Origin of the sequence: Campylobacter sp. CH246 (assembly GCF_004378835.1) — a bacterium.
GTDB classification, from domain to species: domain Bacteria; phylum Campylobacterota; class Campylobacteria; order Campylobacterales; family Campylobacteraceae; genus Campylobacter_D; species Campylobacter_D jejuni.
On the sequence record NZ_RYYA01000003.1, the window covers coordinates 1 to 115,343 of the forward strand.

Annotated in this window: 117 protein-coding genes and 1 tRNA gene (1 of these 118 running past the window's edge); 48 read left to right on the forward strand and 70 right to left on the reverse strand. The window is 31.0% G+C overall.

All coding sequences use genetic code 11. From position 1 onward, the window contains the following. The 3 genes from ELQ06_RS03100 to gmhB form a co-directional block, all read right to left on the reverse strand. Positions 1 to 569 (reverse strand): PfkB family carbohydrate kinase (locus ELQ06_RS03100; protein WP_243833222.1); only part of this gene is annotated, 569 nt, incomplete at its 3' end. Further along, positions 562 to 1,515, reverse strand: coding sequence for an ADP-glyceromanno-heptose 6-epimerase (gene rfaD, locus ELQ06_RS03105; protein WP_052797650.1), 954 nt, complete (start codon positions 1,513 to 1,515; stop codon positions 562 to 564). The genes ELQ06_RS03100 and rfaD, both read right to left, overlap by 8 nt. Next, complete coding sequence (gene gmhB / locus ELQ06_RS03110; RefSeq protein ID WP_002878815.1) at positions 1,516 to 2,076, reverse strand: D-glycero-alpha-D-manno-heptose-1,7-bisphosphate 7-phosphatase; 561 nt, start codon at positions 2,074 to 2,076, stop codon at positions 1,516 to 1,518. A gap of 81 nt (positions 2,077 to 2,157) precedes the next feature. On the opposite strand from gmhB, the gene ELQ06_RS03115 reads away from it, so the two are divergent. Continuing rightward, a complete protein-coding gene (locus ELQ06_RS03115; RefSeq protein WP_002852762.1) occupies positions 2,158 to 2,460 on the forward strand; it encodes a cytochrome c in 303 nt (100 codons plus the stop codon). Between the two features lie 22 nt (positions 2,461 to 2,482). Here ELQ06_RS03115 and ccoS read toward each other — a convergent pair whose 3' ends face one another. Continuing rightward, entirely contained in the window at positions 2,483 to 2,689 is a 207-nt protein-coding gene (ccoS, locus tag ELQ06_RS03120; RefSeq protein WP_002852798.1) for a cbb3-type cytochrome oxidase assembly protein CcoS, read from the reverse strand. Continuing rightward, positions 2,686 to 5,043, reverse strand: a complete 2,358-nt coding sequence (locus tag ELQ06_RS03125; protein WP_079460086.1) for a heavy metal translocating P-type ATPase — start codon at positions 5,041 to 5,043, stop codon at positions 2,686 to 2,688. The genes ccoS and ELQ06_RS03125 overlap by 4 nt, the downstream gene beginning before the upstream one ends. Before the next feature lie 108 nt (positions 5,044 to 5,151). Between ELQ06_RS03125 and rho the strand changes: the two genes are divergently transcribed. Next, positions 5,152 to 6,450 (forward strand): transcription termination factor Rho, encoded by a 1,299-nt coding sequence (rho, locus tag ELQ06_RS03130; RefSeq protein ID WP_002852852.1) that lies wholly within the window; start codon positions 5,152 to 5,154, stop codon positions 6,448 to 6,450. 3 nt (positions 6,451 to 6,453) lie between these two features. After that, a complete protein-coding gene (locus ELQ06_RS03135; protein WP_052797649.1) occupies positions 6,454 to 7,983 on the forward strand; it encodes a DNA polymerase III subunit gamma/tau in 1,530 nt (509 codons plus the stop codon). On the opposite strand, the gene ELQ06_RS09030 is transcribed toward ELQ06_RS03135, so the two are convergent. The 8 genes from ELQ06_RS09030 to ELQ06_RS03180 all read right to left on the reverse strand — a co-directional run bounded on the left by ELQ06_RS09030 (position 7,980) and on the right by ELQ06_RS03180 (position 13,471). Next, positions 7,980 to 8,129 carry a DUF2165 family protein gene (locus ELQ06_RS09030; RefSeq protein WP_167843437.1) on the reverse strand — a complete coding sequence of 50 codons (150 nt, stop codon included), beginning with the start codon at positions 8,127 to 8,129 and terminating at the stop codon, positions 7,980 to 7,982. The genes ELQ06_RS03135 and ELQ06_RS09030 overlap by 4 nt on opposite strands. Before the next feature lie 177 nt (positions 8,130 to 8,306). Continuing rightward, entirely contained in the window at positions 8,307 to 8,459 is a 153-nt protein-coding gene (locus tag ELQ06_RS03150; RefSeq protein WP_079743284.1) for a DUF2165 family protein, read from the reverse strand. Between the two features lie 101 nt (positions 8,460 to 8,560). After that, positions 8,561 to 10,660 carry a copper-translocating P-type ATPase CopA gene (gene copA, locus ELQ06_RS03155; RefSeq protein ID WP_052797647.1) on the reverse strand — a complete coding sequence of 700 codons (2,100 nt, stop codon included), beginning with the start codon at positions 10,658 to 10,660 and terminating at the stop codon, positions 8,561 to 8,563. After that, positions 10,660 to 10,854, reverse strand: coding sequence for a cation transporter (locus ELQ06_RS03160; RefSeq protein ID WP_002870481.1), 195 nt, complete (start codon positions 10,852 to 10,854; stop codon positions 10,660 to 10,662). Before ELQ06_RS03160 ends, copA begins: the two co-directional genes overlap by 1 nt. After that, the gene (gene czcD / locus ELQ06_RS03165; protein WP_052797646.1) at positions 10,844 to 11,794 is read right to left on the reverse strand and encodes a CDF family cation-efflux transporter CzcD; all 951 of its coding nucleotides are present in this window, start codon (positions 11,792 to 11,794) and stop codon (positions 10,844 to 10,846) included. The genes ELQ06_RS03160 and czcD overlap by 11 nt, the downstream gene beginning before the upstream one ends. Before the next feature lie 74 nt (positions 11,795 to 11,868). Then, positions 11,869 to 12,132, reverse strand: coding sequence for a zf-TFIIB domain-containing protein (locus ELQ06_RS03170; RefSeq protein WP_002831611.1), 264 nt, complete (start codon positions 12,130 to 12,132; stop codon positions 11,869 to 11,871). Between the two features lie 71 nt (positions 12,133 to 12,203). Further along, positions 12,204 to 12,698 (reverse strand): threonine/serine exporter family protein, encoded by a 495-nt coding sequence (locus ELQ06_RS03175; protein WP_002831613.1) that lies wholly within the window; start codon positions 12,696 to 12,698, stop codon positions 12,204 to 12,206. Continuing rightward, positions 12,695 to 13,471 carry a threonine/serine exporter ThrE family protein gene (locus ELQ06_RS03180; RefSeq protein ID WP_002853925.1) on the reverse strand — a complete coding sequence of 259 codons (777 nt, stop codon included), beginning with the start codon at positions 13,469 to 13,471 and terminating at the stop codon, positions 12,695 to 12,697. The genes ELQ06_RS03175 and ELQ06_RS03180 overlap by 4 nt, the downstream gene beginning before the upstream one ends. A 66-nt stretch (positions 13,472 to 13,537) precedes the next feature. On the opposite strand from ELQ06_RS03180, the gene ELQ06_RS03185 reads away from it, so the two are divergent. Then, a complete protein-coding gene (locus ELQ06_RS03185; RefSeq protein WP_002859260.1) occupies positions 13,538 to 14,464 on the forward strand; it encodes an L-lactate dehydrogenase in 927 nt (308 codons plus the stop codon). Here ELQ06_RS03185 and ELQ06_RS03190 read toward each other — a convergent pair. The 5 genes from ELQ06_RS03190 to ELQ06_RS03210 form a co-directional block, all read right to left on the reverse strand. Continuing rightward, the gene (locus ELQ06_RS03190) at positions 14,461 to 15,063 is read right to left on the reverse strand and encodes a DedA family protein (RefSeq protein ID WP_052781699.1); all 603 of its coding nucleotides are present in this window, start codon (positions 15,061 to 15,063) and stop codon (positions 14,461 to 14,463) included. The genes ELQ06_RS03185 and ELQ06_RS03190 overlap by 4 nt on opposite strands. Positions 15,064 to 15,143: 80 nt before the next feature. Then, positions 15,144 to 15,371, reverse strand: coding sequence for a hypothetical protein (locus ELQ06_RS03195; protein ID WP_002822505.1), 228 nt, complete (start codon positions 15,369 to 15,371; stop codon positions 15,144 to 15,146). Between the two features lie 10 nt (positions 15,372 to 15,381). Beyond that, entirely contained in the window at positions 15,382 to 16,809 is a 1,428-nt protein-coding gene (locus ELQ06_RS03200) for a DUF3373 family protein (protein ID WP_134237465.1), read from the reverse strand. Positions 16,810 to 16,972: 163 nt separating this feature from the next. Then, positions 16,973 to 17,455: a peptidylprolyl isomerase gene (locus ELQ06_RS03205; protein ID WP_002822502.1), complete on the reverse strand. Its 483-nt coding sequence runs from the start codon at positions 17,453 to 17,455 to the stop codon at positions 16,973 to 16,975. A 9-nt stretch (positions 17,456 to 17,464) separates the two neighbouring features. Further along, positions 17,465 to 18,172 (reverse strand): YebC/PmpR family DNA-binding transcriptional regulator, encoded by a 708-nt coding sequence (locus tag ELQ06_RS03210; protein WP_002787769.1) that lies wholly within the window; start codon positions 18,170 to 18,172, stop codon positions 17,465 to 17,467. A gap of 108 nt (positions 18,173 to 18,280) precedes the next feature. Between ELQ06_RS03210 and ELQ06_RS03215 the strand changes: the two genes are divergently transcribed. Both ELQ06_RS03215 and ELQ06_RS03220 read left to right on the forward strand, forming a co-directional pair. Continuing rightward, positions 18,281 to 18,622: a multidrug efflux SMR transporter gene (locus tag ELQ06_RS03215; protein ID WP_002777281.1), complete on the forward strand. Its 342-nt coding sequence runs from the start codon at positions 18,281 to 18,283 to the stop codon at positions 18,620 to 18,622. Next, positions 18,622 to 18,930 (forward strand): multidrug efflux SMR transporter, encoded by a 309-nt coding sequence (locus ELQ06_RS03220; protein WP_002777309.1) that lies wholly within the window; start codon positions 18,622 to 18,624, stop codon positions 18,928 to 18,930. The genes ELQ06_RS03215 and ELQ06_RS03220 overlap by 1 nt, the downstream gene beginning before the upstream one ends. 17 nt (positions 18,931 to 18,947) lie before the next feature. Here ELQ06_RS03220 and argS read toward each other — a convergent pair whose 3' ends face one another. From argS to cetC, 17 genes are all read right to left on the reverse strand, one after another. Beyond that, complete coding sequence (argS, locus tag ELQ06_RS03225) at positions 18,948 to 20,540, reverse strand: arginine--tRNA ligase (RefSeq protein WP_052797645.1); 1,593 nt, start codon at positions 20,538 to 20,540, stop codon at positions 18,948 to 18,950. 11 nt (positions 20,541 to 20,551) lie between these two features. Next, on the reverse strand, positions 20,552 to 20,791 hold the full coding sequence (locus tag ELQ06_RS03230) for a twin-arginine translocase TatA/TatE family subunit (RefSeq protein WP_002852866.1): 240 nt from the start codon (positions 20,789 to 20,791) through the stop codon (positions 20,552 to 20,554). A 1-nt stretch (position 20,792) separates the two neighbouring features. Then, a complete protein-coding gene (gene gmk / locus ELQ06_RS03235; RefSeq protein ID WP_002860253.1) occupies positions 20,793 to 21,416 on the reverse strand; it encodes a guanylate kinase in 624 nt (207 codons plus the stop codon). Next, the gene (locus ELQ06_RS03240; RefSeq protein ID WP_052797644.1) at positions 21,413 to 23,056 is read right to left on the reverse strand and encodes a hypothetical protein; all 1,644 of its coding nucleotides are present in this window, start codon (positions 23,054 to 23,056) and stop codon (positions 21,413 to 21,415) included. Before ELQ06_RS03240 ends, gmk begins: the two co-directional genes overlap by 4 nt. 56 nt (positions 23,057 to 23,112) lie before the next feature. Further along, positions 23,113 to 23,880, reverse strand: a complete 768-nt coding sequence (gene fliR, locus ELQ06_RS03245) for a flagellar biosynthetic protein FliR (protein WP_002859266.1) — start codon at positions 23,878 to 23,880, stop codon at positions 23,113 to 23,115. Next, complete coding sequence (locus ELQ06_RS03250) at positions 23,867 to 24,502, reverse strand: ABC transporter ATP-binding protein (protein ID WP_002867385.1); 636 nt, start codon at positions 24,500 to 24,502, stop codon at positions 23,867 to 23,869. Before ELQ06_RS03250 ends, fliR begins: the two co-directional genes overlap by 14 nt. A 12-nt stretch (positions 24,503 to 24,514) precedes the next feature. Next, positions 24,515 to 25,588 (reverse strand): translation elongation factor Ts, encoded by a 1,074-nt coding sequence (gene tsf, locus ELQ06_RS03255; protein ID WP_002852901.1) that lies wholly within the window; start codon positions 25,586 to 25,588, stop codon positions 24,515 to 24,517. Then, positions 25,588 to 26,379 (reverse strand): 30S ribosomal protein S2, encoded by a 792-nt coding sequence (gene rpsB, locus ELQ06_RS03260; protein WP_002892710.1) that lies wholly within the window; start codon positions 26,377 to 26,379, stop codon positions 25,588 to 25,590. The genes tsf and rpsB overlap by 1 nt, the downstream gene beginning before the upstream one ends. A gap of 115 nt (positions 26,380 to 26,494) precedes the next feature. Then, a complete protein-coding gene (locus ELQ06_RS03265; protein ID WP_002864838.1) occupies positions 26,495 to 27,658 on the reverse strand; it encodes a cyclopropane-fatty-acyl-phospholipid synthase family protein in 1,164 nt (387 codons plus the stop codon). Between the two features lie 127 nt (positions 27,659 to 27,785). Then, positions 27,786 to 28,910 (reverse strand): cytochrome c1, encoded by a 1,125-nt coding sequence (locus ELQ06_RS03270; RefSeq protein WP_002864542.1) that lies wholly within the window; start codon positions 28,908 to 28,910, stop codon positions 27,786 to 27,788. After that, complete coding sequence (locus ELQ06_RS03275; protein ID WP_002852758.1) at positions 28,907 to 30,157, reverse strand: cytochrome bc complex cytochrome b subunit; 1,251 nt, start codon at positions 30,155 to 30,157, stop codon at positions 28,907 to 28,909. Before ELQ06_RS03275 ends, ELQ06_RS03270 begins: the two co-directional genes overlap by 4 nt. Before the next feature lies 1 nt (position 30,158). After that, positions 30,159 to 30,662, reverse strand: coding sequence for a ubiquinol-cytochrome c reductase iron-sulfur subunit (gene petA, locus ELQ06_RS03280; RefSeq protein WP_002852880.1), 504 nt, complete (start codon positions 30,660 to 30,662; stop codon positions 30,159 to 30,161). A gap of 90 nt (positions 30,663 to 30,752) precedes the next feature. Further along, on the reverse strand, positions 30,753 to 32,039 hold the full coding sequence (locus ELQ06_RS03285; RefSeq protein WP_052781696.1) for an arsenic transporter: 1,287 nt from the start codon (positions 32,037 to 32,039) through the stop codon (positions 30,753 to 30,755). Then, positions 32,040 to 33,899 carry a tRNA uridine-5-carboxymethylaminomethyl(34) synthesis enzyme MnmG gene (mnmG, locus tag ELQ06_RS03290; protein ID WP_042963042.1) on the reverse strand — a complete coding sequence of 620 codons (1,860 nt, stop codon included), beginning with the start codon at positions 33,897 to 33,899 and terminating at the stop codon, positions 32,040 to 32,042. An 86-nt stretch (positions 33,900 to 33,985) separates the two neighbouring features. Then, positions 33,986 to 34,483 carry a bipartate energy taxis response protein CetB gene (gene cetB, locus ELQ06_RS03295; RefSeq protein WP_002777340.1) on the reverse strand — a complete coding sequence of 166 codons (498 nt, stop codon included), beginning with the start codon at positions 34,481 to 34,483 and terminating at the stop codon, positions 33,986 to 33,988. A 17-nt stretch (positions 34,484 to 34,500) separates the two neighbouring features. After that, the gene (cetA, locus tag ELQ06_RS03300; protein ID WP_052797643.1) at positions 34,501 to 35,880 is read right to left on the reverse strand and encodes a bipartate energy taxis response protein CetA; all 1,380 of its coding nucleotides are present in this window, start codon (positions 35,878 to 35,880) and stop codon (positions 34,501 to 34,503) included. Positions 35,881 to 36,000: 120 nt separating this feature from the next. Beyond that, positions 36,001 to 36,495 carry an energy taxis response protein CetC gene (gene cetC, locus ELQ06_RS03305; RefSeq protein WP_052797642.1) on the reverse strand — a complete coding sequence of 165 codons (495 nt, stop codon included), beginning with the start codon at positions 36,493 to 36,495 and terminating at the stop codon, positions 36,001 to 36,003. A 273-nt stretch (positions 36,496 to 36,768) separates the two neighbouring features. Between cetC and ELQ06_RS03310 the strand changes: the two genes are divergently transcribed. Further along, on the forward strand, positions 36,769 to 38,145 hold the full coding sequence (locus ELQ06_RS03310) for a cation:dicarboxylase symporter family transporter (protein WP_002852850.1): 1,377 nt from the start codon (positions 36,769 to 36,771) through the stop codon (positions 38,143 to 38,145). Here ELQ06_RS03310 and ELQ06_RS03315 read toward each other — a convergent pair. Beyond that, positions 38,142 to 38,948 carry an inverse autotransporter beta-barrel domain-containing protein gene (locus ELQ06_RS03315; protein WP_002887816.1) on the reverse strand — a complete coding sequence of 269 codons (807 nt, stop codon included), beginning with the start codon at positions 38,946 to 38,948 and terminating at the stop codon, positions 38,142 to 38,144. The two genes, ELQ06_RS03310 and ELQ06_RS03315, sit on opposite strands and share 4 nt — an antisense overlap. 141 nt (positions 38,949 to 39,089) lie before the next feature. Here ELQ06_RS03315 and ELQ06_RS03320 point away from each other — a divergent pair, with 141 nt between their 5' ends. Beyond that, complete coding sequence (locus ELQ06_RS03320) at positions 39,090 to 40,616, forward strand: inorganic phosphate transporter (protein WP_002867379.1); 1,527 nt, start codon at positions 39,090 to 39,092, stop codon at positions 40,614 to 40,616. Between the two features lie 7 nt (positions 40,617 to 40,623). On the opposite strand, the gene ELQ06_RS03325 is transcribed toward ELQ06_RS03320, so the two are convergent. Genes ELQ06_RS03325 through gatB form a run of 3 tightly spaced genes read right to left on the reverse strand, consistent with a single transcriptional unit; the run spans position 40,624 to position 44,123 of the window. Further along, positions 40,624 to 41,802, reverse strand: a complete 1,179-nt coding sequence (locus tag ELQ06_RS03325) for a metal-dependent hydrolase (protein WP_052784222.1) — start codon at positions 41,800 to 41,802, stop codon at positions 40,624 to 40,626. Positions 41,803 to 41,811: 9 nt separating this feature from the next. Continuing rightward, positions 41,812 to 42,708: an NAD(P)H-dependent glycerol-3-phosphate dehydrogenase gene (locus ELQ06_RS03330; protein ID WP_079460087.1), complete on the reverse strand. Its 897-nt coding sequence runs from the start codon at positions 42,706 to 42,708 to the stop codon at positions 41,812 to 41,814. Beyond that, positions 42,705 to 44,123: an Asp-tRNA(Asn)/Glu-tRNA(Gln) amidotransferase subunit GatB gene (gene gatB / locus ELQ06_RS03335; protein WP_052797641.1), complete on the reverse strand. Its 1,419-nt coding sequence runs from the start codon at positions 44,121 to 44,123 to the stop codon at positions 42,705 to 42,707. The genes ELQ06_RS03330 and gatB overlap by 4 nt, the downstream gene beginning before the upstream one ends. A gap of 114 nt (positions 44,124 to 44,237) precedes the next feature. Here gatB and luxS point away from each other — a divergent pair, with 114 nt between their 5' ends. The 5 genes from luxS (at position 44,238) to metF (ending at position 49,950) form a co-directional block, all read left to right on the forward strand. After that, positions 44,238 to 44,732: an S-ribosylhomocysteine lyase gene (gene luxS, locus ELQ06_RS03340; RefSeq protein ID WP_002859279.1), complete on the forward strand. Its 495-nt coding sequence runs from the start codon at positions 44,238 to 44,240 to the stop codon at positions 44,730 to 44,732. Between the two features lie 310 nt (positions 44,733 to 45,042). After that, complete coding sequence (locus ELQ06_RS03345; RefSeq protein ID WP_002868574.1) at positions 45,043 to 46,035, forward strand: isopenicillin N synthase family oxygenase; 993 nt, start codon at positions 45,043 to 45,045, stop codon at positions 46,033 to 46,035. 10 nt (positions 46,036 to 46,045) lie between these two features. After that, the gene (locus ELQ06_RS03350; protein WP_052793737.1) at positions 46,046 to 46,816 is read left to right on the forward strand and encodes a MetQ/NlpA family ABC transporter substrate-binding protein; all 771 of its coding nucleotides are present in this window, start codon (positions 46,046 to 46,048) and stop codon (positions 46,814 to 46,816) included. Between the two features lie 11 nt (positions 46,817 to 46,827). Further along, positions 46,828 to 49,092, forward strand: a complete 2,265-nt coding sequence (gene metE / locus ELQ06_RS03355) for a 5-methyltetrahydropteroyltriglutamate--homocysteine S-methyltransferase (RefSeq protein WP_052797640.1) — start codon at positions 46,828 to 46,830, stop codon at positions 49,090 to 49,092. Positions 49,093 to 49,101: 9 nt separating this feature from the next. Continuing rightward, entirely contained in the window at positions 49,102 to 49,950 is an 849-nt protein-coding gene (metF, locus tag ELQ06_RS03360) for a methylenetetrahydrofolate reductase [NAD(P)H] (RefSeq protein WP_052793735.1), read from the forward strand. Between the two features lie 21 nt (positions 49,951 to 49,971). Here the strand turns inward: metF and ELQ06_RS03365 are convergent, their stop codons facing one another. From ELQ06_RS03365 to ELQ06_RS03385, 5 genes are all read right to left on the reverse strand, one after another. Beyond that, positions 49,972 to 50,163 carry a membrane protein gene (locus ELQ06_RS03365; RefSeq protein ID WP_002914249.1) on the reverse strand — a complete coding sequence of 64 codons (192 nt, stop codon included), beginning with the start codon at positions 50,161 to 50,163 and terminating at the stop codon, positions 49,972 to 49,974. Next, entirely contained in the window at positions 50,160 to 50,840 is a 681-nt protein-coding gene (locus tag ELQ06_RS03370) for a F0F1 ATP synthase subunit A (protein WP_052779689.1), read from the reverse strand. The genes ELQ06_RS03365 and ELQ06_RS03370 overlap by 4 nt, the downstream gene beginning before the upstream one ends. A gap of 68 nt (positions 50,841 to 50,908) precedes the next feature. Next, the gene (radA, locus tag ELQ06_RS03375) at positions 50,909 to 52,249 is read right to left on the reverse strand and encodes a DNA repair protein RadA (protein ID WP_052781691.1); all 1,341 of its coding nucleotides are present in this window, start codon (positions 52,247 to 52,249) and stop codon (positions 50,909 to 50,911) included. Then, the gene (ftsY, locus tag ELQ06_RS03380) at positions 52,249 to 53,115 is read right to left on the reverse strand and encodes a signal recognition particle-docking protein FtsY (RefSeq protein ID WP_002852840.1); all 867 of its coding nucleotides are present in this window, start codon (positions 53,113 to 53,115) and stop codon (positions 52,249 to 52,251) included. The genes radA and ftsY overlap by 1 nt, the downstream gene beginning before the upstream one ends. Beyond that, the gene (locus ELQ06_RS03385; RefSeq protein WP_052781690.1) at positions 53,115 to 53,672 is read right to left on the reverse strand and encodes a TlpA disulfide reductase family protein; all 558 of its coding nucleotides are present in this window, start codon (positions 53,670 to 53,672) and stop codon (positions 53,115 to 53,117) included. Before ELQ06_RS03385 ends, ftsY begins: the two co-directional genes overlap by 1 nt. 82 nt (positions 53,673 to 53,754) lie before the next feature. Between ELQ06_RS03385 and ELQ06_RS03390 the strand changes: the two genes are divergently transcribed. From ELQ06_RS03390 to ELQ06_RS03405, 4 genes are read left to right on the forward strand one after another with little or no spacing between them, the layout of a single operon-like run. Beyond that, on the forward strand, positions 53,755 to 54,381 hold the full coding sequence (locus ELQ06_RS03390; protein WP_052781689.1) for a 5-formyltetrahydrofolate cyclo-ligase: 627 nt from the start codon (positions 53,755 to 53,757) through the stop codon (positions 54,379 to 54,381). Next, a complete protein-coding gene (gene rny, locus ELQ06_RS03395; protein ID WP_002853829.1) occupies positions 54,302 to 55,855 on the forward strand; it encodes a ribonuclease Y in 1,554 nt (517 codons plus the stop codon). Before ELQ06_RS03390 ends, rny begins: the two co-directional genes overlap by 80 nt. An 8-nt stretch (positions 55,856 to 55,863) precedes the next feature. Beyond that, entirely contained in the window at positions 55,864 to 56,421 is a 558-nt protein-coding gene (locus ELQ06_RS03400; RefSeq protein WP_052781688.1) for a DedA family protein, read from the forward strand. Then, positions 56,421 to 57,680: a ComEC/Rec2 family competence protein gene (locus ELQ06_RS03405; RefSeq protein WP_052779686.1), complete on the forward strand. Its 1,260-nt coding sequence runs from the start codon at positions 56,421 to 56,423 to the stop codon at positions 57,678 to 57,680. The genes ELQ06_RS03400 and ELQ06_RS03405 overlap by 1 nt, the downstream gene beginning before the upstream one ends. Here the strand turns inward: ELQ06_RS03405 and ELQ06_RS03410 are convergent. Genes ELQ06_RS03410 through ELQ06_RS03420 form a run of 3 tightly spaced genes read right to left on the reverse strand, consistent with a single transcriptional unit; the run spans position 57,624 to position 60,544 of the window. Then, complete coding sequence (locus tag ELQ06_RS03410; protein WP_002933815.1) at positions 57,624 to 58,430, reverse strand: YihY/virulence factor BrkB family protein; 807 nt, start codon at positions 58,428 to 58,430, stop codon at positions 57,624 to 57,626. The genes ELQ06_RS03405 and ELQ06_RS03410 overlap by 57 nt on opposite strands. A 3-nt stretch (positions 58,431 to 58,433) precedes the next feature. Continuing rightward, on the reverse strand, positions 58,434 to 59,816 hold the full coding sequence (locus ELQ06_RS03415) for an FAD-linked oxidase C-terminal domain-containing protein (protein WP_002855885.1): 1,383 nt from the start codon (positions 59,814 to 59,816) through the stop codon (positions 58,434 to 58,436). A gap of 2 nt (positions 59,817 to 59,818) precedes the next feature. After that, positions 59,819 to 60,544, reverse strand: a complete 726-nt coding sequence (locus ELQ06_RS03420; protein ID WP_002852692.1) for a plasminogen-binding N-terminal domain-containing protein — start codon at positions 60,542 to 60,544, stop codon at positions 59,819 to 59,821. A gap of 121 nt (positions 60,545 to 60,665) precedes the next feature. Between ELQ06_RS03420 and ELQ06_RS03425 the strand changes: the two genes are divergently transcribed. Continuing rightward, a complete protein-coding gene (locus ELQ06_RS03425; RefSeq protein WP_002852845.1) occupies positions 60,666 to 61,826 on the forward strand; it encodes a M23 family metallopeptidase in 1,161 nt (386 codons plus the stop codon). Here ELQ06_RS03425 and ELQ06_RS03430 read toward each other — a convergent pair. From ELQ06_RS03430 to ELQ06_RS03445, 4 genes are read right to left on the reverse strand one after another with little or no spacing between them, the layout of a single operon-like run. Beyond that, positions 61,823 to 62,026 carry a hypothetical protein gene (locus ELQ06_RS03430; protein WP_002859287.1) on the reverse strand — a complete coding sequence of 68 codons (204 nt, stop codon included), beginning with the start codon at positions 62,024 to 62,026 and terminating at the stop codon, positions 61,823 to 61,825. The two genes, ELQ06_RS03425 and ELQ06_RS03430, sit on opposite strands and share 4 nt — an antisense overlap. Before the next feature lies 1 nt (position 62,027). Further along, positions 62,028 to 62,708 carry a polyphenol oxidase family protein gene (locus ELQ06_RS03435; protein ID WP_044261456.1) on the reverse strand — a complete coding sequence of 227 codons (681 nt, stop codon included), beginning with the start codon at positions 62,706 to 62,708 and terminating at the stop codon, positions 62,028 to 62,030. Next, on the reverse strand, positions 62,672 to 63,283 hold the full coding sequence (locus ELQ06_RS03440) for a riboflavin synthase (protein ID WP_044261457.1): 612 nt from the start codon (positions 63,281 to 63,283) through the stop codon (positions 62,672 to 62,674). Before ELQ06_RS03440 ends, ELQ06_RS03435 begins: the two co-directional genes overlap by 37 nt. An 8-nt stretch (positions 63,284 to 63,291) precedes the next feature. Beyond that, entirely contained in the window at positions 63,292 to 65,832 is a 2,541-nt protein-coding gene (locus ELQ06_RS03445; protein WP_052793730.1) for a hypothetical protein, read from the reverse strand. Between the two features lie 161 nt (positions 65,833 to 65,993). Here ELQ06_RS03445 and groES point away from each other — a divergent pair, with 161 nt between their 5' ends. Both groES and groL read left to right on the forward strand, forming a co-directional pair. After that, positions 65,994 to 66,254, forward strand: a complete 261-nt coding sequence (gene groES, locus ELQ06_RS03450) for a co-chaperone GroES (RefSeq protein WP_002825273.1) — start codon at positions 65,994 to 65,996, stop codon at positions 66,252 to 66,254. A 20-nt stretch (positions 66,255 to 66,274) separates the two neighbouring features. Further along, positions 66,275 to 67,912, forward strand: a complete 1,638-nt coding sequence (gene groL, locus ELQ06_RS03455) for a chaperonin GroEL (protein ID WP_002859291.1) — start codon at positions 66,275 to 66,277, stop codon at positions 67,910 to 67,912. A gap of 42 nt (positions 67,913 to 67,954) precedes the next feature. On the opposite strand, the gene dccS is transcribed toward groL, so the two are convergent. Further along, positions 67,955 to 69,145, reverse strand: coding sequence for a two-component system sensor histidine kinase DccS (gene dccS, locus ELQ06_RS03460; RefSeq protein ID WP_052797639.1), 1,191 nt, complete (start codon positions 69,143 to 69,145; stop codon positions 67,955 to 67,957). After that, positions 69,138 to 69,803 (reverse strand): two-component system response regulator DccR, encoded by a 666-nt coding sequence (gene dccR / locus ELQ06_RS03465; protein ID WP_044306140.1) that lies wholly within the window; start codon positions 69,801 to 69,803, stop codon positions 69,138 to 69,140. Before dccR ends, dccS begins: the two co-directional genes overlap by 8 nt. Before the next feature lie 148 nt (positions 69,804 to 69,951). Here dccR and ELQ06_RS03470 point away from each other — a divergent pair, with 148 nt between their 5' ends. Together ELQ06_RS03470 and ELQ06_RS03475 are read left to right on the forward strand one after the other, a co-directional pair. Beyond that, entirely contained in the window at positions 69,952 to 70,551 is a 600-nt protein-coding gene (locus ELQ06_RS03470; protein WP_002898488.1) for a bacteriohemerythrin, read from the forward strand. A gap of 10 nt (positions 70,552 to 70,561) precedes the next feature. After that, entirely contained in the window at positions 70,562 to 70,810 is a 249-nt protein-coding gene (locus tag ELQ06_RS03475; RefSeq protein ID WP_002898486.1) for a ribbon-helix-helix domain-containing protein, read from the forward strand. Between the two features lie 88 nt (positions 70,811 to 70,898). Here ELQ06_RS03475 and ELQ06_RS03480 read toward each other — a convergent pair. From ELQ06_RS03480 to htrA, 4 genes are all read right to left on the reverse strand, one after another. Next, positions 70,899 to 70,973 (reverse strand) — tRNA-Asn (locus ELQ06_RS03480). Positions 70,974 to 71,065: 92 nt separating this feature from the next. Next, on the reverse strand, positions 71,066 to 72,313 hold the full coding sequence (locus tag ELQ06_RS03485; protein ID WP_002853241.1) for an ArsS family sensor histidine kinase: 1,248 nt from the start codon (positions 72,311 to 72,313) through the stop codon (positions 71,066 to 71,068). Further along, positions 72,310 to 72,984, reverse strand: coding sequence for a response regulator transcription factor (locus tag ELQ06_RS03490; RefSeq protein ID WP_002777451.1), 675 nt, complete (start codon positions 72,982 to 72,984; stop codon positions 72,310 to 72,312). The genes ELQ06_RS03485 and ELQ06_RS03490 overlap by 4 nt, the downstream gene beginning before the upstream one ends. Before the next feature lie 75 nt (positions 72,985 to 73,059). Further along, positions 73,060 to 74,478: a serine protease HtrA gene (gene htrA / locus ELQ06_RS03495; protein WP_052797637.1), complete on the reverse strand. Its 1,419-nt coding sequence runs from the start codon at positions 74,476 to 74,478 to the stop codon at positions 73,060 to 73,062. 199 nt (positions 74,479 to 74,677) lie between these two features. On the opposite strand from htrA, the gene ELQ06_RS03500 reads away from it, so the two are divergent. From ELQ06_RS03500 to ELQ06_RS03535, 8 genes are read left to right on the forward strand one after another with little or no spacing between them, the layout of a single operon-like run. After that, positions 74,678 to 75,571: a DnaJ family protein gene (locus tag ELQ06_RS03500; RefSeq protein ID WP_052797636.1), complete on the forward strand. Its 894-nt coding sequence runs from the start codon at positions 74,678 to 74,680 to the stop codon at positions 75,569 to 75,571. A gap of 15 nt (positions 75,572 to 75,586) precedes the next feature. Then, on the forward strand, positions 75,587 to 75,961 hold the full coding sequence (gene hspR, locus ELQ06_RS03505) for a heat shock transcriptional regulator HspR (RefSeq protein ID WP_002853230.1): 375 nt from the start codon (positions 75,587 to 75,589) through the stop codon (positions 75,959 to 75,961). A gap of 5 nt (positions 75,962 to 75,966) precedes the next feature. After that, positions 75,967 to 77,592: a cation:proton antiporter gene (locus ELQ06_RS03510; protein ID WP_044261528.1), complete on the forward strand. Its 1,626-nt coding sequence runs from the start codon at positions 75,967 to 75,969 to the stop codon at positions 77,590 to 77,592. 9 nt (positions 77,593 to 77,601) lie between these two features. Further along, a complete protein-coding gene (locus ELQ06_RS03515; protein ID WP_044261531.1) occupies positions 77,602 to 77,934 on the forward strand; it encodes a hypothetical protein in 333 nt (110 codons plus the stop codon). Then, positions 77,931 to 78,551: an HAD family hydrolase gene (locus tag ELQ06_RS03520; protein ID WP_052797635.1), complete on the forward strand. Its 621-nt coding sequence runs from the start codon at positions 77,931 to 77,933 to the stop codon at positions 78,549 to 78,551. Before ELQ06_RS03515 ends, ELQ06_RS03520 begins: the two co-directional genes overlap by 4 nt. A gap of 55 nt (positions 78,552 to 78,606) precedes the next feature. Continuing rightward, entirely contained in the window at positions 78,607 to 80,601 is a 1,995-nt protein-coding gene (gene glyS / locus ELQ06_RS03525) for a glycine--tRNA ligase subunit beta (RefSeq protein WP_052797634.1), read from the forward strand. Next, positions 80,598 to 81,419, forward strand: coding sequence for a M23 family metallopeptidase (locus tag ELQ06_RS03530; RefSeq protein WP_002894881.1), 822 nt, complete (start codon positions 80,598 to 80,600; stop codon positions 81,417 to 81,419). Before glyS ends, ELQ06_RS03530 begins: the two co-directional genes overlap by 4 nt. Continuing rightward, positions 81,416 to 82,366 (forward strand): SAM-dependent methyltransferase, encoded by a 951-nt coding sequence (locus tag ELQ06_RS03535; RefSeq protein ID WP_052797633.1) that lies wholly within the window; start codon positions 81,416 to 81,418, stop codon positions 82,364 to 82,366. The genes ELQ06_RS03530 and ELQ06_RS03535 overlap by 4 nt, the downstream gene beginning before the upstream one ends. Here ELQ06_RS03535 and ELQ06_RS03540 read toward each other — a convergent pair. After that, a complete protein-coding gene (locus ELQ06_RS03540; protein WP_052794867.1) occupies positions 82,363 to 83,337 on the reverse strand; it encodes an exopolyphosphatase in 975 nt (324 codons plus the stop codon). The genes ELQ06_RS03535 and ELQ06_RS03540 overlap by 4 nt on opposite strands. 55 nt (positions 83,338 to 83,392) lie before the next feature. Here ELQ06_RS03540 and ELQ06_RS03545 point away from each other — a divergent pair, with 55 nt between their 5' ends. Both ELQ06_RS03545 and pdxA read left to right on the forward strand, forming a co-directional pair. Further along, a complete protein-coding gene (locus ELQ06_RS03545; protein ID WP_052797632.1) occupies positions 83,393 to 84,166 on the forward strand; it encodes a pyridoxine 5'-phosphate synthase in 774 nt (257 codons plus the stop codon). Further along, positions 84,163 to 85,257, forward strand: coding sequence for a 4-hydroxythreonine-4-phosphate dehydrogenase (gene pdxA, locus ELQ06_RS03550; protein WP_052797631.1), 1,095 nt, complete (start codon positions 84,163 to 84,165; stop codon positions 85,255 to 85,257). The genes ELQ06_RS03545 and pdxA overlap by 4 nt, the downstream gene beginning before the upstream one ends. Here pdxA and ELQ06_RS03555 read toward each other — a convergent pair. Beyond that, entirely contained in the window at positions 85,247 to 85,849 is a 603-nt protein-coding gene (locus tag ELQ06_RS03555; protein WP_052794870.1) for a hypothetical protein, read from the reverse strand. The two genes, pdxA and ELQ06_RS03555, sit on opposite strands and share 11 nt — an antisense overlap. Before the next feature lie 112 nt (positions 85,850 to 85,961). On the opposite strand from ELQ06_RS03555, the gene ELQ06_RS03560 reads away from it, so the two are divergent. The 4 genes from ELQ06_RS03560 to ELQ06_RS03575 all read left to right on the forward strand — a co-directional run bounded on the left by ELQ06_RS03560 (position 85,962) and on the right by ELQ06_RS03575 (position 89,642). After that, a complete protein-coding gene (locus tag ELQ06_RS03560) occupies positions 85,962 to 87,161 on the forward strand; it encodes an MFS transporter (protein ID WP_052797630.1) in 1,200 nt (399 codons plus the stop codon). Positions 87,162 to 87,216: 55 nt separating this feature from the next. Continuing rightward, positions 87,217 to 87,537 (forward strand): invasion antigen CiaC, encoded by a 321-nt coding sequence (gene ciaC, locus ELQ06_RS03565; RefSeq protein ID WP_052797629.1) that lies wholly within the window; start codon positions 87,217 to 87,219, stop codon positions 87,535 to 87,537. A 183-nt stretch (positions 87,538 to 87,720) separates the two neighbouring features. After that, the gene (gene hemE / locus ELQ06_RS03570; protein WP_052797628.1) at positions 87,721 to 88,743 is read left to right on the forward strand and encodes a uroporphyrinogen decarboxylase; all 1,023 of its coding nucleotides are present in this window, start codon (positions 87,721 to 87,723) and stop codon (positions 88,741 to 88,743) included. Beyond that, positions 88,740 to 89,642, forward strand: a complete 903-nt coding sequence (locus ELQ06_RS03575) for a radical SAM protein (RefSeq protein ID WP_052797627.1) — start codon at positions 88,740 to 88,742, stop codon at positions 89,640 to 89,642. Before hemE ends, ELQ06_RS03575 begins: the two co-directional genes overlap by 4 nt. On the opposite strand, the gene ELQ06_RS03580 is transcribed toward ELQ06_RS03575, so the two are convergent. From ELQ06_RS03580 to ELQ06_RS03590, 3 genes are read right to left on the reverse strand one after another with little or no spacing between them, the layout of a single operon-like run. Beyond that, entirely contained in the window at positions 89,639 to 90,835 is a 1,197-nt protein-coding gene (locus ELQ06_RS03580; RefSeq protein ID WP_052797626.1) for a hypothetical protein, read from the reverse strand. The two genes, ELQ06_RS03575 and ELQ06_RS03580, sit on opposite strands and share 4 nt — an antisense overlap. Before the next feature lies 1 nt (position 90,836). Next, entirely contained in the window at positions 90,837 to 92,639 is a 1,803-nt protein-coding gene (uvrC, locus tag ELQ06_RS03585) for an excinuclease ABC subunit UvrC (protein ID WP_052776017.1), read from the reverse strand. Continuing rightward, on the reverse strand, positions 92,632 to 93,126 hold the full coding sequence (locus ELQ06_RS03590; RefSeq protein WP_002859309.1) for a hypothetical protein: 495 nt from the start codon (positions 93,124 to 93,126) through the stop codon (positions 92,632 to 92,634). Before ELQ06_RS03590 ends, uvrC begins: the two co-directional genes overlap by 8 nt. A gap of 138 nt (positions 93,127 to 93,264) precedes the next feature. Between ELQ06_RS03590 and guaA the strand changes: the two genes are divergently transcribed. The 7 genes from guaA to ELQ06_RS03625 all read left to right on the forward strand — a co-directional run bounded on the left by guaA (position 93,265) and on the right by ELQ06_RS03625 (position 103,030). Further along, on the forward strand, positions 93,265 to 94,800 hold the full coding sequence (guaA, locus tag ELQ06_RS03595; protein ID WP_002859310.1) for a glutamine-hydrolyzing GMP synthase: 1,536 nt from the start codon (positions 93,265 to 93,267) through the stop codon (positions 94,798 to 94,800). Positions 94,801 to 94,885: 85 nt separating this feature from the next. After that, positions 94,886 to 96,346 (forward strand): hypothetical protein, encoded by a 1,461-nt coding sequence (locus ELQ06_RS03600; protein WP_052797625.1) that lies wholly within the window; start codon positions 94,886 to 94,888, stop codon positions 96,344 to 96,346. Positions 96,347 to 96,584: 238 nt separating this feature from the next. Further along, on the forward strand, positions 96,585 to 97,835 hold the full coding sequence (gene purD, locus ELQ06_RS03605; protein WP_052797624.1) for a phosphoribosylamine--glycine ligase: 1,251 nt from the start codon (positions 96,585 to 96,587) through the stop codon (positions 97,833 to 97,835). Continuing rightward, on the forward strand, positions 97,832 to 98,284 hold the full coding sequence (locus ELQ06_RS03610; protein ID WP_052781669.1) for an RDD family protein: 453 nt from the start codon (positions 97,832 to 97,834) through the stop codon (positions 98,282 to 98,284). The genes purD and ELQ06_RS03610 overlap by 4 nt, the downstream gene beginning before the upstream one ends. Then, positions 98,274 to 100,322, forward strand: coding sequence for an LPS-assembly protein LptD (locus ELQ06_RS03615; protein ID WP_052797623.1), 2,049 nt, complete (start codon positions 98,274 to 98,276; stop codon positions 100,320 to 100,322). The genes ELQ06_RS03610 and ELQ06_RS03615 overlap by 11 nt, the downstream gene beginning before the upstream one ends. 69 nt (positions 100,323 to 100,391) lie before the next feature. Beyond that, a complete protein-coding gene (locus ELQ06_RS03620; protein WP_052797748.1) occupies positions 100,392 to 102,551 on the forward strand; it encodes a polyribonucleotide nucleotidyltransferase in 2,160 nt (719 codons plus the stop codon). Next, positions 102,548 to 103,030 (forward strand): DNA-deoxyinosine glycosylase, encoded by a 483-nt coding sequence (locus ELQ06_RS03625; protein WP_052791638.1) that lies wholly within the window; start codon positions 102,548 to 102,550, stop codon positions 103,028 to 103,030. Before ELQ06_RS03620 ends, ELQ06_RS03625 begins: the two co-directional genes overlap by 4 nt. 43 nt (positions 103,031 to 103,073) lie before the next feature. Here ELQ06_RS03625 and ELQ06_RS03630 read toward each other — a convergent pair whose 3' ends face one another. Both ELQ06_RS03630 and ELQ06_RS03635 read right to left on the reverse strand, forming a co-directional pair. Then, positions 103,074 to 103,736, reverse strand: coding sequence for a DUF4230 domain-containing protein (locus ELQ06_RS03630; RefSeq protein ID WP_002859315.1), 663 nt, complete (start codon positions 103,734 to 103,736; stop codon positions 103,074 to 103,076). A 17-nt stretch (positions 103,737 to 103,753) separates the two neighbouring features. Beyond that, entirely contained in the window at positions 103,754 to 104,938 is a 1,185-nt protein-coding gene (locus ELQ06_RS03635) for an MFS transporter (RefSeq protein ID WP_052782837.1), read from the reverse strand. Positions 104,939 to 104,991: 53 nt separating this feature from the next. On the opposite strand from ELQ06_RS03635, the gene ELQ06_RS03640 reads away from it, so the two are divergent. Both ELQ06_RS03640 and ELQ06_RS03645 read left to right on the forward strand, forming a co-directional pair. Next, on the forward strand, positions 104,992 to 105,447 hold the full coding sequence (locus tag ELQ06_RS03640) for a low molecular weight protein-tyrosine-phosphatase (protein ID WP_002853170.1): 456 nt from the start codon (positions 104,992 to 104,994) through the stop codon (positions 105,445 to 105,447). Positions 105,448 to 105,698: 251 nt separating this feature from the next. Further along, positions 105,699 to 106,973 (forward strand): major outer membrane protein, encoded by a 1,275-nt coding sequence (locus tag ELQ06_RS03645; RefSeq protein ID WP_052797622.1) that lies wholly within the window; start codon positions 105,699 to 105,701, stop codon positions 106,971 to 106,973. A gap of 114 nt (positions 106,974 to 107,087) precedes the next feature. Here the strand turns inward: ELQ06_RS03645 and dnaJ are convergent, their stop codons facing one another. Then, positions 107,088 to 108,209, reverse strand: a complete 1,122-nt coding sequence (dnaJ, locus tag ELQ06_RS03650; RefSeq protein ID WP_002872466.1) for a molecular chaperone DnaJ — start codon at positions 108,207 to 108,209, stop codon at positions 107,088 to 107,090. A gap of 156 nt (positions 108,210 to 108,365) precedes the next feature. Here dnaJ and ELQ06_RS03655 point away from each other — a divergent pair, with 156 nt between their 5' ends. The 3 genes from ELQ06_RS03655 to recR are packed head-to-tail and all read left to right on the forward strand — an operon-like array spanning position 108,366 to position 110,841. Further along, on the forward strand, positions 108,366 to 109,037 hold the full coding sequence (locus tag ELQ06_RS03655) for a response regulator transcription factor (protein ID WP_002853168.1): 672 nt from the start codon (positions 108,366 to 108,368) through the stop codon (positions 109,035 to 109,037). After that, positions 109,034 to 110,269, forward strand: a complete 1,236-nt coding sequence (locus tag ELQ06_RS03660) for an ArsS family sensor histidine kinase (RefSeq protein ID WP_052781663.1) — start codon at positions 109,034 to 109,036, stop codon at positions 110,267 to 110,269. Before ELQ06_RS03655 ends, ELQ06_RS03660 begins: the two co-directional genes overlap by 4 nt. Further along, positions 110,269 to 110,841 (forward strand): recombination mediator RecR, encoded by a 573-nt coding sequence (gene recR / locus ELQ06_RS03665; RefSeq protein WP_044261550.1) that lies wholly within the window; start codon positions 110,269 to 110,271, stop codon positions 110,839 to 110,841. Before ELQ06_RS03660 ends, recR begins: the two co-directional genes overlap by 1 nt. Here recR and ELQ06_RS03670 read toward each other — a convergent pair. The 5 genes from ELQ06_RS03670 to mnmC all read right to left on the reverse strand — a co-directional run. After that, complete coding sequence (locus tag ELQ06_RS03670) at positions 110,838 to 111,374, reverse strand: HyaD/HybD family hydrogenase maturation endopeptidase (protein ID WP_052781661.1); 537 nt, start codon at positions 111,372 to 111,374, stop codon at positions 110,838 to 110,840. The genes recR and ELQ06_RS03670 overlap by 4 nt on opposite strands. Continuing rightward, positions 111,371 to 112,063, reverse strand: a complete 693-nt coding sequence (cybH, locus tag ELQ06_RS03675) for a Ni/Fe-hydrogenase, b-type cytochrome subunit (protein WP_002866258.1) — start codon at positions 112,061 to 112,063, stop codon at positions 111,371 to 111,373. The genes ELQ06_RS03670 and cybH overlap by 4 nt, the downstream gene beginning before the upstream one ends. Positions 112,064 to 112,073: 10 nt before the next feature. Beyond that, positions 112,074 to 113,789 carry a nickel-dependent hydrogenase large subunit gene (locus tag ELQ06_RS03680; protein ID WP_004305674.1) on the reverse strand — a complete coding sequence of 572 codons (1,716 nt, stop codon included), beginning with the start codon at positions 113,787 to 113,789 and terminating at the stop codon, positions 112,074 to 112,076. A gap of 2 nt (positions 113,790 to 113,791) precedes the next feature. After that, positions 113,792 to 114,931, reverse strand: coding sequence for a hydrogenase small subunit (locus tag ELQ06_RS03685; protein WP_052797620.1), 1,140 nt, complete (start codon positions 114,929 to 114,931; stop codon positions 113,792 to 113,794). A gap of 119 nt (positions 114,932 to 115,050) precedes the next feature. After that, a protein-coding gene (mnmC, locus tag ELQ06_RS03690) for a bifunctional tRNA (5-methylaminomethyl-2-thiouridine)(34)-methyltransferase MnmD/FAD-dependent 5-carboxymethylaminomethyl-2-thiouridine(34) oxidoreductase MnmC (protein WP_052823815.1) crosses the window boundary here: on the reverse strand, positions 115,051 to 115,343 show its 3' end. The gene runs 1,549 nt beyond the window's last position; the window shows 293 of its 1,842 coding nt (coding positions 1,550-1,842); the start codon falls outside the window, past its right edge — the gene reads right to left on this strand; the stop codon is at positions 115,051 to 115,053.

Here is a 115,343-nt window from a genome sequence, read left to right on the forward strand (position 1 = left end):
GGCGTGAGTAAGGTTGCACCGCTATATTTACTAAAATCACTGCCTTTAGGATCAACTAAAACAGGAATATTTAAAGCCTTAGCTTTTTTTATCACAGCCTTACAAACTTTAGGGGTTAAAACACCTTTGGCATAATCGCTTAAAACCACAGCCTTAAAGTCTTTAATCTTTTCATCAAACAAAGCAATAAGTTCATTTTCAAGCAAAATTGCACTTATGTCTTCTTCATCTAGTCTTAAAACCTGCTGATTGTGTGCCATAATGCGATTTTTAAAAGGGGTTTTGCGTCCTTTTTGGATCAAAAATTCTCCTTTTAAATTTTCTTGTAAAAATTTCCCACTCTTATCATCACCCACAACACCGAGCGCAAAAACATCAGCTCCCAAGCTTTTTAAATTTGCATAAACATTCGCAGCCCCGCCTAATCTTTTATCTTCTTTAAGGGTTTTAGCTACCAAAACAGGGGCTTCAGGACTGATACGCGAACAATCACACCAAGTGTAATTATCCACCATAAAATCCCCTATAATTAAAATTTTAGGTTTTTGCTGACTTAAAAACTCAAGCATTTACTTCCTTTTCAAAAAGTCTTTTTATCTCGCCTAAATAATCTTTTATACCCTCTTCTAAAGTGAATTTTGGCCGATAATCCCAAGTTTGATCTAGTTTTGCCTCGGTATGAAATTGATAAGATTTTACATAAGGATTTGGGATATATTCGCAAGGCAAATCAGTCTTTAACTCTTTTTGCAAAATATCAACTATATCTTGAAAAGTTCTTGCTTTACCACTGCCTACATTATAAACCCCGCATTTTGAATCAAGGGCGATTAAATTGGCACTAATAACATCTTTAATATAAGTAAAATCTCTATAAATTTGATCACTTCCTTCAAACAAGCATGGATTTTTTCCTGCTAAAATTTGATGGCCAAATTGCAAAACCATAGAAGCGGTTTTGTTTTTATAAAATTCGCCTTTTCCATAAACATTAAAATATCTAAGTCCTACCAAATGGGCTTTATCGTAGTATTTTTTCGCTAGTTTATCCATCATCAATTTTGAAAAAGCATAAGGATTTTTTGGTTTTTCATCTTTACCTACGGTTTGCGGACTTTTTGCATCGCCATAAACTGAAGCTGAACTTGCATAAATAAGCTTTGCATTAAGATCTATACTAAGTTCTATAAAATCTTTAAAAGTATTTAAATTGGTTTGCAAAACCTTAGTTTGATCAAAAACCGTAGTGTCTGAAATTGCTGCTTGATGAAAAATAATCTCTGGCTTAAAATCTTCAATTTTTTTTAAAACTTTTTCATCGTTAATATCACCTGCAAAAAGCTCTCCATCAAATTCAAGTAAATTTTTAAAATGCCCAAAACTTTGCAAATTTCCATTTTCAAAAGTCACACTGCTACGCATTTTATCAATGATTAAAATTTCATGTTTTTCTTGCAAATTTAAAGCTAGTTGCGAACCTATAAATCCTGCGCCACCTGTGATTGCTATTTTCATTTAAATGTCCTTTTCTTTAAAAAAGCTCAAAATTTCTTTTAAATTTTTAAATTGTCTAAAAAAATCACCTTCTTTTTTTTCTTCATTCACTAAAATCAAAGTGCCAATATCAGCATTTAATCCTGCTTGCATATCACTTAGATTATCTCCGATAAAGATAGAATTTTTCATATCTAAATCAAACTCATCTTTTGCTTTTAAAAGCATGCCTGCTTTAGGTTTGCGACACTCACAACCTTCTAAATGCGGACAATGATAAATTTTATCAATTTTTATATCTTGCTTGGCAAATTCTTTAAGCATATAATCACAAAGCTTAAAAAAATCACTTTCTTTATAATATCCTCTTGCAATGCCTGATTGGTTTGTCGCTATAAAAAGCAAATAATTTCTAGCTAAAAAATATCTACAAAGTTCAAAAATTCCATCACAAAATTCGAAATCTTCTATTTTATAGACATATTTTTTATCTATATTAATCACACCGTCTCTATCTAAAAATAATGCTTTTGTTTTCATAAAAACATTATAATATAGCTTTTTTAAAAAGAAAATAAACATTATCTTTAATTTCTTAAGATTTTTATTAAAAATAAAGATATATAATACCTAGCAATCTAATTTTTACTAAGGAGAAAACAAATGAAAAAATTATTAGTAGTTTCTGCTTTGGCATGTCTTGGCGTTTCTGCTTTTGCTGCAGATGGTGCTACACTTTTTAAAAAATGCGCAGTATGCCATGGTGCAAATGCTGACAAAGTTTACTTAAACAAAGTTCCAGCTTTAAAAACTCTTTCTTCTGCTGAAAGACTTCAATACATGAAAGAATATTCAGAAGGCAAAAGAAATGCTTATGGTCAAGGTGCGATCATGAAACTTAACCTTAAAGGTTTAACTGAAGAAGATTTTAAAGCTATCGAAGCTCATATTGAAACTTTAAAATAATTTCTAAAAAAGGCTTTCCTTTTTAAGAAAGCCTTTTTTTATCCAAAGCTTCTTTTTTACGTCTTTCTAATTCTATAGCATCACGTAAAGAATCCTCATCATCATTTAAAGTAGTAAATTTATAATCATCATCAAATTGCTTATTTTTAATCCCCCAAAGCAAAGTTGCCAAAATGATAAAAAACGCTAAGATAGAAACTCCTATCATCATCATGATTATACTATTCATTCTTTAATCCTTAAAGCATTTAAAACGACTATTATACTACTAAAAGACATAGAAATAGCAGCAAATAAAGGATTTATCATACCCAAAAAAGCCAAAGGTATGGTGCAAGCATTATAAAACAAAGAAAAAGCAAGATTTTGCTTGATAATTTTAAAGGTGTTTTTAGATAATTTGATGGCTTTTTTTAAAGAAAGCAAGTCATTTTTCAAAAGCAAAACATCACTACTTTCTATAGCTAGATCACTTCCTTCTCTTAAAGTCATTGAAACACTTGCGTATTTTAAAGCTAGTGCATCATTTACCCCATCACCTACAAATAAAACTTTGTAATTTTTACTTAAATTTTCTATAGTTTTCATCTTATCTTCAGGCAAACAAGAAGCTTGATAATTTTGAATTTCCAACTTTTTAGCGATTTTTTCCACTGCTTTTTGATGATCGCCACTGAGTATCATTAATTCTTTCTTTTCTTTTTTAAGATAAGCGATAAGCTCTTTTGCACCTTCTCTTAAAACACTATCAAACTCAAAAAAAGCTAAAATTTTACCTTCCTTGGCAAAAATAAAATGCGTATTATCAAATTCTTTAGCCACAATACCCTTTTCTTGCAAAAATTTAGAACTTCCGCCTAAAAGCAACTCTTCATTTAACTCAGCACTTAAACCTTTAGCTTGAATACTCGAATGCTTTTTAAAATCCAAATTTAAATCCTTAGCTCCTTTTTGCTTTAAATACGACGCAATATTTTGAGATATAGGATGTTTAGAAAGTTTTACAAAATTATAAAGCTCATTCAAATCAAGCGCTTTATCTAAAAAAACCTCTTTAAGTTCAAGCTCTATTTTGGTTAAAATACCCGTTTTATCAAACACCACACAATCACATTTGCTTAAATCCTCTATCACGCTAGAACTTTTAAACAAAATATGTTTTTTCAAAGCTCTACCTAAAGCTACAAGATTGCTCACGGGCGTTGCTAAAGCCAAAGCACAAGGACAAGCGATAATCAAAACTGCAATCGCATTAACTAAAGAAATTTCAAAACTCTCTTCCTTATAAAAAAACCAAAAAGCAAAACAAATAAAAGCAATCAATAAAACCGTTCTAGAAAAATAAGCCAAAAGACTATTAACCAAACTTTCAAGTTTTGCTTTTTTAGAGCTTGCAAGTTCTAAAAGCTGGATAATTTGACTGAGTTTTGAATCTTTGTAAAGCTTTGTTGCTTCATACTCCACACTTCCATCAAGCACTATACAAGCTGAAAAAATTTCATCTTCTTTTTGTATGAGTTTTGGGGTATTTTCTCCATTTAAAGAAGAAGTATCCACACTCATTTCACCACTTTTACAAATCCCATCGATTAAAATTTTATCTCCAGTTTTAAGCAAAATTCTATCTCCCAAACAAACCTTTTGCACTTCTTTAGGAGCAAATTCTTTACCATTGAAAACTAAAACTTCATTTTGTAAAAAATCATTAAGCCCATCTATGGTATCTAAAGCACGCTTTTTGCTAAACATCTCAAGATATTTTCCTATAAACACAAAGCAAATTATCATCGCCACAGAATCAAAATACACTTCCCCCACCCTAAAAAACATAGCCCATAAAGAATAAACATAAGCCAAACTCGCTCCGCTAATTACCAATACATCCATATTTAAACTATGCATTTTTAAAGTTTTAAAAGCACTTTTATAAAAATGAGATCCCGTATAAAAAAGCACAGGAGAACAAAGGATAAATTCAGCAAAATTTAAAATATCCTTAGTATCCTTATCCATACCGCTAAAAAATCCTGCGTATTTTGCCACTGCTATCCACATGATATTCATCACACAAGCTATAGCCACAACAAGCTTAGAATAAAATTCCCTTTTTAATAAATCCGCTTTTTTTGAAGCCTTGCTCGCATCATAAGCACTCGCTTTATAGCCTATACTTTCAATAAGTCTTAAAATTTGCACCAAAGAAATACTTTGCTCATCAAAAACAATGCGTGCTTTATGGCTTAAATGATTGATATCAAGTTCTAAAATTCCTTCTTGCTTGGTTAAAATTTTCTCATTAAGCCACACACAAGCTGCACATTCTATACCGTGTATCATGAGATAAATTTCACTAAATCCTTCTTTAGTTTTAGTAATAAACTCATCATAATTTTTCATTTCATTTTGAAAATTTACAGGGCTTAAAGTTTGATTTCCAAGCTTTTCATAAAACTCATCTAATCCACTTTCATGCAAAATTTCCCAAACGCTCTCACAACCTTTACAACAAAAAAATTTACCCTTATACTCTATCATTTGGGCTTGTTTATAATCAAGTTTGCAATGTTCACATTTCATAATCATTCTTTAAAAAAATATTTTTTATAATTATAAACAAATTTGACAAAAAGTGCATTTTTTTATTAAAATCACATTTTACAAAAATTATTCTGCTAAATCTTACGAGGACTTATGGAAAAAGAAAAAAAACAACATCAAAGAACCCACGTTCCAGTGGAAGGTTATAAAATCGAAGAATTAAAATTATTAGATTTAGAAAATCTAGTTAAAATCGCTAATGAATGTGAAATCGAAAACCCGAGAGAATTTCGCCGTCAAGAACTTATTTTTGAAATTTTAAAAGCACAAACAAAAAAAGGCGGTTTTATACTTTTTACAGGGATTTTAGAAATTTCTTCCGAAGGTTATGGCTTTTTAAGAGGTATGGACTCTAATCTTAGCGATAGTGTTAATGACGCTTATGTTTCAAATTCACAAATTAAAAAATTTGCTCTGCGTGTAGGCGATATCGTTACAGGACAAGTTAGAGAACCAAAAGATCAAGAAAAATACTACGCTCTTTTAAAAATCGAAGCGATCAATTATCTACCTTTACAAGAAGCCAAAGAAAGACCTTTGTTTGATAACTTAACCCCTATTTTTCCAACAGAAAAAATCAAACTCGAATACGATGCAATGAAGCTTACAGGTCGTGTTTTGGATCTTTTTACTCCTATAGGAAAAGGACAACGCGGGCTTATCGTTGCTCCACCACGCACAGGTAAAACAGAGCTTATGAAAGAACTTGCTACTGCTATTGCAAAAAACCACCCAGAAATGCATTTAATCGTACTTTTAGTCGATGAAAGGCCTGAAGAAGTTACCGATATGCAAAGATGTGTAAAAGGCGAAGTTTTTAGTTCTACTTTTGATTTACCTGCTTATAATCATGTGCGTGTAGCCGAACTCGTGATAGAAAAAGCCAAAAGAATGGTAGAAACAGGCAAAGATGTTATCATCTTACTTGATAGTATCACAAGACTGGCACGTGCTTATAACACCGCAACTCCAAGCAGTGGAAAAGTCCTAAGCGGCGGGGTGGATGCTAATGCCCTACACAAACCAAAACGCTTCTTTGGTGCAGCTAGAAATATAGAAAATGGAGGCTCTTTAACCATAGTTGCTACAGCTTTAATTGATACAGGTTCAAGAATGGATGATGTGATTTTTGAAGAATTTAAAGGCACAGGAAATAGCGAAATAGTTCTTGATAGAAATATCGCCGATAGAAGAATTTATCCTGCAATTAATATCATCAAATCAGGAACAAGAAAAGAAGAATTGCTCCAAGGCGTAGCAAATCTTCAAAAAATTTGGGCAATCCGTTCAGCGATTTCTCAAATGGATGATGTTGAAGCGTTGAAATTTTTATATTCTAAAATGCTTAAAACCAAAGACAATGTAGAACTTTTATCTATAATGAACGAGTAGAAAATGCTTCAAGCTTTAGCGATTAAATACAGACCAAAAACCTTTGATGAACTCATAGGACAAAAGACAGTTAGCGTAAGTTTAAAATACGCCCTAAATCATAATCGCTTAGCTCATGCTTATCTTTTTTCAGGACTTAGAGGAAGTGGAAAAACTTCAAGTGCTAGAATTTTTTCTCGTGCTTTAGTTTGCGAACAAGGACTAAGTGATACTCCATGTGGCACTTGCAAACACTGTCTTGCAGCACTTGAAGGCAAACATATAGACATTATAGAAATGGATGCTGCAAGCAACCGTGGGCTTGAAGATATACAAGCCTTAATCGAACAAACCAAATACACCCCTTCTATGGCAAGATTTAAAATTTTCATCATTGATGAAGTACATATGCTTACCCCACAGGCTGCAAATGCGCTTTTAAAAACCTTAGAAGAACCCCCAAGTTATGTTAAATTTATACTTGCAACCACAGATCCTTTAAAACTTCCAGCTACTGTGCTTTCAAGAACACAACATTTTCGCTTTAAACAAATTCCACAGAGTGAAATTTTAAATCATCTTAAAGAAATTTTACTTAAAGAAAATGTTAAATTTGAAGAAGAAGCTTTAAAATTTATAGCAAGAAGCGGCAATGGATCTTTAAGAGATACTTTAACCTTGCTTGACCAAGCTATTATTTTTTGTCAAAATGAAATCAGCATTAGTAAAATTACAGATATGTTAGGCTTTTTAGATCCTCAAAAAATCAAAGCCTTTTATCAGGCTATCTTAACAAAAGACAAGGAAAAAGTTTTTGCGTATTTAGAGGAATTACAAGACTATGAAGCCTCAAGCGTGATTGATGAAATGCTTTTTTATTTAAAAGAAAGTTTTTTTGCAAAAAGTACAGAATTTTCTACTTTAATTTATGAAAGATTTTTCCGTATTTTATCAAAAGCTAAGAATATGCTTTGCGATGATGATGGCTTTACGCTTTGTGTTATGGCTTTTATGATGATGGAAGCAAGTCATTTAAAAGAAATTGACGCACAAATCCAAGAAATCAAACAAGAAAATACAACAAATATTACACCTAAGATCACGCCTTCTCCTATCATGCCCAATCTTGAGAAAAAAACAGAAAAAAATGCTTATGAAATCTTGCTTGATAGTATTTATGATAGAGATTTTGATCTTGCAGAATGCTTTAAACAAAGCACGAAATTTATTAGTTTTGAAAACAATACTTTAAACATAAGCTCAAACGCACAAGGACAAAATCGCGATACGCTCAATAAAGGTTTTAAACTCATACAAGAACTTTTTAAAGCTAAATTTGGAGAAAATGCTAAAATTAATGTGCAAAAAGCACTAACAATTGACGAAAATAAGCTTCAATCCTTAACTCAAGAATTACCAAACAATGAAAATAAAAACATAGATATTCAAAGTTCTATTAATATGCTTAAAGAAGGGGCCAAAAAATTTGACCCACAAGAAGATCTTAAAGAGGCTCTTAAAGATTGTTTTGGAGAGCCTAGTATAGAAAATTAATCATCATTTTTAAGAGAGATGAAAATCAAAACTAAAAACATATAAGTTGCCAATCTTATAGCATCAGGTAAACTATTCCACACCTTACTCATCCACATTCCAAACCATTCTACAGCAACTACTTGGAAGACAAAAAACCATAAAATACAACCAACAAGTTAAAGAAATAATCCCAAAAACTTAGCATTATGAAAGCTTTGAGCATCTAAATTTCTAACTTTAAACATATCATAAGCACCTTTTTTAGAGCTGTTAAGGCAATAAAAGTTCAAAAAGAATAATTACTATAGCTTATATGATGAATCACAGGAGAAGTAATAGCCCTATAAACTAAATAAATCAGGCTTTATATCCATACTCATCACATACGAAACAAATTGGAAATTAGAATTGTAATCTGTCACATTTCCAAAAACCACTATACCTGCTAACGATGCAACGGTAAGCAAAATAATAATTTTTGAAAATCTAATCATTTTGCTTATGCAAAAACATTTTTGTTGCATTTATACTCTTTTAATAATATATTTTAGTAATATTAATTATATATAATATATTATTAATAAAAATTAAATTTTTAAATTCTTTTAAGTCTTAAAGAATTAAGCACCACGGTAACAGAGCTAAAACACATTGCAAGCGCTGCTATATGAGGACTTAAAGTGATAAAAGGCACAAATCCTGCCGCGATAGGAATGCAAAGTACATTATAAATAAAAGCCCAAAAAAGATTTAGCTTAATAATACCGCGTGTTTTTTTAGCAAGTTTAAAGCATTTAAAAATCGCTGATAAATCATCTTTTATCAAGATAAAATCTCCTGTTTTTTTAGCAAGTTCATTTGCTTTTGAAAAACTCATACTCACGCTTGCAGCAGATAAAGCCGCCGCATCATTGATCCCATCTCCTACAAAAAGAGTTTTTTCAAATTTTTGAATGATTTGTAGTTTTTCTTCACTCTTAAGTTGAGCGTGAAATTCGTCTATTTGTAATTCTTTGGCTATTTTTTCTACATTTTTTACATGATCACCACTTAAAATAAAAGTTTTAAGATTTTGCTTTTTTAAATTTAACACAAGCTCTTTAGCCCCATCTTTTAAAGCATTGCTTAACAAAACACCGCCTAAACACTTTTTATTCTTAGCAAAATACACCCTAACATATTCTTTAAAAGAATCAAAAAAGATATCACTTTCTTTTGTGTCAATTTCATTTTCGTGCAAAAACTTCGCACTACCTGCGAGATAAATATCATTATCTTCTTTGTATTTTATACCAGAACCCACAATCACTCTTCCCTCGCCCTTTAAATCAAAAATTTGATCTTTATGCAAAGCCTTAGCTATAGGATGAGAGCTTAAACTTTCAATTTGACATAATTTATCAAAATCATCTTTAGAAAGATTGTGTTTAAAAATACTCAAATTTTCCTTTGTTAATGTACCTGTTTTATCAAAAAAAGCATACTTAACTAAGGCTAATTTTTCTAAAGCAGCAGGATTTTTAATAAGAATGAAATTTTTTGCCGCATTTGCACTTGCCACAACCAAAGCTATAGGTGTTGCAAGCCCTAAAGCACAAGGACAAGAGATCAAAAGCACAGCACAAGAGTGTAAAAAAGCTGTATTCAAATCTGCTTTTAGCGCCCAAAAAACAAAAACTAAAAAAGCAAAAAATATTATACCCCCTACAAAGTATTTAGAAATTTGATCTGCTAAATTTGCCAAAGGACTTTTGATATTTCCTGCTTCAAAAACTAGATTTTTGATTTGTTCTAAAGTACTATCCATAGCCTTTTTATTTGCTTTGATCCTTAAAGCACCATTTAAAACTACTGCTCCTGCTTGAACTTCATCGCCTTCTTTTTTTAAAACAGGCAAAAACTCTCCATTTAAAAAACTCATATCAAGCTCTGCACTCCCTAAAAGCACTACTCCATCTGCGACAATGCTTTCTCCTTCTTTTACCAAAAGCACATCACCACTTTTGACAAAAGAACTTAAAATTTCTTTGATACTTTCATCTTCAAGCAAAATTTTTGTCTTTTTTGTGTCTATATTTTCTAAAATTCTTTGATAATCTTGTGCTTTAAATTTAGCCTTACTTTCAAGATATTTTCCTAAAAGCACAAAGGAAATAATCATCATTGCACCGCTAAAATACAAATCTTCTTCTTTAAAAATTTGCAAATACACCAAAAAAGAATACACAAAAGCACTCAAAGTCCCCAAAGCTACAAGGGTGTTCATATCTAAATTTTTACTTTTAAGTCCTAAAAAAGCATGAGAAAAAAAGTCTCTCCCACAATAAAATATCCCAAAAAAACTCAAAGCCATTTGGATATTTTGCGAAAAAGAACTTTTAACAAACATTTCAAAATACATAATAATCACACTCAAAACTATACTTAAGAGCAAATTTTTTCTTAATTCTAAGTGTTTTTTTACCTTGTATGCGTTTAAGCTTTGTTCATCTTCTAAAATTTCAAAGCCTAAATTTTTAATTTTTGCGATAATATCTTTGCGTTTTTCTTGATCTTCAAGTAAAAAAACCCCACTAGAATTCACATAAGAAACACTAGCATCTTTAACACCATCAATTTTTTTACAAGCTCTTTCTATAGCATTAGAACAATTAACGCAAGTCATTTTGCCTATTTTTATACGCAATTCTTCCATTATAAACGCTCTATGATCTCAAAACCTAAATCTTGAAATTCTTTTGTAAAATTTGATACTTGATTTTCTTCTAAATTTAAACTTAAAATTTTTTGCTCCAAATCCACTTCTATATTTCCAAATTCATCTTCAAGAGAATTTTTGATCAAATTTACACAATTCATGCAATTAACATTTTTTACTTTAAATTTCATTTTCGCTCCTTATAGGTTGTATAGTAATGTGCCCGATTTCAAATTCATGTAGTAATTTATGGGATAAATCCTGAGATAGTTTTTCAAATTCCTTTAGATCGCAAACTCTTACTTTTAAATGCATGGAAGCTACTAACATTTTATTGGTAATTTGAGTAATATGCAAATCCACCACCTCATCCACACTAGGATTTAAAAGCAAAACTTGTCTTACTTTTTCTATATCCACAGGAGAACTTTCAAGCAAGACATTAGCACTTTGTTTAAGCAAGATAATCGCCCATCTTAAAAGCAGGATTGATAATACAATAGCTAAAATCGTATCTATATAAACAATACCACTAAAATACACCACAATCCCACCTATAATAACCACTAAAGAACCCAATAAATCACTCATCATATGTAAAAAAGCGGACTTCATATTGACATTTTCTAAATTTGCACCCTTAAACATCATCAAAGCATTAATCCCATTTACCAAAAAGCCCAAAATAGCTACAATTATCATGGTTTTAGCGTCAATTTCTTTTGGATTGATAAATTTTTCTATAGCCTCATAAATGATAAATAAAGCCGATAAAATAATGGTTAAAGCATTGATAAAAGCCACTAAAACTTCAAGACGAAAATACCCAAAGGTCTTTTGATGATCTTGCCATTTTTCTACGGCTATAATGGCTAAAAAACTAAGAGCTAAGGCAAAAACATCAGAAAACATATGCAAAGTATCGCTTAAAAGTGCCAAAGAATTTGAAAGGATTGAATAAATAAATTGCACAAGCATCATAGAAAAAGTCATTAAAAGAGAAATTTTTAAAATCTTTTTATCCATACTCCTTGCATCAGCATGGGAATGATGATGTTCATGAGAATGTTCTTCGTGATTATGATGACAAGACTTGTTAGCTAAAGGCTCGTGTGATAAAAATTTATACATCTTATATCCTTTTTGCTTGACATTTTAAGATATTAAGCTAAAAAGGATATAAATATTTGTTATTTTTATAAAAATTAAAAGTCAAAAAGCTCGCCTAGCCAACTTTCTTTCTTTTTCTTTTTATAGTAATCATTATGCTGATGATAAGCTGAGTCATTATATCTTGACTCTTGTCTTGGAGCTTGGTTAAAATTTGCTGTATTAGGGACACTGCGTTCTATGATTTTGTCAAGTTCTCCACGATCAAGCCAAACGCCACGACACTTTGGACAATAATCAATCTCAACTCCACTCCTATCACTCATAACCAAATCTACATTACAAACTGGACATAACATACAATACCTTTTTTTTTAAATTTTTGATTTAAAATTATAAAAAGAAATATTAAACAAATTTACAACAAGTTTTAATGTTTTTTTGCATGTCTAGTCATCATAAAACTTTGTTCAAAAAATATAAGCAAGGTAACACTCACTCCTATAGCTAGAGCCAAAGTCACAGAAACAGTTGTAAAAAAATAATCAAAAAATTGAACTAAAAATTCAGACTTAGCCTTCAAATCATCACTGCGTATAAAAGAAATAAGATACAAAATCGCTTTATAAGCATAAATTCCAGGTATCATAGGAATAAGAGCAGGGAAAGCGATAATTTCAGCAGGAGTTTTGATGATTTTTGCTAAAACAATTCCTAAACATCCTATGCAAAATGAAGCAACAAAAGTTGCAATTGCTAAAGTTTGAAAATGAAAATATTCCACCAAGGTAAAACGAAGCCCATGTGCAATTGCCGCTAAAAGAGCAGATAAAATAAGGGTTTTTAAAGGTGGATTACAAGCATAAGCAAAGCCAAATCCCGCCACAGCAGCAAAAAACATATCTCTTAAAATAAATTCAATCATCTTAAAATCCCAAAATCCGAAATACTAAGCGTCATGTAAATTCCAAGTGCTATACAACAAATCAAAATAGCCACGCTGATAATACGGCTAAGCCCCATTAAAATATGATCTTTTAATATATCAATCACAGAATTTATAAAAAATACTCCTGGTATAAGATACAAGATACTAGAACCCAAAGCCACATCAGAAGTATTGGTATATCCCATATCCAGTCCAAAAAATACAAACCATGATGAGATAAAAGAACAAAGGATGTATTGAATTCTTAAATCAATCTTTGCTTTAGTTAAAATATATCTTAATAACAATCCCACAAAAGTTGCAAAAAATACTAAATTTCCAGCACCAAAATCACCACCAAAAAGCCTGCAAAAAGCCGAATTTGCCATAGAAACAAATAAAAGATTAAGCAAATAAGAATGCTTTTTTTGTTGAGAAATTTGCTCAAAAACGACTTTTGCTTTTTCAAGATCGTATTTGTGATCATATATAGCCCAGCTTAAAGCACTTAAATCAAAAATAAGCTTAAAATTAACATGGGCATGATGATTGGGTATAACATAAGTTCTTTGAATGGAGTTATCATCCATATCTACAACATTTAAAGTAATATGATGAAAAAAGAAATTGATATTTATCTCATAGCCATAAACCTCAGCTATTCTTCCTACGCATTTTGCCACCCTAGCTGTATAAGTTCCAGCACCTAGCAAAGTTTTAGTATATACGATTAAAAAATTAGTTAATCTTTGTATATCAGGTTTTTCCATATTTTAATAATCTTTGATTGAATTTGTTATAATTATAGCAAATTTTAAAATAAATAAGGAGAAAAAATGGCAAAAATCGGTATAGTTGGTTTAGGTTATGTAGGAGCTGCTAGTGCTTATAGCATAGTTACTCAAGGAATTTGTTCAGAACTTTACTTATATGATATAAAACAAGATTTAGCTCTAGCTCATGCAAGAGATTTGGAAGATATGTCAGCCATTCATTTTTCTTATACAAAAATTTTTCATGTGCCAAATTTAGAAAATTTAGCTTCTTGCGATATTATCATTTTAGCTTTTAGAAAAGAAAGCTTAAAAGAACTACCTAGTCGCTTAGTAGAACTTCAAAACAATATCCTCGAACTTAAAGACATTGTCTTAACCTTAAAAAATGCTAATTTTAAAGGCAAATACATTGTCGCAACAAATCCAAATGACACCATAACTTACTACACTCAAGTATTAAGCCAATTACCTAAAAATCATGTTTTTGGTAGTGGAACAAATTTAGATAGTTCAAGACTTAAGAAATTTTTAGCCAAAGATTTAAACATAAATTCAAAAGATATTTTTGCTTGTATGATTGGTGAACATGGAGATTCTCAGTTTGCAGCACTTTCTAATGCAAGCGTTTTAGGACAAAATTTATTAGATTTTTATAAGCAAAAATTAGGCAAAGATTTAGACATACAAGAACTCGAAAAAGCCGTGATTAGCGAGGGATATTTCATCTATGAACGCAAAGGAAGAACAGAATTTGGCATAGGAACTTCTTGTGTAAATTTGGCCAAAGCCATCCTAGAAGATAGAAAAAGTTTACATCCTGTAAGTGTGGTTTTTGATGATATAGCTTTTTCAATGCCCGCTATCATAGGAAAAGATGGTATAGAAAAGGTTTTTGAATTAAAATTCAATGAAAAAGAAAAAATAAAATTAGAAAATTCAAAACAACAAATCAAAAACGCCATACAAAGCGTAAAAGATAAAATTTAAGCCTTTTTAAAAGGCTTTTTGATTTTGATATAAATTAAACTTGCTAAAATCACAAAAACAATTATAATGATTAAAATTTGAGTTAAATAAGTTTTAATCAACTCTTCATTTTGTCCTATATAATAACCCAAAAATACAAGTATAGCCACCCAAATAGCACTACCAAGTGCAGTAAAAAGTATAAAATTTATAAGTTTCATTTTTACCAAACCTGCAGGCATAGAGATGTACTGACGAATCCCTGGTAAAAGACGACAAGTAAAGGTTGAAAATTCCCCGTGTTTGTTAAAAAAATCTTCAAATTTAGCAAATTTAGCTTCATTTATACCAAAATACTTACCCCATTTTAATACAAAATTTTTACCCCAAAAAAAGCAAATATAATAATTAATCAAAGCCCCTAAAACAGAACCTAAAGTCCCACTAAGTATACAAAGAGTGATATCAAGTTCGCCTTTATGTGCCAAATATCCAGCAGGTATCATAACAACTTCACTTGGAAAAGGTATAAAACAACTCTCTAAAGTCATTAAGATAATAATACCCAAATACCCCCAAGCACTAGCCGTCTCAACAATAAAAGAAATGATTTCTTGCATGTTAGCCTTATTTGAAGAAAATTTTAAAAAATTGTAGCTTAAAAGATTAAACAGTAAAAAGCGGTTTTACACCGCTTTTTTTATTTACCTGCAACTGAAACTTGATTTGGATTGTCTGCTGCACGAGCGATCATACACTCTTTTAAAACAGCAGCATCAGCTGGATCGCTAACTTTTTTATTAATCCAGCGTTCAACTTGTTTCATTGTTTTTGACTCTGGCTCTGGAGCTTCGTATTTTGCCATCAAACTTGCACAATCAGCCAAAGCAATGATAGGTAATAAACTTGCAAAAAGTATTTTTCTCATCTTTTGCTCCTTAGAATTTTACATTATACATTAACATGATATTATCAGCTCTTGCTTTATCTTTTTTCACTCCACCAAATGGTAAGCCACGATTACCCCAAATGTTTTGGATATTAGTATAACTTAAGCGTAAGAATTGATATCTATCGAGTTGATAAATCACATAAAAATCATGTGCCGTTCCTCTTGTCATTCTTATATTAAGCGGATCGTTGATACTTGGACGGCTCATAGTATACCAATATCTACTTCCCCAGAAGAACTCATACCCTACTTTTAAAGCCTTAGTAAAATCATAGCGTCCGCCTACATGCACAGCATAACCGTCTTTTTCATTAAATTCCAATTGAGATTGCACAGCAGGAATTGCACTTAGAGTATGCGCATTTGTTCCGTTAGAATACCCTAAAGATACAAAATAATTAAAATTTGTACCAAAAGCATTGTAGTTTTCAAAATGAATATTTGCTAAAGTTAAATTTCCTAGATTATAAACACCATCTGGTAAAACATTAACCAAAGCACCGTTTTGGCCAGGAATATTGATTTCTGGAAGTGGTAATGCAAAATCAGTCATATGAGCCACATTGAAGATAATAAGATTATCTCCCATACCTTCTATAGGAAGCTCTCCCTCTACTGCAGCATAGTAAAGATTTGCATCAGCATCTTTTTGATCGCTCATCCAGTCTCTTACCTTACCTTCTTCATCCCATTGATAAGTTTTGCCATAAGCTGCACGGATAGCTACTTTATGATCTTGCAAACTTTCAGGTTTATAAGTGATCACTGCTGCATCACCTAGAGCATTAATCGCTAAGGCTGGATAAGTGGATTGTCTTAGAGCATTGTTTCTAAGATTACTTCCTGGGCCATCGGTTCCTGGCTGTCTTCCTACAGTCGCAATCCATTCAGGTGTGATGTAGTAGTCAAGATAAGCTCTATCTACATAAAGTACAGGCCCGCTTGATCTTGTGTTTCTTCCTGCATCTAAGTCATAAGGAGTACCACTCCAACCCATTTGAGACCAATTTTTAGCCATAGATAAACGACCATAGAATTTGGTTTTATCATTAATATCAGCATTCATATTTAAATGAAGCTCATTCATCCATTTGTTATTAGCACTATAATCTTGTCCGTCAACTTTATAGTTTGTATTTGAAACTGCTGTTGAAAACTCAAGTCCAAATTTAACCTTGCTCAAAGCAGCTTGGAATTCTGTTTCATCGGCTCTATCATTAAGATCAGCAAGTTCAGCTTTTACAGCTTCATTTTGCTTAGCTTGAGCTTCCCTTTCTTTTCTGATTTGTGCAAGTTCAGCTTGAATTTGTGCAAGCTGTTTTTGAAGTTTGGTTATCTCATCATCTGTATTTTTAGCAAAAAGTGAAGATGAAAGAAGACAAGCACTTAAAATAAGTGAAAACTTAGTTTTCATAATCATAACTCCTTGTAATTTTGTTACATTTGGCAAATTAAAATTGTGATTATAGAAAAAAAAGTTTAAAAAAAAATTATACATTAATCATTTTTAGCTAGTCAAACTTATGACTAGCTTTGTAAATATTGTAGTTTCAAAAAAGTTTTAAAATTTTAAATTTTTAAATTTTATCGCAAATTTTTATGTCTAAAATTTTATCTCCTTGGCGTATAGAGTCTAAAACTTCTAAACTTTCTTCATCTTTTGGATCAATTTGCCCAAAAACAGTATGAACCCCATCTAAATGAGCTTGAGGGCTGTGACAAATGAAAAATTGAGAACCACCCGTATCGCGTCCTGCGTGTGCCATAGATAAGGTTCCACGCTCATGTTTATGCTCTTGATCATCACATTCGCAAATGATTTCATATCCAGGCCCACCTACACCATTGCCGTGTGGACAACCCCCTTGTATGACAAAATTTGGGATTACACGATGAAAATTTAAATCTTTATAAAATCCCTCATTAGCCAAAGTAGCAAAATTACAAACCGTTTGCGGAGCCTCATCGCCAAAAAGTTTTAATTTCATTGTGCCTTTTTCAGTTTCTATAAGAGCAAATTTGTATTCATTTACTTTGCTTGTGTCGATTGTTTTTATCATTATTTCTCCTTAATCTATATTTGTATAAACAGCTTGAACATCATCATCATCTTCTAACTTATCTAAAAGTTTTTCTATATCGCTAAGCTGTTCTTCGCTAAAGCTTACAGGATTGTTTGGTATATACTCAAGTCCTGCTTTTTTAAGAACTAAACCCTTAGTCTCTATAGCAGAACTTAGCTCACCAAAGGCAGTATAATCACCGCTAATTACTAACTCTTCTTCATTTTGTTCTAATTCTTCAAGCCCTGCATCGATCAAATCAAGTTCTAATTCTTCTAAATCTCCTGCAAATTTTTCAAGATGAAAAACCGCTTTTCTAGTAAACATAAAGCCTAAAGATCCATTTTGTAAAACTTCTCCACCATTTTTGCTAAAAATGGCTTTAACATTAGCCACGGTGCGCGTAGGGTTATCGCTCATACATTCAACTATAACCAAAGCTCCATGTGCAGCTTTTCCTTCATAATGAATGTTTTTAATATCTGCGCTATCTTTTCCACTCGCACGCTTAATAGCCGCATCTATATTATCTTTTGGCATATTATTTGCTTTTGCTGTGGCTATAGCACTTCTTAATTTTGGATTCATATCAGGATCGGTGCCACCTTCTTTAGCAGCTACTTGTATGGCTTTAGCAAGCTTAGGAAAAAGCTTACTCATTTTATCCCATCTAGCCTCTTTAGAAGCTCTTCGGTATTCAAACGCTCGTCCCATAAATTCTCACTTTCTTTAAAGATTTTTAAACTTAAAAGTATAAACTAAAAAGGCTAATTAAAGCTTTAAATGGTATGATTTTACCATTTATTTTTAGGGAGAAGCTTTTTGAATATCGCAAAAAAAGAACTTTTTGTTGCTTGGTTTTTCTTGATTGCTGCTATTGTATTTGAAGTTTTAGGTACTAGTTTTTTAAAAATGGAAAATCAAATTTTAGGCTATATATTTATGGCTTTATTTATAGCTTTTTCTTATTTTTTTATGGGCAAGGCGATTAAAAAAATTCAAGTAGGCATAGCCTATGCTGTATGGGAACTTTTAGGGATTATTCTTATACTTTTAGTTTCTTTTATAGTTTTTAAAGAGAGTTTAACCTTAACTCAAATTTTAGGCATTGTTCTTTCTATCGTTGGAATTATCATGATTAATATAGGCGAGGTTAAAGAATAATGTATATTTTTATTATTGTTCTATCGGCATTGTTAGATATCGTAGCAAATTTATTGCTAAAAAAATCAGATGGTTTTAAGAATAAAATTTGGGGCTTAGCTGCGATTGTTAATGCTATACTTGCTTTTTTTCTACTTTCTTTTTCTTTAAAATATGTTCCTTTAAGCATAGCTTACTCAACTTGGGGTGCTATAGGCATCATAGGAACTTGTCTTGGTGGATGGATTTTATATAAAGAAAAATTAAACAAAATAGGAATTTTAGGTATCATTATCGTGATAATAGCAGTATTTTTACTAAACTATTAAAACAGCAAAATGCGGTTTTAATGTTCCATTTTGTTTTTTGCTTCAATACCCATTAAAGAAAATGCGGTTTTAATACTAAGAGCAACCAAAGAAAATAATTTAAGCAAATCATTTTCATTTGCAGAGCCTACAACTTTATTTTCATTGTAGAATTTATGAAAATTTGCAGCTAAATTTTTAAGATAATCAGGAATTTTTTGCAAAGCTCTAGCCTCAAAAGCATCGTTTAAAACAGCCTTTAAATTCAAAGCTTCAAAAAGCAAATTTACGCCATCTTGATTTAAACTTTGTAAATCAGCTTTCATTACATCATCGATTTTTTTACCAGCTTTAGCAAATACTTGATGAATTCTAGCGTGTGCATAGTTGATATAATACACAGGATTAGAACTATCTTCTTTTTGCAAATCACTAATATCAAATTCCAAATGCGTATCGCATTTTTTGCTCAAAAAGATATAACGCAAAGCATCACTTCCTATCTCATTAACCACATCGCTCATCAAGATAAAATTTCCTGCTCTTTTACTCATTTTATAAGGTTCTCCATCTTTAAGTAGGGAAACCATTTGTGCTAAAATAATCTCAAGATTATTAGAGTCAAATCCCAAAAATTCCATCGCAGCTTTCATTCTAGGGATATAACCATGATGATCTGCTCCCCAAATATTAATACACTTTCCATAACCACGACTCATTTTATCTTTATGATAAACAATATCTGCTGCCAAATAAGTCCCGCGTCCATCTTCACGGATAATTACCCTATCTTTTTCATCGCCTTTTTGCGAAGAAGCAAGCCAAATTTTACCTTCTTGCTCGTAAATTCCTTTATGCTCTTTTAAAGATTCTAAAGTTGCATTTAAAGCATCATAATACAATCTTTCGCTTACATAGCTGTCAATTTTAATCTTTGCTTGTTCTAAATTTTGTTTAATCAAAACAAGCATTTTATCTTTTGCCCAATCAGCCAAACTAGGGATATTTTCTTGGCTAAAAAATTCTTTACCAAATTTTTCAAAAGCTTCTTTTGCTAAATCTGCTATATACTCGCCTTTGTAATATTGCTCTGGATATTCAACATTTTCATGAAGTATATTTTCTTTCACGCTTAGTAAAATAGAAAGCCCTAGTAAATAAATTTGATTACCCGCATCATTGACATAGTATTCTGTATCAAATTTATAACCCAAATGTCTTGCAAGTCTTGTTAAGGTGTCTCCAAAAACAGCGCCTCTTGCATGTCCTATGTGTAAAGGTCCAGTAGGATTTGCACTCACATATTCAAGCAAAAAACTTTCTTGTTTTTTTTCTCCTTTAGTAAAATCATTTGGATTTGCTAGAGCCTGATTTGCAAGTTCATTTAAAAAAGTTTTGGAAATTCTAAAATTTAAATACCCATTTACAGCTTCAACTGATTCAAAACAATCATGATTTTGAAATTTGCTCGCTAAGTCGCTAGCGATCAACATAGGGGATTTTTTTAATTCCTTAGCCAGTGAAAAAGCCAAAGGGGTAGCAAAATGTGCTAAATTTTTATCCTTTGGATTTTCAAGTGCAAAATCACACTCTAAAATCTTTTTAATTTCATTAAAAATAATACTTTTCAAAAGACTAAACCTTAAGCTTTTTTTGTTTCGTCTATACTTGCATCAGCATTTGTATTATTAGTTGTGTTTTTGTTTTCTTCTATTTTTTGAGTATTTTTTGCTACTTCATCATCATTATTCATTTCATCTTTAAAAGTTTTAATACCTTTGCCTAAACCCTTTGCAAGTTCTGGAATTTTTTTTGCTCCAAAAAGCAATACAACAATCAATAAAATAATCAACCAATGACTTGGACTTGACCAACCACCCATTTTATTCTCCTTCATTCCAAATATTTTGAATTTGCCCTAGATTCTGCCCTTTGGTTCTAAATTTATGGGCGATTAAAATCGCTCGCAATGCTTCATAACTTTGCTTTAACTCATCGTTAATGATAAGATAATCATACTCGCTAAGCTCTTTCATTTCATCACTAGCGTTTTGTAATCTTTTTTCTAGTTGTATTATTGTATCAGTATTTCGCTTAATAAGTCTTTTTTTTAACTCATCTTTATTTTTTGTAGTAATAAAAACAGAAACAATCTTATCAGCCATTTTTTTTCTGGCTATTTTAAATCCTTGCACATCAATATCAAAAACAACTATTTTTCCATTATCTAAAGCATTTTGAGTGTGCTTTAAAGAAGTACCATAAAAATTTTCATGCACTCTAGCCCATTCTAAAAAATGATCACTATCTATACCTTTTTGAAATTCTTCATGGGATATAAAATGATAATGTATTCCATTTTTTTCACCCTCTCTTGGTTTGCGAGTTGTTGAAGAAATAGAAAAATAAAGCTCATCTTCAAATTCATCAAAAAGTTTTTTTAAAAGAGTTGATTTTCCAGCACCACTAGGACCTGAAATCAACAAAACAAAACCTTGCAATTTCAATCCTCTTTAAAACTAATGTTTATATTTATATTCATATTCATACCCTTAAGAGCAGCTTTTAAGGTATCATCTTTAATACTTGAAGTGATCGCTCCTGCTATGCTTTGGCTAAGCTCATTAACTATCTCTTCGCTATTATCATCTTTAGTTACATCACTTACTATAGGCTCTTCATTTTTTTCTAAGATTTCCTCTCCAAGAGCTTCTTGTATATCACTTTCTTTCAATGTATCAAAATCACTTATATTTAAATTTGGCACAACCACTTCCTCTTCATTTGTTCCTAATTCTTTATCGTCTAAAATTGGTTCATCTTTAAAATCTTCTAAGACCTTGCTACTATTATCACTATCAATACCATAATCAAGCTCATCAAGTTGAGCTAGTTCTTCTTTGATTTGATCTTGAGTACTCAAATTTGAAGCAAAATCATCTATTTCATCTTGAATATCTTCTTCCACAACAGGAGCAAACTCCTCTAAATTTTCCTCTGATTCTTCATTATATTTTGCTTGACCTAAAAATTCAGCATCCTCAGGAAGATCATCAAAATCCATTTCTTTTTCTTGCTCTTCAACCTCAGGAAGATCATCAAAATCGCTTATATTAGCTTGTAATTCTTTATTATCTTCTAAATCTTCATCATTTTTATCATCTAGCTCATCTAAACTAGGCTCAGTATCCAAAGCTGTATGTTCTTGGCTTAAGTCTTCTTTTTCACTTTCGCCATCTTCTAAAGTTAAATCTAAATCAATTTGAGTGTCTTCTTGAGTCTGTTCTTTAATTGTTTCTTGTTCTAAATTGTCATGTTCTAAATTTTGAGTTTCTAAAGTTTTGTTTGAATTATCATCTTGAGATTCGCTAAGCTCTTCTTGCATTTCTAATGTATTTGTTTTAGAATCGTCTAATAATTCTTGCTTTTCTATTTCTTCATTTTTATCATCTTCTTTGATTTCTAAATCTTCATCATTTTTATCATCTAGCTCATCTAAACTAGGCTCAGTATCCAAAGCTGTATGTTCTTGGCTTAAGTCTTCTTTTTCACTTTCGCCATCTTCTAAAGTTAAATCTAAATCAATTTGAGTGTCTTCTTGAGTCTGTTCTTTAATTGTTTCTTGTTCTAAATTGTCATGTTCTAAATTTTGAGTTTCTAAAGTTTTGTTTGAATTATCATCTTGAGCATCATCATCAAAACTCAAATCTTCCATTCCCTCTGAATTTATATCTAAAGAATTTTCATCAGGCAAATCATCTAAATTTAAATTATCTAAATCCAAGCTTATATCAGCATAAGGATTTTCATCATTGCTTAACATTGGCAAATCAATAGATGTATGCTTGTTCGCATCTTTATTATTAAGTAAATTTAAAAAATCTGTAGGTAAAAAAGGTTTTTGTAAAATTTGCGCATCTATATCTTCTACATTTTGATTTCGCGGGGCTAAAAAAATCAATCTATCGCATTTTTCTTTAAGAATTTTTAAAGGTGCTGGAGTATCACTATCTACAACAATCACATCATAATTACCCAAATTTTCACTATAAGCATTAAGTTCTTCAAAATCATAAGACATTTTTTTAGCACTAAGGCTTACAAGTCTTGAAACTACAGGGTTTTCATTTAAAAGTAAAATTTTCATCACTTTAATCCTTAAAAAATAATCGCTATTTTACGATAATTTCATTTATCCTTTCCTTAGGAGAAAAAAAGAGTTTGCATATGAGTAAAAAGTTCTAAAATTAAATTTTTAAAATATTGCATCATAACTAGTAAAATAGCAATCAAAACTACAAAACCTAGAGCTATCTTTATAGGATAGCCAATAACTAAAAGATTAAATTGTGGCATTGTTTTCATCAAAAGTCCAAAAATAACATCGGCTAAAAGTGAAATTCCAAGTATAGGAAAGCTCATAGTAAAACCTATGATGAAAATATTAAACATACCCATATTTAAATAATGCATTAAATTTTCATGCGGATAAAATCCACCTAAACTAATATAACCCAAAGAATGACTTAAAAACAAAAGCATTAAATGATGGCCATCAAAAGCAAGAAAAAACATCAAAGCAAGCAAATTTAAAATTTGTGCCGTAATAGGCATACTCGTTCCAGAACTTGGATCTAATATACTTGCCATAGTAAATCCCATAGTAAAAGCAATTTGCTCACCTGCCATCATAATAATAGCAAAAATAATTTGAAGCATTAATCCTGCTATCATTCCAAAAATCACTTCACTAATAAGCTGTAAAACAAAAAAACTATCTAAATGCAAAGATTCTAATCTAGCCAAAGGATATAAATACATAGTCAAAAATAAAACTATAGTACTTTTTATTACCATAGGAATAGAATTATGTGAAAAAAAAGGAAAAAAAACTATAAGACCACTCATTCTAGCAAGAAGCAACATAAAAGTTACAACATTTTTATCGCCTAAATAATTAACAAATTCCATTGACGTTTATAGTATAAATTTTATCACAAAAACTTGCGAGCTTACTATCGTGAGTTACAAAAAATAAAGCCGCATCATTTTCTTTAACATAAGAAATTAAAAGTTCGATAACATTTTTAGCATTATCAAAATCCAAATTTCCAGTTGCTTCATCAGCAAAAATAATCTTTGGTTTTTTACAAAGCACACGTGCGATACTCACACGCTGTTGTTGTCCGCCGCTAAGCTTTCCTATTTTTTGATGCAAAAGTGTATCAATACCTAACCTTTTTAAAATTTTCTCATCTAAATCTTGACCCGATAAAACACTAGCAAGTTCGATATTTTCTAAAGCTGAAAAACCTTTAAAAAGATAATGTGTCTGAAAAATAATACCAAAATCATAACGGCGAATTTTTAATCTTTCATTTTCATCCATCTGATAAAGATTAGAACCTTTAAAAAAAACTTCACCTTTTTTTGGAATTAATAAAGAAGAAAGTATATGCAAAAGAGTAGATTTACCACAACCGCTACTCCCTTGAATAGCAATGCAATCTTTAGTATTTAAAGTAAGATTTAAACCCTCAAAAAGCGGATAATCAAAACTATGGCTTAAATTTTCCGCTCTTAAGAGTTCCATTTTTAACCGTTTTTAAAGTTGTGCAGCAACTTCAGCCGCAAAATCTTCAGTTTTCTTTTCTAAACCTTCGCCAACTTCAAAGCAAATAAATTCAACAATTTTAATTTTTCCACCAAATTCTTTTTCTTTTTCAGCGATCACTTGTTCTACAGTTTTTTTATCATCCATTACATAAAACTGACCCATTAAAGTAAGTTTGCTATCGAGTTGAGAATTATCAGCTATAAAACTATTCATTTTACCCGGGATAATATTGTCCCAAATTTTTTCAGGTTTACCTTGAGCTTTAAGCTCTTCTTTGATTTTTTCTTCAGCTTCTTTTAAAATTGCATCGCTTAATTGTTTGCGACTTGCAAATTGAGGAATTTTATGTTCAGGTTTATTTGGATCTTTAAGTCTGCGTCTTTCTTCATTTTCTTTTTCAAGTTCAGCAACCAAAGCTTTGTATTCATTTTCAACAAAAGTCATATCCAAATCTTCATAACTTAAATAACTTGGTCTCATTGCTGCAATATGCATACAAATTTGTCTTAATAAATCTCTTGATTTTGAAGCTACTTCAGCACTATCACAAGCTGCAGCGATCACAACACCAACACGGCCATTTGTATGAATATAACCATTTACAACGCCGTTAGCACCTGCTTTTAAAGTTGCAAATCTTCTTACAACTAAGTTTTCTCCTATAGTTGCAATTTGACTTTTTAAATATTCTTCAAATTTTACGCCATTAATTGTGCTTGAATGAAGTTCTTCCACACTTTGCAAGCTATTGCTTTGAATATGAGCTGTAGTATCTTTTGTTAAAGCGATAAACTGATCATTTTTTGCCACAAAATCTGTTTCGGAATTAATCTCACTTACAGTTGCACTTGTAAAATCATCACTTACTTTTACACTTACCAAACCTTCTGCAGCAAGTCTATCTGCTTTTTTAGCAGCCTTACCTAAACCTTTTTCTCTTAAAAGTTGTACTGCTTTATCAAAATCTCCATTAGTTTCACTCAAAGCATTTTTACAATCCATCATCCCCGCGCCTGTACTTTCGCGGAGTTCTTTTACCATTGCAGCAGTAATTTCAGCCATTATTCTTGCTCCTCACCGAAGTCTTCTTCGCTCATCGCTTCATCTAAAACTTCTTTTTTCTCTTCATCGGTGATTTCTTTTTCTTCATTTACTAAAGCTTCGCCATCTTGTTCTCTTAAAGCTTTTCCTTCATTAATCGCTTCAGCCATTTCTTGGCAGAAAAGTTGCACTGAACGAATTGCATCATCATTTCCTGGAATAGGATAAGTTACCAAGTCAGGATCGCAGTTTGTATCTAGTGGAGCTACAACAGGAATTCTTAATCTATTTGCTTCTTGAACAGCAATTTTTTCTTTTACTGTGTCAATAACAAAAATCATATCAGGTTGAGTTTTCATATAACGAATTCCACCTAAATAAGCTAATAATTTTTCTTTTTTTCTTGTAAGCATTAAAGCTTCTTTTTTAGTTAAAAGTTTAATACTTCCATCTTCTTCCATTTTTTCAATTACTTCTAATTTTCTAATTGATTGGCGAATAGTACCAAAATTTGTCATCATACCGCCAAGCCATCTATGATTTACATAAGGCATACCGCATTTTTCAGCGTATTCTTTAATCGCTCCACCTGCTTGTTTTTTTGTCCCAACAAAAAGTATAGTTTTTCCTTCAGCAGCAGCGTCACGAACGATATTATAGGTATATCTAAAATATCTTAAAGTTTTTTGTAAATCAATTACATAAATACCTTTTCTCTCGCCAAAAATGAATTTTTTCATCTTTGGATTCCAGCGTCTTGTTTGGTGTCCAAAATGCACACCGCATTCTAATAAATCTCTCATACTAACCATGAGTTTCTCCTTATAAATTTAGCTTTATTCCTCCACATCCCTTAATTTACACAAGCTAAAAAGGATTGATGTGTGTGAAATGAAGCTAAGATTTTATCAAATTTAAGTTTAGTTTTTACTTATATATGTAGTCCTTGGTAAGACTTAAATTATTATTGATTTCTTTTGTGATTAAAAATTGAAACAAATCCACGCTTCCAACACGAAAAGCAGAGGCACAAGAACGAAGGTACAAATCCCACATTCTTATAAATTCTTCATCATATTTTTCCCTTACCTTGTCTAATACTTTGTTAAAATTTTCATCCCATAAATCTAAAGTTTTTGCATAGTGCATTCTTAAACTTTCTGCTAAAAGAAGATGAAAATCCCACTCACTCATAGCACTTACAACCTCTCTTAAAGAAGGTAAATATCCTCCTGGAAAAATATATTTATCTATCCAAGCATTTGTTTTTCCTTCAAACATAGCTAAAATAGAATGCAAAAGCATAGAACCTCCAGGTTTTAACACTTGTTTTACTTTCATGAAATAAAGTCCTAAATTCTCTTTGCCTACATGTTCAAACATACCCACAGAAACAACTTTATCAAAATAATTTTCAAATTCTAAATCTTGATAATTTTGAAGTCTTATTTCTATTTTATCTTCAAGACCAAGTTCTTTTACTCTTTCCTTAGCTTTTTTACACTGCTCCTCTGAAATAGTAATTCCAACAACCTTAACTCCATACTTTTGAGCCGCCATAATAGAAAGCCAACCCCAACCACAACCTATATCTAAAAGCTTTTCTCCTTCTTTTAAATCAAGTTTTTTAAGGGTATGTTCTATTTTGTTAATTTGAGCTTCATAAAGAGTATTATTAGGCTCTTTAAAATAAGCGCAAGAATAGCTCATAGTATCATCAAGCCAAAGCTTATAAAAATCATTACCTATATCATAATGACTTTTGATATTTTTACTTTCTTGCTTTTGAGTTATTTTGCTCAATACATCTTTTTTGGTTTTAAAAAATTGCTGATTAGAAAAATAATATAATACCTTAGCCATTTCATCATAATCGCCCTCTATGTCAAGTTTTGCCTGCATATAATGTCTTGCAAAAACCAAACTTGTATCACCAAATAACTCCAAAAAAGGAATTTTTTCTTTAAAAATTAAAGAAAATTTAGCAGGTTTGTTTCCGATAAAAAATTCTTCTTTATCCCAAAAAACAACTCTAAAATCCCCATAATCCCATTTTTTTAAAATTGATTTGATTAAAGTTTTTTCTAACATAAAATACTCCTAAATTCTAAAATAATTATATTTTGGAGTATCTCTCTTTAAATATTAAAAATTAATAAAAATGAAGAAAAAATAAGATTTTTGCCATTATCATTAAATAATGGCAAAAAATGTAATATTAATGTAATTTAGACCAAACAGAACGCTTCCAACCTATAGCAAAAATACTTAAAATTACAAAGAATATCATTACATAAATTCCTGTAGTTTTTCTTTCTTCTTTTTTGCTATCACCCACTTGATCAATATAAGATACAACCTTAGCCTGTGCAGCTTCTGTTAAACCTACTCTTGGCATAGCGGTTCCTGGAAGAAGTTTTTGAGTATTATTAATAAAATCATGTAAATATTGCTCACCACGAGATCTTATCATCATAGAAAGATCAGGCGGAACAGAACCTAAATAAGTTTTTAAATCATTTTGATTTGATGGAGTAAAAAAGCTATCGTATTTCATATCATGACAACGTCCGCAAGCCTCAATAAAAGTTGCTTTATCTTTAGCAAATTTTATATCTTTTTCCATTAAAGCCGCTTTTTGAGCACTATTTTCCATTTTAGCATATTTTGCCTCAACATCTTTCTTAATAGTAGCATCTTCATTGGCTTCAAATTTAACACTCACATCTTTAAGATAAGCAATTACATTGGCTATATTTGCATTTGTAGCTTCTTCACTTTCTCCTGAAGTATCTTTATTATAAGCTGTCATAATAAAAGCATCACCAAATTTATGATCTACTTTTAAAGCAAGCGCAGGATGCATAATCAAAGCTGCTAAAAATTTTTCATCAAAAATAGCACCAGCTGCACTAAGATCAGGTGGTATTACTCCCATAGAAGAATCAGTAATATTAGCTGCTATTCCATCTTCTTTTACACCATGACATGCAAAACAGTTATTTTCAAAAAATTCTTTACCTTTTTTTGCATCACCCTTAGCAAAATCGATCTTTGCAACATCTACCCAAAGTGTTTCAACCTTGCTTAATTCTTCTTTTGCTTTTTCAAGTTCTTTGTTTGCACTCTCTATTCTTTTAGCATCTCCTGAAGCTTGTGCATCTTTTAGAGCTAATTCTTTAGCTTCAACTATACCTTTTGCAAAAGTAGTATCTTCAACAGCAAAATCAAAATTTGCAGGAGCAACATGAGGCTTCATCACTGAATGAGCATAAGGCTCTACCCCCCAATATACAAGTGCAGTAAAAACCACTACAACTAAAAATATTTTTATTTCTCTCATTGTTTAGCTCCTTTTCTCTCCATAATAGTAATAACCGGTAAAACTACAATAAGTAAAAGTAAAAATACTATAGAAGCATAAAATCCTACCCAAGCATTTACACCTGTTGGAGGTAATTTTCCATAAACTGTTAAAACAATTAAATCGATAAGCAATATCCAAAACCAAATGAAAAATAAAGGTCTTTCATGAGCTGGTTTTACAACATCACTTCTATCAAGCCAAGGAAGTAAGAAGAAAATCACTTGAGCAATACCAAATGCAGCCAAACCTATATCAAAAGCTTTAATACCTGCAATATCAAAGAAAAATCCTCTTAAAACTTCATAACTCCATAAGAAATACCACTCAGGATAAATATGAGCTGGTGTTTTAAGTGCATTAGCTGGATCAAAATTAATTGGATCCATTGCAAATTCAAATTTAAAACAGACCAAATAAAAGAAGAAAATCATAAAAAAGCTTATATACATAAAATCTTTTGATAAAAATCCTGGCCAAAAAGGAATCACTTTAGAACCCTTTGTGTCACCTGCCATGTATTTTTCAGCCTCTAAATCAAAGTCAAGTTCTTCAGAAATTTCATTATTAACATGAGGAATTCTTAAAGAATAGAAGTGAAATGCTATAATAGCAATGATAACTATAGGAAGCAAGCACACATGAAGCATAAAAAATCTTGTTAAAGTTGGATCAGAAACCGCATAATCTCCACGAATCCAAATCACAAGCTCAGGGCCAATAAATGGTATCCCTCCAAAAAGATTAGTGATTACTTGAGCTGCCCAATAACTCATTTGTCCCCAAGGAAGCATATACCCACTAAAAGCTTCAGCAGAAAATACAACAAACAAAAGCATACCGCTAACCCAAATCATCTCACGACCTTTCTTATAAGAACCGTAATAAATTCCTGTTAGCATATGTATGTATATAATCAAAAATACAACAGAAGCGGCAACACCATGCATGTGACGCCAAAGCCATCCATAATCCACCTCTTGCATAATAGTCTTATTCACACTATCAAAAGCAAGTGCAGTATCTGGTTTATAATACATCACAAGTAAAAGTCCTGTAACAAAAAGCACTGCAAAAAGAGTGGTTAAAATAACCCCCATTGCCCAAAGAAAGTTAATTTGCTTTGGTATCCAATACTTTACCATTAAAACATCAAGCAGTTTATGTACCGCAAGTCTTTGATCAAGCCAATCTACAAGACCATTAGCTTTTCTAATTTGTGCCATCTTAAGCCTCCGCTATCATTTTTTTATATTCAGGACCCTCTTCACCTAAAACAAGCTTGGTTCCATCAATTTTAAAAGGAGGAATTTCAAGAGGCTTTGGAGGAGGTCCAAAGACATTTTTTCCACTTGTGTCAAATTCTCCACCATGACAGGCGCATTTAAACAATTGCTCACTTGGTTGGTAAGCAGGTATACAACCCAAATGCGTACAAAGTCCTATAACCACAGTATAAGCTGCGTTATCTACCACAACATCACGTTTTTCATCTTTTGGCATACTCGCATCTTTTTTTAATATAAAAATAGGCTTTTTACGCCATTCTATAGTTCTAAGCTCTCCATCTTGCATTCCTGATAAATCTACTGTAGTAAAACCTGCAGCTTTAACACTTGGAAGCGGATCCCAAGTTTTTTTCATCGCAACAAGTGAGAAAACACCGCCTACAGCAGCTACGCTTCCAAATGCAAAGCCCATAAAGCTTCGTCTACTCTCAGATGTAGCCATAACTTGCTCCTTTCGATTTTATTTTTTAACCAAGTTAAAAGTTTATCGAAATTAAAATAAATTTTTTCTTTGTTTAACAAGTTTTGATATTTAGACAATAAGAGCAAAAAGAGAAAAAACAAGCACAGGTAAAGTTATCAAAAAGCCAAATTTACAATATTGCCAAAAAGAAATATTAATGCCTTTTCTAGCCAAAACTCCAAGCCAAAGCAAAGTTGCTAAAGAACCTATTGGCGTAAGTTTTGGACCTATATTTACACCTAAAAGATGTGCATAAATCATCAAAGAATCAAAAGAAAAATTCTCAAAATATTCTTTTAATGCCAAATCTCCGATTAAAACCATAGGCAAATTATTAAACACAGAAGATCCAAAAGCTGAAATCAAAGCCACACCAAAAATTCCACTCTTATCTTGCATCAAAAAAGCATAGCTTTTAACCAAAATTTCACTCACACCTATTTTATGTAAAGCAAAAACCACCATATAAAGCCCAAAACTAAAAAGCAAAACTCCATAAGGTGCTTCAAAAAGAATTTTAATACTTTTTTTACCTTGAATTTTTAAAACAATAAGCCAAAAAATTCCCGCCCAAAGCAAAGCAAAAAAACTTATTTTAATATTAAAAATTTCACCTATAAAAAAACTAATAACAAAAAGAAATAAAAATACTATGCAAAGAAAAAACAATTTCAATGAAATTTGCTCTTTTTTGATTAATTTAAATTCAAGCCTTTTAGGTAAAACTCTCACATAAAGCACAAAAACCGTAACTATAGTAGAAAGCAAAACAAAAAAATTTGGCAAAAACATATTTTTAGCAAATTCTAAAAATTCTATCTTAAAATAATTTGCTGTGATGATATTGGTTAAATTTGAAATAACCAAAGCGTTTGAACTTGCATCACATAAAAAAGAAAGACTAAGTAAAAAAGAACTTAAAATAAAAGCATGATTTTTACAATCTTTAAGAGTTGAAAATAAAGCTATAATAATAGGTGTAATGATTAAAATCGCTCCATCGTTAGCAAAAAATGCAGAAAGAAAAAATACAAAAATCAACAAAAATAACATCAATTTTTTTGTACTGATATAAATTTTTTCTTGATTTTTCTCTCTAGAAAAATGCAAAATTTTACTCGCAATAAAATCAAAAAATCCCAAAGCTTCCAAGCTAAAAGAAAGGATAATCAACCCAACCAAAGTTAAAGAACTATCCCAAACCAAAGAAAAAACAAAACAAACATCTTTAAAATCTACCAATTGAAAAATAAAAACAAAAAAAGCCCCCAAGCTAGAAAATACCCAAATAGGTAAATTCCATGGACGCCAAAAAAGTAAAACTAAAGTAGATAAAAAAATAAAAAAAGCAAGCATTTAAGCTTTTTTCTTTTGCATTTTGATATAAATTTGCAAAATATCCAACGCTGCAGGAGTGATTCCACTGATTTGACTTGCAGCAAAAATGGTTGGAGGTTTATGATGATTAAGCTTTTCTACAACCTCATTACTCAAACCACTTACACTTTTAAAATCAAAATTTTCAGGAATTTTAAGCTCACTAAGATTTTTCATTTTTTCTACTTGAGCTTTTTGCATACTAATGTAATGATAATACTTTGCCTCATTTAAAATCTCTCTTAAGGAGTAATGATCCATAGTTTCAAATATAGGGTCAAGTTTTTTTAATTTTTCCATATCAAAACTTGCCCTTGCAACAATTTTTTGAAGATTGACTATAGAAGAAATTTTATCTTCTCCCAAACTCTCTAAAAAAGCATTATTTTGGTTGTTAGGTGTGAATTCTTTAGAAAGTAAAAATTCAAGTCCTTTTTGAAGATTGTTTGCGATATTTTGTATATAAGTAAAATCTTGCTCGCTTAAAAGCCCTAAATCATAGCCATATTTTCCAAGTCTAAGTATAGCATTTTCTTCCCTTAAAAGCAGTCTAAATTCCGCTCTTGAAGTAAACATTCTATAAGGTTCTTTTGTACCTTTTATTACTAAATCATCGATTAAAACTCCTATATAAGCTTCATCACGCCTTAAAATCAAAGGCTCTTTCATATCTATGCTTAAACTTGCATTGATTCCTGCCATAAAGCCTTGTGCTGCAGCCTCTTCATAACCTGTAGTTCCATTAATCTGTCCTGCACAATAAAGATTTTTAATCTTTTTAAGTTCTAAAGTATGCTTAAGTTCAGTTGGCTCTATATAATCATATTCTATAGCATAACCAAAACGGGTTATTTTAGCATTTTCAAAACCTTTTACAGAACGCAACATTTGAGTTTGTACTTCATAAGGTAAAGAAGTAGAAAAACCGTTAATATAATACTCCGTCGCATCGATAGTTTGAGGCTCTATAAAAAGATGATGACTTTCTTTGTCGCTAAAACGATTGATTTTATCTTCTATAGAAGGACAATATCTTGGCCCCACACCTTCAATCTGTCCCGTAAAAAGTGGAGCACGATAAAAATTATTCTTAATAATCTCATGTGTAGTTGTATTAGTGCGTGCGATATAACAAGGAAGTTGAGTAGGATTAAAATTTCTTGAACGAAAACTAAAAGCTTTAGGATTTACATCACCATCTTGAATTTCAAGCACACTAAAATCAATGCTTTTTGCATCTACTCTTGGGCAAGTTCCTGTTTTTAAACGTCCCATTTTTAAACCCAAAGTTTGTAGATAATTGCCTAAATTTACCGAAGCAAGCTCCCCTACCCTACCTGCTTGAAGTTTGTTTTCACCTACATGAATAAGTCCATTTAAAAAAGTTCCTGTTGTAAGTATCACTTTTTTGGCAAAATATGTGTTTTCTAAATTTGTTTTCACGCCTTTAACTTCATCATTTTCTACAATTAAAGCACTCGCTTGTTCTTGAGAAATTTCTAAATTTGAAAGTTTTAAAAGTTTATTACGTGTAATGATACGGTATTTATCCATATCAATTTGTGCCCTACTTCCTTGAACGGCTACACCCTTACTTTCATTTAAAATGCGAAATTGTATCCCTGCTTCATCGGTGATTTCACCCATAAGACCACCCATGGCATCAAGTTCTTTTACCAAATGTCCTTTTGCAAGCCCTCCTATAGCCGGATTACAACTTGCTGCTCCTATTTGCTCAATCAATGTAGTTAAAAGTAAGGTTTTTTTACCCATTCTAGCAGCAGCAGCACTTGCTTCAACACCTGCATGTCCACCACCTATAACAATGACATCAAACATATTTTGCCTTAAAAATGTGAATTTTTAAAAGAAAGATTATATAATATTTGGACTTAAAACAAACTCGTTTTAAGTCTAACAAAAATTTATTTAGCCTCTTGAAGAGAAAAGATTAGCTCATTATAAGTTTTATCTGCATCTTTGCAGAAATTTTTAAGCATCTCAACACCCTTATTTAAGCCTTGTTGCTGTTCTGCTCTTAAAAGATCGCTATAAAGACTTTCTATTGTAGAAATAGCGCTTTTATTTGGCATACGACGAACGGAATAATAGCCTATGATATTATTATTAACATCTATTGATGGGGTTACATTTGCAAAAACCCAATAGTAATTGTTATCTTTGGTTTTATTTTTTACGTAAGCAAAAATTTCTTTGCCTTCTTTCATATAATCCCATAAATATTTAAAAACAGTTTTTGGCATCTCTTCATGTCTTACTATGTTATGAGGTTTATTTAAAACTTCACCCATGGTATAACCTGCATACTTTAAAAAATCATCATTTGCATAAACTATTTTACCTTTTAAATCTGTTTTAGAAGTAATTAAACTATCTTCTTGTAAAAAAATTTCTCTTGACATTTTCCCACCCTCTTAATTTATATTTTTAATTTTGCTAAGATTTCAGCACTTCTTTGCTCTAGTGATTTAATATCATTTACAATCGCATCATAAGCTTTTTGATCGATATAATCTTGACTTGATTCTTCTATTGCTTTTTTAGCATTATCTTTTATAAATTCTTTAGCTAAATTTAACTCAGCTTCAGAGCTAAGCTCATTAATAACACCCTGAGCTCTCTCATCTTGGCAAAGATTAGAAATTGGATCTACACTTTCAAGATTAAAATTTTGAGCCCCATTTAAATTTAAATATATATTTGATTTATAAAGAATATGATCGATTTTAACTACAGACAAAATCAATCTCTTTGCAAAGGATCCAAAATTAATACCAAGAGCACTACTATTTTCTTCTAGACGTTTAAAAGCTTGAGAAAATTTATTAATTCTTTCTTCAGATTCACTAACAATGTTAAAAACTTGCTCACTGCCACTTTGGATATTTACAAAATCTTGTTGCATAGTCTGAATTGCAATAGAAATTTCGCTTGTAGATCTTTGAGTTCTTTCTGCTAACTTTCTAACTTCATCAGCCACAACCGCAAAGCCTCTACCATGTTCTCCTGCACGTGCAGCTTCAATAGCAGCATTTAAAGCTAGAAGATTGGTTTGATCAGCTATATCACGTATTACTTCAACCACTGAAGTGATATTTTGAGAATTAGCCACAAAAGTTTGCACTGTTTCCTTGCTTGAATTTACAACATCCATTAAAGAACCCATAGCACTTTGCAAAGAATCCACTTCTGAGCCATTTTCTGTAGCTGTATGAGTAATGGCATCAACTGTATCATATACATTTTTCATCATACTAATATCTTGATTTAATGAGCTAGAAATTTGAGACATATCTTTATTTTGATTTCCAAGGCTTAAATCCATTAAAGTTCTTGATAAAGCATTTTTAAAAGTAGATCTTGCTGTCACTTCTATGTTTGCTAAAGCTTTATTTATAAATTCGATATTATGAGCAAAAATTCCTTTTAAACCTTCAGGTAAAGCCTTGCGATAAAATTCACCTTTTTGAGAACAAGAAATAGACATATTAATTTCCCTTAAGTAAGCTTCTAGCCCATCAATAGTATTGTTAAGATTATCTGCTATTTCGGCTAATTTTTTGCTTTTTGTTTTTACATAGATGATTCTATTGTCGAAATTACCCTCTTTTAACTCTCTACAAAGAACCAAAAGTTTATCTATCATTATTTGCTCATCTTTGTGTTGTCTAAACAAATAAATCATTAAAACAGCGATTAAAATAAAAATTATCACTCCAACATAAATATGAAAAAAAATAGCACCTAAAATACCAATAATGCTTAGAAAAATAGTTAATAATAATCCATTTTTCACCATAAATTTACCCCTTTTATTGAAAATTTTTTGAAATCATAAATCAAAACAATACTTTAACGATGCACTGATTTAATTTTCAGTAGAAGATTATATAATAATAAAGATTAAATATATCTTATTTTAATTATTTTCTTGTAAGTTAAAAACAAGCTCATTGTAAGTCATTTTATAAGAACTTACAATATCCATTAAAGCTGAAACTCCAGCATTAATACCTGATTTTTTCTCTTTTTCAAGTAAAATTTTATAAACTTCCTCAATTATAGAAAGAGATTTTCTATTGGGTGCACGACGAACAGAATAATAATTGATGATATTTCCATTAGCATCAAATGAAGCACTTACATTTGCAAAAACCCAGTAAAAATTACCATCTTTGGCTTTATTTTTCACAAATGCAAAAATTTCATCTCCTTTTTGAATATAATCCCAAAGACATTTAAATACAGTGCGTGGCATATCTTCATGTCTCACTATATTATGAGATTTATACAAAAGTTCACCAACTTTATAACCTGCGTATTTTAAAAAGTCATTATTGGCATAAATGATATTCCCTTTAAGATCTGTTTTAGAAGTAATTAAAGCATTTTCAGATAAAACTATTTCTTTCATAATTTAAAATATCCCAACAAAACAAATGAATCAAAATATAAAATTATTACTAATAATAAATAACAAAAAGCAAACTGAATTGCAAAATTATAAAATTTTCAAAACATATTTTAAAATTCATAAATATGCAAATAATGAGAAATTTTGTAACATATATATATAAAATTGTCATATCATATAAAAGAAAGTATTTCTAGATTTGTTTTTTTGTTAAAATTTACGATACACATTGTTAAAATTATATTTTACAAAGATCAAAAGGAGTGAATAAACTTGGAAACTTTAAGTCAAACTTTAGCTGAAAGAAAACCGCCTTTATATAAACGTATTATCAAAAGTCTTGGATTTTGGGTGATTATAGGCATTATTACAGGTATTGTACTTGGCTATACAGATAAAGAATTAGCCATTGCTAGCAAACCAGGAGTTGATTATTTTATAGGTGCTTTAAAGGTTCTTATAGGCCCTATTATTTTTGTTACTTTAGTTTTGGGCATCATTAGTCTTGAAAGTTTAAAAAAAGTAGGTAGCATTGGTGCTAAAGCGGTTATTTACTTTGAAGTTGTAAGTACTTTAGCACTTGCTATAGGTATTTTTATGGCAAATGTTATGCAACCAGGCCATGGAATGAATCTTGATCCAAGTCAACTTGATACAAAAAGCGTTCAAAAATACATTTCTCAAACCACAGAAGTAAGTGCGAGCTCTGAGATTATGCATATTTTAAAAGATGCTATGCCTACTGATATTATCACGCCTTTTACAGAAGGAAAAACCATACAAGTTTTGGTTATTGCTATAATTACTGCTTTGATTATTTCTTTAATGAGAATAGAAGACAAACAGGCAATTCAAAGAGTTTTTGAAGTGGTACAAAATTTTGTTTTTAAAATTCTACAAATCATTATGTATTTTAGTCCTATTGCCGCCTTTTCAGCAATGGCTGTACTCATAGCTCAATACGGAATTGGCTCTTTGATCAACTTAGCATATTTACTTTTAGTAATGCTGATTTCATGTCTTGTTTTTATATTTGGAATCTTAGGTCTGATTTGTTATTTTGCAAAAGTAAATATCTTCAAATTTATGAGATTTATCTCAAGAGAAGTATTGATCGTTTTTGCAACCAGTTCAAGCGAGTCTGCGCTTGCTCCTTTAATGAGAAAACTAGAAAAAGCAGGACTTTCTAAAGCAACAGTCGGACTTGTTTTACCAACGGGATATAGTTTTAATCTTGATTGTACAAATATTTATCTAGCTATGAGCTTAATCTTTCTAGCACAAGCTTTCAATGTAAATTTAAGTTTAGCACACGAAATCAGTATTTTAATAGTATTAATGATAGCTTCAAAAGGTGCAGTAGGTGTAACTGGATCAGGTTTTATAGTGCTTGGAAGTACGCTTGCGGCTCTAGGAAATATGGAAATTTCAGAAGCAAATGCAACCTTAGCACAAGTTCTACCAGTAGCTGCTATAGGTGTTCTTTTAGGTGTTGATAAATTTATGTCTGAAATGAGAGCGGTTGGAAATCTTTGCGGAAATTCAGTAGCAGCTTTAATCGTTGCTATCTGGGATAAACAAATTGATTGGGAAAAATTCCGCTACGCTATGGACAATCCGGAAAAATTTCATAATGCTGGAATGAACTAATGAGTTCTTTGGAGGAAATCATATCGATTAACCTCCTCTAAAGTATTATCTTTTTTTCTAAATTGTTTTAAAAAACTTTCATTGAAATTAAAACTAAATCCAACTTGAACAACAGTATCATCAACAGTCTCTCTTGCACTATAATCACGACGCAATAAATTTAAACTAAATACACTATAAGGAGAATAAGATACTTGATAATTAGTTTTATCATTATCCTTACTTATATCAAAAGCAAAAGCGGTATAAGTTGGAATTACAAAACTCATTCCAAGCTGTAAATTTTTTTCTGCTTCATTGGGTATATAATAATTACTATAAGCCTTTATAAATTTACTATAACCAAACTCTGTACCAAAGCTTTTAGTATCTTTTTGTTCTTTTTGTTTATCAATAAAACCATTAACTCCAAATAAAAAATCATCTTTTTCATAACGATTGATTAAACCCCCTGAGTAATTATAATTATCTTGAGCTACAAAAAGTTCTTTTTGAAAAAGCAAAGAATTATTCTCCCCCTCATAAAGAGAACTTAAATTTTTAACCTGCGCGTTTTCGTTTTGAAAATCTAAATTCCCATCTGTTTTATCTATACCATTATTATTTTCTAAAGTTTTTGAAAGCAAGCTATCAAAAGTGCTTTTAAAATCCACATTCTCTTCTTGAATTTTTGGAGCTTCTTTGGTATTTTTATAATCAAAGTGCTCCCAAGAATTTTGATTATTATTTTTTGCTAAAGCCTCTGTAAGTTCATCGGCATTGAGTAAAGAAAACAATGCTATTATATAAAAAATACCCCTCATTATTCTTATATTCCTTATTATTTCTTGTTTGAGTATTTATTATAAAAAAATAATATAAATAAAAATTCCACAAAGACTAAAAAATAAAATTAGCAAATTTAAAGTAAATAAGTGTATAATTAAAATAAAAAAGGGTTATTAATGCAAAAAGACAACCTCATAGCTTTTGTTATTTTTATTATCAGTACTATCGCATTTGTTATTTGGGGATTTGGTTATATTTCGCAACATCAATTGATTCTTTTTATTCTTGCTTCTATATTTGGCATTTTTATGGCATTTAATATAGGTGGAAATGATGTAGCCAATTCTTTTGGAACAAGCGTTGGTGCAAAAACAGTAACCATTAAACAAGCTTTAATTATAGCAGCTGTTTTTGAGCTAAGCGGGGCAATCTTCGCAGGCGCAGAAGTTACTAAGACCATACGCAGCGGTATTGTTATTTTTCCAAATTCTTTAGATCCTATGCTTTTTGTTATCATTATGCTTGCTGCACTTTTAAGCTCTGGGGTTTGGATTTTTATTGCAACCAAGAAAGGCTTACCTGTATCAACCACACACAGTATAGTTGGTGGGATTGTAGGTGCTAGCATTATGATGGGGCTTTTAAAATTTGATGGAATCCAAACACTCTCTATGGTTAAATGGAGTGAAATTTTAAGAATAGCTATTTCTTGGGTAGCTTCGCCTCTTTTAGGGGGTATTGTAGCTTATATTATTTATTCATATATTGATAAGAAAATTTTAAAACCATCAGAAAAACTAAATGATGATTTGAAAAATATCAAAAAAGAAAGAAAAAAATTCAAAGAAGAATATTTTTTAAATTTAAAAACAAAATCCCAAGAAGAACAAATCAAAGAACTTTCCGCTATAGCTTTGGATGAAGAAGAACAGGAAAATAATTTCTATAGAAATAAAATGAAGGAATTTAAAGAACAAGAAAAAGATATAGATATTTACTCTATTTTAAAAACTCATATGCCAATCATTGCTTGTATTGCTGCTGCTATCATTTCGGCAATGTTTTTATTTAAAGGTTTAAATAATGTTAGCACTTTGGATATTTTACAAAACTTTTGGATTATTGGAATTATAGGAACTATAAGTTATGTTGTAACATTTGCTATAGTCAAAATCGTTAAAAAAACAGAACTTAATAAAACCACTGATAGAATTTTCTCATGGTTTCAAATATTTACAGCCTCTAGTTTTGCATTTTCACACGGAGCCAATGATATAGCCAATGCTATAGGTCCTTTTGCAGCGATTTTAGATGTCTTAAAAAACGGCACAATTAACGCGACTTCTCCTGTACCTTTTGCTGCTTTAGCTATGTTTGGAGTTGCTCTAGTTGTAGGACTTTGGTTTTTAGGTAAAGAAGTGATTACTACAGTGGGTTCAAAACTTGCAACCATACGCCCTACTACTGGATTTTCTGCAGAACTTGGTGCAAGTATAGTTATACTCTTAGCTACACAATTTGGAATTCCTGTTAGCTCCACCCATATACTCATAGGTGCTATCTTGGGTATAGGAGTGTATAATAAAAACGCAAATTGGATTATGATGAAGCCTATAGGATTGGCTTGGATTATCACTTTACCAGCCGCTGGTATTATGGCAGCACTTGTATTTTTAGGATTTAAACTATCTTTAGGAATTTAAGTAAAGCTTATTTTTCTAAAATATTTTTTCCTTTAATTATATGCATTTTAATCTTTCCAAAAAGTTTATCCTCAGAATAAAGAGAACTTTTTGGAGCAACAATTTCTTCATTCTCATCAAAAAGAACTAGATTAGCTTCTTTTCCGACTTCTATAACTCCACTATTTAAACCTAAAAATTCACTAGGATTTTTACTTGTAAATTGACAAAGCTCTTGCCAATTTAAAAATCCTTCTTTGATTAAAAAAGTATAACAAAGACTTATAAATTCGCATATGCTATGAATTCCAAAAGCCGCTTCATCAAAAGCTAAATCTTTTAAAGAAATTGATTTTGCACTATGTAAGGAAGTTAAAAAGCTAATTTTTCCTTCTTTTAAAGCCACTCTTAAAGCCAAAACATCTTCTTTGCTTCTTAAAGGTGGCATAAGTTTCGCAGCCGTATTAAAATCTTCACAAGCACTATCATCTTTGATAAGATGATGAATGCTTACAAGTTTTAAATCCTTTTCATCTAATAATACTAAAGAATCTTTCAAACTTAAAAGATCAAAAATGACCTTATTTTCATAAAATTTAGCCAATTCTTTCATTTTAGCTATCTGGCTAGTTTCAGCGATTTTACTCATGCCTATAAGCCCTAGCTCAAAACTCATTTCACAATCATTCATCACTCCATTATCATCAAAATCCTTATCATAACAACGCACAAAAATTGGAGAGTCTTTCATAAAAGCATATTGTGAACTTACTTTTAAAGTATTTGCATCTAAAGAGCTGTCAAGCTCTAAAGCACAAGCACCTTTATTTAAAAGAGTGGCTAAATTTTTAAGCTTACCATTTGCATCCTTAACCCGCACGCTTGAAAAAATTTGCATCTTTCTTTGAGCTAAATTTTGTAAAAATAAAGCAAAATTTTCTTCATCAAAATCCATACAATCACGCAAAACTATACCAGAAATTCCTCCTTTTAGACACTCATTTTCTAAAAGTTCTAAATTAGCTAAAGAAAATTTATCGTTTTTTAAACTCACACACAAATCTACAAAAGATGGAAGTAAAGTCATACCTTTAGCATCTAAAATTTCTTCACCTTGTAAATTAGAACCAATATTGGTAATTTTTCCTTCTTTAATCTCTATATCTTGTAAAGAATCTCCATAAATTTTTGCATTTTTAATTATCATGATTTTTCCTTAATCATTTTGCTTTAATAAATTCTGCGTTGCTTCTTGCACGCTTTTACCCTTAAAAATTGCCACTACTTCATTTACAATAGGTGTATAAATTCCTTTCATTTTTGCTAATTTTTCTATAGCATAAGCAGTTTTTACACCTTCTGCTACTTCATTAAGTTCAGCTAAAATACTATCTAATTTTTGATTTTGCGCCAGTTTTAAACCTACTCTATAATTTCTTGATAAAACACTCGTTGCAGTTAAAAACAAATCCCCTGCCCCACTTAACCCTAAAAAAGTTTCTTCTTTAGCACCAAAAAATTTACCAAAACGATGCATTTCTATAAGCCCTCTTGAAATCAGTGCCGCTCTTGCATTATTGCCAAGTTTTAACCCATCACTAATCCCACTTGCAATTGCTAAAACATTCTTATAAGCACCACAAATTTCAGCACCACGAACATCATTATCAATATAAGTTTTAATAAAATCAGGGAAAAAACTTGCAAATTTTTTACAAAGCTCTTGATTTATCCCGCTAATCATCAAAGCAGTAGGAAGTTTTTGCATCACTTCAGCAGCAAAAGAAGGACCGCTTAAAACACAAAAATTTTCTTTTGGTACAAAATCTAAAAAAATTTCATCTAAAAATTGACAACTTTGATCTTCTATACCTTTTGAAGCAATTAAAATTTTTTGCCCCTTGTTGATGAAATTTTCTTTAAGCCAAGCACGCATCCCTTGAGAACTTAAAGCAAAAACAAGATATTCACATTCTAAAGCTTCTTTTATGTTAACAAAATCTTCTAAATCACGCTGATGCAAAGAACTAATAAAACAATTGTGATTTTCTTTTAAGGCTAGATGTAAAGCACTGCCCCATTTTCCCGCACCAATAACCGCTATACGCATCAACCAAGCTTTGCTTTTAAAATTTCATTTACTTTTGCAGGATTAAAAGCTCCCTTACCCTCTTTCATTGTTTGACCTACAAAGAATCCAAAAAGCTTCTCTTTGCCACTTTTATACTCTGCAACCTTATCAGCATTTGCATTTAAAATTTGTTCAATCACCGCTTCTATGGCTGAGTCATCACTTACTTGTTTAAGTCCTAGCTTTTCTATAGCTTCATCAATTTCCACGCTAGTATTTTCAAATACAAAAGCCAAAACATCTTTAGCCGCTTTTGCACTGATAGTGCCATCTTCTATGCGTTTAATTAAAACTCCAAGCTTTTGAGCATCTACAGGAGAATTTTCTATAGTCAATTCTCCTTTTAAAAGTCCCATAAGTTCAGTATTTAACCAATTTACGCAAAGTTTAGGATTTAAATTTTGAGAAATAAGACTTTCAAAAAAACGACTCATTTCTAAAGAACTGATTAAAACCTCTGCATCACTTTCTTTTATACCAAGCTTGTCTATAAAGCGTGCTTTCTTCTCATCAGGAAGCTCAGGGATTTTAATATCCAAAAACTCATCTTTTAATAAAACAGGCAATAAATCAGGATCAGGAAAATAGCGATATTCTGCCGCTTCTTCTTTGCCACGCATACTTCTTGTAACTAAATTTGTCGTATCAAAAAGTCTAGTTTCTTGAACTACTTCTTGTTCGTAAGTTCCATCTTCCCAAGCCTCACTTTGTCTTTTTACCTCATATTCTATAGCTTTTTGGATAAAACGAAAAGAATTAAGATTTTTAATCTCTACTCTAGTATAAAGTTTTGTATCACCCTTAGGTCTTATACTAACATTTGCATCGCATCTAAAACTTCCTTCTTGCATATTTGCATCTGAAATGTCTAAAAAGCGTATAATAGAATGAAGTTTTTTAAGATAAGCTACTGCCTCATCACTACTTCTAAGCTCAGGCTCACTGACAATCTCAAGCAAAGGAGTTCCTGCACGATTTAAATCTACTTTAGAAAAATTACTTTCATGGATATTTTTACCTGCATCTTCTTCCAAGTGCGCTCTTGTAATACCTATGCGTTTATTTTCACCCTTTACATTGATAAAAAGCTCACCCTTTTCTACTATAGGGATATCAAATTGTGAAATTTGATAAGCCTTAGGTAAATCTGGATAAAAATAATTCTTACGATTAAAAACACTTTTTTTATTAATTGTTGCATTGACAGCTTTTCCAAAAGCTATAGCTTTTTTTACAGCCTCTTCATTTAAAACAGGCAAAGCTCCTGGTAAGGCCAAACAAGTGGGACAAACATTGGTATTTGGAGCTTCTCCAAAAGAAGTTGCACATGAGCAAAAGATTTTTGTTTTTGTATTTAACTGAGTATGAACTTCAAGACCTATAACTACTTCAAACATAAAATTTCCTTGAATTTTTAAATGTTTTATTTTATCTTTTTTTCTTTTAGAAAGGCTTTAAATATTAACTTTAAATGCTATAATCCTTAGGCAATTTATATTTAAGGAGTTAAAATGCCATTATTAGACAGCTTTAAAGTTGACCATACTAAAATGCCAGCTCCTGCTGTGCGTTTAGCTAAAGTTATGAAAACACCTAAGGGCGATGATATTAGCGTGTTTGATTTGCGTTTTTGCATACCAAATAAAGACATTATGAGCGAAAAAGGTACTCATACCTTAGAACATTTATTTGCAGGATTTATGAGAGATCATTTAAATTCAAATTCAGTTGAAATTATTGATATTTCACCTATGGGTTGTCGCACGGGTTTTTATATGAGTTTAATTGGAACACCAGATGAAAAAAGTGTTGCTAAAGCTTGGAAAGCAGCTATGAAAGATGTTTTAAGCGTAAGCGATCAAAGCAAAATTCCTGAACTTAATATCTATCAATGCGGAACTTGCGCAATGCATTCTTTAGATGAAGCCAAACAAATTGCCCAAAAGGTTTTAAATCTAGGTATTAGCATAATGAATAACAAAGAATTAAAACTCGAGAATGCTTAAAAAGAATCTTTATTTTTTAAACGATTAAGCTTTAATTAATATATTTTTATATATGATTTTGAAATTTTATTATTTTAAAAGGAGAAAAAATGAAACTGATGTGCGAGATGTGTAGTATCTAGTGCGTCCTTTGGCTTAACATTATGTTTCCAAAGGTCCAAAAAGTGGATAAGGAGATATAATGTGTAAGAAAGTCAAAAAAGTTTATTTTTTCAAAATACTCATTTAAAATCTTAACTTACAAAAATTTCTCTAATAAAATTTAATTCAAAATATCTTCTTATCCTTAATTTTAATTTAAGGAGCAAAAATGAATTTACCTATACTTGATTTACAAGCTTATGAAAAAGATAAAAGCACTTTTCTTAAAAATTTAAGAGAAATTGCTTCTAAAATAGGTTTTTTTTATCTTATCAATACCAGTATAGATAAAAATTTAAACGAGAAATTATTCAAACTTGGCAAAGAATTTTTTAATCTTTCTAGAAGTTCGAAAGAGCTTATTTCTATGGTACATTCTCCTCAATTTAGAGGTTATACTAGCGAAGGTTTTGAATACACAGCAGGAACTAAGGATTATAGAGAACAACTGGATATAGGCACAGAAAGAGATGCTTTAAACTGGAATTTAAACTCACCCTTATGGCAAAGACTAGAAGGTCCTAATCTTTGGCCTAGTGAAATTCCAGAACTTAAAAAAACTTTCTTAACTTGGCACAAACAAACCAAAAAAGCTTGTTTAAAGCTTTTAAAAGCCTTTGCTCAAGCTCTTGATCTACCTAGCAATGCTTTTGATAAACTTTATGGAGAAAATTCTTACGAACATTGTAAAATCATACATTATCCAAAAAGCTCAAAAAATATCACTCAAGGCGTAGGTTCACATAAAGATGGTGGGCTTATCACTTTTGTTTTTCAAGAAAAACAAAGTGGACTTGAAGCTTTTATAGATGGTAAATGGCTTAGTATACCCCCACTTGAAAATAGCGTTGTAGTTAATATAGGAGAATTTTTAGAACTAGCTACCAATGGCTATTTAAAAGCTACTATTCACCGCGTGAATTTAAGCCCAAAAGAACGCTTTAGCATAGCTTATTTTCTTGGAGTGCAACTTGATAAGGATATACCTATTTTTAAGTTAAATCCAGAGCTTGCCAAAGAAAGCAAAGGTGTGGATACTGATCCTAAAAATCCACTTTTAAGAAATGTTGCAAGTAATTATTTTAAAAGAATGATACGCTCTCATCCTGATGTAGCAAGTATTTATCATAGTGACTTGATAGAAAAATTTAGTTTTGCGTAAAGGAGAAAAAATGACTTTATTTACTAAAGCTTTTTGCGTCGCTACTCTTTTTACCGGTTTTGCATGGGCAAATGAAGAACTTAAAGTTGGCTCTTCTATAACACCTCATGCAGATATTTTAAGATTTATAAAATCAGCACTTCAAAAACAAGGTTATGATTTAAAAATTTATGAATTTAATGATGGGGTAATCCCTAATGTAATGGTTGAAAATGGTGAGTTAGATGCTAATTATTTTCAACATGAACCTTATTTAAAAGAATTCAATCAAAGGCAAGGCACCCATCTTGTAAAAGTTGCCAGTATCCATATAGAACCTATGGCAGTGTATTCAAAAAAATATAAAGAATTTAACCCAGAGGAAGGACAAAGCATTTCTATACCCAATAATCCTACAAATGAAAGCCGTGCTTTACGCATTGTAGCAAGCAAAGGACTTATAGAAGTTAAGGATAATGAGCTCATCACTCCTTTAGATATCACTAAAAATCCTAAGAAGCTTAAATTCGTAGAGTTAAAAGACGCTCAACTTACAAGGAGTTTAGATGATGTAGATTATTCTCTTATTAATAGCAATTTTGCTATTTTGGCAGGTTTAAACCCTGTAAAAGATGGGCTTTATACAGAAAGTAAATATAGTGAATATGGCAATATCATCGCCGTTAAAGAAGGTAATGAAAACCTTCCTAAAATCAAAGCCCTAGTCAAAGCCTTGCAAAGCGATGAAGTTAAAAAATTTATAGAAGACAAATATCAGGGTGCTTTAATCCCTACATTTTAAGGAGAATAAATATGAAAAATTCAATCATTTCTTATCCAAGAATAGGTGCAAATAGAGAATTAAAATTTGCTATTGAAAAATACTTTAAAAACCAAAGTTCAAAAGAGGAGCTTTTAAAAAGTGCTAAGGATTTAAGGATTAGACACTGGCAAGAAATTCAAAAAGCTGGTATTGATTTTATCCCTAGTAATGATTTTTCACTTTATGATAATGTCTTAGATACGGCTGTGCTTTTTAACATTGTTCATACAAAGTATAAAAATTTAAATTTAGATGCTTTAGATGAATACTTTGCTCAAAGTCGAGGTTATCAAGGAGAAAATGGAGATGTTACAGCCTTAGCAATGAAAAAATGGTTCAATACAAATTATCATTATTTGGTGCCTGAGTGCGATAATGCTGATATTATAGCTTTAACAGGAGATAAAATTTTTAAAGAATACCTTGAAGCTAAAGAACTTGGCATAGAAAGTAAGCCCGTTTTAATAGGCATTTTCACACTTTTTAAGCTCATTGCCTTTAAAGATGAAAAAACTCAAAAACTCGCCAAAGAAAAGCTTTTAAACGCTTACATAGAGCTTTTTGATAAACTAAATGAACTTAAAGTGACATGGCTTGAACTTGATGAGCCTTATTTGGTTTATGATTTAAGCAAGGAAGATATCGCTTTGTTTGAAGAATTTTACCAAGAACTTTTAAATCACAAAAAAGATCTTAAAATTTTACTTCAAAGCTATTTTGGAGACTTAAGAGATATTTATCCTAAACTTTTAGAAAGCAAATTTGATGCTTTGGGTCTTGATTTTATCGAAGGTAAACAAAGCTTAGCCTTAGTTCAAAAATACGGCTTTGCTAAAGATAAAATCCTTTTTGCAGGTCTTATTAATGGCAAAAATATCTATACTAATGATTATGCTAAAAGCCTAAAGCTTATTAAAGAGCTTCAAAAATATACACAAAATATCATCTTAAACACTTCTTGCTCACTTTTACATGTGCCTTATAGCACTGAATTTGAAAGCAAATTAGATTCAAGCTATCTTAAACTTTTTTCCTTTGCTAAAGAAAAACTTCAAGAACTTAAAGATTTAAAAGAAATTCTAAATTCTAGCGAAGAAAATCCGCTCTTTAGAGCCAATCAAGAGCTTTTTAAAAATATCCCAGAGCGTTTAGATGAAAAAGTCAAAGCAAGGCTTAAGGCTTTAAAAAAAGAAGATTTTACCAGAACGCCTAGTTTTAAAGAACGCGCCTTAATCCAAAAAGAATTTTTAAAACTCCCTCTTTTACCAACCACAACCATAGGTTCATTTCCTCAAAGTGCTGATGTAAGATCTAATCGCCTTGCCTTTAAGCAAGAAAAAATTTCAGCTCAAAACTACACTGAATTTAACCAACAAAAAATCAAAGAATGCATACAAATTCAAGAAGAAATAGAACTTGATGTTTTAGTGCATGGAGAATTTGAAAGAAATGATATGGTGGAGTATTTTGGAGAGAATTTAAAGGGCTTTTTATTTACTCAAAATGGCTGGGTTCAAAGCTATGGCACAAGGTGCGTTAAGCCTCCTGTAATTTGGGGTGATGTATCACGCACAAAGCCTATTACCTTAGCTTGGTCTAAATTTGCACAAAGTTTAAGTCAAAAAATCGTAAAAGGCATGCTAACTGGGCCTGTAACCATACTTAATTGGTCCTTTCCAAGAGAAGACATCAGTCTAAAAGAAAGCACTGAGCAAATTGCCTTAGCTATAAGAGATGAAGTATTAGATCTTGAAAATGCAGGTATAAAAATCATACAAATTGATGAAGCCGCTTTGCGTGAAAAACTGCCTTTAAGAAAAAGCGATTGGCATAGTGAGTATTTAGATTGGGCTATTCCTGCTTTTAATCTTGTGCATAGTGGGGTAAAAGCTAAAACTCAAATTCACACTCATATGTGTTATAGTGAATTTAGCGATATCTTAAAAGAAATTGACGCTATGGATGCTGATGTGATTTCTTTTGAAGCTTCAAGATCAAACTTAAGTCTTTTAGATACCCTAAAAGCTATTCATTTTAAAACCAAAGTTGGACCAGGAGTTTATGATATACATAGCCCTAGAGTTCCAAGCGTAGAAGAATTAAGTTTAACTATAGAAAAAATTTTAAACAAATTACCTAAAGAACAAATTTGGATCAATCCAGACTGCGGACTTAAAACAAGGGCTTATGAAGAAGTCATAGCCTCTCTTAAAAATTTAGTTACGGCTACGCAAAAAATACGAAAACAATTATAAGGAGTTTTTATGTGCAATTTTTCTTTTGAAGTTTTTCCACCAAGAAAAGATGAAAATATCAAAAATCTTCATGCTATCTTAGATGATTTAGGGCAATTAAGCCCTAATTTTATCAGCGTAACCTTTGGCGCAGCAGGCTCTATTAACTCACAAAACACTTTAGAAATTGCGAGCTTAATCCAGGAAGAATATCAAATTCCTAGCATAGTACATTTACCTTGCATCCATTCTAGTAAAGAAAAAATCACTCAGATACTTCAAAAATGCAAAGAAAAAAATCTTAATCAAATTCTTGCCCTAAGAGGCGATATATGTGAAAATTTAGAAAAAAGCAAAGATTTTTCTTATGCTAGTGATTTAATTTCTTTTATAAAAAAACAAGAATACTTTGAAATTTATGCCGCATGCTATCCTGAAAAACATAATGAATCTAAAAATTTCATCGAGGATATACACCATCTTAAAACTAAGGTAAATGCAGGAACAGATAAGCTCATTACTCAACTTTTTTACGATAATGAAGATTTTTATACTTTTAAACAAAATTGTGCTTTAGCAGGTATTGACATACCTATTTACGCAGGTATTATGCCTATTACTAACAAAAGACAGGTTTTAAAAATTTCTCAACTTTGCGGAGCTAAAATCCCTCCTAAATTTGTTAAAATTTTAGAAAAATATGAAAATAATACTTTGGCTTTAGAAGATGCAGGTATCGCGTATGCTTGCGATCAAATTGTCGATTTAATCACAAGTGGTGTAGATGGAATTCATCTTTATACTATGAATAAATCCAAAGCGGCTATTAAAATTTATGAAGCTGTAAAGCATTTGATTAAAGAAGAGCTTCATGCTTAGAAAATAAACTATTTTTTGCTTTTATCTTAACTTATCTTCATTTTTTAGCTTATGGTTTTCTATAAGTAAAACAAAAATTAAAGATAAAAGCAAACCTGGTATAATACCCAAGCAAAGATAGAAAAAAGAATTATATTTAAAAAAGAAGAAAAGTGCACCAAAAAGCATTAAAGCTAAAGATGCACCTTTAAAAAATTCTAAAATATAGATCAATGACCTTCCTCAACAACAGTTGCACCTGCTAAATATACATAAGTTAAAATCATAAAAATAAAAGCTTGTAAAAATGCCATAAAAGTTAAAAGCACATAAGCAGGAAGCGGAGCTATATAAGGAACTAAAGCTAAAATTACCATCAAAAATAAATCGTCACCTTTAATATTTCCAAACAAACGGAAGGACAAAGAAACCACACGAGAAAGATGAGAGACTATCTCTATAGGAAACATCAAAGGAGCTAAAAGTTTAATAGGTCCCATGAAATGAGCAAAATACTTTACAAAACCTTGTGCCCTAATACCCTCAAAATGATAATATACAAAAACTATAATAGCCAAGGACAAAGTCAAATTTAAACTTGCAGTTGGAGAGTGAAAACCAGGTATTATGCCTATAATATTGCTAAAAAACACTATAATCCCCAAAGTTGCAACCAAAGGAAGATATTTTCTTGCACCTTTTTCACTTCCCATGGTATCTCTACCCATAGATAAAACTCCCTCTAAAAAAGCCTCACCTAAATTTTGCATACCACGTGGAACAAGTTGCATAGAACGAGTAGCCATCATAGCCACTATAACAGCAATTAAAGCCACCAAACCTATGTGAAAAAAATAAGAAAAAGTATGACTTGTATCAAGCAAAGAGCTAAATAAAAATAAATCTTTCATGGTTTCCTCAAAAATTTTATTCTAAATTCGGAATTTTAGCAAAATCTTACTTATATTTTAATGAAAATTTACATCCATTCTAAAACTTGTGAAAGTTCTTTAGCAACAAAACACTTAAGCCCTATATCTTCCAAAGGCTTAGAAGGAACAATAGCATTTTTAAATTTTTGCATTTTAGCTTCTTTTAAACGCGTATCAAGGCTAAAAACCTCTCTAATTTCTCCATTTAAACTAAGCTCTCCTATAAAAATACTATCTTTACTCAAAGGGCGATTTTTAAAACTTGAAATAATAGCTGCAACCACAGCTAAATCCGCAGCAGTTTCACTTACTTTTACTCCGCCGCTAATATTTACAAATACATCATAATGCCCTAAAGGAATTTCAAGTTTTCTTTCAAGCAAAGCCAAAAGCATATCTAAGCGATTTTTTTCATACCCTGTAGCGCTACGTTTTGGATAAGAACTTTCACACACTAAAGCTTGAACTTCTAAAACCAAAGCACGAGATCCTTCCATCACAACACCTAAAGCACTTCCTGAAATAGCCTTTCCACGAGTAAAAAAACGATTTGCCAAATCTTTTGCACTGATCAAACCCTTAGTAGTCATCTCAAAAATACCTACTTCATTCGTTCCACCAAAACGATTTTTAAAGCCTCTTAAAAGTCTAATTTCTTTAGTGGCATCTCCTTCAAAATAAAGCACCACATCCACCATATGTTCAAGAACCCTAGGTCCTGCTATAGCACCTTCTTTAGTAATGTGCCCTATGATAAAAGTACTGATATTATAAGCCTTGCTAACACGCATAAGTTCAAAAGTAATCTCACGCACCTGAGTGATGCTTCCTGCTGCTGAAGTGACTTTATTTGAATATAGAGTTTGTATAGAATCAATGATAAGAATACTATAATCCTTTTTGTGTAATTCTTCTAAAATATTTTCAAGGCAAAGTTCAGTAAGTAAAAATAAATTCGGAGTATTAGCCTCAAGGCGATCAGCTCTTAATTTAATCTGAGCTTTACTTTCTTCGCCACTGACATAAAGCACTTTTTTACCCTGTTTAGCTAAATTTGAAGCAATTTTTAACAAAAGCGTAGATTTTCCCACACCTGGACTTCCGCCTATAAGCACTAAAGAACCTTCAACAAGCCCTCCGCCTAAAACCAAATCAAGCTCATTATCATCTGTGCTGTATCTTGTAAAATGTTCTAATTCCACATCTTCAATACAAACAGCTTCACTTGTTTTCATACTAACTTGCGCAAGCTCTTTTAAAACTTTAATTTGCTCAGCTTTTAATTCTATAAAACTATCCCAAGCTCCACAATCAGGACATTTTCCAAGCCATTTGCTTTGTTGATTTCCACAAGCTTGACATTCAAAAAGTGCTTTATTTTTTGCCATTATTCAAAAATAGGATCTAATAAAGTATCTAAATAAGCACTTGCATTAAATTCTTGCAAATCCGTCATTTGCTCACCCACGCCTACATAAAAAATAGGAAGCTCAAGCTCTCTTGCTATACTAAAAAGTGCACCCCCTTTAGCTGTCCCATCAAGCTTTGTGATAATCACACCATCAAGTTTTACAAGCTCATTAAAAGCTTTAGCTTGTAAAATTCCAGCATTTCCCTGTGTTCCATCTAAAACTAAAATTTTTCTATGGGGTGCACCTTCTAAAGCTTTGTTTGAAATTCTCACAATTTTTTCAAGCTCATGGGCTAAATTTTTTTGATTTTGCAAACGCCCTGCTGTATCGATAATAACTCTATCAAAATCCTTTGCTTTTGCTTTAGAGATGGTATCAAAAGCAACCGCTGAAGGATCATGCCCTTGTGCAGTTAAAACTATATCTACATCCACTTTTTGCGCCCAAAGTTTTAATTGTTCAATCGCACCTGCTCTAAAAGTATCACACGCTCCTAAAATCACTTTTTGATTTTGGTTTTTATATAAATAAGCAAGTTTGGCAATACTTGTTGTTTTTCCTGCTCCATTTACTCCTAAAATAAGCTCTACAAAAGGTTTTTCTTGATTGGTTTCTTTTTTTTCATAAAGAAAATAAGAACCCATAACACGCTTTAAATCTTCTTTTTTTACTTCATTTTGGGGTGGTAAATAATAAATTATCTCTTCAACTATTTCATAACTTACATCTGCTTCAAGCAAAATTTCTTCAAGCAAATCTTTGGTTATCTTTTTATTCTCTCCTTTAATCCCAACAATATTTTCAAGAGTTTTTGCAAGTCCTTTTTTAAAAAAATTAAACATTAAAGTATAGCCTTTTGTATATCGATTTCTAGCATTTCTTCAGGAATAAGTCCTAAATACTGATTAATCAATTTAGAATGCTTATTGTAAAGAAACATGGTAGGAATTCCATTTACCCCACCTAAAGCTTTAGCTAAAAGATAGTTATTTTCACCATTAGCGACTTTATAAGATATTTTATACTGTTCTATAAATTTTTGAATCTCATCGTTAGATTTATCTTCTAATAAAACCCCAACTATATTAAAATCATTATTATACTTTTCTTGTAATTTATTAAGATGAGGGATTTCAGCAATGCAAGGGGTACACCAAGTGGTAAAAAATACAAACAAAGTTGCCTTACCTTCATCGTTGAAATTTAAAACGACATTTTCTTTTTTAACTGAAATTGATCCTCCATCAATCAAATTAAGTTTAAAATTCATATCATCACTTTGATTTATACTTGCCTCGGTGCTTAAATTTACATCATTTTGCTGTTTTTCTTTATCATTGCTACAAGCAACAAACAAACAAGATATTGCCACTAGTACAAGTATTTTTTTAATCTTCATTATTTATCAATCCTTTATTCTTCTTTATAAAAATGCTAAAATTATAACATACATAAGATAATATTTTTTTAAAGGCATATTAATGGAAAAAACAGATTTTAGAGCATTGCAAAAAATACGCCTTTTCAAACATTCAAAACTAAATTTCAAACAAGATTATAAAATATTTAAAGAATGTCTTAAAATAATAAAACTATTTAAAGCTAAAAATATTTTAATTTTTATTCCTTTGCATTATGAACCAAACTTAATAAAATTTCGCCATATTCTTAATAAAAATTACAAACTTTTTGTTCCATTTATGCAAGATAAAAGTTTAAAAATTGTAAAATTAAGATTGCCTTTTATTAAAAAAAGGTTTGGGGTTTTAGAGCCTATAGATTCTTTTTTTAAAGCAAAAATTGATTTAGCTATTGTGCCTGTAATTGGCGTCGATAAAAATTTAAAAAGAATAGGACATGGGCAAGGTTTTTATGATAGATTTTTTGGAAATTTAAATTACAAACCTCATATAATATTTGTCCAAAGTATAGATGCTTTAAGTCAAAATAATCTAACACAAAAGCATGATATTTCAGGAAAATTATACATAAACCCTTATAAAAAATATTACAAGAAAGAAAGAAAAAATGATAGAATCACTTATCGCACTTATAGCCGCTATAGTCGGACTCGGTATAGGATATTTAGTTGCAAAAAAAATCAATGATGCCAAATATGAAATTTTCGTAGAACAAGCCAAAGCTAAAGCCAAAGCTATAGAATACGAAGCGGAGCTTATTTTAAAAGATGCAAAAAATTCAATTCTTAATGCAGAATTAGAAGTTAAAAAAAAATACGAAGAAAAAACTCACAAAATTCAAAAAGATTTTAATCAAAAATTTGATGATCTTTCTAAAAAAGAACAAAAACTTCAGCAAGAAGAAGAAAAACTAAAAGAAGATAAAGAATACCTTTGCAAGTCACAAAAACACATTCAAGACTTACAATCTGATGTTGATAAATTAAAAAATAAATATCAAGAAAAGCTTGACGATGTTTTAAAAATTTTAGAACATTCGACAGGACTTACACAAAATGAAGCCAAAGAAATCATTCTTAAAAAAGTAGAAGAAAATTCTCGCGAGCAAATTGCACATATAGTAAGAAAATATGAAGAAGAAGCAAAAAATGAAGCTAAAAGAAAAGCTAATTTCATCATTGCTCAAGCTACTTCTCGTTTTGCAGGTGAATTTGCAGCTGAAAGACTTATCAATGTTATTAACATTAAAAACGATGAACTTAAAGGACGTATCATTGGTAAAGAAGGGCGCAATGTTAAAACCTTGGAAATGGTTTTAGGTGTTGATATTATCATCGATGATACACCAGGTGCTATTATAGTAAGTTGTTTTAATCTTTATCGCCGTGCTATTGCTACAAAAGTTATAGAACTTTTAGTTGAAGATGGCAGAATTCAACCCGCGCGCATAGAAGAAATTCACGAAAAAGTGTGTAAAGAATTTGATAGTGCCATTCTAGAAGAAGGCGAAACCATAGTTATGGATCTAGGTTTAAATAAAATACACCCTGAAATTGTAAAACTCATAGGAAAACTCAAATACCGAGCAAGCTATGGACAAAACGCTTTAGCACATTCTTTGGAAGTGGCTCATCTTGCAGGAATCATTGCTGCTGAGTGTGGTGGAGATGAGAATTTAGCACGTCGTGCGGGAATTTTACATGATATAGGAAAAGCATTAACCCATGATTTTGAAGGATCTCATGTGGATTTAGGTGCAGAACTTTGCAAACGCTACAAAGAGCATCCTGTAGTAATCAATGCTATTTACGCACATCATGGACACGAAGAAGCTACAAGCATAGAATCAGCAGCTGTTTGTGCAGCAGATACTTTAAGTGCTGCACGACCTGGAGCTAGAAGAGAAGTGTTAGAAGCTTTCTTAAAAAGAGTCAGTGAGCTAGAAGATATCGCTAAAAGTAAAGAAGGAATTAAAAATGCCTATGCAATCAATGCCGGAAGAGAAATTCGCGTCATAGCCAATGCTCAGCTTGTTAATGATGATGAAAGTGTACTTTTAGCTAAGGAAATAGCAGCTGAAATTCAAGAAAAAATGCAATATCCTGGTGAAATTAAAGTCAATGTTATACGTGAACTTAGAGCTGTAGAATACGCTAAATAAGGTTTATTATGCAAGATATGATTGATACTTTAATAAAATATGGTTATATTGTTTTATTCTTTTACTCTTTAGGGGGTGGGATGGTTGGAATTTTAGCTGCAGGAGTTTTAAGTTCTCAAGGAAAAATGGATCTTAGTTTTTGCATTGCTCTTGCTTTTATTGCTAATACCATAGGTTCAACTTTGCTTTTTATACTTGGAAAATATTATAAAAAAGACATTATGCCTTATTTTAAAAAACACCGACGCAAGATAGCCCTTGCTATGATAAAAACAAAACAACATGGAATTATTTTACTTGTAACTCAAAAATTTATTTATGGTTTAAAAACTTTCATTCCCATAGCTGCAGGTATGGCAAAATATAATTTTATTAAATTTTTTATTATCAATACTCTAGCTAGTTTGGCATGGGCTATTGTTCTAGGTTTTGCTGCTTATACTTTTGGGTATATTATTGAAGCAATTTTTGATAAACTGAGTTTATATCCTTATGTTGCTCCTTTATTTTTATTATTTTTAGCCGGAATAATTTGGCTTTATTTAAGTAAATTTTCTAAAAAATAATGTCTCTATGGAATTCTTTTTCTTACTCTTTTAAAGAATTTCATTATTTATTTTTCTCTGTTGTTGTTATTTTTATTTTTAATATCCTTTTAGAATATAATAATTTTTTAAACTTTAAAAACCAAAAACATTACCTTATAGACAACGCTCTATTAACGCACCAATATATAAAATATAATAAAAAAAATAAAAAATACTGGGTTTTAAAGTTACAAACTGAAAACTTCACTTTTTATACTACAAGTTTTAAGGATTTAAATTTAAGCAAGAATCAATTTTTAAGCCTTAGAATTATCACCCATAATATTAACTTTAAAGACTATCTGAGCAAAAGTTTTTACGCACCTTCTTATGATTTTGAAAAATTAAAAGAAAAAGAATACAATCCCATTATATCTTACTTCTTAAATCAACATACAAATGAAAAGATTAAAGAATTTTATGGTGCTTTATTTTTTGCACTGCCCATATCTTTAGAGCTTAGAAACGATGTAAATTACTACGGCATAGCACACCTTATAGCAATTAGCGGTTATCACATAGGCTTACTTTTTAGTTTAATTTTCTTTATTTTAGCTCCAATTTATAGTTTTTTCCAAAAAAGATATTTTCCTTATAGAAATTTACGTTTAGATTTAAGTATTTTAATTTTTACACTACTTTTAGCTTATGCTTGCTTAATAGGATTTGTCCCTTCTTTTGTGCGCTCCTTGATTATGGCTTTTTGGGTTTTTTATCTATTGTGTAAAAATATAAAAATTATTAATTTCTTTACGCTTTTTTGTAGTATTTTATTGTGCATTTCTCTTTACCCTAGACTTTTATTTAGTATTGGATTTTTATTTTCTATTTTAGGTGTTTTTTATATTTTTTTATATATGCATCATTTTGCAAATAAATTTAATAATCTTATAAATATTATTTTGCTTAATATTTGGACTTTTTTTGCTATGGTTTTACCTGTGCTTTATTTTTTTCCACTTATAAGCTACCAACAAATTTTAGGTATTATTTTGAGTGGAATTTTTGTAATATTTTATCCTTTAGTATTATTTTTGCATCTTATAAACTATGGAGATTTGCTCAATTTTATCTTAGATGAATTTTTTAAATTTAAAATTTATGGAACTAATATCCATATCCCATTTTGGATTTTTATAAGTTATCTTATTGCTTCTTTAATCTCTGTGCGATTTAAATATCTAGCTTTTCTTTGTATTTTTGCGAATTTTATTCCCTTCATTATGATTGTGATTTAGAAAATAATAGAGTTTAAGCCCAAAAAGATAAATAATCCAAGAAATATAAATCCAAATAAAAAAGAATAAAATAGTAGAAAAAGATCCATAAACGCTAGCGTATGTTTTATTATATACCACGTAATATACAAATAAATTTTTTCCTATATACCAAATAGCACCCGCTCCAAAAGATACTAAAGCTAAACTTTTAAGAGTTCCCTTATGAACAGAACTTGAATAAGATATAAAAAATAAACCCCAAATAATTACAAAGGGTAAAATTTCAAAAAAATTAAACCCTATTTTATAATCATCTAAAGTTTGTTGGATAAAACCTGAAATATAAAAACTAAGCCCAAGCCCCAAAGGAACAAGAGTTAAAAGAGTCCAATAAGAACTAATACTTTGCCAAAGTCCTTTAGGTTCATTTTTAGTAATGCGATTGATTACAAAATCATAGCCTGAAAAAAAAGCTAAAGAAGTAAATGCCATAGCAATAAGACCTACAATACCCAAATTTACACTATTTTTTAAAAAAGTATCGATATAGGTAGCAACAACATCTTGTTGCGTTGGTATTAAAAAAGCAAAAATTACTTGCTTTGCTTTTTCATAATAAGCTTTAAAACTGGAAATTTGCGTAAAAACAGAAAAACATACAAATAAAATAGGTATTAAAGATAATACAGTATAAAAACTAAGCGCTGCTGCATAATTTAAAATTTCCTTATCACGCAAATTTAGCAAAATAGTAAAAAAATTTTTCACCTTCTAAAGTCCCATTTTAAAAGGATTTAGTATATTATTTGGATCAAAAGCTTTTTTAATATTTCTCATTAAATTCATTTCGGCTTCAGAAAAAGCTAAATTCATAAAAGGTGCCTTAGAGAGTCCGATACCATGCTCTCCGCTTAAAGTTCCTCCAAGTTTCACTGTTAATTTAAAAATCTCTTCCACAGCTTCATAGCCTTTTTTCACCTGCTCTTTATCATTTTTATCAGGAACCATAACATTAGTATGCACATTTCCATCCCCTGTATGTCCAAAACAAGGAATTTTAAAACCATATTTTTTAGAAATCTCATCTATACCTTCAAGCAAAGTAGGTAGTTTAGAACGCGGAACTGTAATATCTTCATTAAGTTTTAAAGTTCCATACATGGCAATGCTTTGAGAACAATTTCTTCTAGCAAACCAAATATCTGCGGTTTCTTGTTCATCTTTTGCTATTTTAAATTCGCTAGCGCCAGCTTCTAAAAAATAATATTCTAAATTTCTTAAATCCTCATCAATAGCCTCTTTAACATTACCATCCACATCAGCAATCAAAATAGCTCCAGCTTCTATAGGCAAACCTTTATTAAATTTGCTCTCAACCGCTCTAATGCTAAGATTGTCTAAAAATTCCATAGATACAGGACTTACACCGCTAGCAAGACTTTTGTAAACCGCATTCATAGCACTTTTTACACTTGGAAAAATAGCAAAAGCAGTTTTTTTGAATTTAGGCAAAGGTATTAATTTTAAAGTAAGCTCACTTAAAACTGCCAAAGAACCTTCACTAGCGATTAAAATTCCTGCCAAATTATAACCTGCTACATCTTTAATAGTGCGTTTCCCTGCACGAATGATTTCTCCGCTAGGCAAAACAGCCCTTAAAGCCATCACATAATCTTTTGTAATGCCATATTTTGCAGCTCTCATTCCCCCAGCATTTTCGCTTACATTACCCCCTAAGCTTGAATACTCCATGCTAGCAGGGTCAGGTGGGTAAAACAGCCCGTATTTGGCTACTTCTTTTTGTAAATGTATATTAATAACCCCAGGTTGCACAACAGCCACTAAATTTTCAAGATCAATTTCTAAAATTTTATTCATATGCTTTTCAAAAGCAAGCACCACCCCGCCATTAACAGCTAAAGCTCCTCCTGTAAAACCAGATCCTGAGCCTCGCGGTATGACTATGATATTATTTTCATTACAAAATTTTAAAATTTGAGCAATATCTTCTTCATTTCTTGGAAAAAGAACCCCATCGGGTAAATAATGTTTTTTTGTCGCATCATAGCTATAAGCTCTTTTGTGAATTTCATCAAAATAAGCGTTTTCTTCTCCTAAAAATCGTTTAAAATATTGTTCAAATTCTTTTTTCATGTTCATTGCACCTTAGGAAGATTAATCAAAGCATCATAATACCTATAATAATTTCCTATTTCTTGAGAGTTAAAATCAAAAAAATTACTTTTATATCCACCTATACGAGAATAAAAAGGAACCTGAACGCTAGTTGGCTTGCTTATAGGCACTTCATAAAGCTTATTAAAATCTTGACAATCCACAACTTCTGCATGATTTTCCAAAGCCACAACCAAAATGCCGACCGCATTATCATCGCAAAATTGCCTAAAATCTGAACGCTTAGGAGAAAGAGTAGCCGTTCTAATTAATTGTGCTCCAAAAATATCAATATGGGTAAAATATATCTGCGGAAATTCTCTAACAAGTTCATTATAAGTTTGTTCATCAGGAGCAATTACCAATCCTCTATCATAAAGAAAATTTAAAACAACCTCATCACCTACTTTAGGTAAAACATTTGGTAAAGGCAAAGCATCTTGCTTAAGAGCTGAAAAAACACTAAATTCTAATTTTGCCAAACCATTTTTTTTATCTATAACACTTGCTCTAGCGATGATACTTTGCGAATTGCTAAAATGTTGTACTACTACGCCACTTGAATAAAGTTTTATATCATCACTATCTTTAATATAACCATAAATATCATCAACTTTTACAAGTTCACTTTTTATAGGTTTTAAATCAAATCCAACCGCAAAGAGGCTAAGGTTTAAAGCTAAAAAACATACTATAGTTTTAAACAAATTTGCTCCTTAAATAAAAATTTATAGAATTATAATCCTTTTTTGTTAAGCAATTGTAAGAAAAATAAAGTAAAATATAGCTTTTAAATTTCAAAATTCTTTTAAAAATTAAGGTTATCTCATGAAAAAATTATTACTTTTATTTATTTTTGTTGTTCAAAGTTTTGCAGCTTTAAGTGTTGAAGAGCTAACTTGGGATAATGGAGATACCTTGCTTAAATTCTTACAAAGAAATTCCATACCTATGTCGCTTTATTATGGACTTGATAGAGAAGATCAAGAGCTCGCTTCTGATATAGCCTACAAAATAAAATATCAAGTTTTAAAAGATGAAAACAACAACATAGAACAAGTTTTAATTCCAATTAGTGATGACTTACAAATTCACATTTATAAAGATAAAGATGGGCAATACACTCTTGCTTTTACTCCTGTATCTTATCAAAAAGAAGATAGAATTTTACATTTAACCATTAAAAGCTCTGCCTATCAAGATGTCTATGAAGAAAGTGGTAGCAGTACTTTAGCTCGTGCTATGGTTCGTGCTTTTCGAGGAAGTATAAATTTTCGTAATATCCAAAAAGGTGATGAAGTAACCCTATATTATGAGCAAAAAAGACGCATGGGTAAACTTTGGGGTGATATAAATATAAAAATGGCAATGGTAGAAATCAATAAAAGCGCAAGAGAAGTCTTTTCTTATAATGATATATTCTATGATCGCGATGGCAAAGAGTTAGAATCTTTTTTACTTACAAAACCTGTGAATTACACTAGAATTTCTTCTCCTTTTACAACAGCAAGATATCATCCTATATTAAAACGCTATCGGGCCCATCTTGGTATAGACTATGCTGCACCTACTGGAACTCCTGTGAAAAGTGCTGGCAAAGGAGTAGTAACCTTTATAGGCACAAAAGGTGGTTATGGAAATGTAATTCAAATCAAGCATGACTCGGGCTATATGACTTTATATGCTCATCTTAGTCGTTTTGCAAAAATTAAAAACGGACAAAAGGTAAATCAAGGACAAGTAATTGCATATGTTGGTTCAACAGGTATGAGCACAGGGCCTCATTTGCATTTTGGAGTATATTTAAATAATAAAGCTATAAATCCTGCATCTGTTGTAAAAATCGCCAAATCAGAACTTAGTGGAAAAGCAAAAGAGAATTTTAAACATATCATAGCTGGATACGAGCAGGTTGTTAAAGAAGCCCTAGCCTCGAATCAACCTAATCCTCCAAAAGAAGAAGATTTTGAAAACTATATAGAATTTTAATTACTCAACAACGCTTTATCTTTCGCATTGATTAAAGAATTTAGAAGAGTTGCAAGCTCTTCTTTTTCTTTTTCACTAATTTCACAAAAATCTGCATCAATTAATTGTTTTACCAAAGCTTCATTTAACAAATCCCCATCGCCAAATTCTCTAGCTTTTTGAATGATTTTTAACACTCTTAAATCTTTTCTTTCATACATTTTAATCCTTTAAATAAACCACACTCACAAAACGCTTAGGCGTTTTATCGCGACGATAAGAAAAAAAACTCTCATCATCAAAACTACAAATTCCACAATCTTTAATATTTTCAATGCCTAAATTTTGAGCTTGAAATTTTACCAAGGCTTTTAAATCAAGTTTATTATCTTGAACAAATTCTTTAAATTCTTTTTTAGCAAATTCTAAAATTTCTCCATCTATTTCATAATTTTTAGCACAAATTCCAGGTAAAATAAAAAGATGAAATTTATTCTTATCTAAATGTATATTTTGCATAATAATTTGATCAACGCATTCTTTTAGGATATTTTCAAAGCTTCCTTTTCTACCTGAATGCAAAGCTGCTATAATGCCACTTTCATGATATAAGATCAAAGGCAGACAATCCGCACTTAAGACACAAAGAGCAGTATTTTTTTCTTTACTTATAAGTCCATCACAACTGAGATTTTTTAAATTTTCATCATAAATGATAACTTTATGAGAGTGAATTTGATCCATAAAAACACATTTTTCAATATCTTTAAAACCTAAATGAGAAAATAAATTCTCATTATGAATTTTAGCCCTAAAAACATTATAATCCTTATCAAAAGCACAAAAAATACCGACTTTATCATTTTCTAATAAAGATAAGAAATTCTTTCCACTTCTTCCCATGATAATCCTTTGTTTTTACCTTGTAATTGTGCATAAATATAACGAGCAAGCAAATCGCTTTCTATATTTATTTTTCTACCTACTTGATAGTCCTTAAAAAGCGTTTCTTTAAAAGTAATAGGAATAATAGTAAGCCTAATACCATTTTTTAAAATTTCATTGATAGTAAGGCTTACCCCATCAACACCTATACTTCCTTTTTCTGCCATAAATTTCATAGCTTCTTTAGGTAAAGTTATATGAAAATCCACTCCATTTTCATCTTTTTGAATCTTTTCAAGTATACCAATAAAATCAATATGCCCTTGCATAAGATGTCCATCGATTCTATCGCCATATCTTAAAGCAGGTTCTATATGAACCTTATCTTTTAAATTTTCTACAGCTATATGAGTGCGACTTTCGCGAGAAAGTTCCACTTCAAAACCTCCCTCATAAAGTTTTGTCACACTCAAACAAGCTCCATTTACAGCTATACTATCGCCAAGATTTGGACGATGCTTAGCTGTTAAACTTAAAGTATTGTTTTGATAAGATTGAACTTTGGCAATTTCTCTTATGAGTCCATTAAACATTTTTTACCTTAGAAAATCTTATTTAATAATTTATTTACCGCTTTATCTACTTTATTGCCTGTATTTTTAGCACCATCACTCACGCCGCCACCCACTACATTTTTAATAGAATTTAAAACACTTCCTGCATTTAAATTTACTTTAGGATTTTCTGTAGTTCCTGTAATACTTCCTTTAAAATTAGCTCTATCAAGTTTAATATCAAAAGGCAAATTTAAAGCTCCACTTTTAGAATTTAAAGCTCCTGATTGTACTAAAATATAAGAACGATCTGCTTGCATATTAAGATCAAGCTTGATATTTTCTTTTTTAATCAAAGCTTTAGCATTAGCAGTACGATAAACATCATCTGTAATATCTTTTAATGTTAAAATTTTTAAAGCATTGGTAATAAGATTTGGTTTTAATTTACCCTCTTTCATATCCAAATTAACCTCGCCTTCTTCGCTTAAAAGATTGTAATTTGCCTTCATGTCCGCCTTACCTTGATAAATATCCATAAAATCCAAACCTTGAGCTAGACTACTTAAATCCACTCCATTTAAATCAGCAAGTAAAAGGTTATCTTTAAGTGTGCTTTGAAGTTTTCCTTCAAATAAATTTGGACTATTTACAACAAAATTTAAACTCTTATCAAAACCTACCTTTCCATTAAATTCTGCTTTACCTTTAAGTTTTCTATCTAACAAAAAGCCTAGTTTTGAAAAATCATTTATCTTTAGATTAAAATCCGAATTTAAAAGCATCTTACTTATATCAAAACTTCCTTGTAGTTTTGTAAGATCAGCTAAAGATGAATTTAAAACAGAATCAAATTGAGCTATATTATTTTTGAAATTAATTTTAGTATTTAAATCATAACTTGTATTGTTTGGAAAATTTTTATTTAAAATTTTAGTTAAAGTTGCAGCATTTAAAATGCCTTTAGCCTCTAAATTTGCTTTACCATTAAGGTTGTTAAAATCGATATTATCTAAATTAACTTTTGCATTAACAACCCCACTGGCATAATTTGGCATACCTGCTATAACAAAAAGTTTAGATAAATCAAGTTTATCAATGTTCAAATCAAGTTTTTTACCATTTGAATCAGCTTTGATTACGCCATCTGCCAAATTTGCATTTGCATTTAAATTTTGTATTTGAGTACCTATAATATGAGCTTTTGCATTAAGATCTGCCTTACCTTGTAATTTTTGTCCCGCTATAGCACTAAACTGAGACAAATCATCAATAAAAGCATTTAAATCTGTATTTAACTCACTATTTTTTAAATTATAAGTTCCTTGAAGTTTTTTGATATTAAGTAAATTTGAAGCAAGTAAAGCATTGTAAGAAATATTACTATTTTTTGCATTTGCTTTAGCATCAAGACTAAAAATTGTATTTGGAAGTTCTATTTTAGCAATTTTTTTAAGCTCATTGGTGTTAATCTTTGCATTGTTTATTTTTGCCTCAAGATCGAAATTAGAAAAATCCAAATCCGCATTTAAAAGTTTAGCATTTAAATTTCCAGAAACTAAAGCTCCATATCCTGCAAGAGCTAATAATTTTTCCAAACTTGCTTCATTAATATCTGCAAAAATTTTATTATTTTTCAAACTTGCCTTTACCTCTCCACCAAGTCCGATAACTTGAGCATTTAAACTTGATAAGGCATTATTTACAACACTTGTTTCGCCTATCACGCCCAAACTACCATTTAATCTAGTTTTTGTAAGTTTTTCAAGCTTTGCAAGAGAAGGAATATTTAAATTAAAATCAGTACTTAAAATATTCTTACTCATATCATAAAGAGTTTTTTGGGTTTGTAAGTTAAGATAATCATTGTAAATTTTACTTACAGCATAAATCTTATCTTCTTTAACATTGGCTAAAATTTCTGCTTTAGGATTAGAATTTAAAGGCAAGTCTAAAGAAAAATCTTTTTTTATCGCCTCGTAGTTTATATAGCTTGTATCAAGTTTTATGATAATATTTCCATCAGGTTTTAAATTCTGTGCTGAAATTTTTGCCTGAGCATTTAAAAAACCTTTAGCATAACTAGGATAAGATAAAAGATGAAGTATTTCTTCTATCTTAAGATTTTGTGCATCTAAATTTAAAGCGATAGGGCTGTAATTATACATTCTCGCATTTAAAAGTACATTTGAACCTAGTAAGTAACCCCTTCCATCTAAAGCAAAATCACTTGCCTTGCCTTGAATTTTACCGCCAAAAGAAAGGTTTTGATTTAAATTTAAACCTAAATTTTTAGCATAATTTTGCTTTAAAGAAATAAGATAGTCAAGATCAAATCCAAGCTTAAAAGGACTCAAAGCTCCCTTGAGATTGAAATCTGCCATATTTGCAATATTTGCTTGCAGTTCAAGACTTGAAAAACGCAAATTAAAACGCGTGATATTTACATCTAATCCCGCATTTTCTTTGATCTTTTTTTGTGCTATATTTGCCACTATATTATTACCAAAACTTGTAAAAAGCATGGTACAAAGAGCGATTAAAAGCACAACAACAAAAGCTACAATGCCATAAAAAATCTTTTTCATTTTTATCCTTTAGTTTATTTTATAAAATAACTTTAGTCTATAAAACTAAACTTTTATAAATATTTTAATTTAAAGTATTGACAAAATTCATTTTTTATAGTATGATATTATCACTCTAAATTAAAGAGTGCTAAAATCAATATTTTTAAGGATGGACAAAAATGAATTTTCAACCTTTAGGAAAGCGTGTTCTAGTTAAACGCGTAGAAGAAACTAAAACAACAGCCTCAGGCATAATTATACCAGATAATGCTAAAGAAAAGCCTTTAATGGGTGAAGTAGTAGCAGTAAGTAAAGAAATCACTGATATTGCAAATGGTGATAAAATCGTGTTTGCTAAATACGGTGGAACAGAAATTAAACTTGATAATAATGAATATTTAGTTTTAAATTTAGATGATATCTTAGGAATTTTAAAATAATTTATAAAAAAGGATAAAAAATGGCAAAAGAAATTATTTTTTCAGATGAAGCAAGAAATAAACTTTACGAGGGCGTTAAAAAACTTAATGACGCGGTAAAAGTAACTATGGGGCCAAGAGGACGCAATGTTTTAATCCAAAAAAGCTTTGGTGCTCCAAGCATTACTAAAGATGGCGTAAGTGTTGCTAAAGAAGTAGAGCTTAAAGATAGTCTTGAAAATATGGGTGCTTCACTCGTAAGAGAAGTAGCGAGTAAAACAGCTGATCAAGCAGGCGATGGAACAACTACTGCAACGGTTTTAGCTCATGCAATTTTCAAAGAAGGTTTAAGAAATATCACAGCAGGTGCAAATCCTATCGAAGTAAAACGCGGTATGGATAAGGCTTGCGAAGCTATAGTAGCAGAACTTAAAAAACTTTCTCGCGAAGTAAAAGATAAAAAAGAAATTGCACAAGTTGCTACAATTTCAGCCAACTCTGATGAAAAAATCGGCAATTTAATTGCTGATGCTATGGAAAAAGTAGGCAAAGATGGTGTTATCACTGTTGAAGAGGCAAAATCAATCAATGATGAATTAAATGTAGTTGAAGGTATGCAATTTGACAGAGGTTATTTAAGCCCTTATTTTATCACTAATGCAGAAAAAATGACAGTAGAGCTTTCAAGCCCTTATATCCTGCTTTTTGATAAAAAAATTGCAAATTTAAAAGATTTATTACCGGTTTTAGAACAAATTCAAAAAACAGGCAAACCACTTTTAATTATCGCTGAAGATATTGAAGGTGAAGCGCTTGCAACTTTGGTTGTAAATAAACTTCGCGGTGTTCTTAATATTTCAGCAGTGAAAGCTCCAGGTTTTGGCGATAGAAGAAAAGCTATGCTTGAAGATATAGCGATTTTAACAGGCGGAGAAGTGATTTCTGAAGAACTTGGAAGAACTCTTGAAAGTGCGACTATACAAGATCTTGGACAAGCTTCTAGTGTAATCATCGATAAAGACAATACAACCATAGTAAATGGTGCAGGCGAAAAAGCAAATATTGATGCGAGAGTCAATCAAATCAAAGCACAAATTGCTGAAACAACTTCAGATTATGACAGAGAAAAATTACAAGAAAGACTTGCAAAATTAAGTGGTGGTGTTGCAGTTATTAAAGTAGGTGCAGCAACTGAAACTGAAATGAAAGAGAAAAAAGATCGCGTTGACGATGCTTTAAGCGCTACTAAAGCAGCAGTTGAAGAAGGTATAGTAATTGGTGGTGGTGCAGCGCTTATCAAAGCAAAAGCTAAAATCAAACTTGATCTACAGGGTGATGAAGCAATTGGCGCAGCTATCGTTGAAAGAGCTTTAAGAGCACCTTTAAGACAAATTGCTGAAAATGCAGGATTTGATGCAGGTGTGGTTGTAAATAGCGTAGAAAATGCTAAAGATGAAAACACAGGATTTGATGCTGCAAAAGGCGAATATGTTAATATGCTTGAAAGTGGAATTATCGACCCTGTTAAAGTAGAAAGAGTAGCTTTACTCAATGCAGTTTCTGTAGCTAGTATGCTTTTAACCACAGAAGCAACAATTAGCGAAATTAAAGAAGATAAACCTGCTATGCCAGATATGAGCGGTATGGGAGGAATGGGTGGCATGGGCGGAATGATGTAATATCTGCTCTAACCTCTTATCAGCAAGGAAAATCCTTGCTGATTACCAATTTAATTTAAAAACACTCCCTTGATTTTCTACAGATTCGCAAATAATCTTAATATCATTATCATCACAAACTTTTTTTACCAAAGAAAGCCCTATACCAAATCCTCCTTGATCGGTATTAAATCTTGTATATCTATCAAAAATATGATTTAAATTGGACTTTGAAATTCCACAACCTGTATCCGCAATACTTAAAAAATTGGCTTTTAAAATTATAGAAATTACTCCACCTTTTTTATTGTATTTAATAGCATTGCTTATAAGATTATCAATCAATTTAGAAATTTGACTTTTAGGAGCAAAAATATTTGCTTGATTTAAATCAAGCTTTAGTGTAATTTTTTTTTGCTCAAAAAATACTTTAAAATATTCCAATCTTTCTTCAAGTAGTATTCTTAAATCAAATTTTTGTTTTTCTGTTTCTAAGGTATTAGGGAAATTATAAAAAACAAGATCAGAATACACTTGAGACAAACTTTTTGCAGCAAGCTTAATCCTTGTAAATTTAGCATTATCTCCTAAATTTTGATGCTCAAGTTGTTCTATACTCATCAAAATAACACTTAATGGGGTATTGAGTTCATGAGTTGAATCTTTAATAAAACGATCTAGTGTGCTGATTTTATCCTCTAAAGGCTTTAGAGCAATTTTTACTAAAATATAAGATATTAAACCCAATATGCAAAAAGCCATAATAGCAAAACTAAAAACTTTCGTTCTAATCCAAAAAAGATCTTTGCCAACATCTTCACCCTGTATTAAAATTTGCAAACCATCGTTAGTATTTACTTCTTCATTGCTAGCATGTCTTAAAAAATAATGATCTGCACTCATAGGAGCAAGGAAAAAAACCTTATTATCACAAATACCTCTACCTTTAAGCTCAATTTTTGCTTTTCTTAAATCAAAATCTATATTACTAAAAACAATCTTTTTAGCATCAAATATAGCAAATTTTAGTGCTGTGCTTTGAGCAATATTTTTTGCGCTTATATCTATAGGGGTAAAACGAGAATTTAAGATGCTTATAACAATATTTCTATGACTTTCTCTCAAAGTGGCACCCTTTAAAACAACTAATTCTTCATATAATTTTTGATACCATAATGCAAAAAAAATAGTTAAAAAAATACCTGTAGTTGTTAGGTAAATTAATAAAATTTGCCTAATGACTTTTTTAGCCATAGCAATATCCCCTGCCTCTTTGATTTATAATTTTTTCTTTTCCTAAAATTTTACGTAAATTTTTCACATAAGCCCTTAAACTTAGCTCACTAGGCTCCTCATCATAATCCCAGAGTTCTTCAAAAATTCTCTCTGTGCTTAAAAAGTTGTTTTTATTTTTAAGCAATAAAGACAAAAGCTTTATTTCTTTACTCGGCAAAGCCAAAGCTTTATTATTATAGTAAAGAATTTGTGTAGTAAATTCAAATCTAAATCCATCCCCTAAATCTTCAAAATCTTCATTTTTATGTGAAAAAGCTCTTTTAAGCAAAGCTTTAACCCTAATAGATAACTCGGCAAGTTCAAAAGGTTTTTTTATATAATCATCACAACCTGCTTCAAAGCCTTGTTTTAAATCGTTTGTTGTGTTTAGAGAAGTCATGAAAATCGCTGGAGTTTGCTTTCCGCTTTTTCTTAATTCTTTAAGCAATGAAAATCCATCTCCTAAAGGAACTTTTACATCTAAAATCCAAAGATCAAAATATCTTTCATAAGCCATATCTAAAGCTTCTTGCGCATTATCGCATAAAAATACTTCATATCCCTCATCGTTTAAAAACTCTTCAATGATCTCACTCAAGCTCAAATCATCTTCTAAAAGTAAAATTTTAGCAGCCATAATTTAAATCTTTCTAACTTCAAATCTCTTAAATATATATCATTGTATCAAAATTCTTATCAATTTATTTAATAAAATTTCATTTTTATTTAATTTATTTTTATCTATAATCCTTTTATACAAATAAATTTTTCCTTAAGGGGTTAAAATGCTTCCAAAATGGGATAACAGCTATAGTGTACACAATGCTAAAATTGATGAGCAACATAAAAAGCTTTTTGAACTTGCTGCAAAAGTTGAAGTTGTATCAGATAGATCTGTAAGTAAAAATGAAGTCAAAGAACTTTTGGCTGAATTTTTTAATTATATGAAAGATCACTTTAATGATGAAGAAAAATACATGCAGCTAATAGGCTATCCAAATTTAGAAGAACATCGAAAAATACATAAAGAAATCATCCAAACCATGATTAACTTAATCAAAGATATCAAATCAACCAATGATCTTAAAGAAAAACTTTATATAGTGGCTAAAAAGTGGCTTTTAGAACACATACTATATGAAGACATGAAAGTTGAAGAATGGAGAAGCTCTTCTTTGTCTACAGATGATGGTGGTGATGTTAGCTTTGAAGCAGCAGAAGATGAAGATAATGAGCATCCACAATTTTATCTTTATACCTGTAATTGTCCTGGTAAAATTCACGATGTTCCTTATATCATTCATCAAAAAATAGAATCACAAGGTCATAAATTTACTTGTAAAACTTGTAAACAAGCTATAAAATTTTACAAAAAACATTCTTAAGGAGGATAAAATGAAACGCAATGTAAAAACTTATTCTTTTAGAATACCTTTAGAGCTTAAGGAGCGTTTGGATAATTTAAGTAAAAATCTTTCTAAACCAAAATCAGCCATAGTAAAAGAAGCTATAGAGGTTTATCTTAATGAAGTTGAAGATTTTTCTTTTGCTGTTAACGCCCTAGAAGAACTTAAAGATGGGGATTATCAAAAGGCGAGTAAAAAAATAGATAAAATTATCAAAAATCTTAAACAAACAAAATAAAAACTTTATCACAATTTTTTGTGATAAAGACTTATTATTTTTTTATATTAAAATACATTTATGAATATTAAAAATGGAGTTAAAAAAGTGGCTCCGGATGTAGGATTCGAACCTACGACCAATCGGTTAACAGCCGACTACTCTACCGCTGAGCTAATCCGGAATATTTAAAAGTAAAATGTGATTATAGTAAAATTAAAAAACTTTGTCAAGGGTTTTTTCACAAAAATGCATTTTTTATGTAAAAAAATTAATTTACTCCTTAACAATAACACTTTTTAAATTTCTAAAATAAAACAAATTTACCCCATCTTCATATAAATAATCAAGCTTCATTCCATGTGTTTCTAAAATAGTATTTACAATATAAAGCCCTAATCCAAAACTTGATTTTTGTTTTGATCCTTGAGTAAAAGCTTGAGTATAGTATTCTAAAGTATTGTTAAGCTCAGGACCACGATTTTTAAAACAAATATAATCATCTATAATATCAATTTGCACAAACCCATCTTCAGAATGTTTAATACCATTATCTATCATATTTTTAATCGCCGTAGTAAAAAGTTTAAAATCCACATTTACAAAAAAACTTTCTTCCATAAAAATACGTATATTGCTATCATCTCGCATTGCAATTTCTTTGGCTTCATCTAAAACATCTAAAATATTGTATTTTTTTCTATTTATAAAAGCAGCCCCTGAAGTAATTTGCTCAATAGCAGCAAATTCATTAATTAAAATTTCAAGTCTAGTAAAAACCCCATTTAAGCGCTCTTTATATTTATTATCTTCTATCATTTCTAAAGTTAAGAGCCCTTTAGTAATAGGAGTTTTGAGTTCATGCATAATATTTCTTAAAAAAAACTGACGAGATTGGTTTAACTTTCGAATTTGAACAATAGCTTGATAAAAAGCTTCACTTACTTGTGAAATTTCATCCACCCCAGTGCTTACATCTTCTATATCACCAAGCTTTCCTTGGGCAAATTTATCAATTTGTTTTTTAAGTCTTTTAAGTGGTTTTAATTTTTTAAATATATAAATATAAAGCAATACAAGAATACAAATCACAGCTACAGCTATAGCTTTGATAATAAAATACCTATAGGTTTGATAATCTTGATCCTTATAAAGATAAACCTTTCCATCATAAATAATATTTAAATACACCTGTCTATTATAAGAAATAATCTCGATTAAGCCATTGTTAACCTCAACCCTAGCTAAAACATCACCTCTAAAAAGAATTTTACGGATCTGCTTTGCTTCTGTTATCTCATCCATTTTATTATAATTTTTTGTCTGCTCTTCAAATTCTTTTTCACTGATAACTCCTGCAAAATTTAAGAGCCTTGCATTAGCTATCAAAGAATATTTTGTGTTTAATTCTCTAGTATAATTTTGCTGATCATATTCTATAAGCCACAAAAAGCCAAGTATAACACTAACCCCAGCAAAAATAAAAATAAAAGTTATAGTATAAAAAATCGAAGATTTATTCATTGAGTAAGCTTATAACCTATTCCACGTATAGAGTGAATATATTTTGGAGTTTTTGGATCATCTCCCATCTTTTGACGAATTCTACTGATAATAACATCTATACTTTTATTACTAGAATCCTCACTAATAGAAGAACAATTATAAACAAGCTCTTCACGACTTACCACTCCACCCTCTTTTTTAATCAAATAGCTTAAAATATCAAATTCAGCATTAGTTAAAGTAAGCTCTTGTCCTTTCATTGTGATGATATGCTTGTATTGATCATAAACAAGATCTTTAACGCTTTTTGCTATGGCGCTTTTTGTATTTGAAATGCGTCTTAAATGGCTTTTAATGCGCGCTTGAAGTTCTTTAGGATTATAAGGCTTTGGCAAATAATCATCCGCGCCCAATTCTAAAGCATTAACCTTATCTGTAATATCATGTCTAGCGCTTGAGATAATAATAGGCGTATCATACTTTTTACGAATTTCCTCACACACTTCAAGTCCATCAAGTCCTGGCAAGGAAAGATCCAAAATTATAAGCTGATATTCTTTTAAAGCAAGTTTTGAAAGACCTATATAAGGCTCGTGTGCGATATCAACTTTCATATCAAATTTTTCTAAATACTCAGCCGTAATTTCAGCAAGCTCTAAATCATCTTCTATCATAAGGATATTTGTCATAGTTTTCCTTTATTTTAAACTTAATTTTAATTTTAAACTAAAATTTATAACAAAAGGAAAATCCTTCCGTTATTTTTATTTAAGCACAAGCAAAGTCGCAAAACCATTGCGATATACCCAAACTTTGGTAAATTCTTTTTTATTAACTTGTTTTAAAGCTTGTTCTAAATCTTTTAAATTTTTAATTTCACTTTGTCCAACACCTATGATAATATCACCCTCTTGGAAACCAGAATTTTTTCCTTTGCTCTTTTCTTTAACACTATCAACCAAAACACCATTAACATCTTTTGGAATTTGCAAACGATCCTTAAGTCTTGGATCTAAATTTCTCAAACTCAAACCATCAATCAAATCGCTTTGTACGCCTTTAGGATTTTCTTTTTCACCTTTAAGAATAAAACTTACTTGCTTATTTTCTCCATCTCTTTCGTAACTTAATGAAATTTTTTGACCAATCTCTAAAGTTCCTATATAATTTTTAAGATCAATAGGACTTTTTATAACCTTATCATTAACTTTAGTAACTAAATCTCCACGCTTAAGCCCTGCTTCATCAGCACTTGAACCTTTTTGAACATCAGTGATTAAAGCTCCTTCTTGATTTTTGTAAGCTTTTTTAGTATCACCTTGCAAAGCTAAAATAGTCACACCTAAAAATCCTCTATCAATCTTGCCTTTTTCAATAAGTTTTTTAGCTATATCTTTAACCATATTTGAAGGTATGGCAAAACCTATGCCGTTATTTCCACCACCACGAGAAAGAATAGCTGAATTAATACCTACTAAATATCCGCGACTATCCACCAAAGCTCCACCTGAATTTCCTGGATTGATAGAAGCATCTGTTTGTATAAAATTTTCATATTGATTTAAACCTATATTGTCTTTGTTTAAAGCAGATATTATCCCACTTGTAACACTAAAACCAACTCCAAAAGGATTTCCAAGTGCAAAAACAACATCTCCTTCCATTAAATCATCAGAATTTGTAAAAGTAATAGCTGAAAGATTATTAGCCTCTATTTTTATAACAGCCAAATCTGTTTTTGGATCTTTACCTATAAGTTTTGCTTTATATTCTATGTCGCTTCCTGGTAAATTCACTGTAATCGTATCAGCATCATCTACAACGTGATTATTTGTTACTATATAACCATCTTTTGAAATAATCACCCCTGATCCCAAAGAACTCACCACTTCTTTATCATTTTTTCCTTTTCTTTGAGGAAAATCAAAATCAAAAAATTGTTTAAAATAAGGATCATTAAAAAAATCATCCAAAGGGCTTGGACGATTTGCTCTTGTAATAGTTTTTGAGGTGGAAATATTAACCACTGATTTTTTTGCATCTTTAATAGAATCATGATAAGAAAGCACTGCATTTCCAGCAGCAGGATTCACACGATTAGCCGTTGCAGTCGATTCGTTAAAATTAATACTTGCAGCAAATAAAGCACTTGCTAAACTTAATGATAAAAAAATCTTTTTCATTTCATTTCCTTTTGTTCTTAAAGATAAATTATCTCGTAAAATATTTTACTGTCTTCATAGTATAAAACCGAAAATTTACAAAATTGTAAATAAAACCTTGAGTGATAAAAATTTATAAAACTTGATTGACTTAGGCTAAAGTTTATGTTATAATTTAATCCTCTATATAATCAAGTAAAAATTTTTAAGGAAATATAACATGAATAGTTTATACGAAACTCTTGAAGTTAGCAAAAACGCTAGTGCAGATGAAATAAAAAAAGCTTACCGTCGCCTAGCTAGAAAATATCATCCTGATATCAACAAAGAAAAAGGTGCTGAAGAAAAATTTAAAGAAATTAATGCTGCTTATGAAATTTTAAGTGACGAAAAAAAACGAGCTCAGTATGACCAATACGGCGATTCTATGTTTGGTGGACAAAGTTTTCATGATTTTTCAAGAAATACTGGTGGGGTAAATTTGGACGATATTTTAAAAGATCTCTTTGGAGGAGGCTTTGGTGGACGCTCAAGAGGGGGTTTTAACGGCTTTTCTTCAAAAGGCTTTAGCAGTGGTTTTGGAGGATTTGGAGGTTTTGAAGAAGAAATTTTAGACAGCAATCTAGAGCTTCACATTCCTTTCGAAAAAGCTGTTAAAGGCGGGGAACATAGTTTTAATTTTCAAGGCGAAACCATTAAATTTAAAATTCCACATGGTATAAAAGAAGGCGAGAAACTAAGAATTCGCTCTAAAGGAAAACAAAGCAGAAATGGAGCTAGAGGAGATTTAATCATTATTGTAAAAATAGAAGAAAGTCCTATTTACACAAGAGAAGATGATGATTTATATCAAAAGGTTGATATTTCTTTAAAAACTGCACTTTTTGGTGGAAAAATAAATATAAAAACACTCAAAGAAGGCAAGGAAGAAGCAACAATTAACATAACGCCTAATTCAAAAAATAACCAAAAAATTCGTTTAAAAGGTTATGGTGTGCAAAATAGAAAAAGTGATATTTATGGGGATATGTATTTGATTTTAAATGTTGTTTTGCCAAATTTAGATACCCTTGATGAAAAATTTATAGAACTCTTAAAAGAAAAATTACCTTAAAGAAAGGAATAAAATATGGAACAGCATTATGATGAACCTGTATATTTAATCAGTGTTGTGGCTAAAGTTTTAAGCATACATCCACAAACCTTAAGGCAATACGAAAGAGAAGGATTGATAGAGCCAAGTAGAACCGATGGCAAAATAAGACTTTATTCTCAAAGGGATATTGACCGTATTAAACTTATATTGCGTTTAACAAGAGACATGGGAATCAATCTTGCTGGAGTAGATGTTATCTTAAAATTGAAAAACCAACTTCACGAATTTGAAAATTTAATTGATGAACTACGCTTAGAATTAAGCAAACAACAAGACAAAGAAGCGGCTAGTAAAGCCGTTGTCAAGCATAAAAATAGCTTTGATTTGATTTTTTATGAGAAAAAATAAAAATAATGGATAATTTTTTAGAAATTTTTTTAATCACCGTTGCTATAGCTATAGTTTTAAATGTCATATTTAAAAAATTTGAAATTCCAACTATTATTGGATATATAGCTGCTGGAGAAATCATTTCTGAAATTTATCATTTAAGTGGCAAAGGCGAAATCACCCATATAGCCGAATTTGGTATAGTGTTTTTAATGTTTACCATAGGGCTTGAATTTTCTTTTAAGCATTTAATGGCAATGAAACAAGAAGTTTTTTTAAACGGCTCTTTGCAGATGCTTACTTGTGGCTTTGTTTTTATGCTACTTGCTATAGGAATTTTAGGACTTGGAGATAAAAGCGCTACCATAGCAGGCTTTGCACTAGCACTTTCTTCAACCGCAGTGGTGCTTAAAATTTTAAATGATAATGGCGATATAAATGAGCAATATGGCAGAAAAGCATTGGGAATTTTGCTTTTTCAAGATATAGCCGTTATTCCTTTGCTTTTGCTTGTAGATATTTTTTCATCCAACAATCAAAACATAGAAAAACTCCTTTTTACCACTTTAATTTCAGCACTTATTTTAATCACTTTATTATTTTTCATAGGTAAATATCTAGTGGATAGAATTTTTAGACTCATTATCCACACTTCTTCTCAGGAAATTTTTATTAGTACTGTTTTATTTATGGTTATTGGAGCAAGTTTTTTAGCAAATTATTTTGGATTTTCTTATTCCTTGGGTGCTTTTATAGCAGGTGCTTTGATAGCAGAAACAAAATATAAACACAAAATAGAAGCAGACTTGATCCCATTTAGAGATTTGCTTTTAGGGCTTTTTTTCATAACTGTAGGCATGCAAATTCAACTTGATGTAGTGGCGCAAAATTGGTTTTTAATCATAGTTTTAACCCTTCTTGTAATGGCTTTAAAATTTGGCATAGTTTTTGGCTTTTTATTTCTTTACACCAAAAAAAGAGTAGCACTTAAAACAGCTTTTGCCATAGCGCAAATTGGCGAATTCGCCCTAGCAATTTTTTCTCTTTTACAAGCAAAAAATATGCTTGATATTAAAACTTCACAAATTTTAATTGTTGTTTCTATTTTAACCATGATTATCACGCCTTTTATTTTAAACAATATAAGAAAAATTACCAATGTTGTAGAAGATATAGCACTTAATACCAACGCTGTGCAAAATATTGACAGTAATATCAAGCTTAAAAATCATCTTGTTGTTTTTGGCTATGGACGCTTAGGACAAGAAGTCGTACAAAAAATCAAAAACACAGGCGTACCTTATCTTGTTTTAGAAAGTGATTTAAATTTAGTAGAACTTGGAGTTAGTCGAGGTGAAAATGTCGTTTTTGCCAATGCTGCTCAAGAAGAAACCTTAAAAATTGCCAATATAGAAGAATGTGCCGTAACCATTATCACAGTTACAAATGAAGCTAAACTTGAAATTTTATGTCAAGTGCTAGCTAATTATCCAAAACCTATAGACACAATCATCCATGTAAATGGAACTTTAAAAAAGATGCTTTTTTCTAGTATAGATGAACATATACGCATCATTCGCTCTGAAAAAGTAATTGCTAGAAATTTGGTTCAAGAAGCGCTAGAATGCCGCATTCACAAAAATACCTAAGGAAGAATTTTGACAAAAAATGAAGAAAAAGCCTTACGCGTAAAATACCTAAGAAATCTTGAAAAATTTTTCAATGGCGCTATATCTGCACTTAAAAAAGAAGATTTTGATAAAACTAAATTTGAAGAAAGAATGTTAAAAAATACTAAATTTTTTGAAAAAAATCCCGCGGTAAATCTTAACTCAACCTATGCAAAAAATCTTGAATTTTTTGTCAATGCTTGTTTAGATTTTTCCAAAGAAAAAAACGAGCTTTTAAATCTTGCCAATGCTTTAGATAAGCAAAAAAAACAAGGTGAGAAAAAAGAAAAACATAAAAATTATTTAAAGGATTATGAATGATTAATGTATTTTTTGATATGGATGGAACTTTAATCGATAGTGCAAATGCCATTTCTTGTGCAGTTAATGAAATAAGACAGGATTTAAATCTAGCCCCACTTTCAAGAGAAATCATTATGCAAACCATCAATACTCCCAATATTGACTGGGCAAAAGAACTTTACAATATAGAAAATTTCCATCATTCTAGTTTTAAAGAAGGCTATGAAAAATATTTTGTCAAGCACTATGAACAAAGCGTGGTGCTTTTTGAAGGAGTAAAAGAACTTTTAGAATTTTTAAAAAGCAAAAATTGTTTTTTAGCTATTGCTACTAACGCCCCACAAAGCTCACTTTCAAACATACTTAAAAAACACGATATCATTCCTTATTTTGATAAAATTTTAGGCGTAAGCTTGGGCATAGAACCCAAACCTCATCCTATGATGCTAGAGCTTTTAAAAAGCGAGGCTCCATATAAAACAAGTGTTTTTATAGGAGATAGTCAAAAAGATAAAGAATGTGCTAAAAATGCTAATTTGCCTTATTTTCATGCCAAATGGTATCAAAAAAATTTAAAAGAAAATGAATTTAGCAACGCTAGTGAACTTAAAGGCTTTTTAGAAAAGTATTTATAAGTTTTTTAATGAAATTTTAGTTAAAATTAGAAATAAATTTTAAAAAGAGTAAATTATGAGTGAATTATTAATAGAAATCGGCACAGAAGAATTACCTGCTATTCCTTTGCTAAAAGAATTAGCTAATATAGAAAAAAAATGGAAAAATATTTTAGAAGAATACCGCTTGCTAAGTGATTTTAAATTTTATTATACTCCGCGTCGTTTAGTTTTTTTTCATGAAAATTTTGCAGACAAACAAGAAGATAGCTTTGCTGAATTTATAGGAGCACCTAAAAATGTTGCTTATAAAGATGGGGTTTTAACTCCTGCGGGGCAAAGCTTCCTACAAAAAGCAGGGATCAGTGAAAATGAACTCACTTTTAAAGAAATCAAAGGCAAAGAAGTTTTATACCATCAAAAAGCTATTAAAGGTTTGCAAAGTCAAGAAATTTTAGGAGAAATGGTAGAAAAATTTCTAAAAAGTCTTAGTTTTGGCAAAAGCATGCGCTGGGGCGCAAATTCTTTTGAATTCATCCGTGCTATCCGTTCTATAGCTTGCATTTTAAATGATGAACTTGTTAATTTTCAAAGTTATGGGGTGAAAAGTGCTAAAAAAACTTTCATTCACAGAAGTGTAAGCTATGATTTGCAAGATTTTAACAATGCAAAAGAATATTTTGAACTACTAGAAAAAAACTATATCATCCTTGATCCAATCAAAAGAAAAGAAAAAATACTTGAGCAATTTAAACTCATAGAAAGTCAAAAAAATATACAAATTGGAGAAGATGAAGAGCTTTTAGCTGAAGTAGTTGCTATCACAGAATATCCTAATGCACTTTTAGGAAGTTTTGAAGAAGAATTTTTAGAAATTCCTAGCGAAGTAATCATCACTTCAATGAGAGAAAATCAACGTTATTTTGCAGTTTTTAACGATAAAGGTTTAAGTAATCATTTTATAGTAGTAAGTAATGCAGTATGTAAGGATTATTCAAAAATCATACATGGAAATGAAAGAGTTTTGCGTGCAAGACTTAGCGATGCAATGTTTTTTTATCAAAATGATTTACAAAATGGCTTAAAACCTGAAAAACTTGCCAAAATGACCTATCTTGAAGGTTTAGGCACAATGCAAGATAAAAGTTTAAGAGAGATTAAAATTGCTGAAATTTTATGTCAAATGCTCCATAATGATAAAATCGAAAATATCAGCACAGCACTAAAATACGCCAAAGCAGACTTAGCCACACAAATGGTTTATGAATTTACTGATTTGCAAGGCATTATGGGAAGTTATTATGCGCAAAAAATGGGCTTAGATTATCAAATTTGCTTAGCCATCAAAGAACAATATCTTCCTAATTCCGAACAAGCTCCACTTCCAAGTACAGAATTTTCAAGCATAGTAGCCCTTGCAAACAAGCTTGATACCCTTATAGGACTTTTTAGCATAGGAAAAATTCCAAGCGGAACAAAGGATCCTTATGCCTTAAGAAGAGCTGCCAATGGGATCATTAAAATTGCTTTAAATTTAAATAAAGAATTTGATATCCAAATTTTATTAGAAAAACTTTCAAATCATTATAAAAGCTTTGATATGCAAATTTTAAAAGATTTTATTTTTGAAAGACTTTATACTTTTTATACAGTCAATGCTTCTTTTGTAAAAGCGGTTTTAAGCTCACAAAATACAGATCTTATCCATATCAATCAAAGCGTAAATGCTCTTATAAAACTTAGCAAAAAAGATAATTTTAATGAAAATTTTGCAACCTTTAAAAGACTAGCCAATATCGCCACTAAAAATCCTCATAAAGTTGATGAAAGTCTTTTTGTTCAAGAAGCAGAAAGTAAACTTTACAAAGCTTTTAAAGAAAAAACTAAAGCCAACTCTTTACAAGAAAAACTTGAAAATCTTTTTGCACTTAAGCCTTTTATTGATGAGTTTTTTAATCAAGTGATGATTAATGCCGAAGATGAAAAACTTAAAAATAATCGCCAAGCTTTGGTTTATGAAATTTATGCGGAGTTTTTAAAAATCGCCGATCTTAAAGAGTTAAGCCTATGAAAGCCTTATGGATTCTTTTAAGCCTTACTCTTTGGCTTTTTGGAGCTCAAAATTTAGAACTCATCAAAGGTCAAGCTTTATTTTTGGAACTAGATAAGAAAGATTTTTTATCTTTAAAAAATAATGATAAAAATATTCCCACCTTTGCACATCCTAAAAATCAAGAAAAAATTCTAGCTATTTTTTCCTTACCTTACAAAAATCCCCCGCAAAACACCAAACTTATCGCATTTTATAAAGATAAAAAAGAAGAAATTTTCATAAAAACTTTAGAAGGTAATTATAAAAGTGAAAAATTGCAAGTTGAAAACAAAAAGATTTTTCCGCCAAAAACCGTAAAAGAACGCATCGCTAAAGAATTAAAAGAAGCCAATGCGATTTATAGCTCTTATACTCCAAAAGCTTTATTTAACGGTGCTTTTAATATACCTTTAAATTCTTTTATCACAAGTGATTTTGGCAAAGCAAGAACTTTTAATGAAAAAGTAGCGAGTTATCATAGCGGAACAGACTTTAGAGCTGCCACAGGAACACCTATTTATGCGGCCAACTCAGGCATAGTAAAAATTGCAAAAGATCGTTATTTCGCAGGAAATTCGGTAGTCATTGATCATGGTTTTGGAATTTATTCACAATACTATCATCTTTCTAAAATCGATGTTAAAGTAGGACAAAAGATAAAAAAAGGTGAACTTATAGGACTTAGCGGGGCTAGCGGTAGGGTAAGTGGGCCGCATTTGCATTTTGGAATTTTAGCTGGAGGCAAACAAGTCGATCCTTTGGATTTTGTATCTAAATTTAATGCTATTTTTCAATGAAATTTAGTGACTTTTTCCATGCTTGGCTCCATGAAAGCTATTATAAAAATGCTGTAAGTATAGGAAAAAACGGAGATTTTTTTACTGCTGTGAGTGTAGGAAATCTTTTTGGCACACTTTTAGCCAAGCATTTTTTAAATTTAATAGATAAAAAAATTTTACAACTCCCTTTAGAACTTGTAGAAATAGGCGCTAATGAAGGCTATTTAAGTCGTGATTTTTTAGCCGCTTTGCTTGAATTAAGACCTGAAATTTTTTCTCAAATTTCTTTTTTCGTCATAGAACCGCATGAAAAATTAAGAACTTTACAAAAAAAGACTTTAGAAGGAGTGGAATTTACTCACAAAAATAGTCTTAAAGAATGCCATTTTAAGAACGCTTTTTTCTTTTGCAATGAACTTTTTGATAGTTTTGCTTGCGAACTTATAGATCATGATAAAATGGCATTTGTAGAAAATTTTAAACTTATTTTTAAAAATATGGATGAAAATTTAATCACAAAATGCAAAGCTTTAAATCTTAAAAAAGGTGAACTCAGTTTAGAGCTTGAAAATTTTTTTAAAGATTTAAACCAAACTTGTGAGAGATTTATATTTGCGGGATTTGACTATGGAACTTTAAATCCACAAAGTTTTAGCTTAAGAATCTATCAAAAGCACGAAGTTTTTAGCCCTTTTGAAGTATCTTTAAAAGATTTTTTCGGCAAAAGCGATCTAACTTATAATGTCAATTTTACTCATCTTCAAAAACTCATCAAAGAATATGATTTTAAACCTTTAGTTTTTAAAAAACAAAGTCTTGCTTTAATGGATTTTGGTTTTGAAGATTTATTAGAATACACAAAAAATAAAAACATTAAAACTTACGAAAGTTTTTTATCTCAAGCTAAAATTTTATTTTTTAATTTTGATGAAAAATTTCATTTTTTCGAATTTCAAAAAAACTAAAATTTTATATTTTTCATACTCGCTAAACAAACCCCCTCCCTTAAACCCTCATCAATGACTAGAAGTTTATGTTTATCAAACAAAGCATAAAACAGCAAACAACCTGCACTCAAATAATTTTTTCTCATCGCGCCTACTTCTTTTATAGCCTTTTTTTCTTCCATATGAAAAAGTTTAATAGCATAATTTAAAAAATCCTTATGGTAAAGTTTTTTACCATTTACTCTACTTGCTTCATACTTTTCATAGCTTATATTTTGTTTTAATGCGCTAAGTGTAGTAGGAACTCCGGAATTTAAAACCACCGTTTTAACTCCTAAAGAACGAAGTTCCTTTTTAATCATAGCCACCTCATCAAAAGCCCTAAAAGCTAAATGCTTTAAATAGGGATTTGCAATTAAAAAATGAATTTTAAGTTTTTTATCTTTAATATTTATGATAAATTTAGGATATTTTTTTATTAATTTTTTATAAGAAATACAAGATTTATAATAAGAATGGTAATTTTTTTCATAAAAACTAATAATACCAAAATCAAAACTTTTAAAACTTTTTCCAAAAGAAAGCTCACAAGAAGCCCCTCCTAAATCACAATATGCAAACTCTCCCCAAATTTTAAGCCTTCTTAAACCTGATTGCATACCTAAAACACTGATCTTAGCTTCACTTTTAGCATCTATAAGCTTAAAATCAATCCCAAATTCTTCTTTTAAATGGGCAAAAATTTCATTTGTATTGCTTGCCTTTCTAAAAGCTGCAGTCGCTACAGCTCTCGCTTTGCTTAAATCTTGCTCTTTAGCTAAAATACTCAAAGTATTTTTTAATCTTTGTATGGCTTCTTTAGAAATTTCTCCACTTTGATTTAGATTTTTCGCTGCCCCAATAACAAATTCATATTCTTTTAATTTATTTAATTTTTCATCCATTTGTACTGCTCTTAAAGTATTTGAACCAAGATCTATACCTAACATGACTTTCCTTATTTGATTTTATAGTATAATAGCAAAAAAGTTCTAAAGGAAAAATATGCTTTTAGGTGTAAATATCGATCATATTGCAGTGTTAAGACAAGCTAGAATGGTAAATGATCCTGATCTTTTAGAAGCTGCTTTTATAGTAGCTAGACACGGAGATCAAATCACTTTGCATGTAAGAGAAGATCGCCGTCATGCTCAGGATTTTGACTTGGAAAATATTATAAAATTTTGCAAAAGTCCTGTCAATTTAGAATGTGCTTTAAATGATGAAATTTTAAATTTAGCTCTTAAACTCAAACCCCACCGCGTTACTTTAGTGCCTGAAAAAAGAGAAGAGCTTACTACAGAAGGGGGGCTTTGTTTAAATCATGCTAAATTAAAACAAAGCATAGAAAAACTTCAAAATGCAAACATTGAAGTTTCACTTTTTATTAATCCTAGTTTAGAAGATATAGAAAAATCAAAAATTTTAAAAGCCCAATTCATAGAGCTTCATACAGGACATTATGCGAATTTGCACAACGCACTTTTTAGTAATATCTCTCATACTGCTTTTGCCTTAAAAGAACTCAATCAAGATAAAAAAACCTTGCAAGCTCAATTTGAAAAAGAATTACAAAATTTAAAACTCTGTGCCAAAAAAGGCCTAGAACTTGGCTTAAAAGTAGCCGCGGGACATGGTTTAAATTACAAAAATGTAAAACCCGTAGTAAAAATTAAAGAAATTTGCGAGCTAAATATAGGACAAAGCATTGTAGCAAGATCTGTATTTACAGGACTTCAAAACGCTATTTTGGAAATGAAAGAACTTATTAAAAGATGAAAAAACTAGCCATTAGTATAGGCGATATAAACGGCATAGGACTTGAAATTTTAGTGCGTTCTCATGAAGAACTAAGCAAAATCTGCACACCTTTTTATTTTATCCACGAAAGCTTGCTTGATAAAGCTTCAAAACTTTTAAATTTAAAACTTTTTAATGCAAAAATCGTATCTTTCAAAGATGGAAAAGACTATGAGTTTAATTTTATAAAAAAAGAAAATTCTCTTGAAATTTATTCTTTTTGCCTTCCTTTAGGCTTTAAAGTGGATGAAAATTTTGAAATCAAAGCCGGAGAAATAAATGCAAAAAGTGGACTTTATAGTTTTTTAAGTTTTAAGGCGGCAAGTTATTTTGTCTACGAAAAACACGCCCATGCTTTGCTTACTCTACCTATACACAAAAAAGCTTGGGAAGATGCAGGACTTAAATACAAAGGACATACCGATGCTTTAAGGGATTTTTTTAAAAAAAATGCCATTATGATGTTAGGTTGTAAAGAACTTTTTGTAGGACTTTTTAGCGAACATATACCTTTAGCTAAGGTGAGTAAAAAAATCACTTTTAAAAATTTAAGCATCTTTTTAAAAGATTTTTACAAAGAAACGCATTTTAAAAAAATAGGACTTTTAGGTTTTAATCCTCACGCTGGAGATTATGGAGTTATAGGTGGAGAAGAAGAAAAAATCATGGAAAAAGCTATAGCCTTTGTTAATGCCTTTTTACACTCTAAAAAAGATGAAAAATTTTTCAAAAAAGCCTTAAAAGATGAAAATTTACAAAAAGAATTGCTTTTAAATTTTAAAGGCAATGGCGTTTATCTACCCTATCCTTTAGTAGCTGATACAGCTTTTACTAAGGCTGGTTTAAAAAACTGCAATCGTTTAGTGGCTATGTATCACGATCTTGCCCTTGCTCCTTTAAAGGCCTTGTATTTTGATAAAAGCATCAATGTAAGTTTAAATTTACCTATCATACGCGTTAGCGTTGATCATGGCACGGCCTTTGATAAGGCCTATAAAAATGCTAAAATCAACACTAAAAGTTATTTTGAAGCGGCTAAATTTGCAATCAATTTAAATTCTAAAGCTTAAATTTAGCCCTAGAATCAATCAAATCTTCTTTAGCTAAGCTGTCTATCAAATCTTGCAAATCTTTATTGGTATTTAAACTTTGAGTGAGTAAATTTTCATATTTGTCAACTTTATTTTTAAAAATTTGCTCTAAAACTTCTTTAGTCTTTGTATCTTTTTTTGCTCTTTGCATAAGTTCTAATAAAGCCTTAATATAAGCTTCTTGCATGCAATCACTTGCATTGAGTAAAGATAAAATAGGATTTTCCCCTGCTTTTGTATTTTGCATATTTTTTATACAAATTTTTCTTTCTTTAAGCATCTTTTTTGAAATGGCTTTAAAATCTTTTTTCATCTTTTTATCTGCTTTTTTTGAAATATTTTGATATAAACTACTATAGATGTTATCTACTAAAGCAAGTTTTTTATTTTCAAATTCATTACGCACACCAATTTTATTGCATATCATAAGCTCATCATCACTTTTGCCATCATATTTGATTTTAGAGCAATCAAAACTAGGTTTTACTTCATCTTTATAAATAAGCTCATCAAAACTCAAAGCCCCTAAACTCGCCAAACTTAAACCAAGCAATAAAATAATTTTTTTCATTATTTACCTTTAAAATTTTTATTTTATTTTAACAAAAATATTTTGAATTTTTTAAGGAAATTAAGCCTTTATTTTATTATAATGCATTTTTATTTTTTATAAGGAACTTAAAATGCAAAATTACAAAAAAGCTCTTTTTGCACTAGCTCTTAGTGCTTTTTGTATGGGCGTAACTGAATTTGTTATGGCAGGAGTTTTGGTTGATGTTGAAGCGTATTTTAGCGTAGATGCAAAAACCGCGGGCTATCTTACAACCTTATATGCTATAGGTGTTGTTATAGGTGCTCCTCTTATCACCATACCTTTAAGTCGTTTTCATAGACATACACAACTTTTAATCAATCTTGGAATTTTTGCTTTAGCAAATTTCATCATCTTTTTTAGCCAAAATTTCTATCTTACTGCCTTTGCACGCTTTATAGCAGGAACACAACATGGGGTATTTTTTGTCATTGCCACCTTAGCTGTAAGTGCTATAGTACCTAATGATAAAAAATCAAGTGCTCTAGCTATAATGGTCACAGGGCTTACTGTAGCCTTAGTTACTGGAGTGCCGCTTGGAACTTTTATAGGGCATTATTTTGGCTTTAAATTTATCTTTTTACTTATTTTTATCATTACAAGCCTAGCATTTTTTGGAGTATGGCATATGATGCCCAAAAATTTACATCCTAGCCCAACCAGTCTTAAAAATCTAATCCCTGCTTTTTCTCATCAAAATTTGTTAAAAACTTATACTATAACCATTTGTAGTTGTGGGGCTCAATTTGTTCTTTATACTTATTTGCAAAAAATACTTGTAGAAATAAGCGGTTTTAAAGTCCAAGATACAGCTTATATCTTGCTTTTATATGGAATTTGTGCAATTTGTGGGAATTTATGGGGCGGAAAAATAGTAGATAAAAAAGGTGCTATTTTTTCTTTGCGTCTTATTTTAAGCATACAAGTTCTAGTATTTTTAAGTGTATTTCTCACCATGCATTCTAAAATTTTAATCATTTTTAGCGTAGCTTTGATAGGATTTTTTGCCTTTTCAACCATACCTGCACTAAAAATGCTTAGCATTACTAAAGCTAAACGCCATACTTATAAAGTCATAGACAGTACAGTAAGTGTGAATGAAGCAGCTTTTAATGTAGGCATAGCTTTAGCAAGTTTTTTAGGTGGGATTGTTTTAGCAGGATTGGGTATAGAATTTAATGCTTTATTTTCAGCACTTTTTGTAAGCCCTGCTTTGATTTTTGCCTTGCTTTTTGCCAAAGATAAATTAAATTATAAAAAATTTCAAAGAAAAAGTTTTACAAAGGTATAAATTGGAATAGAAATTGCTTGCTTATTTAATGTAAAGTTAAATAAAGGAGGAGAAAATGGTAGTAGATAATACTCAAAAAACATCAAATGCTATCTTTAGCACCACAACTAAAGTTAAAGAAAAAAATACTTCGGCAGATGAATTTCAAGCCACATTAAATGAAGTAAAAAACAAAGAAGAAAAGGAAGAGAAAAAAACAAACTCAAGCAAATTTACTAACGAAGATATTGATCTTGGTGCTGTTAGAGAAGATTTTAGATCTTATGCTTGGCAAAAAATGAGAGAAGATCAATACAAAAAAAATGAGGAGACTTTGCTAAATAAGCTTTTTGCTACAATTGACGCAGGAAATGCCACAAACAATACAAAGGCTTAATATACAAATCAATCAAAACTCAAACTACATAAACGAGAATTCCAATAATTCTCGTAAAATTTCTAATAACTCTGGATAAAATGAAAAAATTTATTATTTCCTCTATATGAAGAAAATATAGAAAAATTGACCAATTTAATTTATCAAATTCTGTTATAATTTTGCTAAAAACAAAGGAAAATAATGATTTTTATTGATGCTTGCTTTAAAAAACCTACACCCTACACCCCTATTTGGATGATGCGTCAAGCAGGAAGATATTTGCCAGAATATATGGAAATAAGAAAACAAGCGGGTGATTTTCTCTCTTTGTGCAAAGACTATAAAAAAGCTTCTGAAGTTTCTTTACAGCCTATTGATATTTTAGATGTAGATGCAGCAATCATTTTTTCAGATATCTTAGTTGTTCCTCTTGAAATGGGTATGAATTTACGCTTTGAAAAAGGAGAAGGGCCTATTTTTGATAATCCTATTTCAACCCTAGAAGACTTAAAAAAACTTGACGATCAAAATGCGCATAAAAAATTAAATTATGTCTATGATGCCTTAAAGCTTACAAGAGAAAAATTATCTCAAAACAAGGCTTTAATAGGATTTTGCGGAAGCCCTTGGACTATAGCTACCTATATGATAGAAGGAAGTGGAAGTAAAAATTATGCAAAGTGTAAAAAAATGCTCTATCAAAACCCAGAACTTTTACATAAAATTCTAAACAAACTAACTCAAGTTTTAAAACTTTATTTAGAAGAGCAAATTAAAGCAGGTGCTAATGCTATACAAATTTTTGATAGCTGGGCAAGTGCTTTAGAATACGATAAGTTTTTTGAATTCTCTTTTAATTATATGCTTGAAATTTCAAATTTTATTAAAGGCAAATACTCAAATATACCTGTAATTTTATTCCCTAAAGGCATTAGCGGTTATTTAGATAGAATCGATGGTAGTTTTGATGTTTTTGGGGTTGATTGGAGCACTCCGCTTGATTTAGCACGTGATAAACTATCGCACAAATACACTCTTCAAGGCAACATGGAGCCTTGCAGACTTTATGATAAAAATGCCATCAAAGAAGGAGTGGAAAAAATACTAAAAACCATGCAAAATAAAGCTCATATTTTCAACTTAGGACATGGAATCTTGCCTGATATTCCTGTTGAAAATGCAAAATATTTTATCAAGCTTGTACAAGAAAGCTCAGCTAAATGAAAATACTCTTTGGTCCTGTTAGCTCAAGGCGTTTTGGAAGATCTTTGGGTATAGATTTAAGCCCTAGTAAAAAACAATGCAATTTTGATTGTGTTTATTGCGAGCTTGATCCAAAAAAAGCCCAAGAAAAACAAGATGAAATTATCAGCATAGATAAAATTATCTCCGAAATTAAAGCTATGCTTGAAAAAAATGTTGAATTTGATTTTCTTACCCTTACTGCCAACGGAGAGCCTAGTCTTTATCCTTATTTAAATGAGCTTATTTTATCTTTACGCAGCATTGCTAAAGATAAAAAATTGCTTATTTTAAGCAATGGTACAGCTGTATTAGATGAAGACAAATTTAATGCTTTGCTAAAACTAGATGTGGTCAAATTTAGCCTAGATAGTGCAGTTGCTAAAACTTTTTATCGTATTGATAGAGCTTTAAAAAACATTGATTTAGAAAAAATGATAGAAAAAATGGCAGATTTTAGGGCTAGGTTTAATGGAGATTTGATTATGGAAATTCTAGTTGTTAAAGATCTTAACGATAACGAAGAAGAATTTAAAGCGCTCAATCAAGCTTTAAAAAAAATTGCACCTTTAAGAGTTGATTTAAGCACTATAGATAGACCTCCAGCTTATGCTGTTAAAAAAGTAAGCGAAGAAAAACTTTTAGAACTTTCTAAACTTATAGATTCTACTCCCGTACTCTTAGCCAAAAGGCATTATGAAGGTGAAAAACTAAGCTTCAATGAAGAAGAATTATTAAAAATGCTTCATTTACGCTCACAAAGCGAAATAGACATTGAAGTGAAATTTGATGAACAATCCAAAACTCTCTTAAATCAACTTATCAAAGAAAAAAAGGTAAAAATTCTCGATTTAGCTGGAGTTAAATTTTATAAAGTTTAAGCCTTTGGCAAATACTTTCTAAGTAAAGTTATAAGATCATTTCTACTTACATCACTTAAAACTTCACTCACACAATCAAAATCCCTAACTTTTTCCTTTGAAAAAAAGATGATATGGCTTTGCGGATGCTGTTTTTTATAAGCACTTAGCAAATTTCTCATTTGCTCAAGATCAAATTTAATTAATTCATAATCAAGTAAAATCAAACGATAAGTCTCCTTGCTTAATTCTTGTTTTAATTGACTAAAAGAATTTATACATATATTTTTATCACATTGTTTTTCTATTATATTAAAAAACAAGGTTGCATCAAAATCATTTTGTTTAAAAAGCAATACATTATTTTGATAAGGAGTTTTAAATTTTAAAGCGCAAACCTTATCAAGCTTGTTTTGTAAAATATTTTCAAGATCTTTTTTTTCAAAAGGTAAAGTTAAAAAATACTCATAATGTGTATTTTTATGCCGACCCATCACTATAAAATCATAGTTTTTCTTTACATTTTCATTGAAAATTTTATCCTTGATAAAAATCAAATGAAAGTCATTAACATCAAAACTTAAATTTTTAAAACAAGTGCTTTCTATGCCAAAATACGAAAGTAAATTTGCAAGTAAAAAATTCTCAAGCTCATCATTATTAACTATGGCCACACTTGCTTCAAATTGTAAAACCTTTCCATGAGATGTTCCTATAATGCTCTTATGATGCTCTAAAGCCTCATTTAATTCTAATCTAATTTGATCTTTTTGAGAATTTAAGGCATTTAAAATTAAAGAATTAATTTCTTTATTATACCCTTCATTTAAGCAACGCATTGCATTAGATATATTTACAAGCTGATATAAATTTTCTTCCAATAAATGCAAATATCTATCTTTTTCATGGGATATTTTAGTTAAATTTTGGCTCGTAGTTTCAAATTTTTCCTTTAACAAATCAAGTGCACTATCAACATCAATCTTTTTTTGAAAATTTAAAAAATCATTTTGCATGCAAAAAATTTTTTGATATATTTTGTTTATATTTCTATTTTGCCTAAAAGCAAAAATAAAAAGTGTTAAAGATAAAACAAAAATGCTAGAAAACATACCTATTTTCAGTTGTTCAGTAACACTATCAAGCTTTGAGATATCAACACTTAAATACGCTAAAATTAGATTAAAAATAAAAATTATCCCTGCTAATATCAAATCAATTTTCCTTTATCTTTTGCGCCGCTTTCCTGCCTACAAGCATTGTAAGATCTTTAAAATCAGCCTTATATATAGATTCAAAATTTCCATAATACGCTAAAAGTTTTTGTATAACCCCTGAACTAAGTCCTAAATTTGCAAGCTTAGAACTTTTCAAGTCCTGTTTTTTCTTAGTATTTTGATGAAAACTGATAGCAAAACGGTGTGCTTCATCTCTTAATTTCTGTAAGAATTGTAGTTTTTTATCGTTAATACTTAGACTAAATTCTCCTTTTAAGGAATGAATTTTATCCTTAGCACCCCCTTTAGCTCTATGTGCTTTTGCATCGATTTTTTCTTTTGAAATAGCTAAAATATCGACATTTGCCCCACTACTTACAATGATTTCTTTAGCCAAATCAAGCAAAGCCTTTCCCCCATCTATAAGCCATAAATCAGGAGGAGGTATTTTATCAAAGTCCAAAGCCCTACGCGTTAAAACTTCACGCATTTGATCATAGTCATTTTTATGTTTTAAATGAAATTTTCTATATTTTGACTTATCCCAAGAATTTATTCTATAAGTTACCATAGCTCCAACATTTGCCACGCCTTGCAAATGAGAATTGTCAAAAATTTCTATATCATTTGGTAAATTTTCAAGCTCAAAATAAAACTTTAATTCTTTTTGTATAGTAAAATCATGATTTTTTTGCTCTTTTTCTATATTTAAAAGGGCATTTTGAAAAGCCAAATCACAAATTCTTCTTTTTTCTCCTATTTTAGGGATTTTAATACTGATTTTTTTATCAAACCTTTGGCTTAAAATTTCTTCTAAAAGCACTCTATCTTCAAATTCTTCATAAACATAAATAACATTTGCAAGCAAAGGAATATCCATGCTAAAATTTTCTAAAATCAGTTGCTTATAAATTTCATTTTTATCCCATTGTATATCATTTTTTATAGGAGTAATCTTAGAATTTGCACTGATAATTTTTCCATTTTGCACCACAAAACGCAAGGTTGAAAGCATAGAATTTTCAAAAGCTAAAGCAAACACTTCAAAATCTTCTAATTTTGCAATATCTATTTCAACTCTAACTTCCAAATCTTTAATCGTTGCAATCTGATCTCTTACTTTAGCTGCTTCTTCGTAATTTTCATTCTGTGCTAAAACAAGCATTTGTTTTTCTAAGTTTTTAAGCAAAACGCTAGGATTTAAAAGTGCGTGCATAGCCTCATCTAAAATTTCAAGGTATTTTTCTTTGCTGATGCGTTTATCACAAGGTGCAAGACAACGAGAAATTTGATAAAAAATACAAGGGGATTTACAACTTACTTTTTGCTTTAAAGGATAGTATAAATAAAGTGCATCTAAAAGCTCTCTAGCACCTTTAAAAAAAGGACCAAAATATTTAATTTTACTTTTTTTTACCAATTTTCTAGTGATCTCAAAGCGTGGAAATTCTTCTTCAAAATCCACATAAATATAAGGATAAGTTTTATCATCTCTTAGTAAAATATTATATTTTGGATGCAGTTGTTTGATAAAAGAATTTTCCAAAATCAAAGCATCGGCTTCTGAATTAGTAGTGATAAATTCCAAATGCACTGTTTCTTCAATCATTTTTTGAATTCTTAAAGAATTTCTTGGATTTGCATGTAAATTTGGAGTAAAGGCAAAATAAGATTTGACACGATTTTTAAGATTTTTAGCCTTGCCTACATATAAAAGCTTTCCTTCTTGATTGAAGTATTGATAAACGCCAGTACTATTGGGAAGAGTTTTTAACTCATTTTCTAAATTCTCTTTAGTCAAGATTAGAACCTTTTTTTATAAGCTCTCTTAAATCTTCAAATTTTTTAAATAATTTTTTATCTTTAAAGCAATTTTTAAATTCACCCTTAGAAAGCTCCAAATAAGAATTTTTAGAGAGTTTTTCATCATTTTTGTTTTTATTTGCCGCATAAGTGTATTTTTGAGAAAAGATTTTTATATCTTTTATATCAACAAATCCACTTAAAGGATATTTCTGTCCATATGCTTTTATGAGAAATTTAATATAAATTTTGCTATCATCATGATTTAATTCTTGATAAGCTGCTGGATGTAAGGTTATTATATTTAAAATATGATTTTTTACATAAATTTTAGCAATCAAACGTTGCTTAGCAAGCGGAAAAGAACTTAAAAAATCTTTGCAAAAAAATAAGGTTTTTAAAGGCTTATAATGAGGTTTATCCATCAATTCATTAATAACAGCACTAGCATTTTTAGTCATCTTAATATTATTTCTTTTTCCCATAAGATGATTTTAGCATTTCTTTTCTTAATTTTCTTCTGTGCTTGCGGATATAAAGGCAACCCTCAATACACAAGCTATGAACAAAATGGTTCAGTAAAAACCATTAAAAAATACGAACAATTACATAGGTGGTAAATAATGAAAAAAGCAGATATTTTAGTTTTAGACTTTGGCTCTCAATACACTCAGCTTATAGCAAGACGCTTAAGGGAACAAGGAGTTTATGCAGAAATTTTACCTTTTAATGTAAGCTTAGCTGATATTAAGGCGAAAGAACCAAAAGGTATTATTTTAAGTGGAGGTCCAGCAAGTGTATATGCAACTGATGCGTATTTTTGCGATAAAGGTATATTTGACTTAAATCTACCTGTTCTTGGAATTTGTTATGGTATGCAACTTATGGCACATCATTACAAAGCTACAGTAGCACCTGCAGGACATAAAGAATACGGCAAAGCAAACATAGAAATTAAAAAAGATAACGCTTTGTTTAAAAATCTTCCAAAAAAACAAACCGTTTGGATGAGTCATTCTGATAAAGTAGAAAATTTACCTCAAGGTTTTGAAGTTTTAGCCACAAGTGAAAATAGCCCTTTTTGTGTTTTTGGAAACGAAGATAAGAAATTCTTTGCTCTACAATTTCACCCAGAAGTACAACACAGCGAATTTGGCAAAAATATCTTAAAAAATTTTGCTAAATATGCTTGCAATTGTGAAAGTGTTTGGAATATGGGTTCTTTTGCAAAAACTCAAGCAGAAAAAATCCGCGAAGAAGTAGGCAATGATAAAGTGCTTTGTGCTGTAAGTGGCGGAGTAGATAGTAGCGTAGTTGCTGCACTTTTAGCTAGTGCTATAAAAGAGCAAGTTATAGTAGTTTTTGTAGATAATGGACTTTTAAGAAGTGGAGAAAAAGAACAAGTTGAATTTATGTTTAAAAACACTTTAGGCATCGATCTCATCAGCATTGATGCAAGTGAAATTTTCTTAAGTCGCTTAGCTAATGTCACAGATCCTGAGCAAAAAAGAAAAATCATAGGAAATACCTTTATAGAAGTTTTTGAAGAAGAAGCAAAAAAACATAAAGATGTAAAATATCTTGCTCAAGGCACACTTTATACTGATATCATAGAAAGTTCTGTTGTAGGTGCAAGCAAAACCATTAAAAGCCATCATAATGTAGGGGGCTTACCTGAAAAAATGAATCTTAAACTCATAGAGCCTTTAAAAGAAATTTTTAAAGATGAAGTGCGTGCCTTAGGACTTGAGCTTGGACTTAGCAAAGAAGTAGTTTATCGTCATCCTTTCCCTGGGCCAGGTCTTGCTATACGCATTATGGGAGAAGTAAATCGCGCTAGCTTAGAACTATTACGCAAGGCTGATGTAATTTTACTTGAGGAACTTAAAAGTACAGGTTGGTATGATAAAACTTGGCAAGCATTTTGCGTACTTTTAAATGTTAAAAGCGTTGGAGTTATGGGGGATAACCGCACTTATGATAATGCAGTTTGTATACGCGTTGTAGATGCAAGTGATGGTATGACAGCTACCTTCTCGCATTTACCTTACGAAATTTTAGAAAACATAAGTCGCCGTATCATCAATGAAGTAGAAGGTATAAATCGCGTTGTTTATGATATCTCAAGCAAACCACCTGCAACTATAGAATGGGAATAATCCATTTTTTTTAGCTCTTATTTTTAATATAAAATTTTTATAAAAATAAGGCTAGAATTTATTTAAGAAATTTCAAGGAAGAAATATGCATGGAAAAATAGCTATTTATATGGATTCTACAGGACGTGGAACCGTTACAAACTCAGCAAATACCTTTTTTGACTTTAATCGCCAAATTTGGAATGATAAAAAAAGTATGCCAAGTGTTGGTATGCTTGTGGAATTTAGAACTCTTTCTAGCGAAAAAAAAGCAGAAGACGGCAAACTCGTTCAAACAAGCAAAACCATAACAGGTATAAAACCTTCAAAATTTCAAGAATTCAAAGAAGGGGATTTTATCACTGAGCATGATTTTTGGAAAACTGATAATGATGATGAATTAGAAGACTTGCAAAACTCAAGAAGAAGTGCTTATATAACAGAACTCTATAGAACAACAGACTTTGACACTATAGAAAAAATTCCTCTTTCTTTTACTATACCTCAAGCTATACAAAAATATTTTGCCCATGAAATTTTATCCGTAGAAACGCTTCAAGCCAATCTACAAGATGAAAAGGAAATTCCTTGTATACTTGATTATCTTATACTTAAAAGATTTTTATTTAAAGCTTATGATACTTTAATTTTTATGGATAATAGCATAGACCAAACCCAATTTAGCACATTAAAAAGCATCATGATGCATTTAGAGAATTCGTATAAGCAAATGATAGCTGATCAAAAACCAAATATCACTAAAATTTTTAACGAAACTTTTTTATCTTTGCAGTGTCATTACCAAGCTTTAGTAGCCACCATAGATACAAGAAAAAATCGTCTAGCCTCACTTGAAGCACAAATGAAAACTTTACAATCTGAAATAAATCTTAAAAGCAATGCGACCAATGCAGACCCTGAAAAACTTAAAGCACAACAAGAAAGATTGGCTAAACTACAAAAAGAAGCAGAATACTACAGAACAACACTCAAAAGACTTGATGCTATAAGGGAAGATTTTTATAAGAAAAATTACAATATTTTCGAAAATGCTTTCAAGCTTTCCCGAGAAAAGCTCTTTAAAAAAATTATCACAGGTTTAAACCTATGCGCAACTATAATGGATGTTAAAATTTGGCACTTATCTTTAAAATCATCAGGAGTTAAAAATTCTTATTTTACCATGAGTAATATAGAAAATTCTTTCTGTTCTCTTTCTTTTGCAGAACATTACTTAAGTCGTTTAAATAAATCCGCTCTAAATCCTTTTGATCAAAAGCTTTTAGTGTATATTCAAAAAATCACAAAAGAACAAAGAAAAAAATTTTTAGTTGTCACATCGGATTTAGATTTATTATGCAAATTAAAGATTGAAAACTTTTCTCAAAATCCGTATTATTTAGTAAAATATGCACCTAAAAAAGTGAATTATCAATCTTTGATGCGTGATAATACCTTTGATATAGTTTATATCGATGAAAAACATGTTTGGGAAAATGTTGCCGATATTATTTTACAAGGAAAGCATTTTGACAAATCAGGAAAAACCAAATTTAAACTGATTTAAGACATAGAAATTTAAGCTAAATTAAGTTATAATTTCATGCCTAAACAGTTTGTGGTATTTAAAGTGATCCAACACATTTTTATTGACTGCGATTGTGTGATTTACCGTGTTCTGTGGCATCGTTTGAGCTTTGAAAAAAGCGAGAAGTTGCAGCCTTTAAAAATTACCTAGCGGTTTTCTTTGACTTTTTGGGGTCAATCTTTGTTAAACGGCTGTTTGGGTTTAAAAGGAGATATAAATGAAAATAATGATTTTGGGTAGTGGTGCAAGAGAATATTCTATTGCTTTAGCCTTAAAAAGAGTAGACGAAAATTTAGAGTTTTATTTTGCTCCTGGAAATGGCGCTACCGAAAGTCTTGGAACAAATTTAAACCTAAAAGATCCTGTAGTTTTAGCAACCTATGCAAAAGAAAAAGGTTTTGATCTTTGTATAGTAGGAAGTGAAAGTTTTTTAGCTGAAGGGGTTGTAGATATTTTTAAACAACAAGGACTTGCTATTTTTGGACCAAGTAAAGCTGCTGCAATGCTTGAAACCTCAAAATCTTTTATGAAAAGCTTTCTTAAAAAATACCGCATCAAAACAGCCAAATTTTTAAACACAAATGACATTGAAAAAGCAAAAAATTTTATATATAGTTTAACCCCTCCTATAGTAGTAAAAGCTGATGGACTTTGTGCCGGAAAAGGCGTTATTATAGCTAAAACTCATGAAGAAGCTATAGAAGAAACAGCTAAAATGCTAAGCGGAGAAAGCTTTGGAGATGCTGGAAAACTCGTTGTAATTGAAGAATTTTTAGACGGTTATGAATTAAGCATTTTTGCAGTATGCGATGGCAATGATTTTATTTTACTTCCTGTAGCACAAGATCATAAAAAATTACTCGATAACGATCAAGGGCCAAATACTGGCGGAATGGGTGCTTATGCTCCTAGTTCTTTGGCGAATGAAAGCTTGCTTAGAAAAGTTCAAAAAGATATTATTTTACCCACTTTAGCAGGTATGAAAAAAGAAGGAGCGGAATTTTGTGGTGTTTTATTTATAGGCGCTATGATCGTTGGAAATAAACCTTATGTATTAGAATTTAACGTTCGCTTTGGCGATCCTGAATGTGAGGTTTTAATGCCTTTAATCGAAGATCCTTTAGAGCTTATTTTAGCTGCTACTCAAAGACGCTTAAGACATGCAAAAATCAAAATCAAAAAAGAATTTGCAGTGGGGGTTGTGTGCGCAAGTGAAAACTATCCTTACAAAAGTTCACCAAGAAGTGAAATTACTGTAAATAACATTCCTGAAAACTCTCATATTTCTTATGCTGGAGTAAGCCTAGAAGATGGCAAATTAATGGCTGATGGTGGAAGAGTTTTAGTTTGCGTTGGCACAGGAAAAAGTATAGAAGAAGCGCAAAAAAATGCTTATAAACTTTGTGATAATGTAAATTTCAAAGGAAAACAATACAGAAAAGACATCGCTCATCAGGTTCTTAAATGAAAGAAAATTTACAAGACCGCTTAGAGCGTGAAAATCTAAAAATAGCAAGTTTTGGAAAAAGAGTTCTAGCTTTTTTAATCGATGATATGGTTATTTCTTTGATTGTGTTTATCATTTTTTATGATCGTCTAATCCAAGCAAAAGATTTATTTGAAACAACTCAAATTATAGGAAATTTTTACCTTGGCTTCATCTTGCTTCATTTTAGCTATCAAACAATTTTTACTTATCTTTATGGAGCAAGTTTAGGAAAAATATTGTGTAAGATTATCATCTTGGATGAAAATCTTCTTGATAAACCCAATCTCATTCAAAGCTGTATCAGATCTGCTATAAGACAAGTTAGTGCTATGGCTTTTATGCTCGGATTTGCTTGGGCTTTAAGCAATGATTTGCGCAAAACTTGGGAAGATTATTTAGCAAGGACAATAGTAGTTGATGTGGCGTAAATTTTCTCTATTATTAGGAACTAGCATAGCTTTAAATGCAGCACAAGTTGATATTTATGCTCTTGATGCAAAAAAAGAAGGTGATATTCTTACTGCGAACAATGATGTTATTATTTTTTCTGATTTTTATTTCATCACTGCCAATAAAGCAATTTACAATGAAAAAACTGGAGATGTTGAGCTTTTTGGCGATGTTAACATCCTAAGGGGACAAAACGAAAGATCGCATTCTGATTATGCTAAAATCAACCTAAATTCCAATCAAGCCGATTTTAGTAATTTTTTCTTTTCCAATAACAATCTTGAAGTATGGTTTCAAAGCAAAACAAGTCATTTAAACGACAAAGTCTTTGAAAGTAAAATTTCAGCAGTTTCAAGCTGCAATGTTGAAGATCCTGATTGGGAAATTCGTTTTTCAAAAGGCTGGCTTAACCGTGAAACCAACTTTGTTCATCTTTACAATGCAAGATTATATGTTAAAAATACCCCAGTTTTTTACCTACCTTATTTTGGGTTTAGCGCTGATACTCATAGACAAAGCGGGCTTTTAATCCCAAAAATCGTTTTAAAAAGCAGTGAGGGCTTATACTATGAACAACCTATTTATATAGCCACTCAAGAAAATTGGGATTTAGAACTTGATCCACAAATTCGAACAAACCGTGGTTTTGGACTTTATTCGACTTTAAGATTTGTCGATTCTCCAAATTCTATAGGAGAAATGAATTTTGGCGCCTTTCGAGAAAACTCTTCTTATTACCACGATGAAAATTTAAAAAATCAAACCCACTATGGGGTAGAACTAAAATACTCAAGAGATGATTTGATCAAATCTTTACTCAGTGATAATTTTCAAGAAGGTCTATGGATAGATGCAACCTATCTTAACGATGTGGATTATTTAAATTTAGGAAGTAGAGATTATCGAGATCTTAACTCGCTTGTAACCTCAAAAATCAATTATTTTTTAGCCGATGAAAACAATTTTTATGGAGCTTATGCAAGATATTATATCGATACATCTAAACTTAGCAACAATACAACCTTACAAGAATATCCAAGCTTTCAATATCATAGATTTTTAAATAACCTTTTTGATGAACGCCTGCGTTATTCATTTGATGCTTCATTTCATAATTTTTACCGACCTGCTGGTTCTTATGCAAATGAGCTAAATTTAGACTTGCCTATCTCGTATCACAATGCTTTTTTTGGAGACTTTTTACACTTTACTTTTACAGAAAGATTTTATGCTTCTTTTGTAAATTATAGCAACGATCCCGAAAGAAACCATGAGCATTATTTTAGAAACACTCATGATTTTAATCTCTACACCGATCTTTCAAAAGCTTATGAAAATTTCTTTCATACTTTAAATTTAGGGGTGAATTACATTTTGCCAGGAGCAAAATCAGGTAAAATCACGCAAGATTATCTTGAAGAATACGACAAAGAAAACGAACATATAAGTCTTTATGCTGTACAATATTTCTATAACAACGAAGGACAAAAAAAGCTCAAACACAGAATTTCACTTGATTATCTTAATAAACAAAACGAATTCTATGAACTTGAAAATCTTTTAACTTATTATTTTAATGAAAATATCAATCTTAACAGCGAAGTGCTTTACTCTTATGAGCAAAGTCGCTTTACTAATGTCATCAGTCAAATAGAAGTCAATACAAATTCAAAATTTAACTGGATGTTTTCTCATGCTTATCAAAATGATGAGTATGGAAAATACAGCTTTATTGGCACAAGAGCAAACTATATTGCCACACCTAATTACAATCTATTTGGTGGGATTTGGTTTGATACTCAAAGAGCTCATGCAAACATGTGGGAACTTGGCTATACTTACCAAAGAAAATGTTGGAATTATTCTTTAATGTATAGAGAAAGAATCGATCCACAACTTACAAGCGGTGGTATCACAGCCAAAAATCAAAGCGGAGTTTATTTTATTTTCAACTTCTATCCTTTAGGAGGAGTAAAATATGACTTCTCATTAGCAGAAAGTGAAAACAAAATTTAAAAAGGATGAAATTTGCTAAATATTTTTAAAAATTTTACAAATTTATTGTCTGGCAAAAAAGGAAAAATAATGCAATACAGCATAGAAATTAACAAAAATACAGAAATATTTGATATAGATAAAGTCGCCAAACAAGCTGCTGGTGCTGTTTTAATGAGACAAGGTAGAAGCGTTGTTTTAGCTACGGTTGCAAGAGAAGAAAAACAAGTTGAAGAAGATTTTTTACCTCTAACCGTTCAATACATCGAAAAAGCTTATGCCGCAGGAAAAATCCCTGGCGGTTATGTCAAAAGAGAAACCAAACCAAGCGATGCAGAAACCTTAACAGCACGCATTATTGATAGAAGCTTACGCCCTCTTTTTCCAAAAGGCTATGCTTATCCGACTCAAATCGTTGTGATGGTTCTCTCAGCTGATCCTAAAGTAGATTTACAAGTAATGAGCTTAAATGCCGCAAGCGTGGCACTTTATCTTAGTGATATACCTATGAAAGCTCCAGTATGTGGTGTGCGTATAGGAAAGATAGATGGAAATTTCATACTCAATCCGAACAATGAAGAGCTTCAAAATAGCACCCTAGATCTCTATGTAGCAGGTGTAAAAGATGAGCTTTTGATGATAGAAATGAGAGCCTTACCTGATCAAAAAGAAAATGAAATCTTTATCGAAGCTCCTTATGCTGATGTTTTAACTCAAACCACTTCACAAAATATGAATGAACTTAGCGAAGATGAAATTTTAGAAGCTCTAAATTTAGCTCAAAAAGCTATATTAAATGGTTCAAATGCTTATGAAGAAGCCTTTAGCAAACACAGAAAAAATTCTCAAATCGAACTAAAAAATGAGATTGAATATCCTGAAATTTTAGCTTTTATAGAAAATAATTTCCAAAAACAAATCAAAGAAGCCATCAACCAAATGGCAAAAAGTGAAAGAGCAAGCGAACTAAATAAAATCGCTAACGAAATTTCAAATCTTGAAATCGCTAAAGACTGGAGTGAAGAAAGTGTCTTAAATACCTTAGCTAAAGTCAAACGCAAACTTATTCGTGAGCAAATTTTAAATGAAGGCAAAAGAGCTGATGGTAGAAGTTTAAACGAAGTGCGTCCTATTAGTATAGAAACCAACATCTTACCAAACGCTCATGGTTCTTGTCTTTTCACTCGTGGACAAACTCAAGCCCTAGTGGTTGCAACCTTAGGCGGAGAAAACGATGCTCAAATGATAGACTTGCTTACAGAAAAAAATCCTATAAGCGAACGCTTTATGGTAAATTATAATTTTCCAGGTTTTTCAGTAGGCGAAGCAAGTCCTATCAAAGCTCCAGGAAGAAGAGAACTAGGACATGGAAATTTAGCCAAAAGAGCACTTTATCCAAGTGTGGATGAAAACTATCCTTATGTAATCCGCTTAGTCAGTGAAATTTTAGAAAGCAATGGCTCAAGTTCTATGGCAACGGTTTGTGGCGGATCTTTAGCCTTAAAAGCAGCAGGAGTGCCAAGCTTAAAACTTGTTGCAGGAGTAGCCATGGGGCTTATCTTTGAAGATAACAAGTATGCTGTTTTAACAGATATCATGGGACTTGAAGATCATGATGGGGATATGGACTTTAAAGTAGCAGGAAGCAAAGACGGCGTTACTGCTCTTCAAATGGATATAAAACTAGGTGGAATCGATCAAGAAACACTAAAACAAGCTTTATACCAAGCCAAAGAAGGAAGAATTCACATTCTAAATATCATGGAAGAAGCCGCCAAAGAAATCATAATCAATGAAGAAGTTTTACCTAAACTTGAGCTTTTTAGCGTTGATCCTTCAAAAATCGTTGATATTATAGGACAAGCCGGAAAAACCATCAAAGAAATCGTAGAAAAATTTGGCGTTTCTATAGACTTAGATCGCGAAAAAGGTGAAGTAAAAATAGCAGGTAGTCAAAACGAGCAAATCAAAGCCGCAAAAGACTACATCATAAACATCACAAGCTCTCAAAAAGGAACTAAAAAAGGCTCTAAAGACAAAGATATATCAGGCTTTGAACTTGGGCAAGAATTTCAAAGTATTGTTAAAAAAATCGCTCCTTTTGGAGCCTTTGTGGAACTTAAAAATGGTGTTGATGGTTTATTGCATAGTTCAAAAAGCAAGCATCTTAATTTAAGCGAAAACCAAAGCTTAAAAGTTAAAATCAGCGAAATTAAAAACGGAAAAATTTCTGTGGATTTGTGTGAGTGAGTGAATTTCTAACTCATCCTTTTGAACCTTTTTTTGACAAAGATTCTAAAATCTTAATTTTAGGATCTTTTCCTTCGGTAAAATCAAGACAAGATGGCTTTTATTATCAACACCCAAGAAATCGTTTTTGGCCTATACTAGAAACACTTTTTAATGTAAGATTAGAAAATATCACAGAACAACAAGCCTTTTTAAGAAAAAAACATATCGCTCTTTGGGATGTACTTCAAAGTTGCAAGATAAAAAATTCAGATGATAAAACTATAAGTTATGCAAAAGCCAATGATTTAAGCCCGATCCTTTCTCAAACCAAAATCCAAGCCATTTTTACTACTGGACAAAGTGCTTATAAATTTTTTATTAAATTCCACCCTCGCTTAGAAGCCATAGCCCTACCCTCAACTTCTCCTGCAAATTTAAATTTTTCTTTTGAACAGCTTTTACAAAACTATGAAATAATCAAAAAATTTACAAAATAACAAACTAAGCATTACCCCCCCCCCAAGTAAAACAAGAAAAAAGCTAGTTAATATCTAGCTTTTGTGTGTTATCCTTAAATTCAAATTCCACTCTCTTAGCTCCAAAACCTTTAGCAATAGCTTCTAAAGTATCCTTAGCACTTTTATGAATTTTGCTTTCTAAATTTTGGATAAGATTTAAAGACAAGTCTTTAACCTCATCTTTGGCTTCTTTTATGAGTTTGTTTTTATCACTTTCGCTAAAACTAATCCCCGTACTATTGATAGAATCAGGCAGTAAAAAAGGTAAAAATTTAGCATTTTTTTCATCATAAAATTTCATATCTATGATGCTGTGTTTGTATCTACACTCTGGCATGATGATCTTATAAGCATCGTCCCCTAAAGGCAAAATATCAAAGTTTTTATCCCTTAAATCATACAAGAAAGTGATCTCAAATTCAAAAATCAAAGCAATCTGTCTTTCACTCAAAGACCATCCTAAAAGATTTTTCCAAATTCCATTAAAAGCGCTATCTTTTTTAGTGACAATCTCTTTACTAAAAACTTGAAAAACACTTAATTCTCCTATGGATTTAAGCTGCATGATATCGCTAAAACTTTGCGTGCTTTTTTCTTCTATTTTAGGGCTTTTATACTGCCTAAAAAGCACTACAAACAAAAGTACAAGTAAAATCATCACTAAAACAAATAAAATCATTTCCATTTTAAACCTTTCTAATTTTATAAACCTTGATTTGAAAAGATATATTTTTTCTCAAACGCTAAGAAAATAAAAGCATTAATGATAAAAATCAAACACACAAAAGTAAAAACAAATTCCACACTAAAATGTGAAGCCATAAGCCCTCCGCCAAAAGCTCCACAAAAATTTCCCAAAAATTGACAAGTTTGATTAAAACCAAAAATCACACTTAAATTTTTAGCACTCACACTTTTTTTAAGCAAGGCATTCACACAAGGCAAAAGCCCTCCAAGTCCTACACCTATAAGTAAACGCACGAAAATAAGCGTATAAACATTACTTACTACAGCCTGCAAATAAAAGCAAATTCCACAAAATATCAAAGCTCCAAAAATAATCTTACTAGGCCCTATCTTATCGGCGATTTTTCCAAGTTTTGGTGCGAAAAAAAGATTGCTAATCCCACTTGCAGCCACTACTATACCCGCCCAAAGAGCCAAATTTCCACCTTGATGAATTTGCTCAACATAGATACTTAAAATCGGCATCACTCCAAAAGTACCAAATTGTATCACAAAAGTAGTGATAAAAAGAACGATGATAAGGGTTTTGTTTTCTTTCACTTTTTGAGTATTTTTCTTCGCCTCTTTTTGAATTTTTCTCTCATGGATGAAAAAATAAATCGTCACAAAAGAACAAGCAATCAAAAAAGCCACCATATCAAAAACCGCACTAATACTAAAAAATTCAGCCACAAAGCCACCAAACAAAGGCCCAAGCAAACTTCCACTTATAGAAGCCGTAGAAAGAGTTCCTAAAGCATAAGCGACTTTTTCTTTAGGTGCTATCACAGCGATAAACACAACAGCAGCAGAAGTAAAACCCGAAATTATCCCTGTTAAACCCCGCACAAAAACTACTTCTAAAGCACTATGAGCAAAGCTAAGCCATAAGGTTAAAACCGACATTCCAAAACTTGCACGAAGAAGCATATTTTTATAACCATACTTTGCACCCAAAAAAGCCCACAAAGGTGAAAAAACAGCCATAAAAAGTGGAGTGATCCCAAAAGCAAGCCCTGAGTAAAACGCTATTTCACTCGTATCAACATGTCCTAGTTCTTTGATATAAAAAGGCAAAATCGGAGCGATTTGACTAAGCCCCATACTTGTGGTAAAAACACCAAACCAACACACAAGCAAAGTTCTATTGAAATTTTCCATGGATTTATTGTATGATATTTTTTATAATTTTTAATTAAAACTCAAGGATAAAAATGAAAAAAATACTCTTTATATGCTTAGGCAATATATGCCGTTCGCCTATGGCAGAATTTATCATGAAAGATCTTGTCAAAAAAGCAAATTTAGAAAAAGAATTTTTTATAAGCAGTGCTGGAACTTCAGGAGAACACGATGGAGAAGGTATGCACTATGGCACCAAAAACAAACTTGCTCAACTTAACATAGAACACAAAAACTTCACAAGCAAAAAACTCACTCAAAAGCTTTGCGATGAAAGCGATTTTTTAATCACCATGGACAATTCTAACTTCAAAAATGTTTTAAAAAACTTCACCAACACCCAAAACAAAGTTTTAAAAATCACTGATTTTAGTCCTAGTCTAAACTACGATGAAGTCCCTGATCCTTGGTATAGTGGGAATTTTGATGAAACTTATAAAATTTTATCCCTAGCTTGTAAAAATTTACTTGTTTTTTTATCAAAATAATTTAAAACAACTATATATTACTTCTCGTTTACTTTTTAAGCTTATACTTCTAAACGAACCGAAAAACATTCATAAGAAAAACTCCTTAAAATTACACGCCTAGCTTAAATCCCTTTAGCTAGGCTTTTCTTTAGATGTTTTTATCCTTCGGATTTAAAATTTTTACTATTTTAAGTGCTTCTTAAGAAAAAACTCCAAATTTATGTGCTACAATTACAATGTTTTATTAATTTTTGACAAGGAGAATTCTCATGAAACTAGTTAAACTTAGTTTAGTTGCAGCTCTTGCTGCAGGTGCTTTTTCAGCAGCTAACGCTACTCCACTTGAAGAAGCGATCAAAGATGTTGATGTATCAGGTGTATTAAGATACAGATACGATACAGGTAATTTTGATAAAAATTTCGTTAACAACTCAAATTTAAACAACAACAAACAAGATCACAAATATAGAGCACAAGTTAACTTCAGTGCTGCTATAGCTGATAACTTCAAAGCTTTCATTCAGTTCGACTACAACGCTGTTGATGGTGGTACTGGTGTTGATAACAAAACAAATGCTGAAAAAGGGCTTTTTGTTCGTCAATTATATCTAACTTATACAAATGAAGATGTTGCTACAAGCGTAATCGCTGGTAAACAACAATTAAACTTTATCTGGACAGATAACGCTATTGATGGTTTAGTTGGAACAGGTGTTAAAGTAGTAAATAACAGCATCGATGGTTTAACTCTAGCTGCTTTTGCTGTAGATAGCTTCATGGCTGCAGAGCAAGGTGCAGAGTTATTAGGACGTAGTAATATTTCAACAACATCAAATCAAGCTCCTTTTAAAGTAGATTCAGTAGGAAATCTTTATGGTGCTGCTGCTGTAGGTTCTTATGATCTTGCTGGTGGACAATTCAACCCACAATTATGGTTAGCTTATTGGGATCAAGTAGCATTCTTCTATGCTGTAGATGCAGCTTATAGTACAACTATCTTTGATGGAATCAATTGGACAATTGAAGGTGCTTACTTAGGAAATAGTATTGACAGCGAACTTGATGATACCACACATACTAATGGTAATTTCTTTGCATTAAAAGGTGGTATTGAAGTAAATGGTTGGGATGCTAGCCTTGGTGGTTTATACTACGGTGATAAAGAAAAAGCTTCTACAGTTGTAATCGAAGATCAAGGTAATCTTGGCTCTTTACTTGCAGGTGAGGAAATTTTCTATACTACTGGTTCAAGACTAAATGGTGATACTGGTAGAAATATCTTCGGTTATGTGACTGGTGGATATACTTTCAACGAAACAGTTCGCGTTGGTGCTGATTTTGTATACGGTGGAACAAAAACAGAAGCTGCTAGTCATTTAGGTGGTGGTAAAAAACTTGAAGCTGTTGCAAGAGTAGATTACAAATACTCTCCAAAACTTAACTTCTCAGCATTCTATTCTTATGTGAACCTAGATCAAGGTGTAAACACTAATGAAAGTGCTGATCATAGCACTGTAAGACTTCAAGCTCTTTACAAATTCTAAGAAGCTTTCAGGTCTAACTTCAAGGCGGGGTTTTGCTCCGCCTTTTTTTATGTCTGATTTTTAAAACTTAAATTTATATAAAAAATTTTCCCAAGCTAAAAAGCTTTAGGAAAATTAAGACTTAAACCAATTAGCGATTTTTTCAAAAAGTCCTTTTTGCTCTTGATGCATACCATCTTTGATACCAAAACTTTCACTTAGTTTTTCTAAAAGTTCTTTTTGTTCATCGTTTAAAGAAGTTGGAAATTTGATAGAAATTTGAACGATTTGATTTCCTATGCGAGAACTATGAACATCTTTTACCCCTTCTTTTTCAAGAACAAATCTTTGTCCATCTTTAGCACCCTTTGGTAAATTTAAAGTCGCTTCACCGCGTATGGTAGGGACTTTTATACTTTGTCCTAAGATAGCCTGGGTAAAAAACACTGGAAATTCTATATATATATCATCATCATCTCTTATAAAAGTATCGTCTTCAGCAGCGATGATCTTAACATACATATCCCCTCTAGTGCCATTTTTTAAGATATTGCCTTTAGCATTGACACGAAGTTTCATACCTGTATCCACACCTTCTGGGATATTAAGCTCGACACTATCTTTGCTTTCATTATAACCCAAACCTTTACAATCGCTACATTTTTCACTAGCCTTTTCTCCAATTCCTTGACAATCAGGGCAAGTTTGTGCAAAAGTGATAAAACCTTGAGAAACCCCAACCTGTCCTCTACCTTGACACTTTGGACAAGTTTGAAGCTTTCCATCTTTAGCCCCTGTTCCATTACAAGTTTTACAAGAGCATTTATAAGTAAAGTCTATATTTTTCTTACAACCAAAAACCGCTTCTTTAAAACTTAATTTTAAATTAACGATAAAATCTGAAGGGATTTTCTCATCATTTGAACTTTTTCTACGACGCGATGAGCCAAAGCCTTCTCCAAAAAAACTAGAAAATATATCTCCTAAATCCTCAAAACCACCAAAACCTGAGCTACTAGAACCAAATCCACCGCCTTTTAAAGCATCTTTTCCGTATCTATCATAAATAGCTCGCTTTTCATCATTGCTTAAAACCTCATAGGCTTCATTAACAAGCTTGAATTTATCTTCTGCTTCTTTATCACCTTGATTTCTATCAGGATGATATTTTAAAGCCATTTTTCTATAGGCTTTTTTTATGGTTTCTTTATCAGCATTTTGCGTGATTTCAAGAATTTCATAATAACTTATTTCCACATTATTCCTTTAAAAAATTTAAAATTTTACTAGAATTTTAATTTTAAAAATTCAAAAATATAATTTTAGCAAAAATAAAATCAATAATTTATCAAATTTTAAATAAAATTATGTAAAGATTTTAAAGACTACATAAAAATTTACAAGGACACTAGAATGATTAATGTGTTGATGATAGAAGATGATCCTGACTTTGCACAATTATTATCTGAATATTTAGCGCAATTTAATATTAAAATCACAAATTTTGAAAATCCTAAAAGTGCTTTAAATGTGGGTATTCAAGGCTATGATTGTCTGATTTTAGATTTAACTTTACCTGGAATTGATGGTCTTGAAGTTTGTAGAGAAATCCGACAAAAAAGCAATATTCCTATTATCATCTCATCGGCTAGAGGTGACTTAAGCGATAAAGTTGTGGGGCTTCAAATCGGTGCTGATGATTATCTACCAAAGCCTTACGATCCAAAAGAAATGTATGCAAGGATTATGAGTCTTATTCGTCGCACAAAAAGAGTTGAACACACTAATAATGAAAATATTAACTCTGCTTTCAAAATTGATGAAAGAAGACATGAGATCACCTATGAAGATAAGGTTTTAACACTTACTCCTGCTGAATTTGAAATTTTAGAATACCTTATCCAACAACACGGATATAGTGTTTCAAGAGAACAGCTTGTAAGTCGCTGTAAAAATCTAAAAGATAAAGATTCTAAAAGCCTTGATGTTATCATCGGTCGCTTAAGGGTAAAAATAGGAGATAGTTCAAAATCTCCAAAACATATTTTTTCTGTTAGAGGTATAGGATATAAACTGATAGGATGACAAAAAATTATTCTATTCATACCAAACTGATTATTTTATTTGTTGTTACTTTTTTCTTGGTTTGTGTGCTTTTTATCGTTCTTTTAAAAATAGAAGGGAATGCCTATAATGAAGAAGAAAGTTTAAAACAAGAAAATCTTATAAAAAATTTACTCATCTCCTATGAAAATACTTCAGGTGTTGAAATAGGAGCTTATCTTGGAAACAGCGGTTTTAACGCTATACAAAATCCCAATCTTGTAAAAGCTATAAGAAATAATGGACAATCACTTTTTAAAGCAGGCGGAGAGCTTTGTACTCTTTCTTCTTTAAAATATCATAGCAATCTTTATTTTGATGTTCAATGTAAAGATTTTGATGGCTTGTATGAAGAAAATACTAGTGATAGGGTTTATAATCTTTTATTGATAGGATTTTTCTCTTTTTCTTTGTTGGTTGTTTTTATGTATTTTTCTGTATTAAAATCCTTAGAACCTTTAAAAAAATTAAGAAGACAAGTTGCCGAAGTTGCAAATGGGGAACAACCTGATTTTCTAGACTATCAAGAAGATGAAGTAGGCAAGATCGCCTTTGAATTTCAAAAAGCTTTTAAGAAAAACCAAGAATTAATCCAATCAAGACAACTTTTCCTAAGAACAATCATGCATGAGTTAAAAACCCCTATAGGAAAAGGGAGAATCATTTCTGAAATGATCAAAGAAGACAGACAAAAAGAAAGACTTATCGCTATATTTTTACGCATGGATTCTTTGATCAATGAATTTGCCAAAATCGAAAATTTATTTTCAAAAAACTACAACTTACACTTTAAACCTAGTCGTTTTAGCGCTATACTTGAAGAAGCTAAAGAACACCTTATGATAGATGATTTTAATAAAGTTGTAAAAGTCGATATAAGATATGATGCTTTAATCAATGTTGATATGGAAATTTTCTCTGTAATTTTAAAAAATCTTATCGATAATGCCTTAAAATACTCAAATAATGGCACTTGTGAGCTTTTTTGTTGTAAAGAATGTTTTACCATTAAAAATCCAGGCAAACCTTTAGCAGAGCCTATAGAGCATTATCTTGAAGCTTTTACAAGAGAAAAACACAATCAAGTCAAAGGTATGGGACTAGGACTTTATATAGTTTCAGAGGTATGTAAACTGCATAATTTTGATTTGATTTATTTTTATGATGATGGAAAACATTGCTTTAAAATTTTCTTTGGAGATAAAGAAAAATAATGGTAAAAGGCCTAGAAAAATTCAATGAACTTGTTGAAAGTTTTGCAAATTTACCTACCATAGGAAAAAAAACCGCCATAAGGCTTGCTTATCACCTTTGCATAAATAATCAAATCGATGGTATGAAACTCGCACACAATATAGAAAATGCTATCCGCTTTATAAAACCTTGTGAGCAATGCGGTGCTTTAAGTGAAAATGAGCTTTGCGAAATTTGTAGCGATGAAGAAAGAAATAAAAACATTTTATGTATAGTTGAAAGCCCAAAAGATATACTAACACTCGAAGAGAGTCAAAGTTACAATGGGGTATATTTTGTTTTAGATGAGTTAAATGAAGAAAAACTCGAAAAACTAAAGCAAATCATACTTAAGCTAAATATCTCTGAGCTCATTTTTGCATTGACACATAGCATTAATTCTGATGCAACTATCTTTTTTATAGAGGATAAATTTAAAGGCTTAAACCTAACTTTTAGTAAAATCGCTCAAGGAATTCCAAGTGGTGTGAATTTAGAAAATGTGGATTTAATCTCTTTAAATAAAGCTATGAATTTTAGAACAAAAATTTAGTAATTTTTATAAGAAATATCAGCTAATTCTTGCAAAGAAAAATCCGCAATCTTTTCATAAGTAAAACCTTCCTTACTTAAAAAATCAAGTAAAGTTTTTTCCATGATTTTAGCTCCTTGTATAAGCTCATCTGAGAGCTTAAAACTCATTGCTTCAATACGCTTTGGCACACAAGCTAAGATGTGTGTTTTAGGCAAATCTCCTGCAAGTTCCATGTATTGTAAGGTTTGAAGCATTTCTATTTCATGAGCACTTCCACTCCAGCTGATTTTATTAGGCATAGCATCATAAGGAAAGAAAAATACATCTCCTATACTCGCACCTTGCGCTTCTATACAGTCTAAAACGATAAGTCTATCGTACCTAGCGATGATATAGCTAAGCTGCAAAGCCAAAGTTCCACCATCAACAAAATCTAAAGTAAATTCAGAATGAGCGAATTTGTAGTTTTTTTCAAGTTGTTTGCAAAGATGAACGCCTAAGCCTTCATCTGCAAACATGATATTGCCTATTCCAAGGACTAAGAATTTCAATGCTTTTCTTCTTTTATATATTTATATCCGCTAATAATAGCATCCATAGCACCATCTTTACCTTTTACTGCGTTAAAAATCGCCATGTAAATATGTACTGGTACAAAAATCATAATCACCCACATCAAAATTCTATGATAAGTTCTTACATCAGCCAAGCCGCCCATTGCAGCTTCAAGCGGTCTTAAAATATGGTATAAAAGCCCACCTAAGCCCTCATGATAAGTATGAGTATAAAGAATAAGCCCTGTAAGAATGATACCTAACATCACAAGATAAAAGAAAAAATAAGTTACAAATTGCAAAGGATTATAAACCCCTTTTAAATGCGGGTGTTTTCCTAAGAAAATGTAAAATTTTACTTGTTCTATCCATAATTTGATATTAAAGATATCCCATACACTTCTGCGTTCTTTTGCGCTTACCTTATCGCAGAAAAACAAATATACTTTAAAAATAATACAAGCGATTAAAACAAAACCCACCGCTTGATGTACTAAGCGGTATTTTGCTTGCATAAAATTTACGGGTTCACCGTTACTAATAGGGCTTTGGAACACATAGGAAAGATAATACCCTGTGCCAATAAGAATCACTATAGCAATAGCTCTTACCCAGTGCGTTAAACGCAAACCTATGCTAAATTCATATTCAGCTTTTCTTTGCAATTTTTCTTCTTTGTTTTGCATGAAAGCCTCCTTATAAATTGACATTCACTTTATATTCACTTAGATTATTGCCCTTAGTATCCATTACATGCACCGCACAAGCAATACAAGGATCATAAGAGTGAATTTTTCTAATGATTTCAAGTGGTTGTTTTACATCAGCGATTTTAAGTCCTATCAAACATTGCTCATAACTTCCACCTACGCCATTTGCGTCTTTTGGACTTGCATTCCAAGTAGAAGGCACCACAGCTTGCCAATTTTCAATAACACCATTTTTAATTCTACACCAATGGCTTAATGTTCCGCGTGGCACATGCCCCATATAGCGTCCTTTGTATTCTTTAGAATTATCGATCACATAAGGAGCACAAGTACTCTGGTCTACTTTTAAATTTTCAACTAAATTATTAAACGCTTTTAAAGCATTATTTGCAACGATTTTTGCTTCAATACAACGAGCAGCTGTTCTTCCAAGTGTGCTAAATACAGCATTTAAAGGAAGTCCTGTTTCTTTTAAGAACTCATCTACCACAGGAACAACATTTTGATTACCTTTAGCATAATTTACAACGATATTTGCTAAAGGTCCTACTTGCATAGGATTTCCTTCATAGCGTGGAGCTTTAATCCAGCTATATTTACCCTTAGTATCAAACACTTTAGAATGGACATTATTTCCATGATGATCTACGCTTTCTCCATCTACAAGTCCTGTATAATTTGGATTTGTTTTGCCATCATAAGGATGTAAAGGTTCATTGTCTGCATACCAAGAATGAGTTGCCTCTTCAGTAATCTTATCTTCTTCTACTTCATAAACCTTGCTTAAATCTCCATTTTTAATAATACCACTTTCAAAAAGCCATTCATCTCTTCCGATTTGGAATTCTTTAAAGGTATAAAGATTATTTACCCCTATATCATTTAAAACACTTGCTTCATGTGCATAAGCTTTTCCTGCCATCACAAGATCAGGATAATACGCACGATTAACAAAGTCTTGCACTTCTTGGAATTTAACCATATATTCACCCATTCTTGCAGGATCGAGTAAATCCATAACGCAAGTTACACCACCAACGGTTAAGCTTTGTGGATGTGGATTTTTAGCTCCAAAAATCGCCATACATTGAGCAATGATTCTTTGAATTCTTAAACATTCTAGATAGTGAGAAAGAACGATTAAATTTTGCTCAGGACTTAAACGATAAGTTGGATGACCATAGTACGCATTAGCAAAAGGTCCTAAATTTCCTTTATCTACAAAAGTTTTCAGTCTTTGTTGCACTTCAAGAAGTTTATCTGCACCTGTTGCATAAGGATTTGGAGTGTATTTAAAAGCTTCATCACTTGCTTTTTTAACATCAGCACTTAAAGCACTTACCACATCAGCCCAATCAAGCCCATGAAGTTGATAAAAATGCACAATATGATCGTGTAAAAATAAAGCCGCATTCATTAAAGTTCTTGTTAAAAGCGCATTTAAAGGCGGAGTAATACCTAAAGCATTTTCAACAGCAACTATACCTGCTTTATAATGTGAAAAAGTACAAACTCCGCAAATTCTTTGCGTCATAAAACCCGCATCTCTTGGATCACGCCCTTTTACTATGGTTTCAATACCACGCCACAAAGTAGAGCCTGCATAAGCTTCTTTTACCACATTGTTATCATCAACAACAACTTCAACTCTTAAATGCCCTTCAATTCTTGTAATAGGATCTACGATTATTTTTTGACTCATTTTTATTCCTTATCTTTTTGCATGGAAGATATAACTGCGTGTGCTGCTATAGCAACGCCTGTGAGTGTAAGCACACCTATACCAATTTTATCTGAAACACTATCCGCACCCAAACCAAAAACAGTATCAAATTTACGACTAGCCATAGGCTCTTCAAAAGGTCCCATAGTATCCCAAAAATTAGGCTCAGAACAACCTATACAACCATGCCCTGCTTGAATAGGCCAAGAAGTGTGCTGGTTAAATCTCTCTCTTGAGCAGTTATTAAAAGTATAAGGTCCTTTACAACCTACTTTATAAAGACAAAAACCTTGTTTTGCTCCTTCATCTCCAAAAGCATGTACAAATTCACCCGCATCAAAATGTCCGCGTCTTTCACAAAGATCATGAATTCTTAAACCATAAGCCCATTTTGGTCTATTATACACATCAAGTGCTGGTAACTCACCAAATAATAAATAATGAAGTATATTACCCACTATATTTTTTTCACTTGGAGGACAGCCTGGAACATTGATCACAGTTTTACTTGTTACTTTGCTTAAAGGCTGCGCGTTGCTAGGATTTGGTCTTGCGGCTTGGATTCCTCCAAAGCTAGAACAGGTTCCTATAGCAAAAATCGCCAAAGCATTTTCACTTGCCATTTTTGAAAGCTCATAGCCTGTTTTTCCATGTGCACCTATGGTTAAAAAATGCTCCGTATCACCCATAGGGATACCGCCTTCAACCATTAAAATATATTTATTTTTATGTTTTTGAATGGCACTTTCTAAATTTTCTTCAGCTTGCCAACCTGCTGCAGCCATCACTGTTTCGTGATATTCTAAAGAAATATAATCAAAAATCAAACTATCAATCGTTGGAGTATCACTTCTTAACAAACTCTCACTACAGCCTGTACACTCAGCCATATGAAGCCACACAACAGGAAGCCTATCAGCAAGCTCAGCAGCTTTTGCCACCATAGGAGTAAAACTCGCTGGCAAAGCCAAAAATGCCGTCATAGCACCTGCCCATTTCATAAAATCCCTTCTAGAAAAACCTGACTTTTCTAATGCTTTTGTAATACTATCATTGTCTTTCAAAGAAGGAAGCTTTTCAAGAGTCGATAAACGCGACTCTATTTGATGATAATCAATCATTATATTTCCTTTGTAACATGAAATTTATTCTCTATAATAATAAAATAAAGGAAGTTAAAATAAAGTTAAAAACTTACTATCATAAGCAAATATTAGCATCACTCTTAATTAAAGCTTAATCATAAGCCTTTTTTAAGTTTGCGAATCAAAAATCTTGCAGGGTGAATAGCGTGGATGTATTTTTTTTCTAAACACAAGGGTTCATTATTTATCAATGCACACAAATACCTTGCCGCTAAAACACTTGTACTAAAACCCCTTGACCCATGAGCAAAATTAAAATACAAATTACAAGACATTTTAGCTGGTTTTTGCTCCTTATTTTTTGTCCATAATAAAGCTTTATATTCTTCTTTATAAAACGCTTCATCATAAGCATTTCCAACTATCATAAAGCGATCACTCGAATAAG

Coding starts and splice junctions, on each gene's coding strand:
- ELQ06_RS03200 (WP_134237465.1), bottom strand. CDS start 16,809: ATGAAAACTAAGTTTTCACTTATTTTAAGTGCTTGTCTTCTTTCATCT.
- tsf (WP_002852901.1), bottom strand. CDS start 25,588: ATGGCTGAAATTACTGCTGCAATGGTAAAAGAACTCCGCGAAAGTACA.
- ELQ06_RS03190 (WP_052781699.1), bottom strand. CDS start 15,063: ATGCAAGAAATCATTTCTTTTATTGTTGAGACGGCTAGTGCTTGGGGG.
- ELQ06_RS03205 (WP_002822502.1), bottom strand. CDS start 17,455: ATGATAAAAACAATCGACACAAGCAAAGTAAATGAATACAAATTTGCT.
- ELQ06_RS03600 (WP_052797625.1), top strand. CDS start 94,886: ATGCATGGAAAAATAGCTATTTATATGGATTCTACAGGACGTGGAACC.
- metE (WP_052797640.1), top strand. CDS start 46,828: ATGAAAAATTCAATCATTTCTTATCCAAGAATAGGTGCAAATAGAGAA.
- ELQ06_RS03385 (WP_052781690.1), bottom strand. CDS start 53,672: ATGAAGATTAAAAAAATACTTGTACTAGTGGCAATATCTTGTTTGTTT.
- ELQ06_RS03125 (WP_079460086.1), bottom strand. CDS start 5,043: ATGATTATGAAATGTGAACATTGCAAACTTGATTATAAACAAGCCCAA.
- ELQ06_RS03560 (WP_052797630.1), top strand. CDS start 85,962: ATGCAAAATTACAAAAAAGCTCTTTTTGCACTAGCTCTTAGTGCTTTT.
- rpsB (WP_002892710.1), bottom strand. CDS start 26,379: ATGGTTAGTATGAGAGATTTATTAGAATGCGGTGTGCATTTTGGACAC.
- ELQ06_RS03640 (WP_002853170.1), top strand. CDS start 104,992: ATGAAAAAAATACTCTTTATATGCTTAGGCAATATATGCCGTTCGCCT.
- ELQ06_RS03195 (WP_002822505.1), bottom strand. CDS start 15,371: ATGAGAAAAATACTTTTTGCAAGTTTATTACCTATCATTGCTTTGGCT.
- ELQ06_RS03150 (WP_079743284.1), bottom strand. CDS start 8,459: ATGATTAGATTTTCAAAAATTATTATTTTGCTTACCGTTGCATCGTTA.
- ELQ06_RS03645 (WP_052797622.1), top strand. CDS start 105,699: ATGAAACTAGTTAAACTTAGTTTAGTTGCAGCTCTTGCTGCAGGTGCT.
- petA (WP_002852880.1), bottom strand. CDS start 30,662: ATGGCTACATCTGAGAGTAGACGAAGCTTTATGGGCTTTGCATTTGGA.
- ELQ06_RS03265 (WP_002864838.1), bottom strand. CDS start 27,658: ATGTTAGAAAAAACTTTAATCAAATCAATTTTAAAAAAATGGGATTAT.
- ELQ06_RS03230 (WP_002852866.1), bottom strand. CDS start 20,791: ATGGGTGGTTGGTCAAGTCCAAGTCATTGGTTGATTATTTTATTGATT.
- ELQ06_RS03175 (WP_002831613.1), bottom strand. CDS start 12,698: ATGATTGAATTTATTTTAAGAGATATGTTTTTTGCTGCTGTGGCGGGA.
- ELQ06_RS03630 (WP_002859315.1), bottom strand. CDS start 103,736: ATGGAAATGATTTTATTTGTTTTAGTGATGATTTTACTTGTACTTTTG.
- glyS (WP_052797634.1), top strand. CDS start 78,607: ATGAGTGAATTATTAATAGAAATCGGCACAGAAGAATTACCTGCTATT.
- cetA (WP_052797643.1), bottom strand. CDS start 35,880: ATGGTGAAAAATGGATTATTATTAACTATTTTTCTAAGCATTATTGGT.
- ELQ06_RS03655 (WP_002853168.1), top strand. CDS start 108,366: ATGATTAATGTGTTGATGATAGAAGATGATCCTGACTTTGCACAATTA.
- ELQ06_RS03535 (WP_052797633.1), top strand. CDS start 81,416: ATGAAATTTAGTGACTTTTTCCATGCTTGGCTCCATGAAAGCTATTAT.
- pdxA (WP_052797631.1), top strand. CDS start 84,163: ATGAAAAAACTAGCCATTAGTATAGGCGATATAAACGGCATAGGACTT.
- ELQ06_RS03545 (WP_052797632.1), top strand. CDS start 83,393: ATGCTTTTAGGTGTAAATATCGATCATATTGCAGTGTTAAGACAAGCT.
- ELQ06_RS03400 (WP_052781688.1), top strand. CDS start 55,864: ATGCAAGATATGATTGATACTTTAATAAAATATGGTTATATTGTTTTA.
- hspR (WP_002853230.1), top strand. CDS start 75,587: ATGGAACAGCATTATGATGAACCTGTATATTTAATCAGTGTTGTGGCT.
- ELQ06_RS03430 (WP_002859287.1), bottom strand. CDS start 62,026: ATGTATGAAAGAAAAGATTTAAGAGTGTTAAAAATCATTCAAAAAGCT.
- ccoS (WP_002852798.1), bottom strand. CDS start 2,689: ATGAATAGTATAATCATGATGATGATAGGAGTTTCTATCTTAGCGTTT.
- purD (WP_052797624.1), top strand. CDS start 96,585: ATGAAAATAATGATTTTGGGTAGTGGTGCAAGAGAATATTCTATTGCT.
- ELQ06_RS03390 (WP_052781689.1), top strand. CDS start 53,755: ATGGAAAAAACAGATTTTAGAGCATTGCAAAAAATACGCCTTTTCAAA.
- ELQ06_RS03415 (WP_002855885.1), bottom strand. CDS start 59,816: ATGAAAAAAGAATTTGAACAATATTTTAAACGATTTTTAGGAGAAGAA.
- ELQ06_RS03270 (WP_002864542.1), bottom strand. CDS start 28,910: ATGAGAGAAATAAAAATATTTTTAGTTGTAGTGGTTTTTACTGCACTT.
- gmhB (WP_002878815.1), bottom strand. CDS start 2,076: ATGTTTATTTTCTTTTTAAAAAAGCTATATTATAATGTTTTTATGAAA.
- ELQ06_RS03620 (WP_052797748.1), top strand. CDS start 100,392: ATGCAATACAGCATAGAAATTAACAAAAATACAGAAATATTTGATATA.
- groES (WP_002825273.1), top strand. CDS start 65,994: ATGAATTTTCAACCTTTAGGAAAGCGTGTTCTAGTTAAACGCGTAGAA.
- ELQ06_RS03610 (WP_052781669.1), top strand. CDS start 97,832: ATGAAAGAAAATTTACAAGACCGCTTAGAGCGTGAAAATCTAAAAATA.
- ELQ06_RS03470 (WP_002898488.1), top strand. CDS start 69,952: ATGCTTCCAAAATGGGATAACAGCTATAGTGTACACAATGCTAAAATT.
- ELQ06_RS03520 (WP_052797635.1), top strand. CDS start 77,931: ATGATTAATGTATTTTTTGATATGGATGGAACTTTAATCGATAGTGCA.
- ELQ06_RS03160 (WP_002870481.1), bottom strand. CDS start 10,854: ATGAAATTTAAAGTAAAAAATGTTAATTGCATGAATTGTGTAAATTTG.
- cetC (WP_052797642.1), bottom strand. CDS start 36,495: ATGAAAGAAATAGTTTTATCTGAAAATGCTTTAATTACTTCTAAAACA.
- guaA (WP_002859310.1), top strand. CDS start 93,265: ATGAAAAAAGCAGATATTTTAGTTTTAGACTTTGGCTCTCAATACACT.
- radA (WP_052781691.1), bottom strand. CDS start 52,249: ATGGCAAAAAATAAAGCACTTTTTGAATGTCAAGCTTGTGGAAATCAA.
- ELQ06_RS03435 (WP_044261456.1), bottom strand. CDS start 62,708: ATGGGAAGAAGTGGAAAGAATTTCTTATCTTTATTAGAAAATGATAAA.
- ELQ06_RS03635 (WP_052782837.1), bottom strand. CDS start 104,938: ATGGAAAATTTCAATAGAACTTTGCTTGTGTGTTGGTTTGGTGTTTTT.
- ftsY (WP_002852840.1), bottom strand. CDS start 53,115: ATGTTTAATTTTTTTAAAAAAGGACTTGCAAAAACTCTTGAAAATATT.
- cybH (WP_002866258.1), bottom strand. CDS start 112,063: ATGCAAAACAAAGAAGAAAAATTGCAAAGAAAAGCTGAATATGAATTT.
- ELQ06_RS03275 (WP_002852758.1), bottom strand. CDS start 30,157: ATGGCACAAATTAGAAAAGCTAATGGTCTTGTAGATTGGCTTGATCAA.
- ELQ06_RS03590 (WP_002859309.1), bottom strand. CDS start 93,126: ATGGGAAAAAGAAATAATATTAAGATGACTAAAAATGCTAGTGCTGTT.
- ELQ06_RS03615 (WP_052797623.1), top strand. CDS start 98,274: ATGTGGCGTAAATTTTCTCTATTATTAGGAACTAGCATAGCTTTAAAT.
- ELQ06_RS03285 (WP_052781696.1), bottom strand. CDS start 32,039: ATGCTTGCTTTTTTTATTTTTTTATCTACTTTAGTTTTACTTTTTTGG.
- copA (WP_052797647.1), bottom strand. CDS start 10,660: ATGGAAGAATTGCGTATAAAAATAGGCAAAATGACTTGCGTTAATTGT.
- ELQ06_RS03405 (WP_052779686.1), top strand. CDS start 56,421: ATGTCTCTATGGAATTCTTTTTCTTACTCTTTTAAAGAATTTCATTAT.
- ELQ06_RS03180 (WP_002853925.1), bottom strand. CDS start 13,471: ATGGAAAAACCTGATATACAAAGATTAACTAATTTTTTAATCGTATAT.
- ELQ06_RS03445 (WP_052793730.1), bottom strand. CDS start 65,832: ATGAAAAAGATTTTTTATGGCATTGTAGCTTTTGTTGTTGTGCTTTTA.
- ELQ06_RS03250 (WP_002867385.1), bottom strand. CDS start 24,502: ATGGAACTCTTAAGAGCGGAAAATTTAAGCCATAGTTTTGATTATCCG.
- ELQ06_RS03540 (WP_052794867.1), bottom strand. CDS start 83,337: ATGTTAGGTATAGATCTTGGTTCAAATACTTTAAGAGCAGTACAAATG.
- ELQ06_RS03135 (WP_052797649.1), top strand. CDS start 6,454: ATGCTTCAAGCTTTAGCGATTAAATACAGACCAAAAACCTTTGATGAA.
- dccS (WP_052797639.1), bottom strand. CDS start 69,145: ATGGCTAAAAAAGTCATTAGGCAAATTTTATTAATTTACCTAACAACT.
- ELQ06_RS03370 (WP_052779689.1), bottom strand. CDS start 50,840: ATGAAAGATTTATTTTTATTTAGCTCTTTGCTTGATACAAGTCATACT.
- ELQ06_RS03685 (WP_052797620.1), bottom strand. CDS start 114,931: ATGATTGATTATCATCAAATAGAGTCGCGTTTATCGACTCTTGAAAAG.
- ELQ06_RS03680 (WP_004305674.1), bottom strand. CDS start 113,789: ATGAGTCAAAAAATAATCGTAGATCCTATTACAAGAATTGAAGGGCAT.
- ELQ06_RS03315 (WP_002887816.1), bottom strand. CDS start 38,948: ATGAGGGGTATTTTTTATATAATAGCATTGTTTTCTTTACTCAATGCC.
- groL (WP_002859291.1), top strand. CDS start 66,275: ATGGCAAAAGAAATTATTTTTTCAGATGAAGCAAGAAATAAACTTTAC.
- rfaD (WP_052797650.1), bottom strand. CDS start 1,515: ATGAAAATAGCAATCACAGGTGGCGCAGGATTTATAGGTTCGCAACTA.
- ELQ06_RS03440 (WP_044261457.1), bottom strand. CDS start 63,283: ATGTTTAATGGACTCATAAGAGAAATTGCCAAAGTTCAATCTTATCAA.
- rho (WP_002852852.1), top strand. CDS start 5,152: ATGGAAAAAGAAAAAAAACAACATCAAAGAACCCACGTTCCAGTGGAA.
- ELQ06_RS03345 (WP_002868574.1), top strand. CDS start 45,043: ATGAATTTACCTATACTTGATTTACAAGCTTATGAAAAAGATAAAAGC.
- ELQ06_RS03475 (WP_002898486.1), top strand. CDS start 70,562: ATGAAACGCAATGTAAAAACTTATTCTTTTAGAATACCTTTAGAGCTT.
- ELQ06_RS03490 (WP_002777451.1), bottom strand. CDS start 72,984: ATGACAAATATCCTTATGATAGAAGATGATTTAGAGCTTGCTGAAATT.
- rny (WP_002853829.1), top strand. CDS start 54,302: ATGATAGAATCACTTATCGCACTTATAGCCGCTATAGTCGGACTCGGT.
- mnmG (WP_042963042.1), bottom strand. CDS start 33,899: ATGTTTGATGTCATTGTTATAGGTGGTGGACATGCAGGTGTTGAAGCA.
- ELQ06_RS03325 (WP_052784222.1), bottom strand. CDS start 41,802: ATGATAATTAAAAATGCAAAAATTTATGGAGATTCTTTACAAGATATA.
- ELQ06_RS03530 (WP_002894881.1), top strand. CDS start 80,598: ATGAAAGCCTTATGGATTCTTTTAAGCCTTACTCTTTGGCTTTTTGGA.
- ciaC (WP_052797629.1), top strand. CDS start 87,217: ATGGTAGTAGATAATACTCAAAAAACATCAAATGCTATCTTTAGCACC.
- ELQ06_RS03510 (WP_044261528.1), top strand. CDS start 75,967: ATGGATAATTTTTTAGAAATTTTTTTAATCACCGTTGCTATAGCTATA.
- htrA (WP_052797637.1), bottom strand. CDS start 74,478: ATGAAAAAGATTTTTTTATCATTAAGTTTAGCAAGTGCTTTATTTGCT.
- ELQ06_RS03220 (WP_002777309.1), top strand. CDS start 18,622: ATGTATATTTTTATTATTGTTCTATCGGCATTGTTAGATATCGTAGCA.
- ELQ06_RS03185 (WP_002859260.1), top strand. CDS start 13,538: ATGGCAAAAATCGGTATAGTTGGTTTAGGTTATGTAGGAGCTGCTAGT.
- hemE (WP_052797628.1), top strand. CDS start 87,721: ATGATTTTTATTGATGCTTGCTTTAAAAAACCTACACCCTACACCCCT.
- ELQ06_RS03115 (WP_002852762.1), top strand. CDS start 2,158: ATGAAAAAATTATTAGTAGTTTCTGCTTTGGCATGTCTTGGCGTTTCT.
- ELQ06_RS03660 (WP_052781663.1), top strand. CDS start 109,034: ATGACAAAAAATTATTCTATTCATACCAAACTGATTATTTTATTTGTT.
- luxS (WP_002859279.1), top strand. CDS start 44,238: ATGCCATTATTAGACAGCTTTAAAGTTGACCATACTAAAATGCCAGCT.
- ELQ06_RS03425 (WP_002852845.1), top strand. CDS start 60,666: ATGAAAAAATTATTACTTTTATTTATTTTTGTTGTTCAAAGTTTTGCA.
- recR (WP_044261550.1), top strand. CDS start 110,269: ATGGTAAAAGGCCTAGAAAAATTCAATGAACTTGTTGAAAGTTTTGCA.
- ELQ06_RS03210 (WP_002787769.1), bottom strand. CDS start 18,172: ATGGGACGAGCGTTTGAATACCGAAGAGCTTCTAAAGAGGCTAGATGG.
- ELQ06_RS03170 (WP_002831611.1), bottom strand. CDS start 12,132: ATGTTATGTCCAGTTTGTAATGTAGATTTGGTTATGAGTGATAGGAGT.
- ELQ06_RS03485 (WP_002853241.1), bottom strand. CDS start 72,313: ATGAATAAATCTTCGATTTTTTATACTATAACTTTTATTTTTATTTTT.
- cetB (WP_002777340.1), bottom strand. CDS start 34,483: ATGTCAAGAGAAATTTTTTTACAAGAAGATAGTTTAATTACTTCTAAA.
- dccR (WP_044306140.1), bottom strand. CDS start 69,803: ATGGCTGCTAAAATTTTACTTTTAGAAGATGATTTGAGCTTGAGTGAG.
- ELQ06_RS03555 (WP_052794870.1), bottom strand. CDS start 85,849: ATGAAAAAAATTATTTTATTGCTTGGTTTAAGTTTGGCGAGTTTAGGG.
- ELQ06_RS03350 (WP_052793737.1), top strand. CDS start 46,046: ATGACTTTATTTACTAAAGCTTTTTGCGTCGCTACTCTTTTTACCGGT.
- fliR (WP_002859266.1), bottom strand. CDS start 23,880: ATGGAATTTGTTAATTATTTAGGCGATAAAAATGTTGTAACTTTTATG.
- ELQ06_RS03240 (WP_052797644.1), bottom strand. CDS start 23,056: ATGAAAATTTTACTTTTAAATGAAAACCCTGTAGTTTCAAGACTTGTA.
- metF (WP_052793735.1), top strand. CDS start 49,102: ATGTGCAATTTTTCTTTTGAAGTTTTTCCACCAAGAAAAGATGAAAAT.
- czcD (WP_052797646.1), bottom strand. CDS start 11,794: ATGTATAAATTTTTATCACACGAGCCTTTAGCTAACAAGTCTTGTCAT.
- ELQ06_RS03320 (WP_002867379.1), top strand. CDS start 39,090: ATGCAAAAAGACAACCTCATAGCTTTTGTTATTTTTATTATCAGTACT.
- ELQ06_RS03575 (WP_052797627.1), top strand. CDS start 88,740: ATGAAAATACTCTTTGGTCCTGTTAGCTCAAGGCGTTTTGGAAGATCT.
- gatB (WP_052797641.1), bottom strand. CDS start 44,123: ATGTTTGAAGTAGTTATAGGTCTTGAAGTTCATACTCAGTTAAATACA.
- ELQ06_RS03500 (WP_052797636.1), top strand. CDS start 74,678: ATGAATAGTTTATACGAAACTCTTGAAGTTAGCAAAAACGCTAGTGCA.